Raw genomic sequence first — 115,343 nt, forward strand, 5'->3', positions numbered from 1 at the left:
CCGAAATGGTTTTGTGTTAGGATCCATTGTAACGCCTGGAAACATTCATGATAGTCATATACTTCAACCATTAGTAGAAAAAATAATGGATAAAGTAAAGAAACCTTTAGCTATTGCTGCTGACGCGGCCTATAAGACTCCTGCGATTTGTAATTTTCTAATAGAGAATGGCATCACTCCTGCACTTCCTTATACTCGACCAAAAACAAAGGAAGGGTTTATCCGTAAACATGAATACGTTTATGATGAGCACTATAATTGCTATATCTGTCCGCAAGGAGAGATATTATCATACACAACAACCACGAAGGAAGGATATCGGCAGTACAAATCCAATCCCTTGAAGTGTTCAAAGTGTCCTTTACTAAAACAGTGTACTCAGAGTCAAAATCATCAAAAGTTAATCCAACGCCATATCTGGGAAGACTATTTAGAAGAAGCCGAACACCTTCGTCATAAACAAGAAGTAAAAGAAATATATGCACGTCGAAAAGAATCCATTGAACGAGTCTTTGCAGATGCAAAAGAAAAGCATGGTATGCGATGGACAACCCTACGGGGACTTAAAAAATTGTCCATGCAGGCGATGCTAACTTTTGCTGCAATAAATCTTAAGAAATTAGCCAATTGGACTTGGGGAAGTCCAAAAATGGCATAAAAAATATGAATAATAGGCAATTTATACTTATTTTTAAGATAGATTCTAAGAAGAAAATCAAAAATTAAAAAGGCATTTGGGAAATATAGCTTTCCCAAATGCCTTTTGTCTTCAATCTGAGGCACCTTCAAATAGAAGGTGCCTTTTTTATGTGCAGTGAATGAGATGAAGCAGTGACAATTGTATCGGAATTTCTTGATTGCTGTTTTCCGTTTTAAATAAGTTTCATCACACCATTAGCAAGGCACGATTTTATTGTTTATTTAGATTCGTTAATAAAAAAATGTAGTGAGTACATGATCATCGTGAAGAAAAAATGAACGAAAAAAATCATTTAAATGACTATTTTCTATATAAAAAAGCCATAATGTCAACTTTCGTTCATTTCATTGAACTAATTGGTGCATGGTGATAGAATCATCTCTGAAAGGTAAGCGCTTACCTATAGCGAAGGAGGAGGGACAATGGATATCTCATCCATGATAGATACGAATTGTATTTTGTTTGATTCGACGATTCAATTGAAAAAGGATTTGTTTTCCCGTCTAGCTACTATTCTTGAAAAAAGTGGTTATATATCAAGTAAGAAACGTTTTATAAAAGATTTAGAAAAAAGAGAGAAGGAGTCTCCAACTGGAATGGAAGATGGATTTGGCATACCGCATGCAAAAAGTAAAACAGTAAAAAGTCCTGTGATCGTTTTCGCTCATACAGGAAAAATAGTAGATTATATTGCGCTAGATGGTTCACAAGTTGATTGTGTTTTTATGTTAGCGGTGCCTGAAAAAGCAAGTGATATTCATTTAGATATACTTAGCTATTTAGCAAGGCAACTAATGAATGATGACTTTAAATTAGAATTAAAACAAGCAAGCAATGCAAGTGATATACAAAGCTTATTAATGAATAAAGGAGGGAGCTCATTATGAAAATTGTTGGCATCACATCTTGTCCAACTGGAATTGCCCATACCTATATGGCTGCAGAAAAACTGCAAAGAACTGCATTAGAAAAAGGTTATGCAACGAAATTCGAGACACAAGGTGTAAAGACAGAGAATGTGCTTTCGGCCGCTGAAATAGAAGAGGCAGATGTAGTAATACTTGCTATTGATAAGATAGTAGAATTGGATCGATTTGTTGGAAAAAAAGTAAAAAAAGTTTCTACAGCAAGAGCTATTAAGGAACCTCATCTTGTTATTGAAGAAGCTATTAATGGAAAGGGAACTTATATTCATCAACAAGAAAGTAACCAGAATGCCTCACAGAATTTCCAGAATAAGAAGAGTGTGTATAACCATTTCATGAATGGTGTTAACTATATGCTTCCCTTTGTAATTGCTGGAGGAATTCTAATAGCAATAAGCTTTGCTTTTGGTATTGAAGCATCGGATCCTAACAGTGACCAATACAATGTAATGGCTGGTGCTTTGTCCAAAATAGGTGGCGATACTGCTTTTGCACTCATGGTCCCAGCCTTAGCTGCAGGAATCGCAGTTTCATTTGCAGGAAGAGCAGGATTTGCACCAGGATTAGTAGCGGGTACATTAGCATCAGCTGGAGGTTCGGGTTTTTTAGGTGGAATGATTGGCGGAATATTAGCGGGATATATTACGGATAAAATAGCAAATAAAATCCATGTAAAAAAATCGTTTCAGGCTATCTATCAGCTCATTGTTGTACCACTAGTAGCAATTACTGTTGTCGGTCTATCTATGGTGTTTTTAATTGATACGCCTATTTCTTGGTTATTAAATACATTAACTAACTTTTTAAATGGATTAGGAGAAACTTCAGGACTTGTGTTTGGATTATTAATAGGATTAATGATGGCTGCAGATATGGGAGGCCCAATTAATAAATCAATTTCCACTTTTTCTATTGGATTAATGTCTGCAGGTGTAAATGCTCCAATTGCTGCATGTATGATAGCAGGAATGACACCACCACTTGGATTAGCACTTGCTACTATATTATTTAAACAAAAGTTTAATGAGGAAGAAAGAACTTCTGGTAAGTCCTGTTGGATTTTAGGTTCTTCTTATATTACAGAAGGAGCAATTCCCTTTGCAGTCGCTGATCCCATCAGGGTGATTCCTAGTCTAATGGCTGGATCTGCTGTGGCTGCCTCTATTTCAATGGCTTCAGGAGTGACGTCAATGGCACCACATGGTGGAGTATGGGTTATGTTTATTCCAAACGTCATTAACAATCTACCAATGTATCTTCTTGCATTAGTAGCAGGTACAGTTGTTACAGCTGTCACGGTAGGATTACTAAAAAAAACACCAATTAAAAAGGAACAAGAACTATCTAGTGAGTTGGAAAACAAAGAAGGGATTGCATAATATGTTATATACAATGAGAGATTTACTAAAAGTGGCGAAAGAAAATCAGTTTGCGGTACCAGCGTTTAATATTTGTAGTTTCGATATGTTGAAATCTATTATGGAAGAAGTAGAAGTCCAGAATGCCCCAGTAATTATTGAAATTCATCCAGATGAGATCGCTTATTTAGGAGACCGGTTTATTGCTGCTGTTCGAGAATATGCATTATATAGTAAAGTTCCTGTTGTAATCCATATGGATCATGGAGGAAGTATAGATGATGTGATGCGAGCTATCAGAAATGGATATACGTCTGTAATGATTGATGCTTCATTATCTGATTACGAAGAAAATGTGAAGATAACAAGAGCTGTGGTAGAATTGGCGCATAAGGTGAATGTTTCAGTTGAAGCAGAGTTAGGAACGATTGGAAATAATGGGTCCTATGAAGGTGGATCAAATAAAATTATCTATACTGAACCAGATCAAGCGGTTGATTTTGTTAAACGAACAGGTATTGATACTTTAGCTGTTGCAATTGGAACCGCCCATGGACTTTATCCAAAAGACGTTATTCCAAAACTCAACATTCCATTATTAAAAGAATTAAATGAACGAATAGATATTCCGTTTGTGTTACACGGTGGTTCAGGCAACCCTGATTCTGAAGTCATTGAATCGATTAAATATGGAGTAGGGAAGGTAAATTTATCTTCTGATTTAAAGAGCGTGTTTTTTCATGAGGTTCATCAAGTTTTAGCAGATAATCCAGGCATGTATGAACCAAATCAAGTGTATATTCGTCCGAATGAAAAGGTAAAGGAAGTTGTACGTCATAAATTAAATATCTTGAACACTGTAAATAAGGCTGATTTGTATTAAATGTCATTAATTGGTGTGGACGATTATGTCCATGCCTTTCATGCATTTTAACTAGATTCATAGTAAAACATAGGGGTATTGAAAGGAGGGATATGAATGACAACATCCATACAAAAGGAAAGACAAGATAAAATTGTTAATCATTTAAAAGTAGAAAATTTTATGAAAACTACTGATTTGGTTGAGTTATTAAATTATAGTGAGGCAACGATAAAGCGTGATTTAATAGAATTGGAAAATCAAGGATTAATTCGTAGAACTCGTGGCGGCGCCGTGATTATTGACCGCCGAAAGATAGATATTCCTTATTTAATGAAAGTTGATAAGTTTAATGATGATAAAGAGAAAGAAAGAATGGCAAAATTGGCAAAGGAATTGATTCAAAATGATATGAATCTATTTATTGATTCAAGCAGTACAGCATTACATTTGGTTCATCAATTAAACAAGTTTGAAGGCTTACAAGTGATTACAAATGGAGTTATTACAGCTAGTTTATTATCAGAGTACACATCAGCAAAAGTGAATATTCTAGGAGGTTCGATTGTTCCTAAGCGGTTTACAGTTAATGGGTCTAAGGCATATCATGATGCCCTAACTTATAATGTTGATCTGGCATTTGTTTCTTGTCGTGGCTTTGATTTTTCTGTAGGTGCAACAGAAACAACAGAGGGAGAAGCATTAATTAAGCAGTCATTCAGAAAAGGTGCAAAAGAAGTTGTTCTGATGGTAACACATGATAAATTGAATCAGAAATACTTACATCAAAGCTTAAATTGCTCCGATATTAATTATATGATTGTAGACAAACCCTTATCAAAAATAGAACTAGAGGGTTTACAAAAACATAAAATATCCGTTTTATATTAAATAAGAAAAGTCTCTTGTTGTAGAAAAACTATAAAAGATGAAACACAATAGGAAGAGAAAATAAAGTTACTCAAGTAAACATTGGTTGATCGGAATAGAGGATTTAACTAGATAGACAAAAAACTCACCAAGATTATGGTGAGCTTTTTGTCCAACTCATTCTTACTCAATCATCTTCTTCATCGCCTCATACATATTCTCCACATGCTTATCCACTTCATCACGAGACATCCGCAAACGATCTACGGAGCTGCCATAGCCAATTTCTAGCTTTCCTTCTTTTAACCCTTGAAATATTCCATCGGCAAACTCGTTTAATGGCTCTCCTGCTGTATGTAACCCGGCACCGCCTAAATCTGTATTTACAGCTGGAGGGGCAACTTCAATTACTTCTATAGAAGTGTCGGAAAGCTGATGTCTTAAGCTGACAGTGAATGAATGCATGGCTGCTTTGGTTGCTGAATAAATGGGTGCAATAACCATCGGCGTAAAGGCTAAGCCTGATGTTACGTTAATGATGGCCGCATTTTCTTTTTCTGAAAAATAAGGTGCAAATAGCATAGACATTTGAATAGCAGCTTCCATATTGATTGTAATTTCTTTGTTGAAATAGCTCCAATCATTCTTCGCGTCCGCTTTTAGCACATTAAACCGTTGTTGAATACCTGCGTTGTTTACTAATACATTCACTTCTGGATAGTGCGCTGTTACCCACTCAAATAATTTAACACGTTCAGCTTCTACAGAGAGATCGCTCACATATGTAATCAAGCTAGGATATTTTTCTTTTGCCTGTTGAAGTGCTTCTTCCCTGCGGCCACAAACAACCACCGTATTTCCTGCGTCGATGAATCGTTCTGCAAAAGCTAAGCCAATTCCGGCATTTCCGCCTGTAATAAGAATGGTGTTATTAGAGAGCTTCATTGGGATTCCTCTTTTCCAATTATTTTATATTCTATTTAATTACTTCCTATATTCTTTCCGCGATCTTTTCAAGTATCGTGAAATTTTCTCATCACTTCCTTTTAGGGACTTCCTTCATTAACGAGATTTCAGCGATTACATCTTGTTTGTGATTTTCCATCATGGCAAGGCGCAGCTGGATGGTGCTGTCTCCTTCGATAATCCAATCAATATATTGTTTAATTCTTGTTATAGATATATGCGTATTTTTTAAACAAATAATGGTTCGGAATGGTGCCATCTGTTTTTCGGAAAATAATCGCCTTTCAGCTTCATCGCGTTCTAGCAATGGAAGTAATCCATGTGTTTTATAATATCTTATCGTTGATTCAGGAATATTAAATTTAGCTGATGCATCACTGTTATTTCATTCGGAGATCTCCAATCATTGTCGACAAGATTAGTATACGGCTTAAACTATGGTTTAAGTCAAGCAGGATGATGAAAGGGCTCTCAAATCAATAAAAAAAAGAGCAAATTATTATTGCCCTTTCTCTTTTCCTTAATTAAATAAATATTTATTTCTGATTTTCTTCCTAATCATGCTAAGAAATGCACATAGGAATGTGGTCTGTGCATAAGTTGTTCGAATGAGCCGAATTCTACTATATTCCCATCTATCAAAACAATAAGTTCGTCATAAACAGATAAATTTTCTTTTTCAAAATGATGAGAAACAGAAACAACAGTTAGTTCTTTATCTAGTAAGACTATTTGTTCAATTTCCTTAGCAGTTTCCCTATCTAAAGAGGATGTTGCTTCATCCATAAGGAGAATTTCACGATTTCTTAGAAATGCTCGTGCTATTTCGATACGCTGTCTCTGTCCCCCAGACAAATTCTTTCCGTCTTCTCCAACTTTATAATCTAGCCCTTTATCAAAAATTACTTCAGTTAGTCCAGCCCGAGAACAGGCATTTATAATATCTGCTTCACTGTAATTTTCTCCGAGTATTATATTATTTCGAAGCGTATCATCAAATAAGAACGGTTTTTGATTAATCATGGATATTGTTTTATAAAAAGAAATTGCATCAACATCTAGAAAGTTTACGCCATCAAGTTTTATAGTACCTTGATAATTTTGAATTCTCTTTTGAAGTATTTTCAATAAGGTACTTTTTCCTGAACCTGAAGGACCGGTAATAAGAATTTTTTTTCCTTTTTTTATTTCAAGGTTTAAATCTGAAAGAATCATTTTATCTCCTATTTTGTATGTGAGATTCTCACATGTTAATGCATCTTTAAAAGAGATTGCTTGATGATTAGCAGGTATATCGGGTGTGCTTTTAATAAAGTTTTGAATTCTATCACGAATTTTTTTGGTAGTTAATATCTTATTATACTCTTCCAATGAATCAAGCGCTGGAGCAATAATAGTATTAGAAAGCTGAATAATTGCTAGAACTGTTCCAATAGTAATAACCCCTCGAGTGGCAAGGATTATTCCATATAGATTAACAAAGAAAAAACCACAAAGCCCAAAAAAACCTACAATATTATCTGAAAGTACACGCCAATTATTTAATGTCGCAAAACTTCTTTCAACAGTAGAATTATATGTAATATGATCATCAATCATTCGCTTTTCCATACCATATCCTCGAATAGTGTCTATACCTGTAAAAGCATCCTTTACCTTTCCAGTATAAATTTCATTTTTATTTGTCCAGTCTTCTGTTTGATTAACAATCCTTTTTTTAAATAATTGTGGGATAAGACTAGGAATAATAAACACTACTATTAATAGAATAGCCATCGTACTATTAAGAAAGAAAATAGCACTAATAGATATGAAAAAAATTATTAGGTTTAGAATAATTTTTAATAAGGAGTCATAATAGTTGGTTTGAATTAATTTTAAATCATTTAATAAGAATGAAACATAAGATGCAGTATTCTTCTCTTGAAGTAAATTATCTGAATAAATAAAAATTTTAAAAATTTTTTGTTTTAAGGCTGAAATCTTCATAAAAATTATCTGATGTACAGTAAAGTTATATAATGTTTGACTAATCATAATTAAGAAATAACCGCCAATAGTAAAGATAATTAAATTTACAAGAGGAAGTTTATTTGCGGCTTCAAAATAATCGAAAACTTCTTTAAAAACAAATGCTTTAAAGGTATTTTCAAATGCTGCAAATGGTAGCAAAAAGATAAAAATAATTAACCATTTTTTATTTATATTTTTAGACAAGTAGTCACCTTCTTTTAAGTTGATTCTTTACAAAAGAATTTTGGTGTTAAAGGAAAATTAAATAATATTATGAATTCTATCTAATTTAGAAACGATATCCTCTATTCTATCATGGTGTTTTGCGATTAAATCGAAAACAATTTTTGTTTCTTTCCTTTTACTCTTACAACTAATCTCTTGATATGGATTTTCATTAGTTCTTTTACATAAGACACATCTGAAGCGAGCAATACATAACTCACACTCTTTTCGTACTTTCGTTTTGGAATGAAATATTTCAGGATAACTCATAATTTTTTTCCAGACATAATTTATATCTTCGTTAACTATATTGGTGATTTTTTCAGAGGTATTAACAAATAAATGGCATGGCCAAATGTTTCCATTTGGATCGATAGATAGTAACTCCAAACCAGCTTCACAAAAGTGAAACCAATCTATTTCTTTCGAAAAGAAATAAGATAATATATCAGAAGTGTTAGTTCTCATAAAATAAGATTGTTCATTTAGAAACTCTTCAAAGTCTTCTTCAATTTCTTCTCTAACTATATTATAAACATAATTAGACGTTCCTACTTCCCATACATCATTAACTGCTATATTTGGTATACCAAAGTCACGATAGATTTGTTTAGCAATTTCTTTTTTTGAATAAAGCTTATTAGTAGAAGGAGAATAAGTTGCTTGAATGGAAAGAATTTTATCAGGATTTGTCATTTGGATTTTTTTTACATTATCTAGTATTCTTTCATACGTTGGATTATTTTTAATATCTCTTCTATACTTATCATGAATTTCTTTTGGTCCATCTATACTTACAGTAACTTTAAAATTATACTTTAAGATTAAATTCATAATAGTTGGATTTAATAAATTTGTGCCATTAGTCTGCATCATAAAAGTTAGATGAGGATATTTCTCACAGAAATATTTAATCATCTTAGGCTAAAACATTGTGAGGGAATCTTCAAAAAGGCCAATAAATTTAACCGCAATTAATTCCATTACAGTTTTTAGAACGAGTAGGTATCTCAAAGTTTTTTTTCTTCATTTGAATTTCCTCCTTTCTAGTATATTAATGCAAATATAGAATAATTAGAAAAAAAAGTAAATAATAGAAAAAGAATATTCATAAAATATACAGAAAATAAATTATTTTGAATTTTTATTGAAAGGTGGGAATCTAACATTTACTCATCATTCTTTCAAATTCCTAACCATTCCTACAATAATATGATACGATCATCATGAGGTGGAAATTTTGGAACAATTAATTTATACCCTTTTAGCGTACATAAATAATTCTTTAGAAAAAGATATTAACTATTCCATCGCCAATAGTTTCCTGGAAAATATTCATCATATAGAAGGCTATTCTTTAGAAATGGCTGCGGAAGTATGTAATGTTGCCCCATCTACAATTAATCGTTTCTGTAAGCGAATTGGCTTCCGTAACTTTTCGAATCTCCGCAGTAGTGTTGCTTATCATGGGGGAATGTATGAGGAAAGGGAAAAGAGCTTAACTACAGAAACATTTGAATTAAAACTAAAGGAAAATATCGAGATAATGGAAAGAATTTCCAGAGTACAACTAGACCGTATCATAAAAAAGATTCATGAGTCTAAAAGAATTGTCATATTAGGATTTGAAAAACATCAAATTCAAGCGATGGAGCTTCAAAAGCAATTATTTCTGCTCGGAAAGCTATGTGAATGCAATACGAATTTTTTTAAACAATTGGAAACAGTCTCTCATTTGACAGAAGAAGATATGATTATTACCATTTCCATTGAAGGAAACATCCTGACAGAAGCGTTAGCAATCAAAGAAAAAATTAAGGCAGCAAGCGGGAAGAAATTGCTAATTACTTTTTCAGATTCCGAGAAGCACGAACATATATTTGATGAGATTTTACAATGTGGAAAAATTGATAATAGTGCTGTGAGTAGTTATACCTTATTACGTTTGTTTGATATTCTCATCTATCACTATCAAAAACGATATCCTTCTTTTTAACTGGTCTGAAAGAGACCAGTTTTTTCTTTTTTGTAAGCGTATCATTATAGGTAGAGATTAGAAAAGGGAGGAAACATATAATGAAGAAAAACGGATTTCCTGAAGGCTTTTTATGGGGGGGAGCTACAGCTGCCAATCAATTAGAAGGTGCGTATAATGAAGGCGGGAAAGGATTATCGATCTTTGATATGGTCACATTCGTTCCAAAGGAAGAACGTGGCGATGATATCGAGATGGATGTGAAGAGCAAAGCGGAATTAGAAGCACTATTAGCTGGCAAAGGCGGAGACAATTTTCCGAAACGTCGCGGGATTGATTTTTATCATCGCTATAAAGAAGACATTGCTCTTTTTGCAGAGATGGGCTTCAAAACATTCCGTCTGTCTATTTCTTGGCCGCGTATTTTCCCGAATGGGGATGACTTGGTGCCAAATGAAGAGGGCTTAGCTTTTTATGATCGAGTATTTGATGAGTTGGCTAAATATGGAATTGAGCCGTTGGTGACGCTATCCCATTATGAAATTCCACTGAACCTTGTCCAAAAATATAATGGCTGGGTAGATAGACGATTAGTAGATTTCTTTGTTCATTATGCTGAAACTGTCTTTAACCGCTATAAGGACAAGGTGAAGTATTGGTTAACGTTTAATGAAATTAATATCTCAACCCTATCCCCTTACATTGGTAGTGGAATTTTAATTGATGAGGTAGAGAATAAAGAACAAGCTATTTATCAAGCTTTACATCATCAATTTGTGGCAAGCTCTAGAGCAGTGAAGGCATGTCATGAGATTATTCCTGATGCACAGATTGGCTGTATGCTGGCACGTATGGAAGTATATCCGGAAACATGTAATCCAGATGATGTATTAGCAGCATTAGAAGAGGATCAGAAGAATTTATTTTTCACAGATGTTCAAGTGCGCGGTTATTATCCAAGCTTTATGCTGAACTACTTTGAGGAAAATAATATTCAGATTGAAATGCTTCCAGGGGATGAAGAGCTGCTTTTACAGCATACTGTTGATTTCCTATCTTTTAGCTATTATATGTCTATGGTTGCAAGTGGAGCACCAGATAAGAAAAAAGAAAAAGGAAACTTCTTCTCTGGAGTGAAAAATCCATACTTAGAATCATCCGATTGGGGCTGGCAAATCGACCCGAAAGGATTGCGTATTACGCTAAAGAAAATGTATGATCGATATCAAGTACCTTTATTTATCGTTGAAAATGGATTAGGTGCACATGATAAAGTAGAAGAAGATGGCTCTATTAATGATGATTATCGTATTGAATATATGCGGGCACATATCGAGCAGATGAAAGAAGCAATTAAAGAAGGTGTAGACTTAATTGGCTACACAAGCTGGGGGTGTATTGATCTTATTTCTGCCAGCACCTCTGAAATGTCTAAACGATATGGCTTTATCTATGTAGACCAAGATGATTATGGAAATGGAACATTGAAAAGAACGAAGAAAAAATCATTTGATTGGTACAAAAATGTCATTGCGACAAATGGCGAAGAATTATAATCTTTGCTTAGATAAAAAGTGCTGTCCCTTTTGGGCTTCAGCACTTTTTTTATAGACTATTTTAGAAAAAGTAGAGCAATCCGATTTTTGAAAATGATAGATTTTTTAGAATTAATAAACAAATCATAATATATTGATATAATGAAAACTATATGTTAAAATGTTCCAGTCAAGCATCTTCATTAGTGGAGTTTAGAATTTATTATGGTTAAATACTGAATAATATTCTAATTTTTCTAATAATACATAACAGTAGGGTAACATATGTTGACCAAGTGTTTAGATAGGCTACATAATACTTACGGTTTATAAAATAGTAATTATATTATATGCATATAAGGAGAGATTCAGATGAAATATCTTTCTCTATTTATGGTCGCGTTCCTATTCTTGCTTGCAGGATGCGGGAATTCAGCCGAAGAGAAAAAAGAGGAACCAGTGAAAAAAGAAACGAATGTAGACCAAGAAACAAAAGCAAAAGAATTAACAGATGAAGATAAGAAATTTATTGCTCTGTTGGAAAAAGGCGAATATCAACAGATAGTTGATGAAACAATCCATCTTGCTAGTGATGCCCAAGTCAATTTTTACTTTTTAGCCAATGCTTTTAAAGCAGTTCCTGATTATTCATTAAGTAAAACATATTTGAAAAAAGCGAAGTATATTCCAGCGGAAATTGAAGATAAAGTAAATAAATTAAAAAAAGATATAGATGCTAACGTGGAGAAAGAGGGAGCTTAAGCTCTTTAATATCGTTAGATAGGTGCTTGACCACTAATTAAGATGTAAGGAAGAACCTTGTCAGAAGATTTCTGGCAAGGTTTTTCATACTTTGAAAAGGATAGCATAAGGCAACCAATCAATACTATCCCTAAACGAAAAAAAGAAAAACAAATCAACTAAAAAAGTTGATTTGTTTTTCCTTATCCTTCATATGATTTGTAAAAATCGATAGCCTTCTGGATATAAGGCTGTTCTTCTGGTGGTACCTCTTCTTCATGATAAATGGCGGAAACTGGACATACTGCTTCACATGCACCACAGTCAATACAAATATCGGGATCAATATAGAATTGATCTTCTCCCTTTGCGATACAATCAACAGGACAAACATCTACACAATCTCCTGCTTGTTCATGCATACATGGTGAAGTTATAACGAAAGGCATGGAATCTCCCCTCCCCTTTACTTAAATAATATTAAGATCTAATGTTTAGTAGTACTTCATTCATTCGATTTATATTTTCGCGGATTTTTACAGCACTTAAGTAATCAATTTTATCATGATAACTTTCAGGCTGTTCTCTTTGCTCATCAATGGACATATGCTGATATTCATCAATGCCCCCTGTTGATGCTTGATAGTCCTCCATTAAGCTAGCTTCCAATTGTTGAACCATATTGTTTATTCTATCAAGACTTTGTGTCATTGAGCTGGCTGTGTTGATGATTTCTTCGTTTGATTTTGGAAAGTTATCCATTTTGTTCTTCTGTTCTTGTAAATCATTCTTCACTTGCTGAAGCAAAGGATCTTTGTCAGCATCTACTTTCATATGATCAAGTATTTGTAACGTGTCGCCTATCAATATTTGCAATCTCTTGGAGGCGTTTTCCATGGAAATCCCACCTTTAAGCATTGTATCTATAAAATGGACATAATATCGGCTTTCTATACATCTTACGAGAGTTCTCGCTATTTTCTAGGCGAAATGTGAGTAATCTTTTTTTATGGCGATGAAAGAATCGCAAATTATTGTAACCCACAGTTTATGGCATTTTGCCAATCGGCAGCTGCCGATTTTTTAACTGACAACACGCCTGTGATATTTGATACTGCGTCAAGTATTCGGTAAAGGTCATATTTGTTATATGAACAAACAGCTTGGAAAGATAAGCATAATCATATTGGAGATGCTTTGCTACGACTTTCAATGTGCAATCCTGACTGTAGTGGCTGTCTACATATGAAAAACTTTCATTTATATTGAGTATGCAACAGGCATTAAATTTGTGTTCTCTACTAAATTACCACATATATCATAAAGAAAACTTTTATGGCGATAAATAGACAAATTGGGTGTCACCTTTAAATAAATCCCTTAGAACCTTTTGAAAGAGGAGAAGATATCTTTCAACATTAGTATGTTAAAAAAGGAAAGATTATATGAAGTTTTGGGGATAAACAGTAAAAGCTCTAGCAAACCGAAATAGGACGGTTTGCTAGAACTTTTTTATGCAATCAATCAACAATCTCCAAGCCTAATAAAGCAGAAAATTGGATGGCTTGATAGGTAGAAACCTTACACCCTTTTAAATCTGGTGGAGATACAAGCAATGATTGGAAGGTAGAGGTACTAATATCAACACCGTTAAGGGAAGTTCTTTCAAAATTTGCTCCGTCCATTGTACATTTCTTAAATTCGATCTTTTTAAAGAGACAATCATAAAAATCAGCAGATTCAACAGGCGAGTCTTGGAATCTAACTTTCTCTAATTTGGAGCTTCCAAAAGCGGCTAGTCTCAATAAGGAATCAGTAAACTGCACATTTCTTAAACGGGAGTCTGTAAAATCTACCCCTAATAATTTGCAGTTAGTAAATTGGCATTTGTGAATGGAAGAACTAGTGAGCTTCGCATTAGAGAAATCACAGCTTTCAAAAATAACGTCTGTTAATTCCATGCCGGAAAAATCAGTATGCATAAACTTACAATTCTTCAGCACCATTTTCGATAACCGTACTTTATTTAATACTTCTTCTTCAAACATGGAGTGATGAACTTCGCATCCTTCTAACTCTAATTCTTCCTCGTACAATATATCGTGAAAATTCTTTGATGGTAGGTTCGCAGGTATCTTTGGTTCTTCTATTTTCATCTATACTACTCCTTTTCTGTTGCCTTCCTGTGTGATAACTACTATATGAAAAAATAACTTTAATTTAAAGACTGTATTTTTTGTTCTATTTATGTGCAGGTAGAAAATTATAGATTTTTAAGGTTCAGTTAAGGTATGGAAAACGAACAGTTAAGATAGAGCGGCTAGAATAATGGAAGAAAAGAAATGGAGGAGAAAGTCATGTCAGATTATATTATTGAAACAAGCAATTTAACGAAGAAATTTGGAAAGTTTTTAGCGGTTGATCAGGTGAATCTATTAGTACCAAAGGGAGGGATTTATGGATTTCTCGGTCCAAACGGTGCTGGAAAGTCGACGACGATTCGAATGCTGCTCGGACTTATTAAAGAAACAGAAGGAGAGGTGAAGGTATTTAATAAGTCGATAAAGGATGACCGCATCGCTATTCTAAGCCGCATTGGCTCCATGGTAGAAACTCCATTAAAGGTTATTCGGAACTGCTGCAAGACTACGAGCTAGATGCTAATGAAAAGAATCGATATGTGGATATTATCCTGAATAAATCAGTCTATATTGAGCATTTAATCGATGATTTGAATCTAACCTATAAATTAAAAAGCAATGTCTTTCTTTTGAAAAAGGCAGAAGCAAATTTGGTGGATATCATAAGGGAGTCCGTTATCCAAATTTTGAATCACCCTTTATACGAGGAAACCAATCTTGATTTTTCAACAGAAACCGAGCAAATTTTATTTAACTGCGATAAAACCTTGATACAACGTGCATTAATGAATTTAATCTATAATGCCATCGTTCATAATCCACCCGATACCTTTATTCAAGTATTTATTGGTCAAGAAAAAGAAACGATTAAAGTATGGATAGAGGATAATGGCAATGGCATTGAAGAAGGAGAACTAGAGGATTTATTTTCTCGCTACTATCGCGGAACAAATACAGGAGAAGCACATAAAGGAAGTGGCTTAGGATTAGCTATTGCTAAGCAGATTGTCGAAGCACATGGCGGAAAGATATTTGTAGATAGCAAGTTAGGGGAAGGAACAAGAATTACGCTTATTTTCTAGAAATATATTTTTAAATAATATAAATGGCAGAATGCTTTTAAAAGTTGTCAGTAATATTGTAGGTACTATCCGAAGCAACAACAATATGATTTTCTAAAAAGGCTCTCCATAAAGGGGGAGCCTCACAAAAACATATAGTTTATCCAAAAGTAGCTAGTGATAAAAACGCAATAATCCCTAACAGTACTAATAGTTGGAGGATTATTCCAACTATGCCCCATATTAAACCTGCTGTCGCAAAGCCTCTCCCATTTTCGTCCGTTTTATTGATTTCATTTACTGCTTTTCTTGAAAAAATAATGCTGATAATTCCTAAAATAAGACCAATGAAGGGAATTAATACCGATAAAATACCCAATGTTACCGATATGATTGAATTAGTGTTTGTCTGATTGTTCATGACAGTCGTTTCTCCTTTCTTTTTTTTGCATACCTTCCAGCTCAAACTGCAGAAAATCTGTCAGCTAAGGATGGGATGTACACTTGAAGGTCGATAAATATAACTAACCATTAGTGGTTATAAGGGCATCACTAATAGAAGTTTTTTCTATACTGCGGTTGTTTGCTTTATCCTTATATAAAGTAATACGAATAACAGCATCTAAAGTTACAATGTATGTTTTTCATTCTTTATACAACGATTCACATAACTTCATTTATTCATGGAACACTAATCTGTGGAGGTGAAGAGAATGACAAACAGAAAAGCTGATCCATCGACAATTGGTTTAGGCTCTAGCCAGCAAGAAGGTCAAGGAACAACTTCAAAGGAAACAGGAAAAACAAAGGAAGATTCTTCTAGAAAGAAACAAAAACGTTCTTAATACTTAATACAACGACTAAAGCAGGTGGAGGAAATGCCACCTGTATTTTATTGGATCTTGATGGAAGAAGGGTTTTATAAATCTCTATATAATTAATAATATATAATAAGGAAAGAATATTTAGATTATTTTAAATGTGGGGGGGAAATCATTTGAATACTTATCTAAGCAAAAGAAATAAAGGCTTTCTGTTTATTATCAGTGTTATTCTTTTTATTGGGATTATTGGCTATGGAGTATACTGGGCTTTTTATGATATGAATCGATTGCCAAAAGGAGAATATATTACAGAAGAAACTTCACCAGACGGGGCCTATACCTTAAAAGCTTATCGGACAAATGGTGGTGCAACTACTTCATATGCAATCCGCGGGGAACTTGTCTTTAATAAAAAGGGTAAGAAAAAGAACGTTTATTGGAATGAAGGGGAAGAAACAGCAAAAATTGTATGGAGCGATAAACATACAGTAGTAGTGAATGGGCATTCTCTTCATGTTCCAACAGATAAATTTGATTATCGAAATCAGTAAGGAGAACTTTAAGGAAGTGCCTCCTACTACTGCAAATTTGTTTTTGAAAACTGACCAAGTTAATTTTTACGACTCACTTCCTTATGATAGATCTAAAGATGGGTTTACTAATAAAGGCGGAAATTACTCGCTATGGGGAAATTCTGTTCTTTTACATACGGACAATATAACGTGAATGTGATTGTTTAAATAATACTAGTTGACATGTACAAATAAAGTATTATATAATTATCTCGAATTCAAGATAATTGAAAGGAAGATTATCATGGATAATAAGGAAGTAAGTAAATATGAAGAAGATTTATCATTAAAGGTATTCGTTGTGTTGTCGAGAGCATTGCAATCGATAAAGAAACGTGTAGAAGAAGATATAAAATGTCTCGGTTTAAACCCTACAGAATTTTCTGTGCTGGAATTGATTTATAGCAAAGGGGATCAGCCAATTCAAAAGATTGGTGAAAAAGTTTTGATTGCAAGCAGCAGCATTACCTATGTAGTAGATAAATTAGAGAATAAAAAATTAATCAGAAGAAAACCTTGTCCAAAAGACCGCCGCATAACCTATGTGGTGATAACAGAAGAGGGAACCGAGCTTATGGACAAAGTCTTTCCAAAGCATAGAGCAGCCATGAACGAGATATGTGGCGGGTTAGACAATAAAGAAAAAGAAATACTGATTGAACAGCTCAAAAAATTAGGGCTTCATGCACAAGAGATGTGATTATTTTTGAGGTTATATCTCGAATTAATAATATTTTAATTCGTAGTAATGAGCGAAAATAGAGAATTTCTATAAATGATTTTTCTACTTATATCAAATAGTAACTAAATAAAGCTTGCTAGAAAATTGGAATAGGAGTGAACGGCAATGACGAAGAGCACAAGTGGAATTCACCATATTACGGCAATCGTAGGCCACCCGCAAGAGAATGTTGACTTTTATGCAGGTGTATTGGGATTGCGTTTAGTGAAACAGACGGTCAATTTTGATGATCCAGGGACATATCATTTATATTTTGGAGATGAAGGCGGCAATCCAGGCACGATTATTACTTTCTTTCCATGGGCAGGAGCGCGTCAAGGAGTGATTGGAGACGGGCAAGTCGGTGTAACGTCTTATGTTGTGCCTATAGGAGCTCTTTCATTTTGGGAAAAAAGGTTAGCAAAATTTAATATTTCTTTCACAAAAACAGAGCGTTTTGGAGAGGAATACTTAGCTTTTTCTGATCCCCATGGCTTACTGCTAGAAATAGTAGAAAGAGCAGAAGGGAAAAATAATAGCTGGCAGTTTGGTGAAGTGACACCTGAAAATGCTATTAAAGGATTTGGCGGTGCAACGCTTTTATCGAAACAACCTGCACAAACAGCAGAACTTTTAGAAAAAGTGATGGGATTTAAAAAAGTTGGCGAAGAAGGAGAATATGTACGTTTCCGTTCCTTTAGCGATATTGGAAATGTCATCGATTTAAAATTAACTACAGGCAGAAGTGGGGAAATGGGTGTTGGAACTGTTCATCATATTGCTTTTAGAGCAGTGGATGATCTTGACCAATTAGACTGGCAGAAACACGTCTCGCAAAATGGATACCATGTAACAGCTGTTAAGGATCGAAATTATTTTAATGCCATTTATTTTAGAGAGCATGGTGAAATACTCTTTGAAATTGCGACAGATCCGCCAGGATTTGCAATTGATGAATCTAAAGAAACACTAGGAGAGACATTAATGCTGCCAAGTCAATATGAACAATATAGAGAACAGCTTAATAGCAGATTAATACCAATTGATGTTAGAAATCTCGACTAATTTGTAAAGGATGATTTGATGCATTCCATTGATCCGAAAACCATTTCAGAAAGAGAGAATTATAAATTTCTAATTGGAAGCATAATTCCTAGACCTATTGCCTTTGTTACTAGCTTGTCGGAAGAGGGTGTCTTAAATGGGGCTCCTTTCAGCTACTTTAATATTGTATCATCTAATCCGCCAATGATATCGTTATCCATTCAGCGTTCCAATGGGAAACCAAAAGATACGGCAAGGAACATTTTAAACAAAAAGGAATTTGTCATTCATATTGTAGATGAACAAAATGTTGATAAAATTAATCAAACGGCAGCAAGTCTTGCATCAAGTGAAAGTGAGATTGAATTAGCAGGATTAACACCGATAGATAGCAGCGCCATCTCTGTACCGGGTATAAAGGAAGCTAAGATTCGTATGGAATGTGTATTGGAACATTCATTAGAGTTGGGAGGTACCGAGGCACTTCCTGGATGTGATTTTCTAATTGGAAGAGTGGTTCATTATCACATTGAGCCTACCCTGTATGAAAATGGCAGAATTGATCCAAGAGGGTTAGCAGCTGTCAGCAGATTAGCAGGAAATGACTATGCAAAAATTGGTGACATGTTTACAAAAGTAAGACCACAATAGTTCCATGAAATGGAGAGGATAAGATGCAAAAAACAGCAGGAATTCATCATATTTCAGCAATGGTAAATGATGCACAAAGAAATATTGATTTTTATGCAGGTGTCCTTGGTCTACGATTGGTAAAAAAGACAATTAATTTTGATCGCCCAGAAGTGTATCATCTCTATTTTGGGAATGAAACAGGGGAACCAGGAACAATTATTACTTTCTTTCCATGGGAAAAACAGCTGAAAGGTAGAATTGGCCAAGGGCAAGTTGGTGTAACGAGCTATGTTATTCCACATGGTAGCAGTGCATTTTGGAAAAATCGTCTTCTTTCCTATGGTGTAGAAGTGGAAAATGCTTCGAGATTTAACGAAAAATATTTGCAATTTGTCGATCCAGATGGTCTGCAAATCGAATTAGTGGAACGAAACGAAGGACCATTAAGTAATTGGCAGCTAGGTTCAATCCATCCTGATGTTGCTATTAAAGGTTTTGGCGGAGCAACATTACTTTCGGCACAACCGAACAAAACAGCAGAGGTATTAGAACATATATTGGGTCTTAAATGTGTAGGAGAAGATGCAGGGTATTTGCGTTTCATCGCCGATGCACAGATAGGAAATGTGATAGATATCAAATTGACCCCGTCTGTTCGTGGGCTCATGGGAGCAGGAACTGTCCACCATATTGCTTGGCGGGCAAAAGATGAGACAGAGCTTCAGCAATGGAGAACGCTGCTACAAGAAAAAGGGTATTATCCAACGGAAGTGAAAGATCGAAACTATTTTAAAGCCTTATATTTTCATGAAGAAGGCGGCATTCTTTTTGAGCTAGCTACTGATGGACCTGGATTTACGGTGGATCAGCCAGTAGAACAATTGGGAGAGAAGCTAATGCTCCCTGATTGGTTAGAAGAATAGCGTGATGAGTTAACAGCTGCTTTACCTAAAGTAGAGATTAGAATCTTAGAGGAGGAGAAGGGATGAAACATATTTTCAATAAGGGAAAAGATCCGAAGAAGCCCACGTTATTGATGTTACACGGAACAGGCGGAACAGAGTTAGATTTATTGCCACTAGCAGGGATGATCGATGATGAAGCTTCTGTGCTAAGTGTCCGCGGGAATATTTTAGAAAACGGCATGCCGCGTTTCTTTAAGCGTTTAGCAGAAGGTGTATTTGATGAAGAAGATTTAATTTTTCGTACAAAGGAATTAAATGAATTTCTGGATGAAGCAGCCCAAAAATATGAATTTGATAGAGACAATATCGTAGCAATTGGCTATTCTAATGGTGCCAATATTGCTGCAAGCTTATTATTCCACTATCAGGATGCATTAAAAGCAGCTATTCTACATCATCCAATGGTACCGAGAAGAGGAATTACGCTCCCTGATTTAACCGGAAAAGGAGTATTTATTACTGCAGGAACCAATGATCCGATTTGTTCAAAAGAAGAATCAAATGAACTACAATCAATGCTTGTTAATGCTAATGCGAATGTCGAAATGCATTGGGAAAACAGAGGCCATCAGCTAACAGCTGAGGAAGTAGAAGCAGCTGCTAAATGGTATTCAGCTTTAACAAATAGTTAATTATTTATAAGAGAAAAAGTAATCATAAATTTCCACAATTGGGGAATAAGAAGAACAGCTAACATTGAAAAGACTATTTCAGTGGAGGTGATTCTTATAAGATCAATAAAAAATTAAAGCAGGTGTACTTATGGGATTTTTAAACAAATTATTTGGAAAATCAAAGGAGATGGAAAACATGGCAAATGTTAAAGTAGCAGTAATTTTTTATAGTATGGGTGGAACAAACTATCAATTAGCACAATGGGCAGCAGAAGGAGCAAAAGAAGCTGGCGCAGAAGTGAAAGTAGTAAAAGTACAAGAATTAGCGCCACAATCTGTTATTGACAGCAATGAAGCTTGGAAAGCAACAGTGGATGCAACAAAAGATGTACCAGTTGCATCATCGGAAGATATTGAATGGGCAGATGCGATTATTTTCAGTGTTCCAACACGTTTTGGTACAATGCCTTCTCAAATGAAGCAATTCATTGATTTACAAGGCGGTCTATGGGCAAACGGAAAAACAGTTAACAAAGTAGTAAGTGCTATGACTTCAGCACAAAATCCACATGGTGGACAAGAAGCAACATTATTATCTTTATACACTTCTATGATGCATTGGGGCGCTATTATTGCTACACCAGGATACACAGATCCAGTTCTATTCGGAGCAGGTGGAAACCCTTATGGTACAAGTGTAACAGTTGGACAAGATGGAAAAATGATCGAAGACGTTCAAGGTGCAGTTAAACATCAAGCGAAACGTACTGTTACCGTTGCAGAGTGGGTTAAAAAAGGAAATCAATAATTTGTAAACATAGGAAAACCAGGAGTAGATAGCTTCTGGTTTTTTGTATGCTGCTATTCCAAAGAGGCTTCCGGTGGCAGGACATGAGGTAATTCCTTTTTTGAATGGAGCTTAAAATAACACCGATAATGACACTTGCTCCGCCAATGATCTGGGTCAATGTAACGGTTTCCTCTAGAAGAAAAATGAAAAAGACTATCCCAAGTACAGGAACAAGATTCATTAAGGAAACGGAAGCACTTGCAGACAGCTTTTTTAATCCATAATTATATAAAAGAAAGGCAGCCACAGAGCAGCCAATGCTAATGATCCATGATTTATACTTAATGGAAATATTGGAGAAACATCGTGATATATTAGAAGACTCATTTGGAAAGAATCTGATTGATTTGCGAAGAAAATTCTCTATCTATCCTGATTTCAAAAAGCAAGGATACCTTTACTCCTATGGTGAAGGTATCTTTTTATTTTTAATTACAAAAATAAAAATTTATATTGACACAAATTGAAAATACCATTAAGATGAAAAAAGCAATTCCGACTATATTAATAGGGAAAGGGTGTTTTGGAGTGGCAACTTCAGCAAATGTTCAGTCGACTCAAAAGATAAAGAGTCAAAAAGAACAACCAAAAGGATTAAAGGCTCCACAGATGCCTTTAATCATTGGTGGACTCATTGTAACAGCGATTCTACTAGTCTATTTATTAATGACACAAAAAAGTATGCAGCCGATATTATTAGTTTTGGGCCTCTTACTAGGATATACATTATTTCATGCTCGTTTTGGTTTTACATCCGCATTTCGCAGACTTGCGTCAGTAGGAAATGGGCAGGCGTTACGTGCGCATATGCTGATGTTAGCAGTGGCGGTAACGCTATTTGCCCCAATTTTAGCATACGGCGTTTCCTTTTTTGGAACAGGAGCGACTGGCTATGTATCACCGGTTGGTGTTAGTCTTGTCGTTGGTGCCTTTATGTTTGGGATTGGCATGCAGCTTGGGGGCGGATGTGCTTCTGGTACCTTGTATGCAGTAGGCGGCGGACGTTCTGTTGCATTTGTAACATTACTATTCTTCATTATCGGTTCTACAATTGGTGCAGCTCATCTGTCGTTTTGGACAGAAGACTTACCATCTTTTGCCCCAATTTCATTAGCGACATCAACTGGTCTTGGCTATGGTGGTGCTTGGATTGTATCCATTATTCTATTTGGTGTAATTGCATGGATTACATTGGTTGTGGAAAGAAAAAGAAAAGCGCCAAAAATGGCTCCTCTTCCAACAACAACTGGCTGGAAACGTATTTTCCGCGGTTCATGGCCATTATTTGCGGCAGCGATCGTGTTAGCTGTTCTTAATGCTTTAACCTTAATGACACGCGGTACTCCATGGGGAATTACCTCTGCCTTTGCTTTATGGGGTTCAAAAGTGGCCCAATTTTTTGGTATGGATGTAGCAAGCTGGGGATTCTGGCAAGGGGCAAATGCTCAAGCTTTAGAAGCTTCTATTTTTGCAGATTCTACAACGATTCTAAACTTCGGTGTTATCCTTGGCGCCTTTTTGGCATCGGCAGCTGGCGGTCTTTTTAAATTTTCAAAAGTGACGCTTGGAAATGTGCTTGCTTCCATCATTGGCGGCTTACTAATGGGTTATGGCTCACGTTTAGCATTTGGATGTAACGTAGGTGCTTACTTTGGCGGGATTGCATCATTCAGTGTTCACGGTTATGTGTGGGGAATATTAGCATTAGCTGGGACATTTGTTGCCTTGTATCTTCGTCCATTATTTGGACTTTCTGTACCAAAGTCAAAAGATACATTTTGTTAAGAGAAAAAGCAGGTATCATTTAGCTGATGCCTGTTTTTTTTGGGTGTGAAAATACTTAACTTTTTAAAAAAAGCGTCTAAATAGAAGCTAATAATTTATTGGAATTTGCGCAATTCTTATGTTGGAATCTCACTTATTTCGGGAAGGTACAAATATTTTAGTATATAAGATGATATCTCTTTTTAATAATAGTATGTCTATATTCTGAGATTAGTTTAATTTAATTTTTCTTTCAAAAATTCCTGAAAAAATTTTCGCAAAAGTGTAGACAAAACAAAAAGATGCGTGTAAAATTATCTTTAATTAGAGATAATTTATTTCAAAGTATTTTTGATAGGAATATCTCTAATAAGTTTGCCTTAATATTCAATAAGATTGAGGGAAACTAATTTTTTTAATAAATATCTTGAATTCAAAGTAAATAATAAGAGGAAAATGGGAGGAATTTTAAAATGGCAAAATGGACAGTAGATCAATCACATTCTAGCGTAGGATTTGAAGTAAAACATATGATGGTATCAAAGGTGAAGGGTCAATTCGATTCTTATACAGCAGACGTAGAAGCGGCAGATTTAGCAGATTTAACAACTGCTAGCATTGCATTTAAATTTGATGTAGCAAGCATTAACACACATAGCGAAGATCGTGATAATCACTTGAAATCAGCAGATTTCTTCGATACAGAAAAATACCCAACAATTGATTTTAAATCAACATCGATTACAAAAGATGGCGATGACTATAAAGTAACTGGTGATTTAACTATTAAGGATGTTACAAAGCCAGTAACATTTGACGTAGAATATGGTGGGAAAGGTACAAACCCATGGGGCGTAGAAGTTTACGGTTTCGAAGGAGAAGCAAAAATCAACCGTGAAGACTTCGGACTTACTTGGAACGCAGTATTAGAATCAGGCGGCGTGCTAGTAGGAAAAGACATCAAAATCAAAGTAGAATTAGAAGTAAACCCAGCATAAGGAAACAGAGGGAGGACGGTTCTTATGTATCCTATTGGATGCGGAAGAACTGTCCTATTTAGATAAAAAACTGTTTGGGAAGAAACTTAATTTTTTCTATATAAAGAGAATAATGGGACTGCTGACATGAAGAGGATGAAAGCTGAAAAACCGTCAGCAAGAGGGAAAAATGGTGTTCATGAAGAGGATGAAAGCCGAAAAACCGTCAGTAAGAGGGAAAAGTGGTGTTCATGAAGAGGATGAAAGCCAAAAGCTCGTCAGGAAGAGGGAAAAGTGGTGTTCATGAAGAGGATGAAAGCCAAAAGCTCGTCAGGAAGAGGGAAAAGTGGTGTTCATGGAGAGGATGAAAGCCAAATGCTCGTCAGGAAGAGGGAAAAGTGGTGTTCATAAAACCAAATAATCCTCCAAAAATAAAATCCACTAAAAATGGTGTTCATAAACTCCTGAATTCAAAAACTCACCAACCACTGTATTCCATCCAAACTTCATACATAGCCACACTCTAAAAATGGCAAGCTATAAACTAAATGAGCATATAAAATCCTTATTTATAATAACACCAACAAGCAGAATAATTGCCATAAAACACCATCACCCTTAATATAGCAATCAAGACAAGTCATTTCGAAGCAGTAAGTTAGTTTTCCGAAAATACCTTATGTAGTTGGTCTAAATAAGAAAAAAAGCATAAGGGACTTGTACAAAAAGGAGGAGTTAACGCAAATATGGACAACAAAAAGGAAGGTTCATCCAAAAAAAATGCACAATTTAATATCTTGCGGAATGATCCAACAAAAGGTGATGGCGGCTATGGAGTAGGATCTATCTCTTTAGAGAATGTTACGCCAATCATTATTGATCGAGAAAGCCAGGAAGTATTTATTGATATAGGCGCTATGCATGGCAGAAGTAAAGTGGAACAAAAAGTATTTTTTAAGAATGTGACAAAAGAAGAAGTACTAGATTTGGATCCGCATAAATATTGGGTTATTTGGATTGCGTTGGACAGAAATGAAGAGGGTGCTTATTATTCTGGTGCTGGTGCTTGCGAAATCTTGGTAGCAAAGAAAATGAAAGAAGGAAGTAGAAAACGTTTTGGCTACAAGGCGATGCCAGAGCACGTAAATAGCCTTGATAGAGCTATCAAACGAAGATTTGCGTTAAATAATATGGATTACGATTCCAAGCAGTCGTTAAAAAAGTTCCTTGTTGATTTTAACAATGAATATTGGGAGAGATCGCCTGAGGAATTAAAGAATAGTTTAAATAATGATGAATAGAAGAAAGGTGAAGAAATTGAAAAAATACGGATTAGATCCAAGCAAAGGATTAGAGTTTGGTATCTATACATTAGGGGATCATTTACCAAACCCACTAACAGGGGAACGAATTTCTGCAGAAGAACGTGTACACGAGATTATCGAATACGCAAAATTAGCAGATCAAGCAGGACTTGATTTCTTTAGTGTTGGAGAGAGTCATCAGGAATATTTTGTTACACAAGCGCACTCAGTGGTGTTATCAGCTATTGCACAAGCTACGAAAAATATTAAAATAGCTAGCTCGTCTACTATTATAAGTACATCAGATCCAGTCCGGGTATATGAGGATTTTGCAACAATTGATTTAATTTCTAAAGGCCGTGCTGAAATTATTGCTGGTCGTGCTTCAAGAGTTGGTTTATTTGAATTGTTAGGTTACGATCTTCGTAATTATGAAGAATTGTTTGAAGAGAAATTTGAATTATTAATGAAAATTAATGAAGAGGAAGTAGTGAACTGGAGTGGAGAATTCCGTGCACCGTTAAGAAATGCGAGAGTGTTACCACGACCTAAAGATAGTTTTATTCCGATTTGGCGTGCAGTTGGAGGGACACCAGCAAGTGCAATCAGAGCTGGAATGGCAGGAGCTCCAATGTTTATGGCACATTTAGGTGGTCCAGCATCTGTATTCAAACGAACAGTAGATGCTTATCGTGAAGCAGTTCGTAACAGCGGATTTGATCCAGCTGAATTACCAGTAGCTACAGCAGGCTTCTTTTATGCAGCAGAATCATCCCAGCAAGCTTTAAAAGATATGTACCCACATATTAATGAAGGCATGAAAAAAACAAATGGGGCAGGATTTCCAAAACAGCATTTTGCCCAAGGGGTAGATCCGCATAATATTATGAACATCGGAAGTCCACAGCAAATCATAGAAAAAATTCTTTATCAACATGAAATGTTTAATCATCAACGCTATATTGCCCAAATTGATTTTGGTGGTATGCCGTTTAAAAATGTTATGAAAAATGTGGAGATCATTGGTACGGAAATTTTGCCGGCTATTAGAAAATACACAAAAAAATCGGAGGCATAAGGTTATGAAAATTGTTGGATTATCCGGATCAAAGGTCGGATCTAAAACGAGAACAGCGATGGATTACACAATGAAAGCTATTGCGGATAATTATCCCGATATTGAGATAACGTTACTCGATTTGGCGGATTATGATATCCAATTTAGTGATGGGAGAAACTATTTAGAATATGAAGGGGACACTGGGGTTGTTACCAAGACATTGATGGAAGCAGATGCGATTATTATAGGCACACCAGTTTTCCAAGCATCTATTCCTGCTACATTGAAAAATATTTTTGATTTGTTGCCGCAAAATGCGTTTCGCGATAAAGTAGTTAGTATAATTGTAACGGCAGGTTCATCTAAACATTATTTAATTGCTGAACAGCAGTTAAAACCGATTTTGGCTTATATGAAAGCACAGATCGTCCAAACATATGTATTTATTGAGGAAAAGGATTTTCAGCGCAAAGAAATTACAGATGATGATGTGTTATTCCGCATTGAACGATTAGTGGAAGATACAATAGTATTAACAGAGACATATACGGAAATACGAGCGAAAAAGGAAGCCCAATACGATTTTTAATAAGTGAAAATATTTGTAGGATATTTTTTATATATTTTAGTCTAATTAGTATTTATAATTGAGGAAGAAAAATGAAGGAATTAGAAGGAATCGTTGTCATTCAACGAGATATCGGTTCAGATGTATTAGTTATTAATAATGTCCCTGTATCACAGTATTATATGGGCTGCAATGGGGAAGAAATTAAGCTTACTATTGTTTGTGCAAAGGGGAAAACTTATACATTTGAAGGAACAGCTGATATTTTTTACTTTGAAGGCAAGCAACATTACTACAGAGGAACGAAATATGTAGATGACTTTTTTATCGATGATATCGATATTAGAGAGTTATTAGAGCAGCATGAAAATGAATTTGTCAAAATAATCGTTTCAAGTTGAATTCTAAAAAAAGCTAGTACTTTTCGCTAAAAGAGTACTAGCTTTTCTGTTCTTAAGAAAGGGAAAATCATTATCTATTATATATAAACGAAATAAAAATTTTCTTTCTCTATGTTTTTCTAGACATTTCCTTACTCACCAGTTTTAAATTTATGCTATCATCAACATAATAGACTAGATAAGACATGGAGGGGCATATGAAACGAACCTTGCTATATAGCTTTTTCCTTCTCTCTTTTCTGATAGCGGTTGCATATTCCTTGTATTTTTATAAGCAAGCTCATACTTTTGATAAGAAAATGAAAGAAGTTCTTTCTGATGAGGTATCTCTACCAACCTATCATTTTGCTTTAATTGGCGAGGAAATGGATCATGATTATTGGCGCTTAGTAGGAGCTGGAGCAAAAAAAGCTGCAGCGGAAAATGATGTTTTTGTTGAATACGAGGGTCCAAAGCGATCCAATCCCGAGGAACAATTAAAACTTCTAGATATGGCCATACAGGCTAAAGTGGATGGAATAATTGTGCAAGCGCTTAATGATTCGTTTACGCCTCTAATTAACAAGGCAGTAAAAGAAGGTATTCCTGTTATTACGATTGATACAGATGCACCAGATAGTTTGCGTCTTGCTTATATTGGCACAGATAATTATGAAGCTGGTCGATTGGCAGGACAAACATTGGTAAAGGATACTGCGGGAAAAGCGAAGATAGGGATTATTACAGGCGGAGTGGATAATGCTTATAAACAGCATCAATTAAGAGTACAGGGATTTAAAGAGGCAATCGAAAAGATAGAAGGAATCAAGATTATTGCGATAGATGAATCCAATCTCACAAGAGTCCAAGCAGAAGAAAAGGCCTATAAGATGCTAAAAAAGCATAAAGATATCACTGCTTTTTATGGAACAAGTTCGTTAGATGGTATTGGAATTGCAGCAGCAGCAAGATCATTAAATAGACAAAATGATTTATATGTCATTTCTTTTGATTCGTTAGAAGAGAATCTTGATTTATTACATAAAGAAGAGATAAATGCCATTGTTGAACAGCAGCCATACGAAATGGGACAAAAAAGTATTGAATTAATGATGCATCTGGTCAAACAGAAGTCTGTTCCTCAGATGCATCATATGAATGCTGCTATTATTCATTCGAAAGATTTAGATAGTATGGTAGAAAAAATGGGGAATGGCCATGATTAAAATTCGTACGAAGCTGCTTATATATTTTGGGGTCATTCTATTGTTATTATTACTATTATTTTGGATTCGAGAAACTAGCAATCAACAAGTAAAGAAATTATACGATGAGAATATGGCCTCTTTCTTCTTACTGAATGAAATGACGAAAGAAACGAATCAGGCCTATCAATCGCTGCAAATCTATGTTCATGAACCATTACCGGAGAATTTAGCCTTGTACAAGGTGGAAATAGAAAAGATAAGCAGGGTGGAACAACAATTTAGAGCAATGGAAAAAGAGGGAATACCGAAGAAAAACCTATTAAATATGATAAATAATTTTCGGAAACAAACAGATAAAACAGTGCAAGGGATTGAAAACGAAGATATTCAGCAATATTCCACTTCTCTAAAAGAAGTAGAAAAAATATCAGCCTACATTCATGAAAAAGCACTTGATTTAATTGATGAAAAACTGACAAAATACCAAGCAGCCTCTTATTTTTTAGATGAAAAAATTACCCAAACAAAAAATATGGGAACCGCTATTCTTCTATCTATTATTCTCTTGAGTATTTTATTTGCATTATGGTTTTCGAATGGAATCACAATAACTATTGGTCGCTTAACAAAGGAAGCAGAAGAAATTTCTGCTGGCAGATACAATAGGGAAGATATTGTCGTTTCACAAAAGGATGAGCTTTGGTTTTTAACGAAAACATTTAATGAGATGAAAAAAAATATTTTAGAGTCTGTTAAACAAATAGAAGAAAAGGCAAAATTGGCTCAGTTGCTTAAAGAGATGGAATTGAAGAGTTTACAAAATCAAATCAATCCCCATTTTCTTTTTAATACACTTAATACTATCTCTAAAACCGCTTATATTGAGGGAGCTGACAAGACGAGTGATTTAATCTCATCGGTTTCGGCATTGCTTCGCTACAATATAGGCAGTCTTGACCGCCAAACATTGTTGAAAGATGAAGTTGCAATTGTGAAGGAATACTTTTTTATTCAAAAAACGCGTTTTGGTGGGAGAGTGGAATTTACAGAGGATATTGATCCAGAGTGCTTATCGACACCCATTCCTTGTCTAACCTTACAGCCAATTATTGAAAATGCATTTATTCATGGGATTGAAAGGATGGCCAAAGGGGCGAAAATTACATTATCTATTTATGAAAAAGAGGAAAAAGTCTTGATTGAAGTGATAGATAATGGAGTGGGCATGGATCAAGATACCATTGATCGATTGCTGGACGTGAGCGAGGAGACAGATCAGGAAGTTGCCAATAAAGGAGCAGGGCATTCAACTGGTATTGGCATGCGGAATGTCATAAAAAGACTGCGACTATTCGATAAGGACAGCCAAGTAAAGATACACTCCATCGTTGGCGAAGGAACAACAGTGTTGATTAGCTTGAATAAATTAGGAAAGGAGGATACTTTATGCTAAAAGTAATGTTAGTAGATGATGAACCGATTGAAAGAGAAGGATTGAAGCTTATGCTTAGCCGTAATCGTTCTAATTTTGAAATTACTGCAGAAGCGGAAAATGGGAAAGATGCAGTAGAGTTGGCTATTGTTCATAAGCCAGATTTAGTTTTTATGGATATAAAGATGCCAGAGTTGGATGGGATCGAAGCGATTAAACGAATATATGCCTCTGCTCCTATGATTAAATATATTATGGTTTCTGCTTTTGATACATTTGATTATGCCCGAGAAGCAATGAAATTTGGGATAAAGGAATATTTACTTAAACCAAGCAAGGTCTCAGAGGTTTTAGCTGCTTTTGATGGAATGGTAGCAGAAATTGAAAAAGAAAAACGAGAAGTAAGGAATAGGCAGGAAATTCATCATCGACTGGAGAGGGTTAGTTCTGTTATCGAAAATGAATTCATCGTTTCCTTAATAATGGATTATGTGCATGAATTTAATCAGGAGGAATGGGATGAATGGCTTGATCTTGAACAGAAAAAAGGATTTGTTACCGTTTTTTCCTTTGAATCAGAAGACAGCATCCAAGCAAAGCAGTAAAAGGCCATTGGTATCGCATCCTCAAACAAGCTTTACAGGCATATGATCTCCCTTGTATTGTTGGACCATTAACAGGCTTTCAAGTACCTATACTTGTACTCTTGGATGAAAATATACCACCAGATAAAGAGAGAAGAGACTATTTTGCTCGAAAGATTATCCACGATGTACAAAAACAGCTTGAACAATGTCTTTTATATGCAGGGGTAGGTACAATTGTTTCAAATATTCATCAGTTTTCTGATTCTTATAAAGAAGCAATCTATGCGTTGGAGCTTGTTCACAGCCATCCAAGTGCAGCATATATGACCTATAATGATCGCGTTAAGCAAAAACGGAAACAATTAATTCCCTTTGATGTGGAGAAAGAACTACTAGATGCAGTGAAAAAGGGAGAGAGCCAAAAAGGGTTACAAATGTTTGAAACCTATTTTCAATCTATTCAACAGGCTTCCGACTTCCAGCTAAGAATGATACACAAAGCAATGGAGAGCTTCTTTATCGTCTTAACTCGTTCGCTGAAAGAACTAGGCTTTGAAGAGGAAATTGAAACGAGCTTAGGACAATTTGATCACTCAATGCAAATTAAAGAAGCAGCTAAATCACAATTATTGAGTATTATGAAGCGGTTAGGAGAATGGCGGTCAAAGGGGATACACTCCTTACTATTAGAAGCAAAAGAGTACATCGATAAATATTATGATCGAGCTATTTCTCTCGAGGAAGTTGCGGATCAAATTGGCATCAGTTCTTATTATTTAAGTAAATTATTCAAAGAGCGATTTCAAGTTACCTTTATTGACTATATAACAAATACACGATTGGAAAAGGCAAAGGAACTTCTATTAGTTCCCAATGTATCACTAAAAGAAATAGCTTTAACTATTGGTTACAAGGACCCAAACTATTTTAGCAGAGTATTTAAAAAAGAAGTGGGAATGAGTCCAAGTGAATATCGAACAAAATATCAACAGTGAAACAGCGATTATGGGTCGCTGTTTTTTTCCGTTTTGGAAGATTGGTCTAGACTGCTTATAATGATTTTTAACTAAGCGCAAAGAAACATTTTACAAGAAAGTCTAGCTATTAACAAAAAAGTGAAGATGAAATCGCTATCAAGAATACGCTTTCGTGATAATTTATTTATATGAACGGAATAGAGTATAGGAATTATTAAATAAAAATGAAAACGGAATCATACTGATGCTAGAAAGGGAGGAGATAGTAACGTTGATAGTTACTAGATAGTGCTTTGTGATAATCATTAGCAGATAAGAAAGACGGACAGTATCACAAGAGGAGGGAAGAAAGAGAGTATGTCTCTTTCGAATATATGGTAAATAAAAATAGCTATCTTTATATCGGATTAATTACAATGGTTGCAACACTTGGAGGCTTGTTATTTGGGTATGATACAGCAGTAATCTCCGGCGCAGAAGGTTCACTTCAAGCCTATTTTACTGAGGGATTAGGACTTAGTTCACTTATCCATGGACTAACTGTCTCAAGTGCTTTAATTGGTTGTATTATTGGAGGCTTTATATCTGGATACTTCGCTACCAATTTTGGGAGAAAATATTCGCTTATTATTGCCGCTGTATTATTTCTAGTATCCGCTCTTGGATCTGCATTTCCTGAATTTTTATTTTTCACAAGAGGGGAACCAAGCTATGCGCTGCTCATTACCTTTAATATCTATCGAATTATTGGAGGAATTGGCGTAGGTTTAGCTTCAGCCATCTCCCCTATGTATATCGGCGAAATGGCACCGCCCAAAATAAGAGGCACTTTAGTTTCTTTAAATCAATTTGCTATTATTTTTGGAATGCTTGTTGTCTATTTTGTTAACTGGGGCATTGCTAAAGGACAAACACTAGAGTGGGTAAATGATATCGGTTGGCGCTATATGTTCCTGTCAGAAGCAATCCCAGCAATTTTATTCATGGTTCTATTATTTACAGTGCCAGAAACACCACGCTATCTTGTATCAAAGAACGAAGATGAAAAAGCGATGAATATCCTTTCAAGAATATATGAGAAAACAATGGCGAAAGCGACAATGTTTGAAATTAAAGCATCCTTTAAGGAAAGTAATAAGAAAGCAAAACTATTTACATTTGGTAAAAAAATTGTTGTCGTTGGAATTTTACTATCAGTCTTCCAGCAATTCGTTGGAATTAATGTTGCTTTATATTATGCACCGCGTATTTTTGAAAGCATGGGCGCAGCAAGAGATGCTTCGATGTTCCAAACTATTATTATGGGCTTAGTAAATGTTGTTTTCACCCTTATTGCAATCTTCACAGTCGATAAATTTGGACGCAAACCATTATTAATTATTGGCTCTGTCGGGATGACAATTGGGATGTTTGGGGTAGCAGCAATGGCTTTCTCGAACAAAATCGGAATTGCTACATTAATTTTTATTATTATCTATACAGCATCCTTTATGATGTCTTGGGGACCAGTTGTCTGGGTATTAATTTCAGAAATCTTCCCGAATAGAATAAGAGCACAAGCTGTCGCAATTGCCGTAGCAGCACAATGGGCAGCGAACTACTTTATTTCTTCTACTTATCCTGCAATGATGGAGGTAAGTGGCGGTTTAACCTATTCTTTTTATGGAATCATGAGTTTACTATCAGCATTGTTCATCTGGAAGTTTGTCCCGGAAACAAAAGGTCGATCATTAGAAGAATTAGAGAAGATCCTAGTTAACTCTCAGAAAAAAGATGAAGATGTAGCGTAAGATGAAGTGGTAAAAGCAGAGGAGACCATCCTCTGCTTTTTAGTATTTTGAGAAGTGGATGGTTTGGCTGAAAAAATAGTAGTTTGGCTGAAAAGAGAGCAGTTTTGGCTGATAAATTAGTAGTTTGGCTGAAAAGGGAGCAGTTTTGGCTGAAAAAATAGTAGTTTGGCTGAAAAGAGGGCAGTTTTGGCTGATAAATCAGTAGTTTGGCTGAAAAGGGAGCAGTTTTGGCTGAAAAAATAGTAGTTTGGCTGAAAAGGGGGCAGTTTTGGCTGATAAATCAGTAGTTTGGCTGAAAAGGGAGCAGTTTTGGCTGAAAAAATAGTAGTTTGGCTGAAAAGAGGGCAGTTTTGGCTGATAAATCAGTAGTTTGGCTGAAAAGAGAGCAGTTTTGGCTGATAAATCAGTAGTTTGGCTGAAAAGAGAGCGGAATTGGCTGAAAAAATAGTAGTTTGGCTGAAAAGAGAGCAGTTTTGGCTGATAAATCAGTAGTTTGGCTGAAAAGGGAGCAGTTTTGGCTGAAAAAATAGTAGTTTGGCTGAAAAGAGGGCAGTTTTGGCTGATAAATCAGTAGTTTGGCTGAAAAGAGAGCAGTTTTGGCTGATAAATCAGTAGTTTGGCTGAAAAGAGAGCGGAATTGGCTGATAAATCAGTAGTTTGGCTGAAAAGGGAGCAGTTTTGGCTGATAAATCAGTAGTTTGGCTGAAAAGGGAGCAGTTTTGGCTGAAAAAATAGTAGTTTGGCTGAAAAGGGGGCAGTTTTGGCTGATAAATCAGTAGTTTGGCTGAAAAGGGAGCAGTTTTGGCTGAAAAAATAGTAGTTTGGCTGAAAAGAGGGCAGTTTTGGCTGAAAAAATAGTAGTTTGGCTGAAAAGAGGGCAGTTTTGGTTGATAAAATTAAGTCTTATCTCAAAAAGGCAGCCATAATTGGCTAATTCAATCAGCAATCATAAAAAAGGTCTAAAAAATTTATTTTGTAAGCAAATTGTATCAAAGGTGATGCATATGCTATGATTAATTGGAATATAAATGAAGCGGAGGTTTTCCTTGTGACAGCATCTATGAGACTAAGATTCCCACATTTCATCGTTAACTAAATACGTTTGGATAGTCTTCTTTTGAGAAGAAGTGGGATTGGTCTGTCTGTTTATTGGAAACCTAATAATGGTTAATAAAGAGGGGAGATACCAAGTCTTCGCTCTTTTTTACTGTTCTAATAGATAGACTTATTCACATGACAAAAAAATTAGAATGTGAGGTTTATAAAAATGAGTACAGTTAATAATAAAGAAAATTGGTATCGGAATATTGTATTATTTCTTAGCAGCCAGACGATATCTTTGTTTGGATCATCGCTTGTGCAATATGCTATTATGTGGCATATAACGTTAACTACTGAATCCGGTTTAATGATGACATTATATATCCTTTGTGGATTTCTTCCCACGTTTCTTTTGTCGCCAGTGGCTGGAGTATGGGCCGATCGCTATAATCGGAAACTCTTGATTATGATATCTGATGGATTAATTGCATTTGCGACATTAATATTGGCACTGCTCTTTTTAATGGGATATGATTCCATTTGGCTACTCTTTGTGATGGCAGCAGTTCGAGCGTTTGGAACAGGTGTTCAAACGCCATCTGTTGGGGCGATTTTGCCACAAATAGTGCCAAAAGATAAGCTGACAAAAGTGAATGGTGTTAATGGGAGTATTCAGGCAGTAATTATGTTTGTATCTCCGATGGTTAGTGCTGCTTTATTGACGATGGGATCCATCGAAGCGATTTTTTTCATTGATGTTATCACGGCAGCTATTGCTATTTTTACTTTGCTTGCCTTTTTAAAGATTCCTGCACATCAAAAGGCATCGCTAGAACAAGCGACTAGTTATTTTAGTGATTTTAAAGAAGGACTGAAATATGTTCATCATCATGCCTTTTTGAAAAAATTCTTTATTTATTTTTCCATCTTTTTTGTGCTGATGGCACCAGCAGCATTCTTAACTCCTTTGCAGGTTACTCGCAGTTTTGGAGATGATGTCTGGCGGCTTACAGCCATTGAAATAGCTTTTTCGATTGGAATGATGGTAGGCGGAGGAGTCATTGCCGCATGGGGTGGATTTGAGAATAAAGTGAAAACAATGACCCTAGCAAGCATTATTATGGGAGTTTGTACTTTTGCACTCGGGATGATTCCATTCTTTTGGATCTATTTAGTATTCATGGCACTATTCGGAGTGGCAATGCCTATATTTAATACACCAACCACGGTCTTATTGCAGGAAAAAATAGAAGAAGGGTTTTTAGGAAGAGTTTTCGGTGTAATGGGAATGATTTCTACCTCTATGATGCCAATTGGCATGTTAATATTTGGACCGCTTGCCGATTTTATTAAAGTCGAATGGTTATTATTAGGAACAGGAATTTTTATTATGATCCTGTCGATTTTTTTAGGAAAAGACAAAGCATTAATCGAAGCTGGAAAACCTTCTATTGAAGGAGTTTGATTCAACTGCTAGGCTTAGTGAGCGCATATTATGTTTGCGCAGCTAAGTCTTTTTTTCTTTTAAAAGGTGGAAGAATTTAAAAGTTCTCTTACGAGGAATGAAATTCGATAGTGTTTCTTGTATAATGGATAAATGTATCGGGAAATGCAACGTTCAAAAACGAAACGCTTAATTGATATTTAAGCGTCAACGAGGGATAGGTATGAAAAGAAGAAGGAAAACTACAACAAATACAATTATTGTCTTAATATTAGTTATATATTTTGGCTATTTATTTGCTTCTACTACAATTAAGCAAAATAAAGAACAAAGATTATTGAAATATTTACCGGAAATTGCCACTCAACTGAAAAAAAATGAATTAAATGCAGAAGAGCTAGCACCCGTTGTGCTTGCTATCATGGATCAAGAAAGTCGCGGAAAAGGAAATGATCCCATGCAGTCCTCTGAATCAGCGGGGCTGAAGAGAAATGCAATTGAAGACCCAGCCGAGAGCATTAAGCAAGGAGTATTTCATTTTGCAGAAGTGTACAAGTATGGGCAAAAGCAAGGAGTAGATATTGAAGCAATCATTCAAAGCTATAATATGGGACCTGGTTATATTGATTTCATTGTCAGCAATAATCAAATCGAACATAGTGAAGAATCAGCCAAAACATACTCTGAATATATGGTTGAACGGTCACCAGACATTTATACATGTAATAATGACAAATTGAATTTTAGATATCCATATTGCTATGGAGATTTTACTTATGCAGATAAAGTGACATCTAAGGTCGATGAGATGAGCAATATAATTGAAAAATATGCTCGTAAATTATAGGAGGAATAAAGAAAAATGAAGCTTTACGATTCTGTACTTGAATTAATTGGCAATACACCAACTGTACGATTGAATAAAATACCTAATACTACTGGAGCAGAGGTTTTTATCAAATTAGAATCTTTCAATCCAGGCGGAAGTGTGAAGGATCGTGCGGCTCTAAATATGATTGAACGTGCCGAAAAAGAGGGAAAGCTTATCCCAGGAAGAAGCACTATTATTGAGCCGACCTCAGGTAATACAGGGATAGGAATTGCTATGGTTGCTGCCGTAAAGGGATACCGTTGTATCATTACAATGCCAGATAATGCAACAAAAGAACGTGTCCAAATATTAAAGGCATATGGAGCAGAGGTATATTTAACTCCAGGTAACAGACGAATGCAAGGGGCAATTGATGAAGCCAATCGTTTAGCTACAGATATTGCTGACAGCTTTATTCCCATGCAATTTGAAAATGAAGCAAATGCCGATGCTCATCGAGGTACTACCGCTGTTGAAATTTTTGAAGCGTTTGAAGGAAAGCTAGATGCACTTGTTTTGACTGCTGGTACTGGGGGAACAGTTACTGGCGTTGGAGAAGAATTAAAGAAAATGATTCCAGACATAAAAATATATGTAGTGGAGCCATTTGGTTCACCAGTATTATCAGGAGGTAAACCAGGTCCTCATAAAATTCCAGGGACAGGCCCAGGATTTATACCGAAAATCTTAAACAGAGATATTTTTGATAAAGTCTTATTAATAAAAGATCATGATGCGGAAGTCATGGCGAGACGTCTTGCAGCGGAAGAAGGAATCTTTGTAGGTGCATCGGGTGCATCTAGCGCGCATTTTGCTGTGCAAATAGCAAGTGAACTACCATCATCTGCTAAAGTGTTATGCATCGCACCTGATACTGGAGAACGTTATTTATCTTCAGATTTATTTTCATAAAAGTATGGAGACATTGGAATAAGCTGTTCCTATTGGGAGAAAAAATTCCAAATGACATTAACTGGCCAGATCATTTATGATTTGGTCTTTTTTTTCTCCAATTAGCATAATAATGTTTTGATTTTATAATACATCTTTAACTCTGTTTTGAATCGTGTGTATAATAATACATATAAACAAATTTTTATACGTAATTAAGGGGATGGAGCTAATGAAATTGATTTGTGAGTCCGGCCAATTAACAGATTACTTATCTGAACAAAAGAAAGTTAATTATTCTAATCCAATTATTAAAGAACAAAGAAAGGAGCTTTTTAATTCAGCTCAAACAGAAATCGAAAAAACTAAAGTAGCCTTTGAATTCGTCCGTGATGAAATATCTCACTCTTGGGATATTCAAGGCAAACGAGTGACTTGTAAGGCATCCGATGTTTTGAAGTACAAAGAAGGAATTTGTTATGCAAAAGCTAATCTATTAGCAGCTTTATTACGTTCTCAGCATATTCCAACAGGTTTCTGTTATCAGCGATTGATGTTGTTTGACTCTCCTGAAAAAGGATATTGTCTACATGCTTTAAATGCCGTTTATTTAAAATCTCTAAATAAATGGATACGATTAGATGCTCGTGGAAACAAAGCTGGCATTGATGCACAATTTTCCTTAGAGGAAGAAAAGTTAGCTTTTACAGTTAATGAAAAAATGGATGAAAAGGACTATCCCGTTATTTATGTTCAGCCAAATACCAAAACAATAAATGTGTTAAAGGGTCATAATGATGCATTAGAAATGTACAAACATCATTTGCCTGATAGCATTTAGTGCAGGTGTTTAATGGTTTACAAGGAGATGAGAAAGAGGAAAATGCATTGCTGTAGGGAGATGATTATCATGCAACATTCAAGTGTGATATTCATAAAAATCCCTTTGACTGTCCAGATAAATTAATTTTATTCAATGAAAAGGATCATGACTACGGATTGATCATACATGATGGTGGTACTTCAAGTATTGGAATTGAATTTAGTCCGTGGTGTAGGTCAAAATTAGCATAGGTTGTGCAGATTTACCTACGTATTGGCCAAGTATCGGTTGGAAGAATGAGAATTAGGACAGCTGAAAATTGCATAAGGTGAAACTTCTTATTCCATATAAGCGTACAATTTATAAACAAATTATTAGGGAGGGAAAGCATTGGGAATTTTACTCGAATTGTTAAATTTTGCTGTTTATATACCTTTTTTTAAGGTCGATGAAGAAGATGTATGCAGAAATGTAAAACATCTAAAAAAACATCAATGGTTCCAAAATTACCTTAATGTTGAAGAGTATCGTGGGCTTATAATTCATGATAAGGATGTCCGACAATGTATTGGGAAATTCAAAAGTAGTAAACTTCATAAGCATTCTTATCAAAATAAGTGTCAAGAAAAATTATACAAAGCTCTACTGAAAAATGGGAATATTGTCTAAAGCAGTTGCAGGAAAAAAGGCTGTCAAGATAGTTTTGGCAGCCTCCTTCTTTTCTTCAAAGTGGCAAATATTCCTTTTCATATACAGATTGCACTTGTAGTAAAACTTGGCCAGCATGCTGTTTAAATTTGAATTCTGCAGGCTTTCCTTTTCTAAAATAAAGCCCAGCGTCATGCGGGGATTTTTCTAATCCAGCAAACAACCGATCTGCCCCTACACTAGGATGTGGGCCAAATAAACGGATGAATGGCTGTATAATAAGTGGCAGGCCTCCATTTCTTCCTTTGCGCATTGTATTGTTATTGCCTGGATCTATACTGACAATTGTGACACCCTCTCGCTTTAATTCTTGCGCAAAAGCATATGTCCACAAAGTGATTGCCAGCTTCGTCGATGCATAGGGACCAATCAATTTCTGAAATTTGGGCGGGTTTGCCAATTCCTCTGGTACGAAAGATTTTTTAAAATGAAATGCATCTGAACTAGTTTGTATAACAATAGAAGGCTTTCCTTTTTTTAAAAGATCAAGTAGTTCCATCGTAATGATAAAGGGAACAACAGTCTGAATTTCGTAATGTAGCTCACGCCCTTGTGGGGAAAAGATGAGCTTCGAAAAACTGCCTCCAGCATTATTGAAGAGAGCATCAAGCTTTGTTTCTTCCTCTTTTATTAGCTTCAAAGCAGACTTTAATTGCTTAAAATCAGCTATATCAGCATGATAAACACGGATTTCTCCTGTCTGGATTTTTTGCTGTAGCATTTGTTCTTCTTTGGGAAATTCAGAGCGAATTAAAGCTGCAATTTCCCATCCATTCTCAATTAATTTCTTAGTCAGCTCAAGTCCTATTCCGCTGTTCGCCCCCGTAACAAGAGCTATTTTTCTTTCTGATATAATCATTTTATTACCTCCTATTGGTGAATGAAGGAAGTATAGAACATGGAGTTAACTCCATGTCAATAAAAAGAATTCTCCTTGACCTGGAGTTAACTTCATATCTTATAATGACTTTATAAGAAGGAGGACGAACGAATGTATACCATTAAGAAGGCAAGTGCTCTTACTAGACTAAGCATTGATACAATCAGATATTATGAAAAAGTTGGTTTGCTCCCAAACATTAAACGGCTGCCGAATAAGCATCGGGTCTTTACACAAGCTGATATCGATAGGCTTCAAATGATCACTTGTATGAAAAAGGCAAATCTTAGTTTAGAAGAAGTGAAATTATATCTTGATATTGCGGAAACAAGTAAGATGACTCCTGAAATGATAGCAGGTATGCTTCAGCAAAAAGAAAAAGTAAAAAATCAGATGGCTCAATTACAGACTGTTTTGGATTTTATCGATGAAAAATTAGCCGAAGGAACATGGTTAAAAAGAAAAGTATAAAAACGTATATCATTAATTTAAGGATTTTTCTTAAATCAAATAGATTTTGGTATTTCACAACTAAAGTGGAAGGGTTAGTGACATAACTAATAGGAAATTTAATATTCCTATACCCCTGTAATGATATTTAAATCAATATTATTACAGGGGTATAGGTCAGGTACATTAATTACTTTGAAATAATATCTTACTTAATCAGAGTGTGCGACAGCCTTGACTTCAATCAACTGCTCCGGAAACGCCAGATAAGTCACGCCGATGAGGCTGCCGGCTGGTCTGTGTTTTTCCAGGTATTCTTTGAACAGACTGATGACTGGCTCAGTGTGCTCCTGCGGGTTTGTTAGAAAGATTTCCACATAAGCGAGGTTGGACTTCGTGATACCAAATTCATTCAAAACTTGATCGAGGTTTTCTAATGTTTGGCGAGTTTGTGCCTCAATATTATCCTTGCCAACGAACATACCATCCTTATCGTGCGAAAATTGACCTGAAATGTAGATAGTACCGTTGACACTATATCCTTGGGTAATACCGTGGTCCCATAGGTTGTGATTGTAGGTTTTAATAGTAGTCATTTTTTTCTCTCCTTTATCTCGAATTAAGGTAAAGTATAAAATGAATATAAAGAAAAAAATAGTACGCACTATTTAGATAGCTACTATCAGAAAGGAAAGTGTCAATATGAGTATGGCTGATTATAAAGAAAAGGGTAATATCCAAGAGACACCTTTTGGATATACACTGTCAGTTATTGGAGGTAAATGGAAAATGCTAATTCTTTATCTCCTTTCAGAAAGTCAACCTGTTCGCTTTAATGATATGAAAAGAAGAATAGGAACAATTACCTTTAAAACATTAAGTTCACAGCTTAAAGATTTGGAAGCAGATGGGATGGTTATACGAAAGGAATATCCTCAAATTCCTCCTAAAGTGGAATACAGTCTAACACATAAAGCAGAATCGATATTGCCTATTTTAGAACAGTTATGTGAATGGGGAGAAAAAAACCGCAATATTTAAATTTTTTTGTAAGATAATAAGAACTTATTTGGATCAATATGAGCTAAATTTAGTCTCTTGCATTAGAAAACAGAAAACAGTTACCTAATGGTAGCTGTTTTCGTAGTGTGCCTGGCATGTTCACTAGCAGGAGGTGAAAGTCTGCTTTGGACGGTTGGGTTATGAAAACCATTAGTCAAAGGCAAAGATATCCGTGATGACACGGAATTAAAAGGAACCATGGTCGTCACGGCAATGCTGCTCCCTACTCGTTTGCCGCTATTGTGATAGGTAAATATAATAAAAAAAATAGGGATATAAAGTTACTACACAATTAATATTTTTCGAGGAATTGAAACTCATCTTGAAAAATATTAGTTTTTTATCTGCAAATTACGTTCTTTAAAAATTTGTTTAGCAACAAAAATAGCATTAAGAACTTTTGGAAAACCTGTATAAGGAACACAATGAGTAATGGCCTCGATCACTTCTATAGGGGTGAGTCCCACATTCAGTGCAGCATTAATATGGATGTTAAGTTGTGGTTCACACCCTCCTTGAGTAGCAAGTGACGCAATGGTTATAAGTTGACGTTGTTTTAAATTTAATCCCTCTCGAGTATAAATTTCTCCAAAAGCGAATTCAACAACATATTTACCGAGGTCGGGAGCAATATCTTTTAGAGAATTTATAACTCGCTCTCCGCCTTCTCCGTCTATTTCCATTAGTTTTTCCCAACCTCTTTGATAACGGTCATTTGACATTTGATTATCCTCCTTAGTGTTTAAAATCAATAACATAAAATAATTTACACTTTAGACTGCACTCTAAAGCAAGGCTTTTTTTATGCTATAATTAAATTTATGGATAAAAAATATTTTACAATTCGAAATATATCAAATATGACGGAGCTATCCGTACACACCTTACGTTATTACGAAAAAATTGGTCTGCTTAACAATGTAAAACGGGATGTAAATGGTTATCGCCAATATACTAAGTCAGATATTTCTTGGATAAACTTCCTAATTCGTTTAAAAGTAACAGGGATGCCAGTGTCTGAGATGAAAAAGTTTTCTGATCTGCGGAGTAAAGGGGATTCTACGATAAGTTTACGTCGGAAGTTATTAGAAGATCATCAAAAAAGTATCCAGGAACAAATAAAAGACTTACAAAATAATCTTCATAAGATTGAGGAGAAAATCAACTATTATAAGGAATTGGAGTAAATAAAATAATGGTATTCAATTTGCGATTGCTCCTAAAGAAATGATGCAAGGAAATAGAGAATCTACTTTTCCTTCTCTCTCAGGAAGGAAGCTTTTCAATTACTGGCTAAAGGTTTTAGCAAGTTATACAAATATCTTAGGGCAATCTTCATAAATGGTGAACACCTTTTTTGTTACTACTCAATGGAAATGTGGTATTCATTTAGAGGATGAAAGCCCTCCTTTCACTTTACTTTAGCTTATGTAGTCGAGCTAGATCTACGCCACCACAATTGATTATTTAGGATGAAATAATCAATTAGAAAGCTAGAAGGAACAGTATTTGTGTTGACATTTATACTCTTCAAAAAAAGGAGTGCTTCCCATTTAAAATGGAAGCACTCCCATATAGTAACCAATAATATTAAAAAGTAAGCACCAAAGAAAAGAACCGATTGCGGCAAATAACATGTATTTTGATAAATTCATGCCAGAAATGCCTGAAAAATAAGAAGTTAATCTTCTGACACCTGGGATGAAATTAGCAATGACTATTGTCCAAGGGCCATATTTATCAAACCAATTTTCCACGCGTTCTAATTTGCTAGGGGTAAGCTTGATCCACTTTCCGTGTGTAAGCAGAAATGGTTTGCCAATTTTCTTGCCTAGTGCGTAATTGATGACCATGGCACTAAGGGCACCAATAAAGCAAATGATATCTGCAGTAAGAAAATTCATTATGGAAATGGAAGAAAGATAGCCTACAAAGGTTAGCAATGCTTCATCTGGAACAGGAATACCTAACCCGCTTAATGCAAAAAGCGCAAAAATGGCAATGTAGCCGAATTGGGAAATGAAATGTATGGATGTACTCATCTATATTACTCCGTTCTTTATTTCTCGTTAACTAGCTAATTTGGAAGAAATCCACAGTATATAGTAGTTAAGTAAAATGCACCTATTCTATGACAAAAAAAGTAAAGAAATAATGCGACTTTCCTATCATACAGGGAAATAAAGAAAAATGGGAGTGAAAAGTTTTAAGAAGTTCATTTTAAGATCACTTTATGAAGAGTTGCTAACGATGTAAATAATAATAATGCAAACAAGAATCAATGATTGTGTCCAGATTACTTTTTGGCTGAGTCCCGCTCTTTTTTCTAGGAAAAAGATATAACCGTTTATGAGAGCAAATCCTAGAATAAGAGTAGGTACAGAAAAGGAGTGCTCGGAGGACAAGAGGGCATTGGCAATAACCAGAGAGATAATCAGCATGCCGATGGAACCCCATACTAATTCGATATACAGACTTCTTTTATTCTCCATAATTTTGACACCTCCTTATGAAAAAGTCACCATTATTTACATTATTAAGCATATCATAAGTATGTTGGTACAAAGAAAGAAATTACACTCGAATGATTTGACTTTGAATCATATTTGGATTACTTTAATGACAAATAGAAAAGTAGTCAATGGGAAAATGAAGCATGCTAGAAAAATATAAGGAGGTTTTTTGAGGATGAGAACAACGATTGAAAAAGCACTTTCCTTAGGTTTAGGTTTAGCGATTGCAGGTAAAGAACAAGTAGAAAAAACAGTTGAAGAGTTGGTGAAAAAAGGAGAGGTAAGCAAAAATGAATCAAAAGATTTAATCAATCATTTGATTCAAAAGGGAGAGGAAATGAAAGGTCAGCTTGAAGCAGTGGCAAAAGAAAAGGTAAATGCTGCTTATGGGGAATTAAAGCTGGCTACTTTAGAGGATGTAAAGAAATTAGAAAAAAGAATAGAGGCATTAGAAAGAAAAAATCTCGACGAATAAAGTAGGTTTGTAAATGGGTGTAAGTAAACGTATTAGACAGATGAAAAGATATCGCAAAATAACGTCTATTCTCGCTCGTAACGGAATAGGCTTTTTTTCCAATAAGATCGGATTGGAGGAGAAGTTTTTCTTTCATAAAGAACATCCTCCTAAAAGCACTGGAAGACGCATCCGCTTAATACTCGAAGAACTTGGAACTACCTTTATTAAACTTGGGCAAATTGCCAGTACTCGTCCTGACTTAATCCCACCAGAAATAATTAATGAATTAAAAGAACTGCAAGATCAAGTACCTCCCTTTACCTATGGAGAAGCCGTTCAGATTTTAGAAGAAGAATTAGGTGATTCTGTCGATCATCTGTTCAAACATTTTTCTGAAACTCCTTTGGCGGCAGCATCCATTGGGCAAGTGCATAAAGCAATCCTTAAAGACGGGACACAAGTTGCTGTCAAAATACAACGTCCTAATATTCATGCTATCATCGAAACAGATTTAGAAATTATCGCCGATTTGGCCCGAATTGCGGAGAATACATGGGGTTGGGCAAAGCAGTATGGGCTTCGCGAAATTGTTGATGAACTAGCAAAAGGTCTGCTGGTTGAATTAGACTATGGAATCGAAGCAAGAAATATGGAGCGTTTTCTAGAGCAGAATAAATCGATAGGATATGTTGTCATCCCGTCAGTTTACTGGAATTATTCCACAAAAAAGGTATTGACGATGGATTATATAGAGGGAATAAAGCTATCTGACCATAAGCGATTAGATGAAGCTGGAATTGATCGCGAACTGCTTGCCGAAAGATTAGCCTATACGATTTTCTATCAAATTCTAGAGGTTGGTCATTTTCATGCAGATCCTCATCCAGGAAATGTACTTGCACTACAGGATGGGCGCATCGTTTTATTAGATTTTGGGATGGTAGGCCAGCTTTCTTCTTATACGAAAAAGAGTTTTGCTTCCTTCGTTGTTGCTCTTCGTAATAAAAGCACGAAAGGAATCATCCGCGCGATTTCTGATTTGGGCATGATTCCCGAAAATGTTGATATAAAAAAATTAACAGCTGATGTGGAAGAACTGCGCGATAAATATTATGATATTCCGCTGAAAGACGTAAGTGTGGGTGAAGCAATTAATGATTTATTTATTATTGCCTTTCGTCATAATATAAGAATTCCTTCCGAATTAACCCTTTTAGGAAAGTCGCTCATGACGATGGAGGGAGTTGTCGTTGCACTAGATCCTACTTTTAGTGTATTTGATGTGGCGGAGCCATTTGGAAGAAAGCTATTTCTTGATAAGCTAAAGCCATGGAAAATAGTGAAAAATATAGTAGATGAAATACCAGAATATTTTGCTTCTCTGAAAGATATTCCGATTACCGCTAAACAGTTAATGGGAATTCTTCGCAAGGGAAAGGTGCAGGTAGAGTTTACCTCCCCACAGTTGGATTTGTTAATCAAAAAGATTGATCGATTCAGTAATCAAATCGCGTTTAGTATAGTGCTGCTGGCATTAAGTATCGTGATGGTCGGTCTCATTATTGGTGTCGCACTTAGCGGAGTACAAACCGTTCTCTGGAAATTTCCAATCATTGAAATTGGCTTTTCCATTGCCATGTTGATGGTTGCATGGCTTATTTACTCGATTTTTCGGTCTGGCAGGTTTTAGAATAATGAAAATGAAAAGTGTCAAAGACTCTCTATTCGAGTTTTTGACACTTTTTTCGGTCACGTTTTTTTATATGGTCTTTTTGTAAACTTGTTGCTTTTAGATATTAAGGGGAGTGTGTTTGGAAATCTTTTGGAATAATATTCCTTCGCGCTTTGTTGTGTTAGAATAGGGATGTATGTTCGGTTGTGTAGAAGGGGGATAACTTTAAAATGTTAAAGAATAGAGAAGATGTAATAAAGCTAATCCAAAGCGATGAAAAAATGATGGAGATTATAAAGGTTGCGGGTTCCTTGAAATTGCCTGATTGGTGGATATGTGCAGGATTTGTACGTTCAAAAATCTGGGACACATTGCACGGGTTTATTGAAAGAACTGAGACGCCAGACGTAGATGTTATTTATTTTGATAACACAAAAATTGATGAGAATTTTGAAAAGGAATTAGAGAATAAGTTGAAAAGCATAATGCCTAATATACCTTGGTCTGTTAAAAATGAAGCAAGAATGCACGTCATTAATAATCTTCCTCCTTATTCTTCTTCGGAAGATGCTATTTCAAAGTTTCCAGAAACTGCAACTGCCATCGGAGTAAAGATAGACAAGGATAATAAACTGGTTCTTACTTCTCCTTGTGGAATTGATGATGTCATTAATTTAGAACTGAAACCGACTCCCTATTTTATCGAAACAAAAGAACTTGCTGCAATTTACGAGGAGCGAATTATCAAAAAGAATTGGAAGGCTATTTGGCCTAAAATTAAAGTCCAAAACATATTAAAAAACTGATTAGGAAATATGGCGTTTTATTTTTTTATACCTCCCGCAAAAAGATTTACAGTGATTGTGTTTGAGTTCTGGCAAGCACTGAGAAACATTTGATTAATCCGTTCCTTCTCTTCAATTTTCTTGTTTTGTTGAAGAAAGCTAAACCAATAAAGGTAGTTGTCCAGATATTTAGTCGCCATCCCTTGAAACCTTTCCATCCAATCATTTAACCGTTTTTGATAGTTGGTTTACATTATTCAGGTGGTGGATACCTTTTTGAACATATCCTTCTTTTCTAAGATTAATAGGCTCGTGTTTCAATGTCTTTATCAGAGCGAATTTCTGATAGTATGTAGTATTAGTGCATAGCAAAGAAGCCGGTTCATTATCATTCCCTATAACCGCATTTATTTCCTCCGCTCGCACTCGGCCTTGAGATATAACCTGCAATTACGGTTTTGAGCTACCACAACTGCAATTTTAAGGTTACTAATCCGTCTCTTCCTCCACACGTTTCTTTGGTTTTCTGTCTAAGGCTTACATCCTTTTAAAGACTCCTTAAAAAAGGATTAATCACTTTCCGCAATTCCTTTCAACATTAGAAATCCTTGGGATGTGTAGCTATATCAAGTGAAGTAGTAGATTTTTCTATTTTGATCCTAACCGTCATCGTTACTCCAAATCTAGTCTTTTAATCGGTGGTTATTCCTAAAATTAACCGCACTAGGAATCTAATCCTACAGTAAATCGCGGAAATATTTGGATGTTTGTAGCTTCTTCTGGAAATGGTATAGATAAACAATCAACTAAAACAGGAGGAGTTTGCAGATGAAGGCTGTTACATTTCAAGGAACGAAGGATGTACAAGTAAAGGAAGTGGCAAATGCGAAGCTTCAAAAAAAGGATGATATCGTCGTTCGTATTACATCTACGGCTATTTGCGGATCTGATTTACATATTTATCAAGGAGCGTTACCAGCTGAAAAAGACTATGTTATAGGACATGAACCAATGGGAATTGTTGAAGAAGTAGGACCTGAAGTAACAAGAGTAAAAAAAGGAGATCGTGTGGTACTGCCATTTAACATTGCTTGCGGACATTGTTACTATTGTGAGCACGATATGGAAAGTCAATGTGATAATGCTAATCCCAATAAGGATATTGCAGATACGGGAGCATATTTTGGCTTTACAGAACGGTATGGGGATTATCAAGGTGGACAAGCCGAATTGTTAAGAGTTCCATACGGGAATTTTGTCCCTTTTGTTATCCCGGAGTCCTGTGAATTAGAGGATGAAGCCTTGTTATTTATGTCCGACGTCCTTCCAACGGCATATTGGAGTGTCGAAAATTCAGGCGTAAAAGATGGTGATACGGTCGTCGTTTTAGGTTGTGGACCTGTTGGATTAATGACTCAAAAATTTGCTTGGATGAAGGGTGCGAAGCGCGTTATAGCAGTTGATAATATTCCATATCGCTTAAACCACGCTCAAAAAATGAACCAAGTAGAAATTGTCAATTTTGATAATCATGGAGATACAGGCAACTATATAAAGGAACTGACTTCAGGTGGAGCAGATGTCGTAATCGATTGTGTAGGAATGGACGGAAAGAAATCGCCTATGGAAGCAATAGGTCAAAAGTTGAAGATTCAGGGCGGAACAATCAGTGCTATCGAAATTGGCATGAATGCTGTGCGCAAGTTTGGTACCATGCATTTAACAGGTGTTTATGGATCTAAATATAATATGTTCCCATTAGGAAATATTTTTGAACGAAATATTACTGTGAAAACAGGACAAGCACCAGTAATACACTATATGCCTATGTTATTTGATTGGATTACTACAGGCAAAATTGATCCAACGGAGATTATTACCCATCGCATTGCATTAGATGATGCGAGCAATGCGTATCAAATGTTCAATGATCACCAAGATGAAGTAATCAAAGTTGTCCTTAAACCTTAATAGTTCGAAAAAGCCATCGATGGAAGACGACCGATTGCTTTTCACTTTTTTATCAAGCCCGTCCGAACATATGGCAATTTATCGACGATTTGACGCTATCCATATGTTTCTACTATCTAACCCTTTATAATAAAAGTGTAAACTAGCTAACACAGAGAGGGACGTTTTCGATGAGAAAATACTCCAAGATGATTAAGCCTTTTGATATTATTATGGTTGTTCTCCTCTTAATCATTTCATTTGTCCCAATGGCCGTATTTGCGATGAACCAAGGGAAGGAAGAAGAAGGGAATAAAGTCATGGCCGTTATTACACAGGACGGGAAAGTCATTCGTGAAGTAGAACTAACAGGTCATACGGAAAATGAACAATTTATGATAAAAGGAAAAGGAAAACAATATAATTTAATCGAAGTGGAAAATGAACAAATCAGAATTAAAGAAGATAATAGTCCAGACCAAATTGGCGTCAAAATGGGATGGAAAGGCATACCGGGCCAAACAATTATTTGTTTGCCCCATAAAGTTTTAATTGAAATAGTAGCAGAGAAACCAGAAAAGACGAATGAGGATGGATTGATTTTGTCCCATTAGTTAATTGATTTGTGTGGAAAGCGATGTTCAATCATCGCTTTCTTTTTGTTTTTGTGATGTTGGTGGTTTGGCTGATAAGGGAAGGAGTTTGGCTGATAAGGGAAGGAGTTTGGCTGATAAGGGAAGGAGTTTGGCTGATAAGGGAAGGAGTTTGGCTGATAAGGGAAGGAGTTTGGCTGATAAGGGAAGGAGTTTGGCTGATAAGGGAAGAAGTTTGGCTGATAAGGGAAGAAGTTTGGCTGATATCCGCAAAATTAGCCTTTAATATATTCTCTTATAGCGAAGGAAAAAAGGGAACTGATCCAAAAAATAATAAAAAACCGATTTCACACTCTGATATTCCAAGGAGAATCGGCTCTTTTTAATAAAAATGTTTATTTTTCGTCGTCTTCCATAAAAGGCTTATTAACGTAATAATACATAACCCCCATAAAACCAACCCCGCCAATTAAATTCCCTATTGTTACGGGCACTAAGTTGCGAATAATGGCTGGGATAGTGACAGCTGGATTCTGATCTAGTACATAAGAAATAGAGAATGTTGCCATATTGGCAATGCTGTGTTCATAACCTGAGATAAAAAAGCAGAAAACGAATAAAATCATTACCGTTATTTTAGCGATATCTTCCTTTAAAGCCATTGGGATAAAGAATGCTAAACACACAAGCCAGTTACATAAAATTCCTCGAAAGAAAAGTTCACTTATGGGTGCTTGCAATTTAGTTTCTGCAGCGTGAAGCAAAAAGTCATTGACACTAGGTGACTTAAATAGCCCTGTTAGTAAGATGAAAACAGCAAAGAAAATTGCTCCGACTATATTTCCTGCATAGCTAGTTCCCCAAACTTTAAAGACATCGGTCCACTTGATTTTTTTTCTTAGTGCAGCATAAGTATAGTAAAAGGTGTTTCCTGTAAATAAATCTCCGCCACCATAAGCGATAAGAATAATAGCTGCACCGAATACTAATGCTGCCATAGGATACGCAAAAGGAGATTCTACTGCATAGAAGAAGTTCCCTGTCTTAAATGCAACAATTACTCCAAATCCAATAAACATACTGGCGACAACGGCACGCATAAAAAAGCGAAACTTACTGCGTTTATAAATTTTAAATTTTTTTAAGGCTAATTTTTCTACTTCATAAAGAGATGCGCCTTCCATATTCCTAATCCTCCTGAAAAAAGGTTTTCTTTGTTTTCACTGTAATAATGTTTCTTACCCTATTATTATCATGTTGATTCCTTAAGAGGTCAATAAAATTATGTGAAAAAAATCACAATAATAATATATATTCGAAATTTGTTCACATTTCTACTGAAAAGTTAACGATCTTATTATATTCCCAAATAGACTAAATTAAAAATATTCATAAAATATGCAACATTTTTCTGAAAATACTGTTAATTAAGACTGAGCTATGTATTGGAAAATAGAATAAAACGCGTAATATCAGCTTGGAATAATTTGTCGAAGAATTCATGTTATATTTTCTTACAAATGTATAGACTTTATATTTATTCAATCATAAAATAGAAGATGGAAACTAACAAGGGAGTGAAGAGCTCATGACTTCAGCATATCGCATTTCGATGCTTGTAAACGATCAGCCGGGAGTTCTGGCTCGTATATCCAGCTTATTTGGAACGCATCATGTTAATATTGAAGATATCAAAACGAAAAAATATAAACGAGAAGCAACGACTAGAATACAAATTTCTAGTTCGGCAGAAGAGAAGCAAGTACAAAACCTTATCCTAGGATTACAGGGATTAATGGATGTTGTAGAGGTGGATGCAGATGCTATTCATCAATCGGCTTTTCAGCAACGACTGCTTCAACGTACAAATACTATTCAAACCCTAAGAGAGCAAAAAACACTAAGCAAAAAAGTATCTTACTGGCTAGTTGCCTTTAGCTTGTTCTTAACATTATTCGGTACGAATATTCCTGCCTCCCTGTATTCGCTTTACCGTGTAGAATGGGGACTTACATCGGGAATGATTACCCTTGTATTTGCTATTTATGCTTTTACGGTTATTCCAGCAATTGTGATTGCGGGGCAATTATCCGACCAGATTGGAAAAAAGAAAGTACTTATCCCGGGAATTTTCTTTTCCCTTATAGGAACTCTTTGCTTCACCGTAGCGAATGGTCTGGGAATGCTGCTTATTGGTCGCTTATTCCAAGGATTATCTGTTGGTATTTTAAATGGGGTAGCAGTAGCTGCTTTAACGGAGCTTGATGAGAATAAAAATACAAAAAAGACTGCGTTAATATGTGCTCTTGCTGTTACGCTTGGGAATGCATTCGGCCCAATTCTCTCCGGATTACTTGGTGATTTTGCTCCAATCCCATTGAGATTATCCTATTATGTACATTTATTATTTATCATTCCATGCTTTATCTTCCTATTTTTCTTAAATGAAAATATTAAACCTGGTTTAAAGCCTGTTCAATTGAAGAAGCCATTTGTTCCAAAAGAGATTATGAAACCATTCTTACTAGCATCATTTACTTCTTTTGTAGCATGGTCGATTATTAGTATGTTTATGTCGTTAATTCCGTCTAATCTGTCTAGCTTTACAACGGTAACTAGTTTAACAATATCAGGCGTAGTTGTAGCACTTGGATTAATCGCTGCTGCTTTTAATCAAATTTTATTAAAACAATTATCACTAATGAAATTAATGACAATTGGATATGTGTTTCTTGCATTGGGTCTTATCTTTCTAGTTATTACGATTGATACGAAATCACTGACCTTACTGTTGATTTCTGCTGTATTGATTGGTGGAGGAAATGGACCAGCTTATGCAGGAAGTCTGGCACTAGTTAATGAAGTAGCTCCAAGTAAAACGAAAGGAAATATTGTATCTACTTTCTTTGTCATTACTTATCTTGGTGTGAGCCTGCCAGTTATTGGTCTTGGCTATTTATCTCAGTCTTTCGGGGTAGCGGGGGCTGTAACGACTTATGTACTCATTATGGGAGTACTGTTAGTAGGAATTGCAGGCTTTGCATGGAAAGAGGGGAAATCCATTTTTCCTAAATGAAATATTCTAAATTAAAAGGCCGGATTTACTTTTAAAAAGTAAACTGGTCTATTGTCATCCCTATCAATTAAAAGTAAAAGAATTGTAAAGGAATAAAAAAGTATTAATAATTATCTCGATGTTGAATAGAATGTTGATGTAGAAGATTTGGCAAGGGAATCTGCTATGATATATCATAGAAACGAATTGGATGGCCCCATAGACAGAGACGATCTAGGAGGCTAGCTTGAAGGTTTGAAAAGATAGGTAGATTCCCTTAACCAATGAAAACTATATGCAGTAGATTGGTGCAAGAAATAGAAACGGAAAGAAATAATAAAAAATTTGTCGAAAAAAAGGTTGCATTTTTTACATGATGGTTATATAATAAAAAACGTGTTAAGGACATGTTAAAAAACAGTAAAGAAAACTTAATAAATGCGGGTGTAGTTTAATGGTAAAACCTCAGCCTTCCAAGCTGATGTCGTGGGTTCGATTCCCATCACCCGCTCCATACATAACTCACAACGCAGTGTTTCGTTTCATTAAGAACGAAGCATTGCGTTTTTTATATTTTACGAAGAAAATAGTTGGAAGAGGCGTTTTATAAAAAACGCTTCTCCCAACTATATTATTCCACAATGGAAAATGTGGCTTCTCCTCCATGAACTTGTAGAAACATTTTAAGTAGAGATTCTACCATTTGTTTGGCTTTTTCATTTGCAATAGAGGGTGGGAGATAAATGATTTGAATGGCATTTTTCGTAGATGATTGGACAGGGGCTCTGTCTGAATCGACAAAGGGGCTTCCAAATGGACCAAGTTCATCTTCTGATACAATCAAATTTTCAATCGAATTTATTCTTCCGTTAAGACCAGCGTATTGTTCGCTTTCTTTTCCGATACGTATGTTTATTTTTCCTTGAAGATTGGCACAATCATAAATACCGATCGGAATACCATATTGAAGGGAAAAGAAGTTATTAATATCAATACTACTATTAATTGGTTCTAAGTAATTCTGTTTTTTGATGCGTCTCAGCAGGCTTTCGGCTGAATGACGATAACGATTTGGATCTTTGCCTGTCTTTTTAAAGATTTCCCGCCATTCTTTTATAGAAGGGATATCCGTTACATTACTATCTTCTAAATCAAAAAAAATAGACTCTTGAAAAAGTCGCATCCGCCCTTTAATCATTTGCGGGGTGTCCATTACTTGCATGCCTTGATAATGAATGAAGCCAATCTTAAAATTGGGTATCCGTTCTTTAATCTCTTTTGCGATTGAAATATCCAATATATACACCTCCAATATAATAGTTGTCTATGTTATTCTATATTTTAGCGTAATCTTTATAAAAAACCAATGAAAAGGAAGGAGGGGGCCCTATGGATTACCGTGAATTCAAGAAAGATATCATTGCATATAGTAAAACGATCGGGATCGATAAAATAGGCTTTACGAGTGCGAGCACCTTTGAAGAAATGAAAGTACGACTAATAACCCAGCAGGAGTTAAACTATCAATCTGGTTTTGAAGAGAAGGATATTGAGAAGCGGGTAAATCCCTCCCTTCTATTACATCAGCCAAAGTCCATTATTTCAATTGCATTAGCTTATCCTTCTAAAATGAAGGAAAGAGTAGTTAGCAAAAAAGGGGAGCGCAGAGGGATTTTTTGTCGTGCTTCCTGGGGAACAGATTACCATGTTGTTTTAAAAGATCGCTTGCAAAAGCTTGAAGATTATATAAAAGAACGAATTCCAGATGCTTTGTGTAAGTCAATGGTTGATACCGGGGAATTGGTGGATCGTGCAGTTGCCCAGCGAGCGGGAATTGGTTGGTCTGGAAAAAACTGTGCAATCATTACTCCTGAATTTGGTTCGTATGTTTATTTAGGCGAGATGATTACCAATCTTCCAATCGAGCCTGATACACCGATGGAGGATCAATGTGGAACTTGTAATAAATGCATTGATGTATGTCCAACAGGTGCCCTTGTTCAAGGTGGACAATTAAATGCACAAAGATGTATAGCATTTCAAACACAGACAAAGGGCTTTTTAGCGGAAGAATTCAGAGAAAAGCTTGGAAATCGAATTTATGGCTGTGATACATGTCAAACGGTTTGTCCAAAAAATAAGGGCATTGATTTTCATAATCATCCAGAAATGGAACCAGACCCTGAAATCGCAAAACCATTGCTTCAACCACTTCTTTTTATCAGTAATAAAGAATTTAAAGAAAAATATGGTCATATTTCTGGTTCATGGCGTGGGAAGAAGCCGATCCAGCGTAATGCGATTATTGCACTTGCCCATTTTAAAGAAGAAGGTGCAATCGGTGATTTAATTACAGTCATGAACAAAGATCCAAGACCAGTAATAAGAGGAACAGCCGCTTGGGCACTTGGGAAAATCGGCGGCGATGAATCAAAGACAGCCCTAGAATCAGCCAAACAACAAGAATCTGATCATGAAGTATTAAAAGAAATGGACGATGCATTACAGCGGTTAGCAAAATAATTAATAGGAATGAATGCTGAAATTTTTCGGAGGAAGAGGAAAAGAGGCGTTCATAAGTCGGATGAAAGCCGAAATCCCGTGGAGGAAGAGGAAAAGAGGCGTTCATAAGTCGGATGAAAGCCGAAATCCCGTGGAGCAAGAGGAAAAGTGGTGTTCAGCAGTTGGATGAAAGCCGAAATCCCGTGGAGGAAGAGAAAAAGTGGTTTTCAGCAGTTGGATGAAAGCCGAAATCTCGTGGAGGAAGAGAAAAAGTGGTGTTCATCAGTTGGATGAAAGCCGAAATCCCGTGGAGGAAGAGGAAAAGTGGTGTTCATAAGTCGAATGAAAGCCGAAATCCCGTGGAGGAAGAGAAAAAGTGGTGTTCAGCAGTCGAATGAACGCCGAAATCCCGTGGAGGAAGAGAAAAAGTGGTGTTCATCAGTTGGATGAAAGCCGAAATCCCGTGGAGCAAGAGAAAAAGTGGTGTTCATCAGTCGGATGAAAGCCGAAATCCCGTGGAGGAAGAGGAAAAGTGGTGTTCATAAGTCGAATGAAAGCTGAAATCCCGTGGAGCAAGGGGAAAAGTGGTGTTCATAAGTCGAATGAAAGCCGAAATCTCGTGGAGCAAGAGAAAAAGTGGTGTTCATCAGTTGGATGAAAGCCGAAATCCCGTGGAGCAAGAGGAAAAGTGGTGTTCAGCAGTTGGATGAAAGCCGAAATCCCGTGGAGGAAGAGAAAAAGTGGTTTTCAGCAGTTGGATGAAAGCCGAAATCTCGTGGAGGAAGAGAAAAAGTGGTGTTCATCAGTTGGATGAAAGCCGAAATCCCGTGGAGGAAGAGGAAAAGTGGTGTTCATAAGTCGAATGAAAGCCGAAATCCCGTGGAGGAAGAGAAAAAGTGGTGTTCAGCAGTCGAATGAACGCCGAAATCCCGTGGAGGAAGAGAAAAAGTGGTGTTCATCAGTTGGATGAAAGCCGAAATCCCGTGGAGCAAGAGAAAAAGTGGTGTTCATCAGTCGGATGAAAGCCGAAATCCCGTGGAGGAAGAGGAAAAGTGGTGTTCATAAGTCGAATGAAAGCTGAAATCCCGTGGAGCAAGGGGAAAAGTGGTGTTCATAAGTCGAATGAAAGCCGAAATCTCGTGGAGCAAGAGAAAAAGTGGTGTTCAGCAGTTGGATGAACGCTAAAAATCCACAGAGCAAGCAGAAAACAGGCGTTCATTAGAAAAATACTCTTTATCATTTTAACAAATTAATACGAGAAGAAAAAAGAAGGCTAGCAATGCCTTCTTTTTTTGTATACTTCTACTCCGCTTTAACATAGTTATTAATGAAGGGAGTAGATGGAATGAGACAACAATTAATGGAGTTAATCGAGAAAAGGATTCAGCAATGCGTTACAAAGGATAGGGAAGCAATAGTGGATGAAAAATTAGAGAGAAAAAGAAATAGCATGTATAAAAGAAAGGCTGAAATTGTTCATGTAAAGGCAAAAGGGAAAATTGAAGATATGGAAAAAAAGGCGGATGAGACAGAAGAATTAGTGTATTCTGTTCATCTTCAATATTTTATCAAGCAAGGCGAGCTTTTTTTGATTGAAGAAGAGGTGGAAAATAGAAAAGCTGTTGTTTACAAGGGGGTAATAATTGAAGATACAGAGGTTCTCCCAGCTTATCCAGAAGACTATCGAGAGGTGCCATTAGCGGAAGAATGGCGAGAAACGAAAGAAAGAGAAAGCCGCTATAAGTATGATCGTTTAAAGGCTGTTCAATATGCAGAAAAATGGTGGAATAGCTATAATCCGAAATACCATCAATTTGAAGTAGATTGCACCAATTATATATCTCAGTGTGTCCATGAAGGCGGGGCACCAATGAGAGGCTATCCTAATCGAAATAAAGGCTGGTGGATGCAAAATAATAATTGGAGTTATAGCTGGGCCGTAGCAAATGCGTTCCCAAGATACTTGGAAACCTCTACTGCTGGCTTGCGGGCAAAGCGGGTGGATAGTGCCATGGAGTTAAAGCTTGGAGATGTCATTTGCTATGATTTTGAAGGTGATGGGAAATATAATCATACAACAATTGTTACGGGAAAAGATGCGAATGGCGAGCCATTAGTAAATGCGCATACGTATAATAGTCGCATGCGTTACTGGAAATATGAAGATTCGACAGCTTATACACCGAATATTAAATACAAATTTTTTACGATTATTGATGGATAAAAAAGAGATTTATCTCTTTCGCATTTCCTTTTCACAAAGTGTATAATGGAACGGAAAGTAATAGTTAGAGGTGACAAACTTGGCAATACATATTGTTTTATACCAACCACAAATTCCTTCCAATACAGGCAATATAGCCAGAACATGTGCGGGAACAGACACGGTGCTTCATTTAATTCGACCATTTGGATTTTCTATGGAGGATAAAGCGTTAAAGAGAGCCGGCTTAGATTATTGGGAGTTTGTTAAGATTTATTATTATGACTCTTTAGAGGAATTTTACGATAAAAATGAAGGTGGAGCTTTTTACTATGTGACGAAGGCAGGGGAAACTCCATATGACTCCTTCGATTACAGTGCGATAAATAAAGAGCATTATTTTATTTTCGGAAGTGAAACAACAGGTCTCCCTGAAGAAGTCATTCAGAATAATGTAAATAAAACGTTACGAATTCCAATGACGGACAATATTCTTTCCTACAACCTTTCGAATACAGCAGCTGTCCTTATTTATGAGGCTTTAAGACAGCAAAACTTCGCTCATTTAAAATAAAATGAAACCAGAAAACTGGATAAATCGAAACAAGTATACGAAGATTCTACGTATACTTGTTTATTTTTTTGAAATACAGTGAAAAAAGCAGCTAGTTTAGCAAGCTAATTCTTTTGGTCTAAAAGATTATTGGTATATTATATTATAGTTACTATCAGTAATTTTGGGAGACAATAAGAAAAAACAAAGGAGAAGATCTCATGAATCAAACAATCGAAACCATACTCAATCATCATTCTGTTAGAAAATTTACAGATGAGGAGTTAACACAAGAGCAAATTCGTCTCCTTGTTGAAGCTGCGCAAAGTGCTTCTACCTCTAGCTTTGTACAAGCATATAGTATTATTGGGGTAAAGGATAAGGAGAAAAAGAAAAAACTAGCAGTCCTAGCCGGAAATCAGCAATACGTAGAGAATAATGGTCATTTATTTATTTTCTGTGCTGATTTATATCGTCATACAGTTGCTGCTGAAATGGAAGGAAAGAAGGAAGCCGCTCAGGACTCCATTGAAAGCACGGAAAAGTTTATGGTAAGCCTTATTGATGCTGCGCTTGCTTCGCAAAATATGGCCATTGCTGCAGAATCATTAGGACTTGGTATTTGTTATATAGGTGGTATTCGCAATAATTTAGTGGAAGTAAGTCAGCTATTGAAAACGCCTGATTATGTTCTGCCGTTATTTGCTTTAGTAGTAGGTCATCCAGACCAACAAACAGAGAAAAAGCCTAGAGCTCCTTTTCATCATATTTATCATGAAGATCAATATGAGCAAGATGAAGCACAATATAAAAAAGGTCTACAGGAATATAATGAAGAAATCAAAGCTTATTATCAGGAAAGAACAAATGGAGCAAGATCGGATACATGGACTGCGCAAATGGCTGCTAATTTTGAGCAAAAATCACGTATGTATATGAAGGAATTTGTGCAGCAGAAGAAGTTTGATTTGAAATAAGTAAAAAAACAGTGTCGAGGAATACTGAAGGGTTTCGTTTTAAGATGCAAATCGATAAAATGACAGAAATGACGTGTGAATTTGACACGTCATTTTTCTCGCTTTAAAAATGATTAATGAACTTTTAATAAATAGTGGCATTAAGATGTTCTTTATAACGTACTTGTTTCATTATTAGCTTCGTCAAAATTTATTTCTAAAAGTTCTCCAGCATGAACCAAACCTGAACCAAAGCCGTACATTAGTACTTTGTCCCCGTTCATTACTTTTCCTTCTCGAATACCTAGGTCAAGTGCTAAAGGGATGGAAGCAGCAGAAGTATTGCCAAATTTGGTTAAGCTATATAAAGTTTTTTCCATCGGATACCCCAATTTATCACAAATAGGTTCGATTAGCCTTAAATTAGCACTATGAGGTATAAACCAATTTATTTTATCCATACTGATATGTGTTTTATCTAAAATTTTCTTAACATTGTTTGGCACATTCCTAACAACCCATCGAAAAACTTCTCTACCATTTTGAACAAGATACTCTGTATCTATTAATTCAATATCATTTACTTTTTTTGTCAAGCCAGGACGATATACAAATTGTGCTCCGCTTCCATCACTTCCTAAATGAAATCCAATGAAACTGCTTGTTTTCTCGTCTCTTTCCACTAAAACAGCTCCTGCACCATCTCCAAATAATATACAGGTACTTCTATCGTTGTAATCCGTAATCTTTGATAATGTATCCGCACCTATAACAAGTATCTTTTTGTGTAGTCCGGATGCGATATATCCGTGTGCGGTGTGTAAGGCATAAACAAATCCTGCGCAAGCTGCACTTAAATCAATGGTACCTGTATTGGATATTTCTAATTTATTCTGTATAATGCTTGCTACAGAGGGAAATGGAAAATCAGGTGTACTTGTTGCTACAATAATCATATCTACATCATTAACTTTTTTATTGTACCTTTGCATTAAATCTTTAACAGCAGAGATACATAAATCGCTAGTGAATTCATCAGAACGAGCTATTCGGCGTTCTTCTATTCCAGTCCTTTGAATAATCCATTCATTATTTGTATCAACCATTAGCTCAAGTTCTAAATTAGTTAATCTTCGTTTAGGTACATAAGTACCGATAGCTGTTATTCTCGCTCCGACCATTTGATCCACCTCATATTTTATTATTAGTTAGTATTAGTACCTAGTGCTAATTATAAAGGTATATTTTTACAAGTCAATTTTTCTTTTTTGATGGTTTTAACTTCTAATACAAGAGCGTAAGAAATTAGTGATTATAAGATAGCGGTCCCCCTACGAAAGAAAAGGTTTTTCCTCCAATTAGTTCGCTTCACTAAAAAAACTATTCCCTCTTTTAAGCATGTTCGTATTCGCTGGTGCATAGATTATATTAATCGTCTCTGATAAAGTGACAGGGGAGGTCCATATGAGTATATTAAAGAAAATCGAGATGCATAGACAAGAAGAAGAGTTGTTGAAGTGGGAAGGGACATTTGAAGAGTACCTAGAAATATTGAAGGAAAAGCCATGGGTTGGTCAATCCGCGCATTCAAGGGTTTATAACATGATTAAAGATGCAGGTATTGATGAAGTAAATGGAAAAAAACAATATAAATTTTTCTCTGATCAGCTCTTTGGTTTAGAAGAGCCGTTAGAAAGATTAGTAGAGGAATATTTCCATCCAGCTGCTAAGCGTTTAGATGTAAGGAAACGTATTCTATTACTAATGGGTCCAGTCAGCGGTGGGAAATCGACATTGGTAACCATGTTAAAAAGAGGCTTAGAAGCATATACGTACACGGATCGTGGAGCGGTATATGCGATTAAAGGCTGCCCAATGCATGAAGATCCACTTCATATGATCCCACATAGTCTAAGAAAAGATTTTTATGATGAATATGGAATCCGCATTGAAGGAAACTTATCACCACTTAATATGATGAGACTTCAGGAAGAATATAATGGAAAAATCGAAGATGTAATCGTCGAAAGAGTATTTTTCTCAGAAGATAAGCGAACTGGAATAGGAACCTTTAGTCCATCTGATCCGAAGTCCCAAGATATTGCTGACTTAACGGGAAGTATTGATTTCTCGACAATTGCTGAATATGGATCTGAATCAGATCCAAGAGCCTATCGCTTCGATGGAGAGCTGAATAAGGCAAACCGAGGGATGATGGAGTTCCAGGAGATGTTAAAATGCGATGAGAAATTCTTATGGCATTTATTATCCTTAACACAAGAAGGAAACTTTAAAGCGGGAAGGTTTGCTCTCATTTCTGCTGATGAGTTGATTGTGGCCCATACAAATGAAACGGAATATCGCTCCTTTATTTCCAATAAAAAGAATGAAGCACTGCATTCCCGGATTATTGTCATGCCAGTTCCATATAATTTAAAAGCATCAGAAGAGGAAAGAATCTATGAGAAAATGATTCGCGAAAGTGATGTTGCCGATGTTCATATTGCCCCACACACTTTAAAGATAGCCGCTATCTTTACGATTTTAACTAGATTAAAGGAGCCGAAAAAAGGTGATATTGATTTAGTGAAAAAAATGCGTCTATATGATGGCGAAAGTGTAGAAGGCTTCAGTTCGGCTGATTTGAAGGAACTGCAAAATGAATATGGCGATGAAGGAATGAGTGGCATTGATCCCCGTTATGTGATTAATCGGATTTCTTCTACCATTATTCGCAAAGATGTCACAAGCATCAATGCATTAGATGTGCTTTTATCTATAAAAGAAGGCTTGGATCAGCATTCTTCTATTACGAATGAATTAAAAGAAAAGTATTTAAATTGCATTTCCTTAGCACGGAAGGAATATGATGAAATTGCGAAGAAAGAAGTACAAAAGGCATTTGTTTATTCGTATGAAGAGTCAGCGAAAACGTTAATGGATAACTATTTAGATAATGTAGAAGCCTATTGCAATAAAAATAAGCTTCGTGACCCATTAACGGGCGAGCCGATCAATCCAGATGAAAAACTAATGCGTTCGATTGAAGAGCAAATTGGTATTTCCGAAAATGCAAAGAAATCTTTCCGTGAAGAAATCTTGATTCGCATTTCTGCCTATGCAAGAAAAGGAAAAAGATTTGATTATAACTCTCATGATCGCTTACGGGAAGCTATCCAGAAGAAGTTATTCGCAGATCTGAAAGATGTTGTAAAAATTACTACATCTACTAAGACACCAGATGAACAGCAATTGAAGAAAGTAAATGAAGTGGTTGCACGCCTTATCGATGAACACGGCTATAATTCCACTTCAGCAAATGAGTTGCTGCGTTATGTAGGAAGCTTATTAAATCGTTAATTAAATTGGTCAAGGAGGAACAGGCTAAAAGACGTCTGTTCCTCTTTTCGCCTAAAGATAAAGAAAAGTGAATAATTGGAGCATATCTAAAGCTTTTTCTAAAAAAAGTAAAATTATCGAAATTATTAGTAAATTATTTAAGACAACTGCATATGATAGAGTAATCACTTTATTCAGATAGAGTGATACCCAAATTAGTGTATGCGCAAAGGACTTCATATGTGCACAAAACGTAGAAAAAATTTTTAGGAGGGGTAAAATGACCGAAAAGCAAAATAAACATCAGTTTGTAATATCCCAAGAAAATTGGTCCCTCCATCGCAAAGGCCACGATGATCAACAGCGACATCAGGAAAAGGTGCAGGAGGCCATTAAAAATAACCTCCCTGATTTAATTACAGAAGAAAACATCGTCATGTCAAATGGGCGAGAAGTTGTAAAAATTCCGATTCGTTCATTAGATGAATACAAGATTCGATATAATTACGATAAAAACAAACATATTGGGCAAGGGAATGGAGACAGTCAAGTTGGCGATGTGGTCGCACGCGATGGTTCTGGAAATCAAAAAGGCCCAGGAAAAGGGCAAGGAGCAGGAGATCAAGCAGGAGAAGATTATTTTGAAGCAGAGGTCTCTTTAATGGAATTAGAAGAAGCTCTATTTAAGCAATTAGAATTACCGAATTTAAAACGAAAAGAACAAGATCAAATTGTTGTGGAAAATATTGAATTTAATGATATTAGAAAAGTAGGCTTAATGGGTAATATTGATAAGAAAAAAACAATGATCTCAGCATTTAAGCGCAATGCCATGTCTGGGAAACCAGCATTTCACCCGATTTATCCCGAGGATTTAAAATTCAAGACGTGGAACGAAGTACAAAAACCAGAGTCCAAAGCAGTTGTCCTTGCGATGATGGATACGAGCGGCTCGATGGGGTTATGGGAAAAGTATATGGCAAGAAGCTTTTTCTTCTGGATGACGAGATTTCTTCGCACCAAATATGAAACAGTAGAAATAGAATTTATTGCCCATCACACGGAAGCAAAAGTTGTGTCGGAAGAAGATTTCTTTTCTAAAGGAGAAAGCGGTGGCACGATTTGTTCTTCTGTTTATCGCAAAGCATTAGAATTGATTAATGATAAGTATGATCCAGGCAGATTTAATATTTATCCCTTCCATTTTTCAGACGGAGACAATTTAACGTCCGATAATGCTCGATGTGTCAAGCTAGTAGAAGAGCTGATGGAAGTATCCAATATGTTTGGCTATGGGGAAGTTAACCAATACAATCGACACAGTACGCTCATGTCTGCCTACAAAAATATTCAAGATGAAAGATTCCGCTACTACTTACTAAGACAAAAAGCCGATGTGTTCAATGCTATGGCAAGTTTCTTCCGGAAAGAGGAGGAGGGACAGATGTACGCATAAAAAATAGAAGCACAACTCATCAAATGGGTTGTGTTTTTTTGATAGGACAAGTGTGATGGAATAGGACGTCTATGTTATAATACTTTTTTCTTAAGAGCACTCTCTCATTTGGCCATTATTAGACTCTTTTTGACAAAATGGTACTTATGTAGGCCTAACAAGTCTAAATGTATACAAAATTTAATGACTGATACAAGTCTTTACTTTTACAAAGATTAAAACTTAGAGAGACCATCACTTTGTGAAGAATGACTAGTAAGAAAGAGTAAAAAGGAATATTTTTGTGTTTTCTTATTTAAGCTTGTTTGCATCTTCTTCAACAGTACTTCTATTTTTTAATGTTTTTTTAAATTCAGAGACACCGATAAATAGCATCCAAATACTCAAAGGAATAAAGGCTATGACACAAAAAGTTTATCGGTAATCATATCCATCATAAATAAAATCAGAATAAAAATTGTTAATATAGTAGCAAGAGAAAATCTATTCATTTTCATCCCCAATTCTTAAGTAGATTGTTTACCGTTTGGTAATTGATATTATACAATACTAGCAAATATTAAAAAAGAGTAGGTTTTACTCCGATATTAAATTAATTCTAGAGAAAGAAGTGGAAAAATGACGAGTCATTATTTTATTGCTACCATGCGAGCTATTCCTGAATTTCATGAAGGAGACAATAACTACTCTTTTCTAAGTGGTGAAGCATATAAAGAGGTATTACCTTTTACATTACCATATGTTTATGAAGTGGATGAAGATGATAGAGAGTTAATAATCTTTCTTGATGACTTTATGCAATTAGGGGATGTTGTGGAACACTATATTTATGAAGAAGGACGAAATGGTATAACGCTCTCTGAAAATTTTCCAGAAGAAGCAAGAACCATTAATCTTTGGAAGAAAACGTATAAGGATCAATATGGTGCATATCAATTGGATCCTAAAAGATGGCGGGAAGATCTTTCAAGCCGAACCATTGCTTCTAAAAGAAGTGTCACTACATTTGTGAAAATATAGCTAAGAAGTTACTTATTTGAATGGCAGAGAAACTTTCCATGCATCCTCAAATAAACTGTATACGATTAAATATGGTTGCGATTGAATATCTTATCATTTGCCTGCCTTTTTCTTCCTCTTTTCAAGAAAAGTTAAAATCGTTGTTTTCATAGAAGCATAGGAACCAATGGCTGAATAGCCGTAAAACCAGCCCATAAACAAACCAGCAACAAGACTATGTCTATGACTAATAAAGACAGAAATCAATAATCCCAAAGCTAGGGCGATGGTCGGAACATATTTTTTCGGTATCTTTATCATCATTTTCAGTAATTGTGTCATAATCATCACTACAGGGACTGCGATGACAGCATCCCAGAAGTTTGTTTGTATAGTTGGGAAATCCATTACATCCACCACCTTTACGGTTTAGTATTCCATTTACCTTTGTAACTAATACATAATTCAAAAGTATCGAATAAACCGCTCAAGGAAGCGCATATTAATGCTGAGGTGGTATTTAATGGAGAAAAATAAAATGGAGAAACGATTTTTAAATGGATTACTTATCGGGAATTTATTGATCCTGCTGCCGATTTTATATAGAAACCCCCCAATTAGAGATTGGATTATTGTGTTTGTGTATAATGCTATTACCAATGGTTTGCTTGATATGCTTTTAACATCTCATAAAGTAATTAGATATCCAGTTCGCTTTCTGCCGAAGATATTTAATATACATATATTATTTGATTTCTTAATTTATCCGACATTTACTGTTTTCTATAATCAATTAACGAAGAGAGATAAGCCCTTTGCTATTTTCTATAAATTGATTTTTTTTACTCTTCCCTTTTTTATTATTGAATTATGGGCTGAAAATAAGACAAAATTAATTGAATGGAATAAGTGGTGGAAATGGTACTATTCTTTTCTAAGCATAATTCTTAAGTCATTAATAACAAGATTCGTTATCGAAATGTTAAGGAAAATGAACTTTTTGACAAAATGAGCTAATTTGCTTTCTCTAAAGTTTATGTATTTACAAACAAGGGGAAAATATTGGAGACAGACTAAATCTTTCTATCCCATTTTAAAAGAAAACATAGTTATTTCCTTCTTTTTATTGTAAAATGGCGAAGTAGAATAGTGTAACGTAGATTGTTTCATTCAATAATAGTAATTACATACTGTACGTGATTAGGATAGAAGTTAATCCTAAGAAAGGAAAGCAAATGACAAAAATCGTAAATATCATTCTGTTAATTAATGTCATTGGAATTGTTCTTTATGCAGCAGGAGTGCTTGATACGGATATCTTCCGTGTGGAGTTTTTATCCTCTGGTGTAATTATGCTTCTTTTTGGTTTAAGAGATGTTGTTAGAGGAGCGAAAAGAAAAAGACGTTAGGAATTTGGCCGTTTATGAAATGGAATGTTGCTTAAAAAGGGTAGGAAGGGAGCAAAAGATGAAGCCTATTTATCGATGGATCTATATATTTCTAGGGACAGTTTTTTTGGTTTTAGGAATAATTGGAGCCTTTTTGCCTTTGCTGCCAACTACACCTTTTTTATTATTAACATCCTTTTTCTATACACGGGGTTCTGAGCGTATTAATAAATGGTTTCGTTCTACAACGTTTTATCGTGACTATGTGAAAGGATTTCGTAAAGGCGAATTGACGAAAAAGCAGAAAATCAAAATCATTATCACGTGCTATATCTGCTTAGCTGTCAGTGCTATCCTTGTAGATCATTTCTATACTCGAATCATGCTGGGCTGTATTGCGATTGTTCAAGCCATTTCAATGTTTATCATAAAGACGAAAAAAGAGGAACCGGAAGTAATCATAAAAGAATAAGAAAAAAAACAGTGGATGACCTTTTTTAAGGAATCCTTTTTTTGTACTTATAGGTTAATAGTTGAAAAAAATACTTATTTAATAGTAAAATAGGATTCTAGTAATTTCCAATTAATAGCCTCAAGATAATTCCCCAGTTATACTAACATTTCCTATTGGAGGTAAAGATGAATAAAATTTCACAAGCAGAAGCAGTTAAATTAAAAAGTGTCCTTTCTAAGCGAATTCATGAACTAGAGGAGGAAATGGATAGAGTTGCATTTGTACAAGTTGAAGCAGGCAAGCCTATTCCGAAGCAAAAACGAACAATCCTTGATGTAGAGAAAGAGCTAGAAGAAGTACGAGCTGATTATCGATTGCTTGATAAATTAATGTATTGTGCCAATATCGAAAACGAAATTAGCTTTGAAAATACGAATATCACCATTGTGGAAGCAATTGAACTGGCGACACAGCTCCGCGCAAAGGCACGAAAATATAAAGAGTTTGCGGCAGCGGAAAAGGAAGAATACGTCTATTCTTATAGTGAAACAGTTCAACTAATGAAGGTAGCGACCTTTGAACCAGAGGAATATCGTATAAAAAGCTTAGAATGTGAACGAAAAGCAAACCGTTTATCCAATTTAATTAACAGCAAAAACTATCAAATTGAGCTAGAATTTGATGGGGAAAAATATTTTTAATTTTTTTTAGCATGCTTAACGGGCAGGCATCAAAATTGCTGCTCCTGCCTTGAAAAAGTGCGGAAGGAACGCCACTTACTTATCCATTTTTGCCTTGAATAGGTGAGACTCCTATTCAAGGATAGAAGGATTTCTCTTTTTGTGTACAAAGGTACGTTTACATGGTGCTGGCTAAACCAATGACCACTAACCTATTACTCGTTTACCCTTTACTTTTTACCAATTATTGCAATGGTGGTTGCGGACCATTTAGTCCTCTAATCCTTCTATGACGAAGCCGATCAAAGAATAGATTTTATTCTTTGGTTGGCTTTATTTTTGTTTATCATTAAAATGATTAGAAAGGAGGGAGTCTAATGCCAAATATATGGGAGCCCGAATACACCATAACAAAGGAGCAAGCTTCTCAATTGGTGGAGGAACAGTTTCCAATCAGTGTGTATTCTATTAGAGAAATAGGGGAAGGGTTTGATAATACAATCCTTCTCGTTAACGATTGTTATACGTTTCGCTTCCCAAGAAGAGAAATAGCGGTGAAACTTTTAACAAGTGAATGGGAGCTATTGCGGATTATTGCAGATCAGCTGCCTATCCCCATACCTAAGCCGGTTTATATAGGGTCAGCGAGCAGGATCTTTCCGCGAATTTTTATAGGATATGAGCATTTACCAGGAAATACTCCAGAAGGTTTAACGAATAAGGAAAGAATTCAGATGGCAAAGCCATTAGCACGCTTCTTGAAAAAATTGCATTCTTTCTCCACCGAGCAATTCAAGCTTGTTCCATACGATGAATTTGATCGACTTCATATTGATAAAAGAAAATCCCGCTTAATCGATTCGATTAAGAAGCTGCGTATGCATGAAGATATAGCTTTATTCCATTTAGTAGAAGACTATGCAAAAAAATTAACCCATATAGCAGTCCCAACTGTTCATGTCCTTACACATGGTGATCTCCATATTCGCAATATGCTTATTAATGAAAAAAAGGAACTAACGGGAATTATTGATTGGGGAGATACGCATATTGGTCATCCTGCCGTGGATTTATCGATTGCCTACAGTCTGTGCCCTTCTGAAGGGAGAAAACAATTTTTTACTAACTATGGCGAAGTAGATGATACTACGTTGAAACTCGCTCAGTTTAAAGCAATATTTACGACAATAACCTTGCTTATCTACAGTATAGATAAAAAAGATTGGGAACTTTATCAAGAGGGGAAAATTAGCTTATCTTTCGCTTTAATGGGAGAAAACTAATTTTTTTCCCTTTTTTAAAATAACCGGACGAACATTAATGGTTACGCCCGGTTAAAAAAAATTATTTGAACCCTAGAACTGGATGTGGGACATATGGTTCTTCTAAGCTAGCGATTTCTTCGTGTGACAATTGTAAAGAAAGTGCAGCAACCGCATCTTCTAGATGATGCAGTTTCGTTGCACCAATAATTGGAGCAGTAACAGGCTCTTTTTGTAAAACCCATGCAAGGGCAACTTGGGCACGAGGCACACTGCGTTTTTCTGCTATTGCTTTCACTCGCTCGACTACTTGACGGTCTGCTACTTCTGTTTGGGAGTATAATGTTCTTGCAAAGGCATCCATTTCTTTACGCGTACTTGTGTCTTCCCAATCTCTAGTTAAGCGGCCGCGTGCCATCGGGCTCCAAGGGATAACTCCAATACCTTCTTCTTTACAGAGGGGCAGCATTTCTCGTTCTTCTTCTCGGTAGAGCAGATTTAAGTAATTTTGCATGGAAACAAAACGAGTCCAGCCATTTTTCTCTGCTACATGATTTGCTTTTAAAAATTGCCATGCAAACATGGAGGATGCACCAATGTAGCGGGCTTTGCCAGCTTTGACAACATCATGTAATGCTTCCATTGTTTCTTCAATAGGTGTTTCATAATCCCATCTATGTATTTGGTAGAGGTCAACATAGTCGGTGCCAAGCCTTTTTAAACTATTATCAATTTCACTCATAATTGCTTTGCGGGAAAGACCAGCTCCATTAGCACCTGGACGCATTCTTCCATGTACCTTTGTAGCAAGCACAACTTCATCACGATTGGCAAAATCACGCAATGCCCGTCCTACTATCTCTTCACTTGATCCATCAGAGTAGACGTTAGCAGTATCAAAAAAGTTAATGCCAAGCTCCAATGCTTTTTTGATAAAGGGACGACTATCATTTTCTGTTAATGTCCATGCATGTCCGCCACGATCGGGTTCCCCATAACTCATACAACCAAGACAAAGACGAGAGACTTCTAAACCAGTAGATCCTAATTTAACATAATCCATTTGCTACTCCTCCTTTTGTTTTATTATAAAAGAGTGGCTATTCATTATGCGAGAGAAATGAATTAGGTCTTAAATAAAGAATCCATGTTAGTCTTTTTTAAAGAGTAATATAAAAATAATTGGAGAAGCAGCTGGAGTTTAAGGGATTTTGATAAAGGAATGATTTAATTCTTCCATATTATTCAATAGGTATGATATATTAACAAAAAAACATGGAACAGAGTGATGATATGTTAAAGGAATTTTTATTAGATACTTCCGAGAAAAATAATATCAAAAAACAAATTTATAAATACATTCATTTACATAAAAGAGCCTCTAAGAACGAGATGTTACAAGTATTTCATTTACCTCAAACAACTTTAACAAGAATTATCTATGAATTACATGATAAAGGATATATATACAATGATGGAAAAGGAGAACCAACAGGAGGAAGGCCACCTACCTATTATGCGGTTCTGCCAGATGCTGCATATGTGATTGGGATTGATATATCTAGGACACATGTAACTTGTATTCTTACTAATATTGCCTTTGAAGAATTAGGAAAGATACAAACAAAGCTTGAGACTACAGATACACCAGATAGATTAGTTCCTAAATTGATTTCGGATTTAAGGAAGTTATTAGAGATGCATAAGATTGAGGAAGAGTACTTACTCGGAATAGGGATAGGTTCTGTTGGCCCGCTGGATAGGGAAAAAGGAATCATTCTTAATCCTGATAGTTTTGCAGCTAGTGCATGGAATAATGTACGAATTGTAGATATTCTAAAACAGGAATTTCCTGTGCCAATCACTTTAAACAATGGTGCAAATACAGCAGCATATGCAGAATACTACTTAAACAGTTTGTTAGATGATTCTATTTTGTATTGTATCAATGGATATGGTGTTCGAACTGGATTTTTAGAAAGAGGAATAATCGGCAATAATCATGAAGGTGATTCGAGTGCAGCTGGGCATATCGTTATTGATATTAATGGAAGACAATGTATTTGTGGAAAAAAAGGATGCTTAGCCACTTATACAACCTATGAAGCACTATTGGAAAAAATAATGGAGAAAAAGGAAGTTTCTTTTCCAAAAAAGGAAATCAATGCTTTTGAATATATTATAGAAGCAATAGAAAAGAATGATCCATTAGTAAAAGAGTTAGTTTTAGAATCAGCCTATTACTATGGTATTGGGATAAGTAATATGGTTAATATATTGCATCCTACAAAAGTGTTTTTGCATGGAAAATTAATATATCAATATCCTTCTTATTATCAAGAAGTAGTAAAAACGATTAAAAATAATGTATATCAAAAAGATACTATTATTATTCAAAAAAGCACTATAGGAGAAAAATCCGTTGCTTTAGGCGGTGCAATCGAGCTTTATAATACTTATTTTAATATGCATAACTAATTACATCCATTAGTTAATTTGTTCTGCATATTACGAGGTGGGATGAGGAGAATATTCTTCATCCTTATTTCTATTTTGGTAATAATCAAAGATAAAGAGATAACTTTCATCCATTTTGAAAAAAAGTTGTGATAATATAATTACATATAGTTTTAGGAATACTAGAACTTAAAAAGGTGGATAAAGGGGTTATCTAATGAAACTCGAAAGTTTGGTAAATGAACGATATAATTCTTTTAGCGACGGAGAAATGGAAATAGCAAAATATATCTTACAAAATAAAGAAATCATCCATACGTTAAGCATTAACCAGCTTGCAAATAACAGTTTGTCATCTAAATCATCAGTCCTGCGATTTGCTCAAAAACTAGGTTTTTCTGGATTTACCGAGCTGAAAAATTTCATGAAATGGGGGAATTTTTTTTCAGATAATCCTGTTGTTAATAGTAGTCTAGGCGAACAAATCGTAAATAGTGTTACTACTACAATTGAACATTTAAAAAATATGAATATGGACGAAATGTTTCAAGCAATTGATAGCAGTGAACATATTTATATTATTGGCACAGGCTGGGCACAACAGAACCAAGCCTCTGAATTACAAAGAATGTTCTTAGGTGTGGGGAAAGAGATGCAGGTGCTTCCTTTTGGGCATACAAGCCTTTATCAACTAATGATCGAAAGAATGTGTGATAAAGACTTACTTATAGTCTTTTCCGGATCGGGCAATAATCCGATTCTAAAGGAAGCATTGACTACCCCTATTCTAAAGAATGTCAAAATAGTTGGGATTACTGCCAACTCCAATAATTGGTTAGCCAATCATTCGACATTTAATATTTATGCCTATATAGATTCACCAACAAGTATGAGAAATATTTATTCTTTATATAGTCCAATTCATGCCATTATTGAAATGTTAGTCTATAGTTATGCCGAATATCTGAATAGAAAAACATAATTACTGTTTAGTTATGATCAAGAGATTAAACTTCAAATAAATTACGATTCCAGTCATAAATATAATAAAGCTATTTTTATGGCTTCGTCCTTATTCAAACCTAGTCCTTATAAAAAGGCTAGGTTTTTTTGTATATAAAAGGAAGAATCACATCGAAGATATAGTTTGGATATCTAGAATATTCCCAAACTATGAAGCGCTTTCCCAAGATTGCTAGAAATGATCCACAAATAGCAGGAATAAATTATAATTCGTTTAGAAGGCGCTTTCGTAAATGAAAAGAATTAAACATTATTATTTCATTGTATAAAGGATAAACAAGAAACAAGGTATTAGAGCGAGTGAATTAGTAATCTAGAAGGATAGTTACAGGCAAGATTCTAGAAGAGCAAAGAAAGGGAGACGCAGAATGAGTTTACCAAAGGACTTTTTATGGGGTGGAGCCATTGCCGCTAACCAGGCTGAAGGTGCTTATCAAGAAGGCGGAAAAGGACGAGCGTTAGTAGATATTTTGCCTGCAGGAAAAGAACGCTGGGAGGCATTATATAATCCTAAAAAAGCTTTAGAAACAAAATATGACTATTATCCAAGTCATAGGGCAATTAATTTCTATCATACGTATAAAGAGGATATAAAGTTATTTGCTGAAATGGGATTTAAAGTCTTTCGCACATCTATTTCCTGGCCGCGGATTTTTCCAAATGGGGATGAACTGGAGCCCAATCAGGAAGGACTTAAATTTTACGATGATCTCTTTTCTGAATGCCATAAGTATGGAATGGAACCACTTGTTACAATAAACCATTTTGATACACCGCTATATTTGGTTGAAAAGTATGGTGGCTGGAGAAACCGTAAACTCATTGAATATTATGAACGATATGCAAAGGTAGTTTTCGAGCGTTATAAAGATAAAGTGAGATATTGGTTAACATTTAATGAGATTAATATGCTTCTTCATATTCCGTTTTTTGGTGGAGGATTAATAATCGATGATGATGAAAATGCTGATCAAATAAAATTTCAAGCAGCACATCACCAGCTTGTTGCCTCCAGTTTGGCAACGAAAGCAGCAAGAGAAATAAATGGCAGCAATTTTAAGATTGGATGCATGTTAGCTGCTGGTGAAATTTATCCATACTCTTGTCATCCTCATGATCTATTGAAATCAGTGAAAGAAAATCAAAAACAATATTTCTTTATTGATGTTCAGTCACGCGGTGCTTATCCGTCTTATACTAAACGGATGTTTCGTGAATTAGGTGTGAATTTGCAGATGGAAGCAGATGATGAGCGATTACTGAAAGAATATACAGTTGATTTTATTTCGTTTTCTTATTATTCGTCGCGCTTAACGAGTGCAGATCCTGCTATCAATGCAGGTAATAAATCTGGTAATGCGTTTGGTTCCCTACGAAATCCGTATCTTGAAGTATCTGAGTGGGGATGGCAAATTGATCCAATCGGGTTACGAGTAACGATGAATAACTTGTATGATCGTTATCAGAAGCCACTATTCATTGTAGAAAATGGATTAGGTGCGGTAGATAAACTGGAGAATGAAACGATTGAAGATGACTACCGAATTGATTATATGAGAGAACATCTTAAACAAATGATGGAAGCGGTTGATGACGGAGTAGACTTGTTAGGCTACACCTCTTGGGGATGTATAGATCTTGTTAGTGCAGGATCTGGTGAAATGAAAAAACGCTATGGTTTCATTTATGTAGATCTAGATAACGAAGGAAATGGGACAGGCAAACGATATAAGAAAAAGTCATTTGATTGGTATAAAAAAGTAATTGAGACAAATGGGGAAGAATTGTAATTCCAGTTAAAAAACCAAGCGTTCCAGCATTGATGAGATTATTGGAAAGCGCTAATAGTTTTACTGGTTAATATTTATGCCTATTAGTGGGGTTGGATATCTCTAGTTTTAGAAAAATTAGAAAGAGGGCTCAAAGATGAAATATGAACAATTGGCGAAAGATATTATTAAAAACGTCGGTGGAAGAGAGAATGTCAACAGTGTTGTCCATTGTGTAACGCGATTACGGTTTAAATTAAAAGATGAAAGTAAAGCGAATACAGACATACTAAAGAACATGGAAGATGTTATCACTGTTATGAAAAGCGGCGGGCAATATCAGGTAGTAATTGGAAATCATGTACCTGAGGTATATAAAGCGGTTGTAGAAGTTGGGAATTTTCAATCTAATTCATCTTTAGTAGAAGAAGATTCAGGAGAGAAGCAAGGACTTTTTAATAAATTTATAGATTTGATTTCTGGTATTTTTGCTCCGACGCTAGGTGTATTAGCAGCAACTGGTATGATAAAAGGGGTAAATGCTTTATTTGTAGCATTGGGCTGGTATGCAAATACATCAGGGACATACCATATTCTTAATGCCGTTGGGGATTCCTTATTTTACTTCTTCCCTATTTTCTTAGGATATACAGCAATGAAGAAATTTGGTGGTAATCCTTTTATTGGAATGGCAATCGGAGCTGCATTAGTTTATCCGACATTATCCGGATTGACTGCAGGTGATCCGCTGTACACCTTATTTGCAGGAACACTTTTTGAATCGCCAATTCATATAACATTTCTTGGAATACCGGTCATTTTAATGTCTTATTCTTCTTCTGTAATTCCTATAATAATTGCAACCTATGTTGGATCAAAGCTAGAAAAGTGGTTCGCGCAAGTAATTCCAGCAGTTGTTAAAACTTTCTTAGTACCTTTCCTTACGTTGTTAATTAGTGTACCATTAACATTTATTTTTATTGGCCCAATTGCAACTTGGTTAGGTAAGCTATTAGGAGAATTGACTCTGTGGGTCTATGATTTAAGCCCGATTATTACAGGTATTGTAGTTGGTGGTTTGTGGCAAGTATTTGTTATGTTTGGCTTGCATTGGGGATTAATTCCGATTGCTTACAATAATATTGCAGTACATGGCAGTGATTATATCTTAGCATTTAATTCAGCAACATCTTTAGCAACAGCTGGGGTTGTGTTAGGTGTTTTAGTCCGTACAAAGCAAAAAAAATATAAAACATTAAGTATTCCAGCTTTTATCTCCGCGATATTTGGTGTTTCCGAGCCTGCTATTTATGGAATTACCCTGCCGTTAAAAAGACCATTTATTATTACCCTTATTACTTCTGCTATAGGTGGATGTATTATGGGAATTATGGGAACAAAGGCATATACAATGGGAGGACTTGGTATTTTTGGTTTGCCGACCAAAATTAACCCCACTGATGGCTTCGATATGGGATTCTGGGGAGCAGTCCTCGCGATGACATCCAATTTAATAGTAGGGTTTATTCTAACATACTTATTTGGCATCGATAAGAATAAAGAAAAAGAAGAATTAGCAAAACAAGAACAAGCTGCAAAGGAAAAAGAAAGTCCAAACAATCCGCAAGGTACTGCTAGTAATGAAGAAATATATAGCCCTCTTAAGGGAGAAGTAAGAATGTTAGCAGATGTAGAAGATGCAGCATTTTCTTCGGGGACACTTGGAAAAGGGGTTGCCATTAATCCCGCAGAAGGAAAATTAATATCGCCGGTGGGCGGAACAGTTACGGCCCTCTTTCCTACGAAACATGCTATCGGGATTACAACAGACGCAGGAGCGGAAATTTTAATTCATATAGGAATGGATACGGTACAATTAGGAGGGAATTACTTCACAGCTTATGTTAAAGATGGAGATCGAGTAGAAAAGGGCCAGTTATTAATAGAATTTGATATGGATAAAATCCAAGAATCAGGTTATTCATTAATTACGCCAGTTGTTGTTACTAACTATGATCAGTACAGAGATATAATAGTTGCAGCCGGACACAAGATTAATTTTGGCGGAACCTTAATGGCGCTAGAAGCTTAATATAACATGGAAAAGGAAGGTATATCCTTCCTTTTTTTTATTACTAAACAGTGAGCAGCGCACAACATTTTTTGTATTTTTTACCACTTCCGCAAAAACATAAACTATTACGGTCTGGGAGAGGATGACCTTCTCTTATCAATTGCTGTTTCCATTGGCTTTTAATGGTCCTAGTTAATCTATTCATCCGGTCAGATGAATATTGGTAGATGATCTTAAAACTTTCGCAAAAGTAATCATAATTAGCATCTTCTGTCCAATTACGATTTCGGGGACATCCTCCATGGCAGAATGATAAGAACTCACAATCAAGGCATCTTTCAGCTAAATCCTCTTTCTTAGTTAGGAATGTATTATAGATAGGGCTTGATAAGATATCAGTTAGGCTATCTTCTCCGATGTTTCCTAACCGAAGATCTTCTGTGATATAAAAATCACATGGATAGGCATCGCCATTTGATTCTAGTATTAGTGTTTTGGGACAAGTTTTTCGATGTGTGCATAAGGCAGCCTGCTGATGCAAGGATACACTTAAATATTCATCAAAAAAACGAATAGAAGTTTCAGGGCTACCATCATTGAACCAAACATCGAAGACATCACATAAGAATTTTCCATATTCTTTTGGAGTAATTAAAAATTTTCCTGGTGCATCTATATCTTGAGATTGAAAATCCATACAAGGAATGAACTGAATATAACGGAAATCCTCTTCCTTATAAAAAGCCATTAATTCTTGACCTTTTAAGACATTATCTTCATGGACAACCGTTAGAATATTAAACTCCACACCTGCTGCTTTTAAATGAGAAATCCCGCGCATTACTTGCGCAAAACTGCCTTGTCCCCCTCTATTTGGCCGTCTTTTATTGTGTATTTCTTTAGGACCATCAATACTTACCCCAATTAGAAAATTATATTCCTTAAAGAAATCAGCCCATTCTTTTGTAATAAGGGTCGCATTTGTCTGCAAGGAGTTACTAATAATTGACCCATTTTTGCCATATTTCTTTTGTAACTCAATTACTTTCTCAAAAAAGGGAAGCCCTGCTAATAAAGGTTCACCACCTTGCCACACAAAAGTCATAAATCCATTGCTATAGGAGGAATACTCCTTTATAAATTTTTCTAAAACGTCTAAATCGAATGTTTGAATTGTACTCTTATTTTCACACTTACTGTAATAGCAATAATCACAAGCCAGGTTGCAAGCCTCTGATACCGTTTTTAAAAGTACAGTAGTTAAGGGTGCTGCTATTGGAGAATGAATCATATTAAACTACCCACCTTATCCATGTATTATCTATTTATTACAGCATAAAGCATTGGATTTATATATGATTAAAGTCACAGTGAAAATATACCAAATAGAAATTAGTCTTTATTGTCCCAAAATGATGGATAATTTCCCAACCTGCCTGAAACCGACCAAAAATAGGGAATGCAATTATATAATAAATTTATGTTATTCATAAAATAGTAATTACACAGAGAGGAGAAGAAATAATAAAATGCGAGCAGTTATGATAATGTTTGATACTTTATCTCGAAATTTTCTTCCGAATTATAATAACAATTGGGTGCATGCTCCCAATTTTAAGCGATTACAGGATAAAACAGTAACATTTGATCATTTTTATGGTGGCAGTATGCCTTGTATGCCAGCAAGAAGAGAACTGCATACAGGGAATTATAACTTCCTGCATCGTCAATGGGGTCCCCTCGAGTCGTTTGATCGTTCTGTATTTGAAGAATTGCAGAAAAATGATGTGTATACACATTTAGTAACAGATCACTCTCATTATTTTGAGGATGGAGGTGCTACTTATCATAATCGCTATTCTACCTGGGAAGGATTTCGCGGGCAGGAAGGCGATAGATGGATTGCAAGAGGGGAAGCACTCCCAAACGAAAACAACCATAAATTAAATAAGCAAGGATTGTCTGTGATCCAGCATTTTGCAAACAGAACAAGACAACAAGAGGAAGAAGAGATGTCAAGTGTTCAAACAATTGCAGCTGGTTTAGACTTCTTACACACACATAAGGAAAAAGATAATTGGTTCTTACAGATTGAATGCTTCGATCCACATGAACCGTTTTATGTACCAGAGAAATATAGAAAAATTTATGATTGTGAAGATAAAAAAGATATCCCTTATTGGCCAGCTTACCAGCAATTAAATGATGGGGATTATGAAGAAAAAGATATAGAAGACATGCAAAAAGAGTATGCTGCTTTAATTAGTATGTGTGACTATCACCTCGGTAAAGTACTAGATTATATGGATGAACATGATCTGTGGAAAGATACGATGCTTATTGTCAATACAGATCATGGATTCTTATTAGGAGAACATAATTGGGTTGGTAAGAATATTGCTCCCTTATATGAAGAAATTATTCATATTCCATTTTTTATTCATGTACCTAAAATTACTATAGGTGGAACTAGATGTTCGGCGTTATCGCAAACGATCGATATTCCTGTGACTTTGATGGATTATTTTCATGTTCCCTATGATAATAAACTCCTGCTAGGGAATTCGCTCCTGCCGATTCTTGAAAAAGAGAAAGAAGAAAATCATAAGTCCATTTTGTTTGGCACTCACGGTTCTTATGTAAATATCCATGATGGAAGATATACTTATATGAGAGCTTCCAGTCAGGAAGAAAATGGTCCCCTATATAATCATACTTTAGCAGTCACCGCGATAAGGGGATTCTTAGATCAAGAAGCAATAAATAAAGCGGAATTAAAACCAGGAACAAGATTTACAAACTATTCCCCTTACTTAAAAATTCCAGTGAAGAGTTATTATAATTCTTATAAGACTGGCAGCTTATTATTTGATATCCAAAATGACCCGAAACAAGAAAAGCCTATAGTTGATAAAGAATTGGAAAAGGAAATGAGTCATAAATTAGTAGATCTAATGCAGAAGAGCGATGCGCCAGAAGAGCAATATATACGTTTGGGATTAGAAAGAAGATAATTTATAAATTTAAGTGAGGACTCTTTGGTTATGCATATATAATTAAGGAGTTCTCATAGAGTAAGACGAGATTTATAGATAGTTCATGCCTAGAAGTTTTATGAATTTCTAGATGTTTATTGCTTAATTTGCACACTTTTATCCAAAATGGATAAAAGTGTGCTATAATGAAAGAAAGAACAGAAAACTCATTCGTTCTATTCTGAAATAGACGGAGGGAGATTATATGAAGTTGAAAGTATCGTTGTTTCAAATATTTTGGGTGTTCTGCAAGATGAGCCCTGTTACCTTTGGCGGTGGCTATGCGATGATCCCCATTATAGAGAAAGAAATAGTAGTCCGAAAAAAATGGATGAAAATGGGAGAGATATCAGATACGTTAGCACTTGCGGGAACAGCACCTGGAGCTATTGCAGTAAATGCGTCTATATTTATTGGATATCGCCTAGGCGGAATTCTAGGAGCATTGGTTGCTATGCTAGGCGCCCTTCTTCCAACATTTCTGATTGTATTAATTCTAGGCAGTCTATATTTATATTTTCAAGACAATGTCTTTGTAAATGCAGCATTTAAGGGGATTAGTGGAGCAGTAGTGGCGCTTATCGGTTATGCGGCAATAAAGATAGGAAAGACGTCCATTATTGATAAATCAACCGCCGTATTATCAATTGTGATGATAGTAAGTATGATTATATTTAATCTTCATCCTATCGTGGTTATCCTACTAGGTGCTTTACTAGGAATCATGATTGCAAAAGTTAAAGAGAAACTAGGAATGGCTGTGAAGCTGGAAAAAGAGGAGAGTCAAGTTCACGAAGCAGATCAAGCAAGTTAGGGGGAGGATAGCATGCTCGTTCAACTATTTTTATTTTTTTTATTAATCGGAACTGTTTCTTTCGGCGGCGGCTATGCAATGATCCCTGTTATTGAGCAGGGGGTATCTGCTAGAGGCTGGATAAGTACGAATGAATTTACTGATATAATGGCGATTGCCGGCATGTCTCCAGGTCCAATTGCAACAAATAGTGCCACATTAGTTGGCTATCAGCTAGCAGGAGTTCCTGGAGGAATTATTTCTTCTTTAGCAATGACGATTCCTTCCCTGGTCATCATCCTGTTAATGGCTATTTGTTTTACAAAAGTAAATGAATATAAATTAGTAAAACAGAGTTTTTATGGACTAAGACCAATTGTTACTAGTTTAATTGTTTATGCTGCTTGGAAATTTGCTTATTCGAATCATGTTATTTCTTTAAATGTTAATATGGAAATGATTTCTCTTTTGCTTATATGTTTGGTCTCTCTCTATTTTTTATGGAGATGGAAGGCTCATCCTTTATTTGTTCTATTAGGTGCTGGCATCGCAGGGATTTTTGTTTTTTAGGAAGGAGACAAGTATGGATAAGGAATTACAAAGCAAATCATGTTGTTCTGCAAGTAGAGAGTCAATGGACTTTATAAATTTCGGAAGAGAAGATGCTACTTTCACAAAAAATAGTTCTTACTCCCGCAAAAATATGCTTCTTCTTCAAGGAGGAGAATTCTTAATGGGAACAGAGGATCAAGATGGTTTTCCCTTAGATGGAGAAGGACCAATCAGGAAAGTTAAGATAAGCCCCTTTTATATGGATAAATATGCAGTTACTAATGAGGAATTTGCACGTTTTATAGAAGAAACAAATTATAAAACAGATGCAGAAAAATTTGGCTGGTCCTTTGTATTTCATTTGCTGTTAGCAAAGGAAGATGCTGCTATATATACAAGAGCTCCCAGAAATACACCTTGGTGGCGTGTAGTAGAAGGAGCATATTGGAAAAAGCCAGAAGGTCCCAATTCTTCGATAGAAGATCGTTGGAATCACCCTGTTGTTCATATATCTTGGAATGATGCCATGGCTTATTGTAAGTGGGCTGGCAAAAGGCTGCCAACAGAGGCTGAATGGGAGTATGCAGCCCGCGGAGGATTAGAACAGAATAAATATCCATGGGGGAATGAGCTAAATCCGAACGGGAAGCATATGTGTAATATTTGGCAAGGGGAGTTTCCTACAGTGAATACCATAGAAGATGGTTATTTAGGGACAGCGCCAGTAGACAGTTTTGAAGAGAATGGATATGGTTTCTACAATATGGCGGGAAATGTCTGGGAATGGTGTTCAGACTGGTTTCATCCCACATACCATCAGAAAGATTCCCTGCAAGATCCAAAAGGACCTCCAAATGGTAACACAAAATCGCTGCGTGGCGGATCCTACTTATGCCATGATTCCTATTGTAATCGCTATCGAGTGGCAGCAAGGACAAGCAACACGATAGATAGCTCGAGTGGCAATTTAGGTTTTCGATGTGCCGCAGATGTGGATGAAGTAGAAGTAAATCAAAACAGAAAATGAGTATTTAGCAAAGATGATATAGATGGAATTAGAATTAGAATTAGACTCTACATTAATGTACAATCATAATATCTATAAGTTTAGGAAATACGAAAATTAAGGTTGTGAATGAATGATAGAGTTTTTTGCTATTTTTGGTTTTTATTTACTACCAGTTTATTGCATTATTTTCTGTTTAAATCTAGTATCCTTATTAAAGAAAATACAAGAGGAAGATAGCACTACTAAAAATACAATATGGTTTACCATTTCTTTTATTTTTATCATAATGACCGTTGCCTCCCTTATAGCTGTTAATTAAAAGAGGATGGAAGTAATGATGGGGAAAGGCTTAGTCTTTTAATCGTTTGATTAAAGATAAGCGTAAAATCAAAAAGCTAGAACGAGATTCCAGCTATTGAATATATCAGTAATGTGAATAAAGAACGGTATGAAAACCAATATAAAATGGGACTTTCTTTATAAAGGGAGTCCTTTTTTGTATTAGAATAGATGACATTAGAATTTAAAGATTATAATCAATTCTGTTTGAAATGAGAAAGCGATTAATAAGTTTTTATTAATACACTGATTGTTTTAAATTCTTTCATTTTATTAATCTGCTATAATGTATGGAAAATGTTTAATAGGGGCGAAAGGATAAATTACTGATGGGTGAACTATATGAATATATTGAAATAAATCAGAAAAAAACAATAAAATTTTTCTCATTCAAAGCCAAAGATACAGAAAGAATTATACCTATGCATTGGCACGATAGTCCTGAACTAATTTATTGTGTAGAAGGAAAGCTAAAAGTCTGGTATGAAGGGAAAATTGTTACCCTAGGAAAGGGAGATTTGCTATTAATCAATTCTAATACCCCACATTCTACCCAAAGTATAACTCATAATCATGTATGCATTATTCAGTTTCCTGGAAATTTTCTTGAAGAAGAAAATAAATCGATTCATTTAAGCACTTGCGAAAACAAATATGATGCGCAAGTAATAGACTATACTAGGAAAATAATAACTGAAATTATAGAATACCATGTATCGACGAACGAATATGACTACTTATTGGAACAGAGTAAAATACTTCATTTAAAATATTTATTGGTAACAAATTTTTCCTCTGGAGCTAATGGGAAATGTGAAGATAATAATCGAAAACAATTAAAATTGAAGCAACTTGAAATTGTAATAAGGCATCTAAAAAATAACTATAAAGATAATCCTAGCTTAAAGGAAATTGCCAATGCTTGTGGATATTCTGAAGCGTATCTCTCTCGATTATTTCATACAATAACAGGACAGACTTTCATAGATTTTAAAAGAAATCTTTGTTTAGAAAAAGCAATTGAGCTTATGAATACAACAGATAAAACCATTACACAAATTGCCTATGAATCAGGTTTTTCAAATGTAAAATCATTTAGAAACTATTTTCGATCAACTATGAATATTAATCCCAAATACTATAAAAGGTCAAAAAATGACCCTTAATTAGTAAGAAAATGCAACGTAATGTAAACGTATTCCTGTTATCCTTGTTTGTGTGGTTAGCGTAAATTACGCGTGTTTTTGATAATTAATAAACAGAAATGAGGGGGAGAAATGAGTAATAAAAATTATAAAAATATTGCTCAAGAAGTAATACGTGGTATTGGTGGGACTGACAACATTATTTCGATGGCTCATTGTGCTACTAGGCTAAGATTAATTGTAAAAGATAGGGATATAATTGATGATGAATTGATTGAAAATATTGATTTTGCTAAAGGTTTCTTCTTTACTTCTGGTCAATATCAAATTATTTTTGGAACGGGTACAGTAAATCATGTTTATGATGCGATGTTACAAGAAGGCGTATCTGGAACAACAAAGTCTGAATTGAAAGAGATTGCTTCAGATAAAGATGATAATATCTTTTTAAGAATGATACGTTTGTTCGGCGATGTATTCGTGCCAATTATACCGGCATTGGTAGCTACTGGGTTATTTATGGGAGTAAGAGGATTGATTTTACAACCTGATATCCTCGCAGTATTTGGTTTAACGCCAGATCATATTTCAGATAATTTTATTAAGTTTACTCAAATATTAACAGATACTGCTTTTGCATTTCTTCCTGTATTAGTTTGTTGGTCTGCTTTCAAAGTATTTGGAGGTTCGCAATTATTAGGAATTCTGTTAGGGTTAATGCTTGTACATCCAAGTTTGCCCACATCATGGGATGTTGCACAAAATGTAGCAGAGCCTTTAAAATTTTTCGGAATTATAAAAGTTGCAGGCTATCAAGGCTCTGTTCTTCCTGCATTTATTGTTGGGGCTTTGGGAGCAAAGGTGGAAGGATTTATTAGAAAAAGAGTGCCAAGTGCTCTCGATTTAATTTTATCTCCGTTCTTCACTTTATTAATTATGATAGTTTTAGCGTTTTTCTTAATTGGTCCTGTTTTTCATGAAGTAGAATTATTATTATTACATGCAGTAACATATGTTTTAGAATTACCATTTGGTATTGGTGGTTTAATTTATGGTGGGATTAATCAAGTAATCGTTATAACAGGATTGCACCATCCTCTTAATTTAATTGAAATCCAAATGCTTGCTGATACAGGAAAAAATTTGGTTAACCCGATAAGTACTGCTTCGATCTGTGCTCAAGCAGGAGCTGCATTTGCAGTCGCGGTCAAATCAAAAAATGTGAAAACTAAGGCTATTGCATATCCCTCCACTATGTCTGCATTACTAGGAATTACTGAGCCAGCTATTTTTGGTGTTACATTAAGATACGGGAAGCCTTTTATTATGGGATTAATAGGGGGTGCTGCTGGTGGATTTGTAGCTGGGTTAATGCACTTATCAGCCACAGGAATGTCTATCACAGCTATTCCAGGGACTTTGCTATTTCTGAATAGTCAAATTTTTGGATATTTATTAGTATCCCTAATCGGGTTTGGTGTGGCATTTATTCTTACCTATCTTTTTGGATATAAAGATAACCAACAAACAAAATAATAAGGAGGGAGTATCGATGCAAAAAAATGAAGTTATGGCTCTAATCGATTCTCTTTCCGTTGAGGAAAAAATCGGTCAACTTGTGCAATTAACTGGAGATTTTTTTACTAATGAAACGGAAGAAACGATAACTGGTCCAATAAAAAAATTAGGATTAAATGAAAATTATAATATTTATCATACAGGATCAATCTTAAATATTACTAATGCTCATGAAATAATTAAAATTCAAGAGAAATATTTAGAAAACTCAAGCCATAAAATTCCTTTGCTTTTTATGGCAGATATTATTTATGGATTTAGAACTATCTTTCCCATTCCATTGGCACAAACTTGTAGTTGGAACTTTGATTTAATAGAAGAAGCAGCTTCCATTAGTGCTAAGGAATCGTATGAAGAAGGATTACACGTTACATTTTCTCCTATGGTTGATATTGTAAGAGATCCAAGATGGGGCCGTGTTATGGAATCTCCTGGAGAAGATACGCTTATGGCCGAATTATTTGCAGAAAGAGTAATAAAAGGACTTCAAGGTAATTCCGAGCAAAAAATACCGAAAAATAAAATTGCTGGATGTGTTAAACACTTTGCAGCATATGGAGCTCCTATAGCAGGGCGTGAGTATAATGCAGTAGATATGTCTGAGCATACATTGCGGGAGGTATATTTACCGGGTTACTTATCGGCAGTAAAAGCAAAAGTGAAGCTTGTTATGACGGCATTTAATACTTTAAATGGCGTACCTTCAACCGGTAACGAGTGGTTAAATAAGATGATATTAAGAGATGAATTTAAATTCGCGGGAGTACTTATTTCAGATTATGCAGCTGTTGAGGAATTAATTACTCATGGCTATGCTAATGGACCGAAAGAAGCAGCGCAGCTAGCATTAAAAGCAACAGTTGATATTGATATGAAAACATCGGTTTTTGCTAATGAATTAGGTGCAATTGTTAACAACAATGAGCAAATGATGGATTTACTAAATAAAGCAGTTTATAGGATTTTATCCTTAAAAAATGATCTGGGCTTATTCGAAGATCCATATAGAGGATTAAAAGAAAGATCAGCAGAAAACTCTAGTATCTTATGTTCTGAGCATAAAAAGACTGCTTTAATGTTAAGTGAGGAATCGATTGTTTTATTAAAGAATAATGGCGTCTTGCCATTAGAAAAGGGCAAAAAGGCTGCAATCATTGGACCATATCACGATGAAAAATCAACGCTAGGTATGTGGGCTATCAAAGGTGACATAAATGACACTATTACATTGAAAGATGGGATAAATGAGATTGTAGGGAATAATAAGAATCCTTTTTGCAGAGGATCACATCTAATAGAGAAGGAAACGGCACACTTACTTGGAAAATTTGAAGATAAAATTCCAAATGAAAGAATAAGTAATGATGAATTAATAGAAGAAGCTGTTAACTTAGCAAAGGACTCTGAAATTGTAATACTAGCATTAGGTGAAAGTATTTTTCAGAGTGGTGAAGGTGGATCACGTACAGAGATTACATTACCTAAACCTCAACAAAAATTATTCGATGCTATAAAAAAATTAAATAAACAAATAATTACTATCATTTATAGTGGACGTCCGTTAATTTTAACCGACGTAGAAAAACACTCAGATGCTCTTATACAGGCTTGGTTTCCAGGTATTATGGGAGGAAAGGCCTTAGCGAATATTCTCTATGGGATAAGTAATCCATCAGGAAAGCTGTCGATGTCTTTCCCAAGGAGTGTTGGACAAATACCAATCTATTATAATGAGTTAAACACAGGGAGACCAGATCTGCCAGAAAATGCTTTTTATCGCTTTGCTTCACGATATATTGATGAATCTAATAAACCATTATTCTCTTTTGGCTATGGATTATCTTATACAACTTATCAGTATAACTCTGTCTCACTTAATAAAAAGTTAATAAGGCAAAATAGCCATGATGAATTAATTGTAACAGTTGAGGTTGAAAATACTGGGGATTATGACGGTTATGAGATTGTGCAGCTTTACATAAGAGACCAGTTTGGCAGTACTGCTAGACCAGTAAAGGTACTAAAAGACTTCAAAAAGGTATTTATTAGAAAAGGCGAAGTGAAAACAATCTCATTTACAATTACAGAGGAGCAATTGAAAATTTATCAAAGTGATTTAAGCTTTGCTAGCGAGCCAGGTCAATTTGATGTTTATATCGGTTCTAGTAGTGAAGATTTACCTTTAAAAGAAAGCTTTGAATTAATTCAAAGCTAAATGAATTTATATAGAAATGCAATAAGTATAAGGCTGGAATATAACCACTTTTCCTTAGTTTTATGTATAAATTCACTACCATTAAAAGGTTTTCAAATTATAGGGGAAGAAACTCAATTACTAAATGATTTTATGGAATTGTTCGGTTCGGGTATAAAGGCTGCCGAATGGGGAAATCAAGAGTTACCAACGATTCATTAATTAATTCAGCTACTAAGAATTCAATTAAACAGAATAGAGCAAAATTTAGAAGATCGTTTAGATGATGAGATAATACCCTACACTACTTCTACAGGTCTTACCCTATCAACAGTGAAAGAATTAGTAAGTTTTTGTCTATATCATGAAGGAATGCATTTTAATGCAATTAAATCGATCAAAAGGAATATTTAGGATCACTAAAATAATAGCATTAAGAAATATATGTTAACTCTACATTGGTAGAATAAAAAATAAAAACGAAACGTCTAACCCCTTGATACATAAGGGTTAGACGTTTTCTTTATTATACCATAATTAAGATTAAGAAGGATTAATGCTTTTTTATTAAGTTATTAAACAAAAGGGAATTAGTGGAAGACGGAAAAATATAACTTGAAATACCATTTTATTCTATTTGGTATATAATTAACTTGTATTTTATATATAGGAGGAAATTTATGACTACATCTAGTGACTACATTCGCTATATTCGTGGAAAAGTGGGACAAGATTTAATATTTCTTAATTTTGCTGGAGGTATTGTTTATAACGAACGAAATGAGATTCTCTTACAAAAAAGGGGAGATGGAAATGAGTGGGGTTTTCCAGGCGGTGCTATGGAACTAGGAGAATCTCTTGAAGCAACAACAAAACGAGAAATTCTTGAGGAGACAGGATTAAATGTTAAGGTTGAACATCTTATTGGTGTCTACTCTATATATTCTGCTGAGTTTCCGAACGGAGATAAAGCTCAGACTATTACTCACTTTTTTCAATGTAAGCCAATTGATGGGGAACTTACTGCAGATGGTATTGAGACATTGGATTTGAAGTACTTTCCAATAAATAAAATACCGAAATTATTCACTAAGCAACACGAAGATGCCTTAGAAGATTGGCTTTGCAAAAGAAAAGGTGTATTTAAATAAGTTCAACTTCAAAATAATTATACATAGTCTTTAACCGAGGCTTTCTATAATAGATACTACGAGTACAATCCTAAGTAATCTAATAGTTTCTCGTTCAATGGCTTCACCCATAGAAACATATAATTGCCTTCCACCGGGAGATTATCAAGAGGGTTTCAGGCATTTTGGGCGAAGTGTATGTGACGTTAAATTAAATGAGTTTCTATAATTCGTTGGAGTTTTATTTGTATTGCTTTTAAAAAGACTAATAGAGTGTTATCAATTTAATGACTACAGCTACTAAAGAATTTGGAATTGTGGGGTTTAAAATACTAAATGATTTAAATCTATTTTCCGATAGTTGTATCATACTTTAGCAACTTTTGTTGGCTATACATTTTTTCAAAAAGAATTCCTGTTAAATAGTAAAACACGATTCCGAAACAAATATGAATAAGTGTGAATTTAGGACCAAATGAAGTAAATTCATACACTAGAACTGGCAATTTCACTGTTGACCAAGCCCCTAAAAAAAACACTATATAGCGGATGCTAGCTCCTTTTCTCAATAAAAGTACTGCGATTGGAAAGGCTATATAAAGAGGTCCAGCAGCTACTGTTGCTAATAATAAGGTGAAGAGGACACCAATTATACCTGATTTTTCCCCCATATATCTAACGAGTGTTTCTTTCTTTACCCATTGGTCCAATAATCCCACTAATATAAATACTGGAGGAAGTAGAATTAACATATCCAAAATATTTTTACCAGTTAACTGAACTGTTTTTGCAGCAATCGTTTGATTCATAAATGCTATAAGCAGAAGCCCTAATAATAAAATGAGAAAGAAGCGATATCTTTTTAGCTTTTTCATGTCATCACCACCCAAATAATTAATGCAAATAGAAGAGACATTATTATGGCAGAAATATTTCGGGCATAAGCAAAACTTTGACCAAAAGTTTTTTGCTCCATAAATAAACTTGCCAGTCCTACAGACATTAATGTCGACATTAATACAGCAACTTGTGGAAGAGCAGCGCCATTTTGAACTAATGTATGTCCAAGAGGAAAAACGATAAAGCTTGGGACTATAGCAATTGATCCAATGATTGTTGAGTAAAGGATACCAAGTAAACCGGAATTTTCCCCAATAATGGAAGAAATAAGAGACGGTGTCAATAAAGAAAGTGCGAGCCCAACGAAGAGCATAATGGCTAATAAATCCGGTAAAACATTGCGAAACATTTTCCATGAGCTTAATAAGGCTACCTTTGTTTTATATTTGTCTTTTATAAAAGACAGGCTCAGATAAATTGCAGTTATCGTATATAAAACAATTCCATTAACCATTATTTTCGCAATTCCATTTTTTGTATTTTTCTAGGAAAAATGATAAATTTTTAATTTTTTCTTGAATATCAATTTGAAATTCTTCTAATTTTCTTTTTCCAAGTGTAGTGATTTTATACATCCTTACCGGTTTATCTTGATCAGAAACATCTAAATAAGAATCAATGGCACCTTCTTCCTCTAATTTTTTTAGTGTGCGATATAGTATGGCGCTATCAATTGGATTGATGGGAAGCTCTTCCTTACATTTTTGCAACAGTTTTCCACCATAATTATCTCCCTCCATTAAAAACAGCAAAAGAAATGCACCAGTATGTCTCCCTGTATGTTTCATAAAAAATTGAGCCCCCTAATTTTAATGTAATGAACTTTTTATCAATATATTACTGTTATTAACAGTATAGTGTTATTGTTGGTTATGTGTCAATCTTTTTATAATGAAAATTAAATGTGAGGCTTACATTTTAACTAGACTTATATTTAGGAACAGAAGGTGCTACGGCATCTCTTTTTATGGAATTAAAGAGCGGGTTTGCTAAAAAAGGAAAATAAACGATATCGGTAGAATAAGTATACTGGATATAAATCTTAACGTTTAAATATTAATAAGAGGAGAATAACTAAAAAAAATGAAAAAATTGGGGACTCTATACTTTTTCTGTGGAAAAATGGGAGCTGGAAAATCAACTAAATCAAAGCAATTGGCGATAGATAAACATGCGGTACTGTTTTCTGAGGATGAGTGGCTTTCATCTCTTTATCCCAATCAAATTGCATCATTTGAGGACTATCTAAAATTCTCAGCGCAGCTCAAGCCATTGGTGAAAAAGCATGTCCAAAACATATTAAGTGTTGGTACAGATGTAGTAATGGATTTTCCAGCAAACACTCAAAAACTGCGAAAGTGGTTTTTTGATATGGCGTCAGAGGTCAATGCAAGCCATCAACTAATTTTCCTTAATCTAAATAACGAGCAATGCTTACGTCAAATCGCACAAAGGCGTAATGAACAACCAGAAAGATCAACTTTTGACACAGAAGCGGTGTTTATTCATGTTACTAAATTTTTTGAAGCACCAGAGGCATCTGAGGGTTTAAATATTTTAGAATATAGCGGAAAAGAATAACAAGGAGTTCAATGATTCATGTATGTAGAGTGCTTTTTTGGGGGAGGTGTTCTAACTTTTTGAATATTGAAGTAAAATAATAGAAAATAGATGGCTGAGGTGAAGATGCTTGAGTTTACCAACATTATCAGTATTTTTCGGAGCAGGTGCAGAAATAGGTTATGGTTTACCTTCTGGAGGGAAGTTTGCATTAGAAATATTTAGAGTTTCAAATGAAAAAGATAAAGAAACGTTTAGAAGCCAGATTCAAAGCCTAGACTCTAGGTCACAGATTGCTACTCAATGGCTTCCAGATAACTATGCGAGTAAGAGATTAAATGTTTTTGGAAAAGGAGAGTTTGAAGGCCTTATTGCCTCAAGTTTAGAAAATAGAAGAAGCAACATTTTGGATTATCTGGATCATTTTGATGAAAACGTTTCCGATCTGTTAAATAAATGGAAGTTTAATGAAACAATAATACGTGATAAGTTTACAAACGAAACAGGCGAACAAATTGGTGATATGAGATATAATCAAGCAATTCGGTTAAATGAGAAGCTTGCTTCCAGTGTATTGTTGTTTGAATCTGACTATTTTTCAGCATTCTTAAGATTATTAGAAAAATATCCAACAGATCGTTATTTGAAAAGAATTGTAAGGGCTTTTTTGGAATTATTGGTTGGAGCAATTGGTCAAAGTCTTGTTTCGCAGCTAAACGAAGAATTGTTTACTGCAGCACCTGATGAATTAAACGTATTTGATGATTTATCAGGGGTTTTTTCTTTGAATTATCAAGGTGTTGGACAAACTGGAATGGAAATTGTAATTGAAGAAACCTCTATTGATTTAAAGGAAGATACAGACGGACTTACAGTGTTTAGAGAACTTGGTAGAAGCATATTAGAAGAAATTTATTGCCAAGCAATGGATTACCAAGCTTTAATAGATAGTCATTTTAGATATCTGTATAATCCGAAAGCGCAATGGGCTAAATTTAGTCGGATTGCTATATTCCTTCATACTGTTCAAAGATATATTACTAACAAAGTCCATGTTGATGAAACAAGAATTTCAGATGGTCCCGGATATTATCACGACTTAATAAATTTAAGAAATTATTTTCATATTAAAGCTGTGGGAACTACCAATTATAACAATTTTGTACAACAGGTATTAGCAGGGACAGAATTAGCAGAAACACCTGTGTATCATTTAAATGGAAGTGTAAATGAATACTATGATCCATACAAAAATGAAATTTTAACAGAACCTTCTTCCGAGGAGAGACAAGGAAGAATTCTTGTACCATTTATGTTTACTCAAAGTGGAGTTAAACCTTTGACTTCTGTCAGTATGTCAAGAAAGTATGTTAATCTTTATGATCATTTTGTTGAATCAGACATAGTATGTGTGATTGGTTATGGTTTTAACGGAGATGATGGCCATATAAATGGAATGTTCAGAAGCTTGGTAGAGATAGAAAATAAAAGTTTAGTCATTTTACACTATAAAAGCGATAATCGTACGCAGCAGCAACTTTTAAGGTATTATCAACAAAAATTACGTTTAAGTTCTTCTGGGAACTTAAGAGTCGTTTTGGTAGATAATAACCGTATATTTAATGGAGATATTTGGTACAACGCCCTATTATAGAGGGTTTCTTTTGACCGAAAAGCTATTGCAATGTGTGTAATAAAGAAGTTGAACTTAAACGTTATAAAATAATAAAATCAGGCAATTGTTTAAAACAAGCTGGAGGAGTTAAGGCGAAAAATGTAAATAACGGTTCTAGTGTTAAGGAAAAGTAGGGGAGAAAGCTTCAAGTTTTACAAGATAATTAAATTTGCGGCGAAAAGCTATTAATAGCCTTTTATCGGCTAGCACGATTATAAATCCCCTACTAAACACGACAGTAACTATGATTACGCACTTACTAACACAGAATTTTGTTAGGTTAAAAGTCTTTCAAAAAGTTTAAAGCTGTTAATCACGAAAAAATCAACAATATCTCTTTAGAAAAGGAAATGGTATTTCGTGTTCTTACTATCGATACTCCCCAAGAGAAGCAGCCCATATTTAAACCAAGATTATATAATAAATTTATGTAATGATGGAAAAGATTATATCTTTTAATTCAGCAGCAATTTCTGATGGATCTGTGTTCAATTCATCTTCAGCTAACCACCATTCAATAGTTCCTAGAATAGTTGATATGATAGCCCTTCTTTTCAAAATACTAACAACGCGGAGATCAAATAAATCGGAAGTTTCAATAAAGGAAGATATAGATGACTTGAGTTCGTGTTGGAATAGTTGATACCCTTCATTCCTCAATAAGGGTTCAATAAAATTGTAATTTTCCTTTAAGTAATCAAAAGCTAAAGTAAGTGAGTTAATAGTCATTTCTTGATTATGAAGACAGTATTGGTCCATTTGATTTATATAGGTTTTAATGGTTTTTTCTAGTAATTCATATTTATCCTGATAATGAAGGTAAAAAGTGCCTCTGTTAATATCAGCTAATGTTGTAATTTGATTTACTGTGATTTTATCAAACGGTTTCTCATTAAGTAATAAGAAAAAAGTGTCTATTATTAGCTTTTGCGTTCTCCTTTTTCTTCTTTCCATCTCCACACCTCAACAATTTTAGTATGATGTTCATTAATCAACATATCATGGCTTTTGATGATTGTTTCCTGTAATACAAATGATACTATTAAATCAACAACTGTTCAATTAACGAACTGGAGGGGGATTTAATGAATATCTTAGTTATTGGGCGTGGGGTGATTTCTACTCAATATGCTTGGATCTTTAAAGAAAATGGAAATAATATTGCCTTTTATATTAGACCAGAATCAATAGATAAGTATACGCCAATGCTGAACTTACAGCTAGACGATCGGAGGAAACGGAAGTCTAAAAAGATTAATGTATCGTGGGAAACTAACTTAATATATGAAATTCCACAAAATCATAACTATGACTTGATTTTTGTGAGCGTCAATATTGAACAAATCAGTTCTGTTGTAAAAACATTGAATAATAAGGTGAATAACGCTACTGTACTGTTTTTTAATAACTTTTGGGAGGATCCAATCAAGCAGACAGAAATATTACCACAAACTCAAATTATATTCGGGTTTCCTGGTGCTGGCGGGGGAACAGTAGGGACAAACACAATTAATGGTGCGTTTTCTTCTATTATTATGATAGGTGATATAGGGAAGGCTTCGAAAGAACGAGTTCAGCAAGTATACACATTATTTGAGCAAGCAGAATTCAGCCTTAAAAGGCAGACTAACTTTAAAAAGTTCTTATTGAACCACTTCCTCTTAAATGTAGCTGTTGAAATAGAAGTTTTAAAAGAAGGGAGTTTTATAGGATTGATGGATTCTATCGATGCTTTAGGAAACATTTCCATCAATCTTAGACAGCTAAAGCCTATAATGAAGGAGCGAGGAATGAGTTATGATGCTTTAAATACTTTACTTTCAACGATATCACCAAAAATTATAGGGATTATAATGTCCAAGTTTATCTTTAAAAGTGGAAGTACAGCACGATCTTTAATGGAAGGAAATAATATTATAACTGGACGCAGTGCCAAATTAATTCTTGATGAAGCAAGAAGAAAAAATATACATGTAAATACACTCGAAAATATTAGTAAACTCCTAACCTAATGATATAAGCTTTTTTTACTTATAATAGGAAAGTGTTATAGTGTTGCAGTATTTTAACAAAGTTATAGAGAAGGGAAAATAGGAATAGGCAATGTCCAAGATAAATACGCAGTCAAAAATAAAGCGAATATTCGTGTGAATATAATAGAATTAGACTTTTACTGTTTTAAACCATAATTTAGGTTGAGAAGGATTAACGCTTAAACTGGCAGTTAATGCTTATTTCATTTCAAAAGAAGGAGTCCCTTGTAACTATAAGGGCAGGATAACGTAATAAAGATTAACTAGAATGTTATAAAAAATGGCCCACAAAAACACCTTCAATAAAGAAAGTTTTTTATTATAGTCTGTAAACCACTATTATGAAACAGGAAAGTCTAAATCTGATTTATCTAGTCCAAAAAAGTCTTTAAAGCCAGTTTTTCCCCGGTTAGTAATAACAATTTCGCGAGAATTTGCTTTAGTTTCTATCCAAACCATTTCGATAGATTAAGAAAGATTAACGCTTAGTTTAAGAGTTAACGCTTCTTTTTGTTAAAAAAGGTATTTCTAATATCACTATCAGGGCAGGATAATTGAATAACAAGCGAAAAGTTTAGACAATGAAAATAGCCGAGTTTATCTCGACTAATTTTTAATAGTATCATCTGAAATAATTTTTAATATATTGTTTTTCTCTTTTTGTAATTTTAGAAAATATATCAGATACACCAAACTATAAAGTTAAAATAATAATAAGAATCATCTAATCTAAAGTAGCTCCGTGTTTTTAGGTAATGCTGTATTACATTATGTAATTATATCTTGATAGTGCGTTCAAGTATTCCTAAACCTTATTCTGAAGGTATTGACTAAGATGACTAATCCCTTTAGATCTCTATGAAATGATATTATCTTGATATGAAACTTGTTCTGGTTGTACAATTTCATATTCACCTTCTGCATACTCTTGCTCCGCATAATGGCTTCCCCATTGACAGAGCTCCTGCAAGATAGGTTTAAGAGATTCTCCAAGTTCAGTGGATGAATATTCAACCTTCGGCGGTACTTGATTATACATCTTTCTGCTCACAAGTCCACTGGCTTCAAGCTCTCTAAGTGTTTGAATCAGCATTTTCTGAGTTATATTTGGGATAATGCGCTTTAATTCACTCGTTCTCTTTGGTCCATTCATTAAAAAGTATAATACAAGGCCTTTCCATTTTCCGCCAATAACTTCCTTTGTCACTTCAAACCCACAACTAAATTTTTTCATGTCTAAAGCTCTCCATTCCACATTTATTACTTTTTAGTTACTATATCACAAAAAAGTGGGTACTTCCGATAATGTGCTTACTGAAGGATACTATATCTTGTAAGTTGTTCTTCAAGTACTTAAGGTACTAGACATAAAATAAAATTAATTCTAAAGGAGTGTTAAGTATGGGTAAATTTGAAGGTAAAATAGCGCTTGTAACGGGTGGAACTAGTGGGATTGGTCTTGCTACAGCACAAAAATTTGTAAACGAAGGTGCATATGTTTATATCACGGGACGTAGACAAAACGAACTTGATAAAGCTGTTAACCAAATTGGCAAGAACGTAACCGGTGTTCAAGGTGATATTTCTAAGCTTGAAGACTTAGACAAACTATATGACATTATAAAGCAGGAAAAAGGTAAGTTGGACATTCTTTTTGCTAATGCAGGCATCGGCAACTTCCTTCCATTAGGTGAAATTACTGAAGAGCAGGTTGATAGAACGTTCGACATTAACGTTAAAGGAACCATCTTTACTGTTCAAAAAGCGTTATCACTATTCCCGGACAAAGTAGGTTCTATTATTGTAACAGGCTCTACTGCTGGATCAATTGGCAACCCAGCGTTTAGTGTATATGGAGCATCTAAAGCAGCATTAAGAGCACTAGTTCGCAACTGGATTCTTGACCTAAAAGGTACTGAAATCCGTGTAAATGTGGTTAGTCCAGGAGCTATTCTTACACCTGCATACGATGAACTTTTTGGTGATGCACTTGAAGAAGTAATGGAAAATAGCAAAAATACTGTTCCATCTGGAAAAGTTGGAACACCTGAAGAAGTAGCAAACGCTGTAACTTTCCTTGCTTCAGACGAAAGCAGTTACTTGACGGGAGTTGAATTGTTCGTAGATGGCGGGCTAGCACAGGTATAATTTCACTGTGCAGAGATTACAAATAGTCCCTAAAAAAGGGTTAATGGGGATTTCCTTGCAACAGCTGCTTTTGGTATGAAGGTCCAAGATGGTACATATTATGATGCAGCTACTATCCATAATCTCTAGCTACATTGCACGAAGAATTTGCCTCAATACTTACAACAGTTAAATTGCTAAACGAGTTTTTTTAATACGCTTACGGCACTAAGCGGCTTTCCAGTACTAAATAAAGAAATTCTTTTATCATAAATGTAGGAGAATAATTCAGTAGGATCAGTTACAGAGTTAAACAATCTTTTACCATTAACTCTACATAAAAAGTAAATTATTGTATAATATATTTTGGAATGAAAAAACACAATTCGGTTGGTAGTCCGAATGCATTAAAAAATTTAATGTCAGTAGCCTTCCCCTCCTCGGGATGTCCATCGTTCTAGTATAAATGGAGGAGGGACCTATAATGAAACTAACCATTTATTATGATGGTCAATTTTATATAGGGCTTATAGAAATTGTGTCTGAAAATAAACTTAAAGCCTGCCGATATATTTTCGGTAAAGAACCAAAAGATCAGGAAGTATTAGATTTTGTGAACAGAAAATTATTAAGGGTTATTGAATCTAATCAACAAATAGGGATACCTATTTGTCAGAAATCACAAAAGAAAATTAATCCTAAAAGAATTCAAAGAAAAGTCTCAAAAGAATTAAAGCAATGCTCTGTTTCTTCTAAAGCACAAGAAGCCATCAAGGCTGAATATGAACAACGGAAGAAAGCAAAATCAGCTAAAAATAAACAGCTAAGAGAAGAAAAAAGGACGTATATTAGAAATTGCAAGGTTCAAAAGGCTAAAAATAAACATAAAGGCAGGTAACATAATTTCTATTTTTTGCAGACAACTAATGTTGTCTGTTTTTATTTATCATCATTCACTTAAATAGAATTAATTGCTTTATCTTACTAAAAAACAAGGATGTTTTATCAAACTATCAGGGCATGGAACAGAAGAAGGAATATACAAGACTATATAGAATAAGTAAGTTATTGGAAAAGGAAGAGATAGAACTATTATTCCAAAGCAGGGGTGAATAAGATTAACCAATTTATAATGGTAAAAGAGAAGAAAATAGAACTTTTACATATAGGCAGTAAAGGAATTCCTATTGTTATACTTACAGGAATGGGTTGTTCGTTTTATGAGTGGTATCAAGTAACAAAATCATTAGCGAAATCAAACAGAGTCATTATGTTTCATAGACCAGGACTCGGGCTTAGTCCATTAAGTGAAGAGATACGTAATACGAACGCAGTTATAGATGAATTAAGTCAATTGTTGATCGGATTAAATATTTTTGAGCCCGTTATTTTAGTTGGACATTCTTATGGTGGTTTATGTGCACAGCATTATGCCAAGGTTTTTCCAGAAAAAATTGCCGGAATCGTATTGATTGATTCCACTTCTGTTGACTTAAAAGAATTAGATGAATTAGAGTTACCAGTGCTAGATGAGACTGGTACGGATGAGGTCTGGTTAGAGAAATGCCATTCTTACTCGCTAATGAAACCAGCTGAACTAAAAGAAATAGTAAAACCTACTCTTACGGATAAACAAAAAAATCTACCACTTCATCTCCAAGAGCATGTCCTTGACTTTCAGACAAGTCCTGCCTTATATAAAACGATGTACCTGGAAATGTGTAATTGGAAGAAGGATGGAGAACGAATAAAGAGGTTGGGGGTTTTTCCTAATTTGCCTCTAATAGTTATTGGACGAGATAAAGAATATAACATTCAATTGGGAATTGCGGAGGGACTGCCCGAGTGGGAGATGAGAAAATTAGAAGATAAGTGGGCAGAGCTTATTATGAAACAGGCCCTACTTAGTAAAGATAGTGAATTAATTTTTGCTGAGAATTCTAGTCATTCTATTTATCTTGATCGTCCAGACGTAGTAATAACAGCAATTAAAAGTTTGATTAAAATTAGAAATGGATTATAAGGGGTTAAACAATGCAACTGTTTAAAATCAATATCAAGAAACAATACTGGCTAGGATCAACTGATTCAGAAGAGGATCTATGCTCTCATGGAGAAATATATTTAAAGGTTAATGACACCGTTATTACTCAATCCGGAATAGATGAAGAATGGGGGATTAGTGAATCAGCATTAGCTTTGTTACGAACATTAGATAATGATTATCTTTGTGCTCCCGAGGATGATGAAGGGTTAATTCTCCATGGATGTGGTTTAATATTGATGACGAGTTGTCCTATTTCCATTCATTGGACAGTAAAACATTGTGGGGATGACGTATTTCTTTCAGATTTTGTTAAGTTTACTAGTACCGACAATCAATCAGGCAGCATCTACTATCCCGATTTAAATGTTAAGCTTAGTAGAAACGAATATACATTTCAAGTTTGTCAATTTGCAATAGAGGCAAGGGATTTCTTTCGTTCTTCAAAAGAGAAACGAATTGCTGATGACTTTGATAAAAATATGTATGATGAGTTTTGGAGTGAATATAATCAATTGTTAAATAGCAATTTACCAGACTAAACGTAAAACGATGTTATAATCATCTATTAAAAGTGATTGGAAAATAAGACGTATTGGAGGAACTAAAAATGAATGGGATTGCTAAAACTCCTAAACTACCTTACTATGCGGTTATCTTTTCTTCCCAGCGAACGGAAGGTGACAAAGGCTACGGAAAAATGGCGGAAAAAATGGTAGAGTTAGCTTCACAGCAGGAAGGTTTCTTAGGTGTAGAAAGTGCACGTGATGAGGGACTGGGCATTACTGTTTCCTATTGGGATTCCTTAGAGGCAATAAAGAATTGGAAGGAAAATTCCGTCCATCTTGCTGCGCAGAAATTGGGAAAAAAAGAGTGGTACCAGAGCTTTGCGCTAAGAGTGTGCAAAGTAGAAAGAGATAACTTCTTCGAAATGTAATAAAGCTAGTCTCTTTAGGCTAACCATAAAAGCAGAAGAGCATCTTTGCGGAAAATGATTCTTTGATTATAGGAAAAAATTTTGAAGATAAGTTTGAACTAAGCTATGGAAAAAATGCGGCAATTTTTTTCTTAGCAGCGTCTATTACCAGGATAAATGGTTTTGACGCTTTTTTTCTTTGATTAAAGCTTTTTTAGTCAATATCCTACAAGAACAACTAATAAAAGTATGCTAAGCTATTTAAACAGAAGACAAGGGGGAACAGTATCAGATGAGAAGGGAAGAAAGAAAAATTTGTTTTGATGAAGATTTGCAAATTGAAGCCTATCGATTTCACGGGATTATGCAAAAGTTTCCTAATCACTTTCATGAATACTACGTTATTGGCTTTATCGAGAGTGGTCAAAGAAAATTGACATGTAGAAACAAAGATTATGTTATTAATAGTGGAGATCTTATCTTTTTTAATCCATTTGATAATCATGCTTGTGAACAAATGGATGATGAGCCCTTAGATTATCGTTGTTTAAATATTACACCAGAAGTAATGCGAAAAGTGGTAGAAGAAATCACTGGTAAAGACTATCTGCCTTCCTTTAAAGATCCAGTCGTCTTCCGTAGTGAACATGCAGAATTATTACAGCGACTGCATCAAATGATCATGGCTGAGTTAGGAGATTTGGAGAAAGAAGAAACTTTTTATTTCTTAATGGAGCAATTGATTGAAGAATATAGTGCCATAGAGAAAAACATTAAATTGGATAAGATGACCAAGGAAATATCAAAAGTTTGTGAATTTATTGAAAGGCATTATGTTGATCCGATTTCTCTTGATGATTTGGTGGCGGTATGCAATATGAATAAATATACCTTATTACGTTCATTTGCGCGAATTCGCGGTATTACTCCTTATCGATATTTACAGACAGTGCGTATCAACAAAGCAAAGAAGCTATTAGAACAAGGGATGAAACCAACCGATGTAGCTGCTCAGACTGGTTTTGTGGATCAAAGCCATTTCAGTCATTATTTTATGGATTTTATTGGATTAACGCCTGGACAATACCGAAATATTTATATAGATAGTGTAAATTAAATTGTTTCAACTAGAAGGAAAGAGTGGCGAATAAGATGAATTTTGGACATATTTCAGCAATTATCACGATAATGATTTGGGGGACAACATACATATCTACAAAAATATTATTAACTGATTTTACTCCCATTGAGGTATTATTCTTTCGTTTTGTCATTGGAATTGTAGCCTTGAGCAGCATTTATCCATATCGACTAAAAATGAAAGATAGAAAGCATCATTATTTATTTTTACTTGCGGGGTTATGTGGGGTAACACTTTATTACCTCTTAGAAAATATTGCTTTGACCTTTACTACTGCTTCTAATGTAGGAGTAATAAGTGCGATGGTGCCATTTTTCACTGCTATTCTCACTTATTATTATTTGAAAAGTGAACCTTTGCGATTAAATTTCTTCATTGGTTTTATTCTAGCTTTAATAGGAATTTTTCTCATCAGTTTTAATGGCACTGCTAATTTTAAAGTAAATCCATTAGGTGATCTACTAGCTGTTGCAGCAACTCTAATATGGGCAATCTATTCCGTTATTACGAAGAAAATTAGTAGTTATGGATATAATACGATTCAAGCTACAAGGCGGATTTTTTTATACGGTATTTTATTTATGATCCCTGTTTTATATTTATTTGACTTTAAACTAGGAATCGAACGTTTTACCCAACCGATCTACTTATTTAATATCATTTTTCTAGGATTAGGCGCATCTGCAGTTTGCTTTGTTTCTTGGAATTTAGCCATTAAGAAATTAGGGGCAATTAAAGCAAGTGTATATATCTATCTTGTTCCTGTAATTACCGTTATCACGGCTATGATAGTCTTAAAAGAGCCTTTAACTTGGATGGCAGCTCTTGGTACATTGTTGACCCTAACTGGCCTTTTCGTTTCCGAATCTAAAATAATTACTAAGAAAAAAAAGGATTTGGTAAGTAGTTATTAGATGGAGGGATACTTATAGCAATGAGGGAGATTGCTTTTTTATAAGAGTGGTTCTTTATAAAATGAGACTGTTAAAATGATCTAATTTTTTCATGGAATGTAAAGTGTTGGCTAAGTGAAGGATATAGATAATATGCTTTTTGACAGATTGCTAGTTTGTATCTCAAGCTAGGAATGGCACATTCAACATTAAGGAAATAGTTCATATTGCTGTTCATATACACAGATTAATTTCATAATCAGCTTAAATGGTTTTATCTCCTGCCATATTGAATAGCTAGATTTAGGGTTTTATAAAGGACTCTTCCTTTTTTTAAAGCAGGGTCCTTTATTATGATATTACAAATGTAGATGTTATAAACAAGAGAGAACTGTAGATTTATGGACGAATTCATTATAATGCAAATTATCTCTTTGTAACCTTTTAAGGTTATAATAAACATATTTTATTTTGTTAAATAATAACTAGTATCTAGTAAATTATAGATGTCAGCTTTAGGGTATGGGCTATCAAGTATGATAGAAATCCAGTGTTCCTTATTCATATGGTATGCCGGTAAGATTCCCTCTTCTTTCTGAAGTAGATTTTTTAATTCTGGTTCACATTTTACATTTAAGACATCTACTACTTCTTCTCCTGATAATCCTAGTTTGTTTTTAGGAACATTCATCATTAACCCATACCATTTGCCCTGATTAACATGTCTTAACACAGCATAATTTTGGAATTTTTTCCACGGATACTCTGGATTTGTACCATACTTTTCTTTTGCATAAGAAAAAATTTCTTTTCTCGTTGTCATAAAGTTTAGCTCCTTTCTTTATTACTCTTTTATTAGTATAAACTGATTAGATAGGGGATGTCCTTGATTATGTTGCTTTTTTCGCTCCTGGGGTGGATTGTGCCCTAATCTCACAGATGTTTTACCTCATTCATTCCAAGCATTGTATGAAAATTAACAAATATCTTGATAACGGAAAGCTTATCAGAACCATCCAAATTAAAACGTACTTTTACGCTTAGCAATTTTTGTTTATATATTGTTTAGGAGTGATACCTGTAACCTGCTTGAATATTCTTGTGAAATAACTTTGGTCATGAAAGTTTAATAATGTTGAGATTTCTGTTAAGGAATAATTGGAATAGCTTAATAAGTTTTTTGCTTCGTCTATCTTAGTTTTTTGGATAAATGCCTTTATAGAAATTCCAACTTCCTTTTTAAAAAGGTTAGAGAGATAGTTTGGATTTAATCCAGTTAAATTAGCAAGTTCAGAAAGGGTTATATTTTCATAAAGATGGTTAAAAATATAAGTTTGACAAATATTAATGGGTTTCGAGTACTTATATTTTTTTGAATTCTCTACTCGCTCTGCAAAATCTATGAGAGCATTTTCGATAAGTTGGTCCACTGCTCTGCTGTTAGATAATTCTTCAAGCTTGATTATATAGGAATCACTAAGACTATAGGCAATTTCTTGGTACAGGCCTCCTTCCACTGCAGCTCTTGTTGCAAGTGTAATAAGAGATATTGCAATATTTTTTTGACTTCTTAAATAACTAGTTTTGGAAAGAATCCCTTTTTTACCTTGTTTGTTGATAGCATGAAAACTTTCTAATAATCCTGTTTTTTTTCCTATTTTAATATAATTTAAGAATTTCTTTTCGAGAGAAATATCTGTATGCACATTTTTATTTTGACGGCTCTCAATAATTTGGTTATCTATAGGCTCAATATTTAAATTTTCCTTTTCTATTTCTTTATTAGTTTGCACAATATCTAATATATTCAATTGTTTTTGATAAATCATATAATAGATCATCATACTGAATTTTATAAATTTTAGATTGCTTAGTATAGGAAGATTAGAGTAATAATGGAGCATTTCTTCTTTCGCCACTCTAATATCCATATCTCTTAAACTACTAGTGATGGTTTCATCAGTCATTCGGAAATTGATTACAGGACCGACAATGATATTTCCCTCAAAACGGTTATTAGAATAAATGCTTAGTGATACGTATTTTTCTAAAAAAGCTGTCTCCTTTAGGATGGGGATAGCTTTTTGTTGTGCGCCCGGCATGCACATGAACTATAGGGTGCGAGTCCCGAACCCCGAAGACAGAAGTAGAGGTTAGCCAAGAGCTAGGGTGTCCGTGGTGACGCGGAATCTGAAGGAAGCTGGAGGCAAAACACCGGTCCGAGGAACACGAATCTCATACAAGGCTAGTTACGACTGGATGAGTTTGCAACACAAAACAAAGTCCTTTCTGTCGAAGGTCATACCTAGTAAATGAGGCGGATAGATGGTGTGAAAGTGCATGTGCTTACCCGGGGAGGTCTGATGGAAACGTGAAGTACCCTTCATAACCTACTTGGTGACAAGTAGCTGAATCATCAGAAGTCAGCAGAGGTCATAGTACGATTGGGTCTAGAACCAGTCGGAAGGACTGAACAATTAAGAGAGATTAGCCCTTGGCTTTCCATCTAGAATGAAATAGCACAGAAAACAGAGAAACCTCACGCTTAGAAAGTAGTGGTGAATCCCACGAGGGTATTTGCGGAGGGTGGAGTTCAGATGGGCATAATAAGATAAGCTAATCACGGAAAGGAACGAAATGGTGATGTTGAATCAAATTCTTGAACGGCAAAATATGATACAAGCGCTAAAGCGAGTGGAAGCGAATAAAGGAAGCCATGGAGTAGACATGATGCCCGTACAAACCTTACGACAGCACATCCTCGAAAATTGGGAAACCATTAAATCGCAGATTTTGAATGGAACCTATGAACCACAACCAGTACGTCGAGTCGAAATCCCGAAACCAGATGGTGGTGTGCGTTTACTAGGTATCCCAACCGTGACAGATCGTTTTATTCAACAAGCTATCTCGCAGATTTTATCAAAGGAATATGACAAAACATTTTCGGACCACAGTTATGGATTCCGTCCAAATCGGAGTGCCCATGACGCTATTCGGAAAGCAAAGGGTTATTTAAAGGAAGGTTATCGATGGGTGATTGATATGGATTTAGAGAAATTCTTCGATAAGGTCAATCATGACCGACTAATGGCAACATTAGCGAAACGAATTTCAGATAAATCTTTATTAAAACTTATTCGTAAATATCTCCAAGCTGGTGTCATGATAAATGGAGTGATTTCAAGTATAGAAGAAGGAACACCACAAGGTGGACCTTTAAGTCCCTTACTTTCAAACATAGTTCTAGATGAACTCGATAAAGAGTTGGAGGAACGTGGACATAAATTCGTTCGATACGCAGATGATTGCAATATTTATGTGAAAACAGAACGTGCGGGTCTAAGAGTAATGGCGAGTGTACAAAGATTTATTGAGGGAAAACTTCGTTTAAAAGTAAACGAAAAGAAATCAGCGGTAGACCGTCCTTGGAACCGGAAGTTCTTAGGTTTTAGTTTCACGAGTCACAAAGAACCAAAGGTTCGTCTTGCGAAAACAAGTCTAGTTCGAATGAAAAAGAAAATACGAGAGATTACCTCAAGAAAGATGCCATACTCCATGGAATACAGAATCAAGATGTTAAACCAATATCTAATGGGGTGGTGTGGTTATTTTGGATTAGCAGATACAAGTTCCACATTCAAATCACTAGATAGCTGGATTAAAAGAAGATTAAGGATGTGTCTATGGAAGAATTGGAAGAAACCTCAAACAAGAGTCAGAAATCTTACTCGGTTGAAAGTTCCTTTTGGAAAAGCATACGAGTGGGGAAACACCCGAAAAGGGTACTGGCGCATTTCTAAAAGCCCCATATTACACAGAACCCTCGGCAATTCCTATTGGGAAAGCCAAGGGCTGAAAAGTCTGCAAGTTCGTTACGAAACTTTGCGTTATTCATCTTAATTGAACCGCCGTATACGGAACCGTACGTACGGTGGTATGAGAGGTCGGGAGTTAATCACTCCCTCCTACTCGATTTTCCATTTTAGAAAATAGCTCAATAATAATGTCCGTATTAGATTGGTATATGGGATTATGATGAAAATTGGAATCTACTGCTTTATGGATAAGCTCCCCTACAGAGTTGAAAAAATAAGTAGGGATTTTAAACATACTGTAAGCTAGATGGCAAATATATTCTAAATCAGTTATTTGTTTAATAGATTGCATGAATAGTACCTCCAGATAAAATGAAATTAAAATAAATATGTGAATTTCACTATTATTCTGTAAAAAACACCATAATTTCTTAGGATGAGAATTTATACTCATATTTAGAAATCGATTTCAAAATATTTATCTATAAGTGATAACGTTATCAAAGATTATTTTCCTATTTAAAAAGTCTAGAGGGAAATAATCTAATCATTTATTTTATAAATAAAATAAATGTAATCGGATTCAAAAGTCAAGAAAGTATTAATCTACAAAATTTTTCATTCGTAATCTCTATAAAAAAAATATTTTTGAGGTGAATGGTATGCGTCCTTTTGGGATAAAAGACAAATTTGGATACTTGTTTGGTGATTTTGGAAACGATTTCTTTTTTGCTCTAGTTGGTTCATTTTTGATGGTTTATTATACAGATGTTTTTCATTTAAATCCGGCTGCTGTAGGGGGCTTATTCCTAATAGCGCGTTTATGGGATGCTATTGCGGACATTACATGGGGACGGTTTATAGATACTAGAAAAGCAGGGAAGCATGGAAAATTCAAGCCGTGGATTTATAGAATGTCATTTCCTCTTGTTATTTCAGGTGTTTTAATGTTTATTCATATTCCAGGTATGTCTAATGGTTTTTATACTGCATATGCCTATGTAACATATATTTTATGGGGAACATTATACAGTACGGTTAACATTCCATACGGATCAATGGCTTCCGTTATCACAGCCGATCCAGTAGAACGAACAACTTTGTCAACTTGGAGATCTCTCGGAGCGGCACTTGCTCAATTGATAGTTGGGGTTGCAGGACCTTTGATATTATTCGTTGATAATAAAGCGGATGCAAATCAATTTTTAGTAGGAGCAATAATTTTTGGTATTCTTTCTATATCCAGTTATATGGCATGCTACAAGCTAAGTATCGAACGAGTAGTAAGGAACGAGGATGAACAGCCGAATATTAATTTAGCAAAAACATTAAAGGGAATTTCTAAAAATAGACCGTTAATTGTGTTTTTAATTGGTTCACTATTATTCTTAATAAATTTAATGTTAATTGGTTCTGTAAATACGTATTTATTTAAGGATTATTTTGGCGATGCAAAGCTACTAAGTGTATTCAGTATGGTTCAATCAGCAACAATTTTTATCGGCATGCCAATGGCTAAGCCATTGGTAGCAAGATTCGGTAAGAAAGAAGTTGCATCTGCGGGATTTTTACTTTCTACACTTGCCTATTTAGTGTTATATTTCTTGCCTAATGTAACAGCAACAATATTCATTTGTATTTTATCAGTCGGATTATTTGGTTATGCTCTTTTTAACTTAATAAGCTGGGCATTTATCACAGATTTGGTTGATTACCATGAGTATCTAACAGGATTACGGGAGGATGCAACCATATACTCTATTTATTCTTTTTCTCGTAAAGTTGGCCAGGCGGTTGCAGGAGGCATTGGTGGAGTGGCAATAGCTGCAGCTGGCTATAATCCTACTCTTCAAGTTCAAACACAAGAAACCCTAGATGGCATTCATAGGCTTGCTACATTAATACCTGCGCTTGGTCTTTTATTAGTATTTATTTGTTTCGCTTTTCTTTATCCACTTAATAAAAAGCGGACAACACAACTTGTAAGCGATTTAGAAAGGAAAAGAAGTGAAAAAAATTCAAGTAAGCCTGCTTGAAAATACGGGCAGGGGTAGTTCAAGTTACTTTGATTTTTAAGAGGGATTTGTATTTCTATAGTTTAGAAGAAGGAAGGCGATTTATACATGTTATATCCAATTATCTCGGAAACACGAAATGTCATAGATTTAAATGGCATCTGGAATTTTAAGCTAGATTTAGGTGCTGGATTTCAAGAAGAGTGGCATAAAGCTGAACTTAACAACCCTATTAGTATGGCTGTGCCAGGATCATACAATGATATGGGGGTAAAAGCAGCTATTCGTGATCATGTTGGCTGGGTATGGTATGAGCGCGAATTAACTGTACCTAATATATTGATGGAAGAAAGAATTGTGTTGCGATTTGGTTCTGCTACGCATTTAGCAAATGTGTATGTAAATGGTGTACTTGTTATTCAACATAAAGGCGGCTTTTTACCATTTGAAGCAGAAATTAATAGCTATCTTCAAAAAGGTAAGAATCGATTGACAGTTGCAGTTAATAACATTGTAGATGAAACTACCTTACCAGTTGGGTTTGTGACAAAAAAAGAGACTGCACTAGATAGACATATAATCCGAAATCAGCCTAATTTTGATTTTTTCAACTATGCAGGTCTACATCGGCCAGTAAAAATATATACTACACCGAAAACGTACGTCAGAGATATAACAATTCTAACGGAATTAGATGGAAAGGTTCACTATTCAATTGATATGGCTGGCTCATCCAATATTATCGCAAAGGTAATAGATGAATCAGGTAAGGTTGTGGGTTCCTCAGAAGGGATTTCGAATACCATTTTAATCCCAAACGTAAAGCTTTGGGAACCATTAAATGCATACTTATATAAACTCAGAATCGAATTGCAAGATCAAAATGAAATAATGGATGTTTATGAGCAGCCATTTGGAGTAAGAACAGTCGAGATAAAAGATGGAAAGTTCCTTATTAATAATAAGCCATTCTATTTTAAAGGCTATGGTAAACATGAGGATACTCCCATTCATGGCCGAGGGTTTGATGAGGCTTCTAATGTATTAGATTTCAATCTCATGAAGTGGTCTGGAGCTAACTCTTTTCGCACAGCTCATTATCCATATTCAGAGGAAGTTATGCGTCTTGCAGATAAAGAAGGATTTGTTGTTATAGATGAAGTACCAGCAGTAGGGCTGCATCTAAATATGATGGTACTACATAGTGGCGGAAACCTTCGGAATACTTGGAAAGAATTAAAAACGTTCGAACATCATAAACAGGTGATTAAAGAGTTAATTGAAAGAGACAAGAATCATCCTTCCGTTGTAATGTGGAATATCGCTAATGAACCTGCATCAGAGGAGGAAGGCGCATATGAATACTTCAAGCCATTGGTTGATCTAACAAGAGATCTTGATCCACAGAAACGTCCGATAACTATTGTGACTCAAATTGAGTCTACCCCTAAAAAAGACAAAGTGGCAGAATTGGTAGATATACTTGCCTTTAATCGTTATTACGGCTGGTATGTAGATGGTGGGGATTTACTGTCGGCAAAAGAAAAGTTACGTGCTGAATTAAATGGGTGGCTTGAAAGATGTCCTAATACACCTTTTATGATGACAGAATATGGGGCAGATACAGTCGCCGGATTACATGATGTTGAACCAATTATGTTTACAGAAGAATATCAGATAGAATTCTATCGCGCGAACCATGAGGTGTTTGATGAGTTTGATCAGTTCATTGGAGAGCAGGTTTGGAACTTTGCGGATTTTGCAACGACTCAAGGGATTATTCGTGTTCAAGGAAATAAGAAAGGAATTTTCACGCGTGATCGCAAGCCGAAGTCTATTGCACATGAATTAAGAAGGCGCTGGACAGCTATTCCTAATTTTCATTATAAGGACTAATGTTTACTGTTTTGGTTTGTATGTCACTTTAGAATCTATTTATTTTAAAGGAGATAGTTTATGTATTTAGTTATAGATATTGGAGGAACGTTTGTTAAGTATGCACTTATGAATTCAGCAGCACAGATTATAAAAAAAGCAAAAATGACTACACCCAAAACAAATTTAATAGATTTTGAAAATGTGCTTTTTACTCTTATTGAAGAGCACGATTTATCGTCTATAAAAGGAATTGCGATCAGTTGTCCAGGAACCATCGATACTGATACTGGAATCGTTTATTATGGTGGTTCCTTTCCTTTTTTGCACGAGGTAAATTTAAAAAGAAGAATAGAAGAGAAATATGGAATAAAAGTTTCAATAGAAAATGATGCAAAGTGTGCTGCTTTAGCTGAGTTGTGGCTTGGAAGTGTAAAGGACTATAAAGACTCGGTCGTACTTGTGCTCGGAAGCGGCATAGGAGGCGGAATTATTATCGATGGAAAGGTTCATCGCGGTGTGCACTTATCTGCTGGGGAAATAAGTTATGTCATGAATGGGCTAAATCTGCAAACAAAAGAAGCAACTTATTTTGGGCTAATTTGTTCTGCGGTGGAAATGGTAAAAAGAATTGCTGTAATAAAGAAAATCGAAGATATAACAGATGGGGTAGCTGTGTTCAATTACATTAATAATAAGGATCCAGAAGCAGCAGCAATTTTTGATGAATACTGTCTCCACTTAGCTACACAAATATTAAATTTATCCTATATTTTGGATCCAGAGGTTGTCGCAATTGGTGGAGGGATCAGTGCTCAGCCAGTGTTGCTGCAAAGGATAAAGTGGGCTATTGAAGAAATAAAAAAAATGAATCCGTTTCATATGGCAACGCCGAAAGTTGTTGCCTGCAAATTTCAAAACGATGCCAATCTTTATGGTGCATTATATCAATTTTTCATCAGTAATGAAGGGGAAAACGTATTATCTCCAAACAAATAATAAGATTGGTAGACTAACAATTGCAATCTAGTAAGAAAATGTGATGATAAGAATAAAAAACTATTTTTAAATGATGTATAGGATGAATGATTAACCAATATAAATATTAGTAAATTCTTTGCAATTGTACTAATAGGGGGTAACAAAAATGGAAATGAGTTTTCGCTGGTACGGGAAAAATGATTCCATACCATTAGAGTACATTCGACAGATTCCTGGCATGAAAGGAATTGTGACGGCAATCTATGATATTCCTGTAGGGGAAGTCTGGTCTTTAGAGAAAATAATAGAATTGAAGAATGCAGTGGAAAAAGTAGGACTGTATATCTCCGTCATTGAAAGCGTCCCTGTTCATGAAGATATAAAAATTGGACTGCCTACCCGTGATCAATATATTGAAAATTATAAAGAAACAATCCGGAATATAGGAAAGGCTGGAATCGAGGTAGTCTGCTATAATTTCATGCCAATATTTGATTGGACGCGTTCATCCCTAGACTATGTTCTGCCAGATGGTTCGACAGCATTAATTTTTGAAGAAGAAGTAGTTGAACAGATGGATCCTTTGATTGGAGAATTGTCACTGCCGGGTTGGGATTCGAGTTATAAGGAAGATGATTTATATAAGCTTTTTGATCATTATAAGAATGTTAAGGAAGAAAAATTATGGGAAAACCTTGAGTATTTTTTAAAAGCAATAATTCCAGTAGCTGAGGAAGCAAATGTAAAGATGGCGATTCATCCAGATGATCCCCCTTGGAATATTTTTGGGTTACCGCGGATTATTACAAATAAAGCTAATCTAGAACGCTTACTTTCTATTATTGACAGCCCTTTTAACGGCTTAACGATGTGCAGCGGTTCTCTGGGGGCGGAACCAGCTAATGATTTCCCTCAAATGCTTCGATACTTTGGTAACAAGGGGCGAGTTCACTTTGTACATGCCCGAAATATTAAGTTGACAGGGAACAGATCATTTCAGGAATCTGCCCATATGACAGAGTATGGTTCTGTTGATATGTATGAAGTAATACATGCATTAAAAGAGTTTAATTACTCAGGGCCGATTCGTCCAGATCATGGCAGAATGATCTGGGGAGAAACAGGGAAACCCGGCTATGGTTTATATGACCGTGCGCTAGGAGCTGCTTACCTCCTCGGATTATGGGAAGCGGAAAATAAAAATAGAAAGATTTAGGGGGAATTAAATGTGGATATTCCATTACAAGTCAATTTATCAAATAAAGTTGCTGTAGTAACAGGTGGTAATGGAGTATTAGGTTCATACTTTTCGAAAGCGTTAGCAAGATGTGGGGCTAAAGTTGCTATTCTTGGTCGTAATCAGGATACCGCTGATCAGGTTGCGAGAGAGATTATAGAGGAAGGTGGAGAGGCATTAGGAGTAGCGGCAAATGTTCTCCAACGAGATTCACTGGAGAAGGCAAGAGAGTTAATAGAGAATAAGTTAGGAGCATGTGATATTCTCGTTAATAATGCGGGAGGAAATCATCCTCTTGGAACCACAGATGATGAATTTTTTGATAGGGAAAAAGCAAGAAATCATCCAGAATATAAGACGTTCTTTGATCTCGAATCAGAAGGTGTTGAATCTGTTTTTGAACTTAATTTTCTTGGAACATTTCTACCATCTCAAGTTTTCGCTAAAGCGATGACTGAGAGAGAGGGTGGGTGCATTATAAATATTTCATCGATGAATGCCTACACACCATTAACTAAAATACCGGCATATAGTGGGGCAAAGGCGGCGATAAACAATTTCACACAATGGTTATCTGTTTATTTTGCAAAAGCAGGTATTCGAGTTAATGCGATTGCACCGGGATTTTTTGTAACGAAGCAAAATGAATCTTTATTATATAAAGAAGATGGAAGCCCTTCGCCAAGAGCGGAAAATATATTGCATAATACGCCAATGGATCGATTCGGAGAACCCGAAGAGTTAGTTGGTGGATTATTATTTTTAGCCAGTGACAAAGCATCAAGCTTTATAACAGGCATGACACTGCCGATTGATGGAGGATTTTCTTCGTATTCTGGAGTTTGATATTCATTAAAGGTATTTTCTGGAAAGTGGTTATAAAACAAGTTGAAATATTTGACAAAAAAATCAGTTTGTGCTATAATTCACAATAATAAACATTACTGATATAATAAGATTCTCCTGGCCGGGGGGAATCTTTTTTTTTTGGGGTGTTAGCGATGAAGAATAATGAATCAAGTTTAACTTCTTTAGTTTCAGCATTTAGTCGAGCATATCATGTGAAAGAGGACTGCCCGATTATATTCAATGATTATATAGCGCAAGATTTCTTATCACCAGAAGAATATCAAGCCATTGCAGCAAATATGTCTAATGGCATTACTTTTTTTAGTTCTGAAATGGCTGAAAAATTTAAAGGTGATCAGGACGCAATATTAAAGTGGGTTACACAAATTCAACTATCACCAACACCACTTGCTAGAGCGGCCTACGCAGAAAATGTTGTACGGAACGAATGCCAGCACGGGGCGGAACAATATGTCATTATGGGTGCAGGTTTAGATACTTTTGCTTGGCGTCATGATACATTACCAAATGTTACTGTATATGAAGTTGACCACCCATCCACACAAAAATTTAAGATAGAACGGTTAGAGCAAGCAGGCTATGAAATTCCTTCCCATTTAAAGTTTGTAGCAATGGATTTCACGAAAGAGCTTTCGTTAGAAAAACTAGCTGCGGCAGGATTGGACCTGTCTAAGAAAACAGTTTTTAGTTTACTTGGGGTATCTTATTATTTAACAAAAGATGTGCTTCAACAGTTGCTGCATGCCTTCTTTAAAGACCTTTCAAAAGGAAGTTCAATTATTTTTGATTTTGCCGATGAGGGTTTGTTTACAGAACCTGGTATTTTTAATCGTGTGCAAAATATGGTCCAGATGGCACAAGCTGCCGGAGAACCAATGAAGTTTGCTGCTTCTCTTGCAGAATTAGAAGATTTACTTGCTAATGAGCAGTTATTAATTTATGAACATCTATCACCACAAGAAATTCAACAGCAGTTTTTTTCTGATCGGGATGATAACCTGCAAGCATTTGAAACCATTCACTATATACATGCAGTGAAAAATTAATAATGTTCTCATCTTACCAATCCTTATCCGGTCCTATTTATGACAATCGGGTAAGGATTTTTGTTTTTCTTTATAAAAGTTCTCTTTATAATTGAGAATAATTATCATTTGTTGTATAGTAGATAGTACGATACCGATAATGTAGAGGAGAATATAGCATGCAAATATACTGGACGAAAATAAATAAGATTGTTGAGGAAAACCCAGAGGTTAAAACTTACTTGCTTGACCGTCCGCAAGACTTTACATGGGAAGAAGGTTCCCACACACATTTCGCTTTGAGAGGTTTCAATGCCGGAGACAAACCAAATCGCAGTTTGATTCGTCATATGTCTATCTCTTCTTTACCACAGGAAAATGTAATCGGCATAACAACGCGCATTAGAGAGCAATGCTCAGAATTTAAATCGATTTTAAGAAATCTTGAAGTAGGCAATGAAGTCGCAATCTTTAAAACACATTCAAACTTACCGCTTAAAAGAGAAAACAAAAATGTTTATCTGCTATCCTCAGGTGTTGGGCTGGCAACTTTTAGACCGATTGTACTGGATTATTTGGAACGCGCTGACAACGTCACTCACATTCATTCTTTGAATATTGATTCATCAAAAGCCTTTTTATTTACAGATATTTTTACATCTGTACCTGACAAAAAGTTTGAAGCCCAGTTTGTCGATAACCGTAATGATTATTATGAAGAAGTGAAAAATTTAGCTGCAGACAGGGATGGTCTATTCTATGTTGTTGGCAGCGACGACTTCTTGATGCAGAACATTGAAGTATTGCATGAACAGGGCATCAAGCCAGAACAGATTATGCTCGATAAACGTGAAGATCAGCTGCCTAAGTTTCTTGCTCAGTAAATTGGCTATGGATAGAAATCTACTTTAAATAGAAAAGGACTGGAAAGCCAGTCCCTTTCTATTTAAACCATCCTTTTTCCTTAAATCTAGTGATAGCTTCTATGCGGTTTTTTACTTCGAGTTTATCAAGTATCATGCTGATATAGTTTCTTACAGTGCCTGTTTTAATGGAGAGCTCTTGGGCGATTTCTTTTGTGTTTTTGCCGTTCGCAACAAGCATCAGAACTTCTTTTTCCCGTTCAGTAAGAGGATTTTCTTCTTTGTAAACATCATCAACCAATTCTGGTGCGTAAATTCTTTTTCCTTCCATTACACTGCGGATGCTATTGGCTAAATCGTCGCTAGGACTGTCCTTGAGCAAATAGGCAGATACGCCAGCCTTCAATGCGCGCTGGAAATAACCAGATCTTGCAAAAGTAGTTAAGATAATGACTTTGCAAGGGTGGCTCATAAGTTCTTCCGCTGCTTCTAAACCCGTTTTAGCAGGCATTTCAATATCCATTATACAAATATCTGGATTCTTTTCCTTGACTAGCTGAATAGCTTCTTCTCCATTGTTTGCTTTGCCGACAACCGTGATATCGTCTTCTAAATCAAGCAATGAACCTAAAGCACCTAAAAGCAGGCGCTGGTCTTCGGCAATGACAATGCGGATCATATTAATTCCTCCTTTTCTATTATTTTTCCATCCCGTGGAACCGCAATTTTTACGATCGTTCCCTCCTCGGCACTAATTTCTAAAGTACCATTGATAAAATCTAATCTTTCTCTCATGCCCGCTAGTCCGTTTCCTTTGTGCATATTTTCTTCTTGAAAAGGAGTGCTTCCATTATCTTTAATTTCCATGACTGTTTCTTTTTTATTCTGGTTGATGCTTATAGAGCAAGCGGTGGCATTACTATGTCGAACCACATTAGTAACAGCCTCTTTTAGGCACATGCTGATAATATTTTCTGCAATCGATGAAATTCTTAGATTGGAAGCTATATCGCATGTCAGGCTTATCTCTGCCGCACCTAATATTTTTTGGACAAGAAGAAGCTCGTCTTTTAATCGTATGCCGCGCATTTCAGAGACCATTTTTCGGACTTCGTTCAGCGCTGATCGTGAAGTATGCTGAATATCTTTCAGTTCTATGCGGGCTTGTTCCGGATCTTTATAGATAAGTTTTCTTGCTAAATCACTTTTTAAGCCAATAAGAGATAGCTTTTGGCCGAGAGTATCATGAAGATCTCTGGCAATTCGCTGTCTTTCTTCGAGTTTAACTAAATGTGAAATACGTTTATTCGCATCTTCTAGTTGTTCCTGTAGCTGATCTTTCTCTTTGCGGTTCTGAATATTCAATGGCAATAGAATTACGCCGAACCAGATGATCAGTACAAAAGGCAGCTGCTTTATCAGCAAGGCATCGCCTATTATAATTTTGAAGTAAATGGCAAATGTAGTAACTGCCAAGTGGATAAAATAAAGGATAAAAAAAGGAATCCGCTTTTTAATATTGCCAATAAAATAGGAAAGAAAAAAGGAAAAATACACATAGCTGTATGTATAAATAGCAAAGGTAGAGATTCCGATTAATAAGGACGGCCATAAATAGATTGTCCAGCCTTTTGACAGATAA

General features: G+C 35.3%; 118 protein-coding genes, 1 tRNA gene and 4 pseudogenes (2 of these 123 only partly in view). 91 read left to right on the forward strand and 32 right to left on the reverse strand.

The window, feature by feature from the left end:
* The 5 genes from NST77_RS01085 to NST77_RS01105 all read left to right on the forward strand — a co-directional run.
* Nucleotides 1-658, forward strand: the 3' portion of a protein-coding gene (locus NST77_RS01085; protein WP_341122667.1) for an IS1182 family transposase. Its footprint begins 701 nt before the window's first position; only the last 658 of its 1,359 coding nucleotides appear in the window; its start codon lies off the left edge, out of view; its stop codon occupies nt 656-658.
* Nucleotides 659-1,122: 464 nt separating this feature from the next.
* Nucleotides 1,123-1,587, forward strand: a complete 465-nt coding sequence (locus tag NST77_RS01090; RefSeq protein WP_061799987.1) for a PTS sugar transporter subunit IIA — start codon at nt 1,123-1,125, stop codon at nt 1,585-1,587.
* Nucleotides 1,584-3,005, forward strand: a complete 1,422-nt coding sequence (locus tag NST77_RS01095; protein WP_163188460.1) for a PTS fructose transporter subunit IIC — start codon at nt 1,584-1,586, stop codon at nt 3,003-3,005. Before NST77_RS01090 ends, NST77_RS01095 begins: the two co-directional genes overlap by 4 nt.
* Nucleotide 3,006: 1 nt before the next feature.
* The gene (locus NST77_RS01100) at nt 3,007-3,867 is read left to right on the forward strand and encodes a ketose-bisphosphate aldolase (protein ID WP_163188458.1); all 861 of its coding nucleotides are present in this window, start codon (nt 3,007-3,009) and stop codon (nt 3,865-3,867) included.
* A 96-nt stretch (nt 3,868-3,963) separates the two neighbouring features.
* Nucleotides 3,964-4,737 carry a DeoR/GlpR family DNA-binding transcription regulator gene (locus NST77_RS01105; protein WP_095334146.1) on the forward strand — a complete coding sequence of 258 codons (774 nt, stop codon included), beginning with the start codon at nt 3,964-3,966 and terminating at the stop codon, nt 4,735-4,737.
* A gap of 162 nt (nt 4,738-4,899) precedes the next feature.
* Here NST77_RS01105 and NST77_RS01110 read toward each other — a convergent pair whose 3' ends face one another.
* The 4 genes from NST77_RS01110 to NST77_RS01125 all read right to left on the reverse strand — a co-directional run bounded on the left by NST77_RS01110 (nt 4,900) and on the right by NST77_RS01125 (nt 8,838).
* Nucleotides 4,900-5,661 (reverse strand): SDR family oxidoreductase, encoded by a 762-nt coding sequence (locus tag NST77_RS01110; RefSeq protein ID WP_095334144.1) that lies wholly within the window; start codon nt 5,659-5,661, stop codon nt 4,900-4,902.
* Between the two features lie 91 nt (nt 5,662-5,752).
* Entirely contained in the window at nt 5,753-6,037 is a 285-nt protein-coding gene (locus tag NST77_RS01115; RefSeq protein ID WP_163188474.1) for a MerR family transcriptional regulator, read from the reverse strand.
* A 203-nt stretch (nt 6,038-6,240) separates the two neighbouring features.
* Complete coding sequence (locus NST77_RS01120) at nt 6,241-7,899, reverse strand: ABC transporter ATP-binding protein (protein WP_163188456.1); 1,659 nt, start codon at nt 7,897-7,899, stop codon at nt 6,241-6,243.
* Nucleotides 7,900-7,956: 57 nt separating this feature from the next.
* Entirely contained in the window at nt 7,957-8,838 is an 882-nt protein-coding gene (locus NST77_RS01125) for a radical SAM protein (protein WP_095334138.1), read from the reverse strand.
* A gap of 322 nt (nt 8,839-9,160) precedes the next feature.
* On the opposite strand from NST77_RS01125, the gene NST77_RS01130 reads away from it, so the two are divergent.
* The 3 genes from NST77_RS01130 (at nt 9,161) to NST77_RS01140 (ending at nt 12,192) form a co-directional block, all read left to right on the forward strand.
* Complete coding sequence (locus tag NST77_RS01130) at nt 9,161-9,916, forward strand: MurR/RpiR family transcriptional regulator (protein ID WP_164463934.1); 756 nt, start codon at nt 9,161-9,163, stop codon at nt 9,914-9,916.
* A gap of 80 nt (nt 9,917-9,996) precedes the next feature.
* A complete protein-coding gene (locus NST77_RS01135) occupies nt 9,997-11,451 on the forward strand; it encodes a glycoside hydrolase family 1 protein (RefSeq protein ID WP_095334130.1) in 1,455 nt (484 codons plus the stop codon).
* Between the two features lie 351 nt (nt 11,452-11,802).
* Entirely contained in the window at nt 11,803-12,192 is a 390-nt protein-coding gene (locus NST77_RS01140) for a hypothetical protein (RefSeq protein ID WP_341122668.1), read from the forward strand.
* A gap of 182 nt (nt 12,193-12,374) precedes the next feature.
* Here the strand turns inward: NST77_RS01140 and NST77_RS01145 are convergent, their stop codons facing one another.
* The 4 genes from NST77_RS01145 to NST77_RS01160 all read right to left on the reverse strand — a co-directional run bounded on the left by NST77_RS01145 (nt 12,375) and on the right by NST77_RS01160 (nt 14,327).
* Nucleotides 12,375-12,620, reverse strand: a complete 246-nt coding sequence (locus tag NST77_RS01145; protein ID WP_047943252.1) for an indolepyruvate ferredoxin oxidoreductase subunit alpha — start codon at nt 12,618-12,620, stop codon at nt 12,375-12,377.
* A gap of 31 nt (nt 12,621-12,651) precedes the next feature.
* Complete coding sequence (locus NST77_RS01150) at nt 12,652-13,068, reverse strand: hypothetical protein (RefSeq protein ID WP_123258999.1); 417 nt, start codon at nt 13,066-13,068, stop codon at nt 12,652-12,654.
* Between the two features lie 151 nt (nt 13,069-13,219).
* A complete protein-coding gene (locus NST77_RS01155) occupies nt 13,220-13,384 on the reverse strand; it encodes a helix-turn-helix transcriptional regulator (protein WP_163188450.1) in 165 nt (54 codons plus the stop codon).
* A gap of 307 nt (nt 13,385-13,691) precedes the next feature.
* Nucleotides 13,692-14,327 (reverse strand): pentapeptide repeat-containing protein, encoded by a 636-nt coding sequence (locus NST77_RS01160; RefSeq protein WP_095334122.1) that lies wholly within the window; start codon nt 14,325-14,327, stop codon nt 13,692-13,694.
* 201 nt (nt 14,328-14,528) lie between these two features.
* Between NST77_RS01160 and NST77_RS01165 the strand changes: the two are divergent.
* Nucleotides 14,529-14,789: pseudogene (locus NST77_RS01165) on the forward strand (ATP-binding cassette domain-containing protein); the annotation flags it as partial.
* 62 nt (nt 14,790-14,851) lie between these two features.
* Nucleotides 14,852-15,394 (forward strand): sensor histidine kinase, encoded by a 543-nt coding sequence (locus NST77_RS01170; protein ID WP_172859182.1) that lies wholly within the window; start codon nt 14,852-14,854, stop codon nt 15,392-15,394.
* Nucleotides 15,395-15,533: 139 nt separating this feature from the next.
* Here the strand turns inward: NST77_RS01170 and NST77_RS01175 are convergent, their stop codons facing one another.
* On the reverse strand, nt 15,534-15,794 hold the full coding sequence (locus tag NST77_RS01175; protein ID WP_095334118.1) for a DUF4190 domain-containing protein: 261 nt from the start codon (nt 15,792-15,794) through the stop codon (nt 15,534-15,536).
* A gap of 292 nt (nt 15,795-16,086) precedes the next feature.
* Between NST77_RS01175 and NST77_RS01180 the strand changes: the two genes are divergently transcribed.
* The 8 genes from NST77_RS01180 to wrbA all read left to right on the forward strand — a co-directional run bounded on the left by NST77_RS01180 (nt 16,087) and on the right by wrbA (nt 21,554).
* A complete protein-coding gene (locus NST77_RS01180) occupies nt 16,087-16,218 on the forward strand; it encodes a YuzL family protein (RefSeq protein WP_341122670.1) in 132 nt (43 codons plus the stop codon).
* A 152-nt stretch (nt 16,219-16,370) separates the two neighbouring features.
* A complete protein-coding gene (locus NST77_RS01185; RefSeq protein WP_123259006.1) occupies nt 16,371-16,748 on the forward strand; it encodes a DUF5412 domain-containing protein in 378 nt (125 codons plus the stop codon).
* Between the two features lie 265 nt (nt 16,749-17,013).
* Complete coding sequence (locus NST77_RS01190; protein WP_047945040.1) at nt 17,014-17,469, forward strand: MarR family winged helix-turn-helix transcriptional regulator; 456 nt, start codon at nt 17,014-17,016, stop codon at nt 17,467-17,469.
* Between the two features lie 147 nt (nt 17,470-17,616).
* Nucleotides 17,617-18,555, forward strand: a complete 939-nt coding sequence (locus NST77_RS01195; RefSeq protein ID WP_163188443.1) for a ring-cleaving dioxygenase — start codon at nt 17,617-17,619, stop codon at nt 18,553-18,555.
* Nucleotides 18,556-18,573: 18 nt separating this feature from the next.
* On the forward strand, nt 18,574-19,185 hold the full coding sequence (locus tag NST77_RS01200) for a flavin reductase family protein (RefSeq protein WP_341122671.1): 612 nt from the start codon (nt 18,574-18,576) through the stop codon (nt 19,183-19,185).
* Nucleotides 19,186-19,208: 23 nt separating this feature from the next.
* Nucleotides 19,209-20,090, forward strand: coding sequence for a ring-cleaving dioxygenase (locus NST77_RS01205; protein ID WP_445668900.1), 882 nt, complete (start codon nt 19,209-19,211; stop codon nt 20,088-20,090).
* A 62-nt stretch (nt 20,091-20,152) separates the two neighbouring features.
* Nucleotides 20,153-20,764 (forward strand): alpha/beta hydrolase, encoded by a 612-nt coding sequence (locus NST77_RS01210; protein WP_095334107.1) that lies wholly within the window; start codon nt 20,153-20,155, stop codon nt 20,762-20,764.
* Nucleotides 20,765-20,942: 178 nt separating this feature from the next.
* Nucleotides 20,943-21,554, forward strand: coding sequence for an NAD(P)H:quinone oxidoreductase (gene wrbA / locus NST77_RS01215; protein WP_095334135.1), 612 nt, complete (start codon nt 20,943-20,945; stop codon nt 21,552-21,554).
* Here wrbA and NST77_RS01220 read toward each other — a convergent pair.
* Nucleotides 21,535-21,843, reverse strand: a complete 309-nt coding sequence (locus NST77_RS01220; protein ID WP_341122672.1) for a DMT family transporter — start codon at nt 21,841-21,843, stop codon at nt 21,535-21,537. The genes wrbA and NST77_RS01220 overlap by 20 nt on opposite strands.
* Before the next feature lie 13 nt (nt 21,844-21,856).
* Here NST77_RS01220 and NST77_RS25930 point away from each other — a divergent pair.
* From NST77_RS25930 to NST77_RS01305, 18 genes and pseudogenes are all read left to right on the forward strand, one after another.
* Nucleotides 21,857-21,982, forward strand: a pseudogene (locus tag NST77_RS25930) (TrmB family transcriptional regulator); the annotation flags it as partial.
* 94 nt (nt 21,983-22,076) lie between these two features.
* A complete protein-coding gene (locus tag NST77_RS01230) occupies nt 22,077-23,381 on the forward strand; it encodes a YeeE/YedE family protein (RefSeq protein WP_217279678.1) in 1,305 nt (434 codons plus the stop codon).
* A gap of 452 nt (nt 23,382-23,833) precedes the next feature.
* Nucleotides 23,834-24,358: a YceI family protein gene (locus tag NST77_RS01235; RefSeq protein WP_095334102.1), complete on the forward strand. Its 525-nt coding sequence runs from the start codon at nt 23,834-23,836 to the stop codon at nt 24,356-24,358.
* Between the two features lie 725 nt (nt 24,359-25,083).
* On the forward strand, nt 25,084-25,638 hold the full coding sequence (locus NST77_RS01240) for a YwhD family protein (protein WP_095334100.1): 555 nt from the start codon (nt 25,084-25,086) through the stop codon (nt 25,636-25,638).
* Nucleotides 25,639-25,654: 16 nt separating this feature from the next.
* Nucleotides 25,655-26,719, forward strand: coding sequence for an LLM class flavin-dependent oxidoreductase (locus NST77_RS01245; protein WP_341123721.1), 1,065 nt, complete (start codon nt 25,655-25,657; stop codon nt 26,717-26,719).
* Nucleotides 26,720-26,723: 4 nt separating this feature from the next.
* A complete protein-coding gene (locus tag NST77_RS01250) occupies nt 26,724-27,290 on the forward strand; it encodes an NADPH-dependent FMN reductase (protein ID WP_095334098.1) in 567 nt (188 codons plus the stop codon).
* Between the two features lie 71 nt (nt 27,291-27,361).
* A complete protein-coding gene (locus tag NST77_RS01255; RefSeq protein ID WP_095334096.1) occupies nt 27,362-27,670 on the forward strand; it encodes a hypothetical protein in 309 nt (102 codons plus the stop codon).
* 197 nt (nt 27,671-27,867) lie between these two features.
* The gene (locus NST77_RS01260) at nt 27,868-28,875 is read left to right on the forward strand and encodes a sugar-binding protein (protein WP_095334094.1); all 1,008 of its coding nucleotides are present in this window, start codon (nt 27,868-27,870) and stop codon (nt 28,873-28,875) included.
* Nucleotides 28,868-30,310, forward strand: a complete 1,443-nt coding sequence (locus tag NST77_RS01265) for a sensor histidine kinase (protein WP_095334092.1) — start codon at nt 28,868-28,870, stop codon at nt 30,308-30,310. The genes NST77_RS01260 and NST77_RS01265 overlap by 8 nt, the downstream gene beginning before the upstream one ends.
* Nucleotides 30,304-30,894, forward strand: coding sequence for a response regulator (locus NST77_RS01270; RefSeq protein ID WP_341122673.1), 591 nt, complete (start codon nt 30,304-30,306; stop codon nt 30,892-30,894). Before NST77_RS01265 ends, NST77_RS01270 begins: the two co-directional genes overlap by 7 nt.
* A gap of 56 nt (nt 30,895-30,950) precedes the next feature.
* On the forward strand, nt 30,951-31,871 hold the full coding sequence (locus tag NST77_RS01275; protein ID WP_341123723.1) for a helix-turn-helix domain-containing protein: 921 nt from the start codon (nt 30,951-30,953) through the stop codon (nt 31,869-31,871).
* A 356-nt stretch (nt 31,872-32,227) separates the two neighbouring features.
* A complete protein-coding gene (gene xylE / locus NST77_RS01280) occupies nt 32,228-33,643 on the forward strand; it encodes a D-xylose transporter XylE (protein WP_095334088.1) in 1,416 nt (471 codons plus the stop codon).
* Between the two features lie 1,267 nt (nt 33,644-34,910).
* Nucleotides 34,911-36,149 carry an MFS transporter gene (locus tag NST77_RS01285; RefSeq protein WP_095330262.1) on the forward strand — a complete coding sequence of 413 codons (1,239 nt, stop codon included), beginning with the start codon at nt 34,911-34,913 and terminating at the stop codon, nt 36,147-36,149.
* Nucleotides 36,150-36,351: 202 nt separating this feature from the next.
* The gene (locus NST77_RS01290; protein ID WP_341122674.1) at nt 36,352-36,975 is read left to right on the forward strand and encodes a lysozyme family protein; all 624 of its coding nucleotides are present in this window, start codon (nt 36,352-36,354) and stop codon (nt 36,973-36,975) included.
* A gap of 15 nt (nt 36,976-36,990) precedes the next feature.
* On the forward strand, nt 36,991-37,911 hold the full coding sequence (gene cysK / locus NST77_RS01295; RefSeq protein ID WP_163188417.1) for a cysteine synthase A: 921 nt from the start codon (nt 36,991-36,993) through the stop codon (nt 37,909-37,911).
* Nucleotides 37,912-38,122: 211 nt separating this feature from the next.
* Nucleotides 38,123-38,731 carry a transglutaminase-like domain-containing protein gene (locus NST77_RS01300; RefSeq protein WP_095330259.1) on the forward strand — a complete coding sequence of 203 codons (609 nt, stop codon included), beginning with the start codon at nt 38,123-38,125 and terminating at the stop codon, nt 38,729-38,731.
* Nucleotides 38,732-38,856: 125 nt separating this feature from the next.
* On the forward strand, nt 38,857-38,964 hold the full coding sequence (locus tag NST77_RS25935; protein ID WP_420915972.1) for a DUF6980 family protein: 108 nt from the start codon (nt 38,857-38,859) through the stop codon (nt 38,962-38,964).
* A gap of 139 nt (nt 38,965-39,103) precedes the next feature.
* Nucleotides 39,104-39,382 (forward strand): hypothetical protein, encoded by a 279-nt coding sequence (locus tag NST77_RS01305; protein WP_163188418.1) that lies wholly within the window; start codon nt 39,104-39,106, stop codon nt 39,380-39,382.
* Between the two features lie 55 nt (nt 39,383-39,437).
* Here the strand turns inward: NST77_RS01305 and NST77_RS01310 are convergent, their stop codons facing one another.
* Nucleotides 39,438-40,280 (reverse strand): SDR family NAD(P)-dependent oxidoreductase, encoded by an 843-nt coding sequence (locus NST77_RS01310; protein ID WP_123259014.1) that lies wholly within the window; start codon nt 40,278-40,280, stop codon nt 39,438-39,440.
* Between the two features lie 132 nt (nt 40,281-40,412).
* Between NST77_RS01310 and NST77_RS01315 the strand changes: the two genes are divergently transcribed.
* Entirely contained in the window at nt 40,413-40,772 is a 360-nt protein-coding gene (locus NST77_RS01315) for a MerR family transcriptional regulator (RefSeq protein WP_163188419.1), read from the forward strand.
* A gap of 191 nt (nt 40,773-40,963) precedes the next feature.
* Here the strand turns inward: NST77_RS01315 and NST77_RS01320 are convergent, their stop codons facing one another.
* Nucleotides 40,964-41,347 carry a Rid family hydrolase gene (locus tag NST77_RS01320; RefSeq protein ID WP_163188420.1) on the reverse strand — a complete coding sequence of 128 codons (384 nt, stop codon included), beginning with the start codon at nt 41,345-41,347 and terminating at the stop codon, nt 40,964-40,966.
* Nucleotides 41,348-41,453: 106 nt separating this feature from the next.
* On the opposite strand from NST77_RS01320, the gene NST77_RS01325 reads away from it, so the two are divergent.
* Nucleotides 41,454-41,792, forward strand: coding sequence for a winged helix-turn-helix transcriptional regulator (locus NST77_RS01325; RefSeq protein WP_095330255.1), 339 nt, complete (start codon nt 41,454-41,456; stop codon nt 41,790-41,792).
* Nucleotides 41,793-42,145: 353 nt separating this feature from the next.
* Here NST77_RS01325 and NST77_RS01330 read toward each other — a convergent pair whose 3' ends face one another.
* A complete protein-coding gene (locus NST77_RS01330) occupies nt 42,146-42,535 on the reverse strand; it encodes a carboxymuconolactone decarboxylase family protein (RefSeq protein ID WP_123259015.1) in 390 nt (129 codons plus the stop codon).
* A 99-nt stretch (nt 42,536-42,634) separates the two neighbouring features.
* On the opposite strand from NST77_RS01330, the gene NST77_RS01335 reads away from it, so the two are divergent.
* Complete coding sequence (locus NST77_RS01335; protein WP_095330253.1) at nt 42,635-43,000, forward strand: MerR family transcriptional regulator; 366 nt, start codon at nt 42,635-42,637, stop codon at nt 42,998-43,000.
* A 366-nt stretch (nt 43,001-43,366) separates the two neighbouring features.
* On the opposite strand, the gene NST77_RS01340 is transcribed toward NST77_RS01335, so the two are convergent.
* The gene (locus NST77_RS01340) at nt 43,367-43,855 is read right to left on the reverse strand and encodes a DedA family protein (protein WP_095330252.1); all 489 of its coding nucleotides are present in this window, start codon (nt 43,853-43,855) and stop codon (nt 43,367-43,369) included.
* Between the two features lie 189 nt (nt 43,856-44,044).
* Nucleotides 44,045-44,305, reverse strand: coding sequence for a hypothetical protein (locus NST77_RS01345; protein WP_095258679.1), 261 nt, complete (start codon nt 44,303-44,305; stop codon nt 44,045-44,047).
* Between the two features lie 196 nt (nt 44,306-44,501).
* Here NST77_RS01345 and NST77_RS01350 point away from each other — a divergent pair, with 196 nt between their 5' ends.
* The 3 genes from NST77_RS01350 to NST77_RS01360 all read left to right on the forward strand — a co-directional run bounded on the left by NST77_RS01350 (nt 44,502) and on the right by NST77_RS01360 (nt 47,261).
* Nucleotides 44,502-44,801: a phasin family protein gene (locus NST77_RS01350; RefSeq protein WP_047942858.1), complete on the forward strand. Its 300-nt coding sequence runs from the start codon at nt 44,502-44,504 to the stop codon at nt 44,799-44,801.
* A 13-nt stretch (nt 44,802-44,814) separates the two neighbouring features.
* Complete coding sequence (locus NST77_RS01355; RefSeq protein ID WP_095330251.1) at nt 44,815-46,473, forward strand: ABC1 kinase family protein; 1,659 nt, start codon at nt 44,815-44,817, stop codon at nt 46,471-46,473.
* Nucleotides 46,474-46,685: 212 nt separating this feature from the next.
* Nucleotides 46,686-47,261, forward strand: a complete 576-nt coding sequence (locus NST77_RS01360) for a nucleotidyltransferase family protein (protein WP_095330250.1) — start codon at nt 46,686-46,688, stop codon at nt 47,259-47,261.
* 25 nt (nt 47,262-47,286) lie between these two features.
* On the opposite strand, the pseudogene NST77_RS01365 reads toward NST77_RS01360, so the two are convergent.
* Nucleotides 47,287-47,848: pseudogene (locus NST77_RS01365) on the reverse strand (IS1595 family transposase); the annotation flags it as partial.
* A 220-nt stretch (nt 47,849-48,068) separates the two neighbouring features.
* On the opposite strand from NST77_RS01365, the gene NST77_RS01370 reads away from it, so the two are divergent.
* The 3 genes from NST77_RS01370 to NST77_RS01380 all read left to right on the forward strand — a co-directional run bounded on the left by NST77_RS01370 (nt 48,069) and on the right by NST77_RS01380 (nt 50,169).
* Nucleotides 48,069-49,211, forward strand: a complete 1,143-nt coding sequence (locus NST77_RS01370; RefSeq protein ID WP_095330249.1) for a zinc-dependent alcohol dehydrogenase — start codon at nt 48,069-48,071, stop codon at nt 49,209-49,211.
* Between the two features lie 170 nt (nt 49,212-49,381).
* Nucleotides 49,382-49,804, forward strand: coding sequence for a NusG domain II-containing protein (locus NST77_RS01375; protein WP_095330248.1), 423 nt, complete (start codon nt 49,382-49,384; stop codon nt 49,802-49,804).
* 56 nt (nt 49,805-49,860) lie between these two features.
* The gene (locus NST77_RS01380) at nt 49,861-50,169 is read left to right on the forward strand and encodes a hypothetical protein (protein WP_341122675.1); all 309 of its coding nucleotides are present in this window, start codon (nt 49,861-49,863) and stop codon (nt 50,167-50,169) included.
* 9 nt (nt 50,170-50,178) lie between these two features.
* Here the strand turns inward: NST77_RS01380 and NST77_RS01385 are convergent, their stop codons facing one another.
* Complete coding sequence (locus NST77_RS01385; protein ID WP_341122677.1) at nt 50,179-50,967, reverse strand: formate/nitrite transporter family protein; 789 nt, start codon at nt 50,965-50,967, stop codon at nt 50,179-50,181.
* Between the two features lie 404 nt (nt 50,968-51,371).
* Here NST77_RS01385 and NST77_RS01390 point away from each other — a divergent pair, with 404 nt between their 5' ends.
* Together NST77_RS01390 and NST77_RS01395 are read left to right on the forward strand one after the other, a co-directional pair.
* Nucleotides 51,372-52,859, forward strand: coding sequence for an MFS transporter (locus NST77_RS01390; protein WP_341122678.1), 1,488 nt, complete (start codon nt 51,372-51,374; stop codon nt 52,857-52,859).
* 419 nt (nt 52,860-53,278) lie between these two features.
* Nucleotides 53,279-53,352 (forward strand) — tRNA-Gly (locus NST77_RS01395).
* Between the two features lie 117 nt (nt 53,353-53,469).
* Here NST77_RS01395 and NST77_RS01400 read toward each other — a convergent pair.
* Nucleotides 53,470-54,135 (reverse strand): B3/B4 domain-containing protein, encoded by a 666-nt coding sequence (locus NST77_RS01400; RefSeq protein ID WP_095330245.1) that lies wholly within the window; start codon nt 54,133-54,135, stop codon nt 53,470-53,472.
* A gap of 92 nt (nt 54,136-54,227) precedes the next feature.
* Between NST77_RS01400 and queG the strand changes: the two genes are divergently transcribed.
* The 4 genes from queG (at nt 54,228) to nfsA (ending at nt 59,073) form a co-directional block, all read left to right on the forward strand.
* A complete protein-coding gene (gene queG / locus NST77_RS01405) occupies nt 54,228-55,361 on the forward strand; it encodes a tRNA epoxyqueuosine(34) reductase QueG (protein WP_095330244.1) in 1,134 nt (377 codons plus the stop codon).
* Between the two features lie 1,324 nt (nt 55,362-56,685).
* Entirely contained in the window at nt 56,686-57,564 is an 879-nt protein-coding gene (locus NST77_RS01410; protein WP_095330240.1) for an amidase domain-containing protein, read from the forward strand.
* A gap of 79 nt (nt 57,565-57,643) precedes the next feature.
* Nucleotides 57,644-58,117 (forward strand): tRNA (uridine(34)/cytosine(34)/5-carboxymethylaminomethyluridine(34)-2'-O)-methyltransferase TrmL, encoded by a 474-nt coding sequence (gene trmL, locus NST77_RS01415; protein WP_163188428.1) that lies wholly within the window; start codon nt 57,644-57,646, stop codon nt 58,115-58,117.
* 200 nt (nt 58,118-58,317) lie between these two features.
* A complete protein-coding gene (gene nfsA / locus NST77_RS01420) occupies nt 58,318-59,073 on the forward strand; it encodes an oxygen-insensitive NADPH nitroreductase (RefSeq protein WP_123259020.1) in 756 nt (251 codons plus the stop codon).
* A gap of 152 nt (nt 59,074-59,225) precedes the next feature.
* Here the strand turns inward: nfsA and NST77_RS01425 are convergent, their stop codons facing one another.
* The gene (locus tag NST77_RS01425; protein ID WP_163188041.1) at nt 59,226-60,233 is read right to left on the reverse strand and encodes a ketoacyl-ACP synthase III; all 1,008 of its coding nucleotides are present in this window, start codon (nt 60,231-60,233) and stop codon (nt 59,226-59,228) included.
* Nucleotides 60,234-60,516: 283 nt separating this feature from the next.
* Between NST77_RS01425 and NST77_RS01430 the strand changes: the two genes are divergently transcribed.
* From NST77_RS01430 to NST77_RS01440, 3 genes are all read left to right on the forward strand, one after another.
* Nucleotides 60,517-62,412, forward strand: coding sequence for a PrkA family serine protein kinase (locus NST77_RS01430; protein WP_047942845.1), 1,896 nt, complete (start codon nt 60,517-60,519; stop codon nt 62,410-62,412).
* A gap of 259 nt (nt 62,413-62,671) precedes the next feature.
* The gene (gene yhbH / locus NST77_RS01435) at nt 62,672-63,847 is read left to right on the forward strand and encodes a sporulation protein YhbH (protein ID WP_047942843.1); all 1,176 of its coding nucleotides are present in this window, start codon (nt 62,672-62,674) and stop codon (nt 63,845-63,847) included.
* Between the two features lie 618 nt (nt 63,848-64,465).
* Complete coding sequence (locus NST77_RS01440; RefSeq protein WP_095330235.1) at nt 64,466-64,867, forward strand: hypothetical protein; 402 nt, start codon at nt 64,466-64,468, stop codon at nt 64,865-64,867.
* A gap of 93 nt (nt 64,868-64,960) precedes the next feature.
* On the opposite strand, the gene NST77_RS01445 is transcribed toward NST77_RS01440, so the two are convergent.
* Entirely contained in the window at nt 64,961-65,254 is a 294-nt protein-coding gene (locus tag NST77_RS01445; protein ID WP_095258692.1) for a hypothetical protein, read from the reverse strand.
* A gap of 115 nt (nt 65,255-65,369) precedes the next feature.
* Here NST77_RS01445 and NST77_RS01450 point away from each other — a divergent pair, with 115 nt between their 5' ends.
* From NST77_RS01450 to NST77_RS01470, 5 genes are all read left to right on the forward strand, one after another.
* The gene (locus tag NST77_RS01450; RefSeq protein ID WP_163188043.1) at nt 65,370-65,858 is read left to right on the forward strand and encodes a CBO0543 family protein; all 489 of its coding nucleotides are present in this window, start codon (nt 65,370-65,372) and stop codon (nt 65,856-65,858) included.
* 223 nt (nt 65,859-66,081) lie between these two features.
* A complete protein-coding gene (locus NST77_RS01455; RefSeq protein WP_163188045.1) occupies nt 66,082-66,255 on the forward strand; it encodes a hypothetical protein in 174 nt (57 codons plus the stop codon).
* A 58-nt stretch (nt 66,256-66,313) separates the two neighbouring features.
* A complete protein-coding gene (locus NST77_RS01460; protein WP_163188047.1) occupies nt 66,314-66,706 on the forward strand; it encodes a DUF454 family protein in 393 nt (130 codons plus the stop codon).
* A gap of 167 nt (nt 66,707-66,873) precedes the next feature.
* Nucleotides 66,874-67,389: a hypothetical protein gene (locus tag NST77_RS01465; protein ID WP_123259882.1), complete on the forward strand. Its 516-nt coding sequence runs from the start codon at nt 66,874-66,876 to the stop codon at nt 67,387-67,389.
* A gap of 356 nt (nt 67,390-67,745) precedes the next feature.
* Nucleotides 67,746-68,651 (forward strand): phosphotransferase, encoded by a 906-nt coding sequence (locus tag NST77_RS01470; RefSeq protein ID WP_163188049.1) that lies wholly within the window; start codon nt 67,746-67,748, stop codon nt 68,649-68,651.
* A gap of 61 nt (nt 68,652-68,712) precedes the next feature.
* Here NST77_RS01470 and NST77_RS01475 read toward each other — a convergent pair whose 3' ends face one another.
* On the reverse strand, nt 68,713-69,693 hold the full coding sequence (locus NST77_RS01475; RefSeq protein WP_163188051.1) for an aldo/keto reductase: 981 nt from the start codon (nt 69,691-69,693) through the stop codon (nt 68,713-68,715).
* A 212-nt stretch (nt 69,694-69,905) separates the two neighbouring features.
* Between NST77_RS01475 and NST77_RS01480 the strand changes: the two genes are divergently transcribed.
* The 4 genes from NST77_RS01480 (at nt 69,906) to NST77_RS01495 (ending at nt 75,971) form a co-directional block, all read left to right on the forward strand.
* On the forward strand, nt 69,906-71,108 hold the full coding sequence (locus tag NST77_RS01480) for an ROK family protein (protein WP_123259025.1): 1,203 nt from the start codon (nt 69,906-69,908) through the stop codon (nt 71,106-71,108).
* 196 nt (nt 71,109-71,304) lie between these two features.
* Nucleotides 71,305-72,069: an SIS domain-containing protein gene (locus tag NST77_RS01485; RefSeq protein WP_163188055.1), complete on the forward strand. Its 765-nt coding sequence runs from the start codon at nt 71,305-71,307 to the stop codon at nt 72,067-72,069.
* Nucleotides 72,070-72,478: 409 nt separating this feature from the next.
* Nucleotides 72,479-73,900 (forward strand): 6-phospho-beta-glucosidase, encoded by a 1,422-nt coding sequence (locus tag NST77_RS01490; RefSeq protein WP_095330227.1) that lies wholly within the window; start codon nt 72,479-72,481, stop codon nt 73,898-73,900.
* A 136-nt stretch (nt 73,901-74,036) separates the two neighbouring features.
* The gene (locus NST77_RS01495; protein WP_095330226.1) at nt 74,037-75,971 is read left to right on the forward strand and encodes a beta-glucoside-specific PTS transporter subunit IIABC; all 1,935 of its coding nucleotides are present in this window, start codon (nt 74,037-74,039) and stop codon (nt 75,969-75,971) included.
* A gap of 43 nt (nt 75,972-76,014) precedes the next feature.
* Here NST77_RS01495 and NST77_RS01500 read toward each other — a convergent pair whose 3' ends face one another.
* Nucleotides 76,015-77,244 (reverse strand): anaerobic sulfatase maturase, encoded by a 1,230-nt coding sequence (locus NST77_RS01500; protein ID WP_095330225.1) that lies wholly within the window; start codon nt 77,242-77,244, stop codon nt 76,015-76,017.
* A 256-nt stretch (nt 77,245-77,500) separates the two neighbouring features.
* Between NST77_RS01500 and NST77_RS01505 the strand changes: the two genes are divergently transcribed.
* The 9 genes from NST77_RS01505 to NST77_RS01545 all read left to right on the forward strand — a co-directional run bounded on the left by NST77_RS01505 (nt 77,501) and on the right by NST77_RS01545 (nt 87,749).
* Nucleotides 77,501-78,967, forward strand: coding sequence for a sulfatase (locus NST77_RS01505; protein ID WP_286167796.1), 1,467 nt, complete (start codon nt 77,501-77,503; stop codon nt 78,965-78,967).
* 226 nt (nt 78,968-79,193) lie between these two features.
* Nucleotides 79,194-79,802, forward strand: a complete 609-nt coding sequence (locus NST77_RS01510; RefSeq protein WP_095330223.1) for a chromate transporter — start codon at nt 79,194-79,196, stop codon at nt 79,800-79,802.
* A gap of 12 nt (nt 79,803-79,814) precedes the next feature.
* Nucleotides 79,815-80,351, forward strand: coding sequence for a chromate transporter (locus NST77_RS01515; RefSeq protein WP_095330222.1), 537 nt, complete (start codon nt 79,815-79,817; stop codon nt 80,349-80,351).
* 13 nt (nt 80,352-80,364) lie between these two features.
* Nucleotides 80,365-81,360 carry a formylglycine-generating enzyme family protein gene (locus NST77_RS01520; RefSeq protein ID WP_095330221.1) on the forward strand — a complete coding sequence of 332 codons (996 nt, stop codon included), beginning with the start codon at nt 80,365-80,367 and terminating at the stop codon, nt 81,358-81,360.
* 650 nt (nt 81,361-82,010) lie between these two features.
* The gene (locus tag NST77_RS01525) at nt 82,011-82,847 is read left to right on the forward strand and encodes an AraC family transcriptional regulator (RefSeq protein ID WP_123259028.1); all 837 of its coding nucleotides are present in this window, start codon (nt 82,011-82,013) and stop codon (nt 82,845-82,847) included.
* Nucleotides 82,848-82,958: 111 nt separating this feature from the next.
* A complete protein-coding gene (locus NST77_RS01530) occupies nt 82,959-84,362 on the forward strand; it encodes a sucrose-specific PTS transporter subunit IIBC (protein WP_163188057.1) in 1,404 nt (467 codons plus the stop codon).
* A gap of 16 nt (nt 84,363-84,378) precedes the next feature.
* Nucleotides 84,379-86,619, forward strand: a complete 2,241-nt coding sequence (bglX, locus tag NST77_RS01535) for a beta-glucosidase BglX (RefSeq protein ID WP_163188060.1) — start codon at nt 84,379-84,381, stop codon at nt 86,617-86,619.
* The gene (locus NST77_RS01540; protein WP_095330218.1) at nt 86,620-86,820 is read left to right on the forward strand and encodes a hypothetical protein; all 201 of its coding nucleotides are present in this window, start codon (nt 86,620-86,622) and stop codon (nt 86,818-86,820) included.
* A 458-nt stretch (nt 86,821-87,278) separates the two neighbouring features.
* Nucleotides 87,279-87,749 (forward strand): NUDIX hydrolase, encoded by a 471-nt coding sequence (locus tag NST77_RS01545; RefSeq protein ID WP_341122681.1) that lies wholly within the window; start codon nt 87,279-87,281, stop codon nt 87,747-87,749.
* A gap of 326 nt (nt 87,750-88,075) precedes the next feature.
* On the opposite strand, the gene NST77_RS01550 is transcribed toward NST77_RS01545, so the two are convergent.
* Genes NST77_RS01550 through NST77_RS01560 form a run of 3 tightly spaced genes read right to left on the reverse strand, consistent with a single transcriptional unit; the run spans nt 88,076 to nt 89,416 of the window.
* Nucleotides 88,076-88,603, reverse strand: coding sequence for a permease (locus NST77_RS01550; protein ID WP_341122682.1), 528 nt, complete (start codon nt 88,601-88,603; stop codon nt 88,076-88,078).
* Entirely contained in the window at nt 88,600-89,082 is a 483-nt protein-coding gene (locus tag NST77_RS01555) for a hypothetical protein (RefSeq protein WP_163188064.1), read from the reverse strand. Before NST77_RS01555 ends, NST77_RS01550 begins: the two co-directional genes overlap by 4 nt.
* A complete protein-coding gene (locus tag NST77_RS01560) occupies nt 89,075-89,416 on the reverse strand; it encodes a PadR family transcriptional regulator (protein WP_123259041.1) in 342 nt (113 codons plus the stop codon). Before NST77_RS01560 ends, NST77_RS01555 begins: the two co-directional genes overlap by 8 nt.
* A 295-nt stretch (nt 89,417-89,711) precedes the next feature.
* On the opposite strand from NST77_RS01560, the gene NST77_RS01565 reads away from it, so the two are divergent.
* Both NST77_RS01565 and NST77_RS01570 read left to right on the forward strand, forming a co-directional pair.
* Entirely contained in the window at nt 89,712-90,209 is a 498-nt protein-coding gene (locus NST77_RS01565; RefSeq protein WP_123259867.1) for an AAA family ATPase, read from the forward strand.
* 109 nt (nt 90,210-90,318) lie between these two features.
* Nucleotides 90,319-91,842 carry an SIR2 family protein gene (locus NST77_RS01570; RefSeq protein WP_123259043.1) on the forward strand — a complete coding sequence of 508 codons (1,524 nt, stop codon included), beginning with the start codon at nt 90,319-90,321 and terminating at the stop codon, nt 91,840-91,842.
* Nucleotides 91,843-92,289: 447 nt separating this feature from the next.
* Here the strand turns inward: NST77_RS01570 and NST77_RS01575 are convergent, their stop codons facing one another.
* Nucleotides 92,290-92,817, reverse strand: a complete 528-nt coding sequence (locus tag NST77_RS01575) for a TetR/AcrR family transcriptional regulator (protein ID WP_163188066.1) — start codon at nt 92,815-92,817, stop codon at nt 92,290-92,292.
* Between the two features lie 131 nt (nt 92,818-92,948).
* On the opposite strand from NST77_RS01575, the gene NST77_RS01580 reads away from it, so the two are divergent.
* Nucleotides 92,949-93,875: a 2-dehydropantoate 2-reductase N-terminal domain-containing protein gene (locus NST77_RS01580; RefSeq protein WP_163188068.1), complete on the forward strand. Its 927-nt coding sequence runs from the start codon at nt 92,949-92,951 to the stop codon at nt 93,873-93,875.
* Nucleotides 93,876-94,752: 877 nt separating this feature from the next.
* Here the strand turns inward: NST77_RS01580 and NST77_RS01585 are convergent.
* Complete coding sequence (locus tag NST77_RS01585; RefSeq protein ID WP_047942800.1) at nt 94,753-95,130, reverse strand: winged helix-turn-helix transcriptional regulator; 378 nt, start codon at nt 95,128-95,130, stop codon at nt 94,753-94,755.
* Nucleotides 95,131-95,297: 167 nt separating this feature from the next.
* Between NST77_RS01585 and NST77_RS01590 the strand changes: the two genes are divergently transcribed.
* From NST77_RS01590 to NST77_RS01625, 8 genes and pseudogenes are all read left to right on the forward strand, one after another.
* Nucleotides 95,298-96,044: an SDR family NAD(P)-dependent oxidoreductase gene (locus NST77_RS01590; protein WP_123259046.1), complete on the forward strand. Its 747-nt coding sequence runs from the start codon at nt 95,298-95,300 to the stop codon at nt 96,042-96,044.
* A gap of 57 nt (nt 96,045-96,101) precedes the next feature.
* Nucleotides 96,102-96,238: pseudogene (locus NST77_RS01595) on the forward strand (cysteine hydrolase); the annotation flags it as partial.
* Between the two features lie 269 nt (nt 96,239-96,507).
* Nucleotides 96,508-96,921: a DUF2992 family protein gene (locus NST77_RS01600; RefSeq protein ID WP_163188070.1), complete on the forward strand. Its 414-nt coding sequence runs from the start codon at nt 96,508-96,510 to the stop codon at nt 96,919-96,921.
* 210 nt (nt 96,922-97,131) lie between these two features.
* Nucleotides 97,132-98,046, forward strand: a complete 915-nt coding sequence (locus tag NST77_RS01605; protein ID WP_235850272.1) for an alpha/beta fold hydrolase — start codon at nt 97,132-97,134, stop codon at nt 98,044-98,046.
* Nucleotides 98,047-98,057: 11 nt separating this feature from the next.
* On the forward strand, nt 98,058-98,609 hold the full coding sequence (locus NST77_RS01610) for a hypothetical protein (RefSeq protein WP_095330203.1): 552 nt from the start codon (nt 98,058-98,060) through the stop codon (nt 98,607-98,609).
* Nucleotides 98,610-98,677: 68 nt separating this feature from the next.
* The gene (locus NST77_RS01615) at nt 98,678-99,004 is read left to right on the forward strand and encodes an antibiotic biosynthesis monooxygenase family protein (protein ID WP_095330202.1); all 327 of its coding nucleotides are present in this window, start codon (nt 98,678-98,680) and stop codon (nt 99,002-99,004) included.
* A gap of 271 nt (nt 99,005-99,275) precedes the next feature.
* Nucleotides 99,276-100,100, forward strand: coding sequence for an AraC family ligand binding domain-containing protein (locus NST77_RS01620; RefSeq protein WP_061797809.1), 825 nt, complete (start codon nt 99,276-99,278; stop codon nt 100,098-100,100).
* 35 nt (nt 100,101-100,135) lie between these two features.
* Nucleotides 100,136-101,038: a DMT family transporter gene (locus NST77_RS01625; protein WP_163188072.1), complete on the forward strand. Its 903-nt coding sequence runs from the start codon at nt 100,136-100,138 to the stop codon at nt 101,036-101,038.
* A 445-nt stretch (nt 101,039-101,483) separates the two neighbouring features.
* On the opposite strand, the gene NST77_RS01630 is transcribed toward NST77_RS01625, so the two are convergent.
* Both NST77_RS01630 and NST77_RS01635 read right to left on the reverse strand, forming a co-directional pair.
* On the reverse strand, nt 101,484-101,840 hold the full coding sequence (locus NST77_RS01630) for an MmcQ/YjbR family DNA-binding protein (protein WP_095330201.1): 357 nt from the start codon (nt 101,838-101,840) through the stop codon (nt 101,484-101,486).
* Between the two features lie 217 nt (nt 101,841-102,057).
* Nucleotides 102,058-102,984, reverse strand: a complete 927-nt coding sequence (locus NST77_RS01635; protein ID WP_341122685.1) for an AraC family transcriptional regulator — start codon at nt 102,982-102,984, stop codon at nt 102,058-102,060.
* 673 nt (nt 102,985-103,657) lie between these two features.
* Here NST77_RS01635 and ltrA point away from each other — a divergent pair.
* Nucleotides 103,658-104,920: a group II intron reverse transcriptase/maturase gene (gene ltrA / locus NST77_RS01640; protein WP_171510276.1), complete on the forward strand. Its 1,263-nt coding sequence runs from the start codon at nt 103,658-103,660 to the stop codon at nt 104,918-104,920.
* Between the two features lie 51 nt (nt 104,921-104,971).
* Here the strand turns inward: ltrA and NST77_RS01645 are convergent, their stop codons facing one another.
* A complete protein-coding gene (locus NST77_RS01645) occupies nt 104,972-105,187 on the reverse strand; it encodes a hypothetical protein (protein ID WP_341122686.1) in 216 nt (71 codons plus the stop codon).
* Nucleotides 105,188-105,497: 310 nt separating this feature from the next.
* Here NST77_RS01645 and NST77_RS01650 point away from each other — a divergent pair, with 310 nt between their 5' ends.
* The 7 genes from NST77_RS01650 (at nt 105,498) to NST77_RS01680 (ending at nt 113,722) form a co-directional block, all read left to right on the forward strand.
* Nucleotides 105,498-106,871 carry an MFS transporter gene (locus tag NST77_RS01650; RefSeq protein WP_095330199.1) on the forward strand — a complete coding sequence of 458 codons (1,374 nt, stop codon included), beginning with the start codon at nt 105,498-105,500 and terminating at the stop codon, nt 106,869-106,871.
* A gap of 87 nt (nt 106,872-106,958) precedes the next feature.
* Nucleotides 106,959-108,746, forward strand: coding sequence for a beta-glucuronidase (uidA, locus tag NST77_RS01655; RefSeq protein WP_163186772.1), 1,788 nt, complete (start codon nt 106,959-106,961; stop codon nt 108,744-108,746).
* 60 nt (nt 108,747-108,806) lie between these two features.
* On the forward strand, nt 108,807-109,724 hold the full coding sequence (locus NST77_RS01660; RefSeq protein WP_163186774.1) for an ROK family protein: 918 nt from the start codon (nt 108,807-108,809) through the stop codon (nt 109,722-109,724).
* A gap of 148 nt (nt 109,725-109,872) precedes the next feature.
* Nucleotides 109,873-110,922 carry a mannonate dehydratase gene (gene uxuA / locus NST77_RS01665; RefSeq protein WP_163186776.1) on the forward strand — a complete coding sequence of 350 codons (1,050 nt, stop codon included), beginning with the start codon at nt 109,873-109,875 and terminating at the stop codon, nt 110,920-110,922.
* 12 nt (nt 110,923-110,934) lie between these two features.
* A complete protein-coding gene (locus NST77_RS01670; protein ID WP_123259851.1) occupies nt 110,935-111,789 on the forward strand; it encodes an SDR family oxidoreductase in 855 nt (284 codons plus the stop codon).
* A 155-nt stretch (nt 111,790-111,944) separates the two neighbouring features.
* A complete protein-coding gene (locus NST77_RS01675; protein ID WP_123259053.1) occupies nt 111,945-112,859 on the forward strand; it encodes a class I SAM-dependent methyltransferase in 915 nt (304 codons plus the stop codon).
* A 158-nt stretch (nt 112,860-113,017) separates the two neighbouring features.
* Nucleotides 113,018-113,722, forward strand: coding sequence for a dihydropteridine reductase (locus NST77_RS01680; protein ID WP_163186778.1), 705 nt, complete (start codon nt 113,018-113,020; stop codon nt 113,720-113,722).
* Nucleotides 113,723-113,780: 58 nt separating this feature from the next.
* Here the strand turns inward: NST77_RS01680 and NST77_RS01685 are convergent, their stop codons facing one another.
* Together NST77_RS01685 and NST77_RS01690 are read right to left on the reverse strand one after the other, a co-directional pair.
* Complete coding sequence (locus NST77_RS01685) at nt 113,781-114,380, reverse strand: response regulator transcription factor (protein WP_095330192.1); 600 nt, start codon at nt 114,378-114,380, stop codon at nt 113,781-113,783.
* Nucleotides 114,377-115,343, reverse strand: partial view of a sensor histidine kinase gene (locus NST77_RS01690; RefSeq protein WP_163186780.1) — the 3' portion only. The gene runs 167 nt beyond the window's last position; 967 of the gene's 1,134 nt are visible here — the last part of the coding sequence; its start codon lies off the right edge, out of view; it ends in the stop codon at nt 114,377-114,379. Before NST77_RS01690 ends, NST77_RS01685 begins: the two co-directional genes overlap by 4 nt.

It is taken from the genome of Niallia sp. FSL W8-0177, from assembly GCF_038006285.1.
Classification (GTDB): Bacteria; Bacillota; Bacilli; order Bacillales; family Cytobacillaceae; genus Niallia; species Niallia circulans_A.

Coding starts and splice junctions, on each gene's coding strand:
- NST77_RS01490 (WP_095330227.1), top strand. CDS start 72,479: ATGAGTTTACCAAAGGACTTTTTATGGGGTGGAGCCATTGCCGCTAAC.
- NST77_RS01235 (WP_095334102.1), top strand. CDS start 23,834: ATGGCAAAATGGACAGTAGATCAATCACATTCTAGCGTAGGATTTGAA.
- NST77_RS01125 (WP_095334138.1), bottom strand. CDS start 8,838: ATGATTAAATATTTCTGTGAGAAATATCCTCATCTAACTTTTATGATG.
- NST77_RS01230 (WP_217279678.1), top strand. CDS start 22,077: ATGAAAAAAGCAATTCCGACTATATTAATAGGGAAAGGGTGTTTTGGA.
- NST77_RS01660 (WP_163186774.1), top strand. CDS start 108,807: ATGTATTTAGTTATAGATATTGGAGGAACGTTTGTTAAGTATGCACTT.
- cysK (WP_163188417.1), top strand. CDS start 36,991: ATGAAGCTTTACGATTCTGTACTTGAATTAATTGGCAATACACCAACT.
- NST77_RS01525 (WP_123259028.1), top strand. CDS start 82,011: ATGGGTGAACTATATGAATATATTGAAATAAATCAGAAAAAAACAATA.
- NST77_RS01240 (WP_095334100.1), top strand. CDS start 25,084: ATGGACAACAAAAAGGAAGGTTCATCCAAAAAAAATGCACAATTTAAT.
- NST77_RS01325 (WP_095330255.1), top strand. CDS start 41,454: ATGAGTATGGCTGATTATAAAGAAAAGGGTAATATCCAAGAGACACCT.
- NST77_RS01285 (WP_095330262.1), top strand. CDS start 34,911: ATGAGTACAGTTAATAATAAAGAAAATTGGTATCGGAATATTGTATTA.
- NST77_RS01430 (WP_047942845.1), top strand. CDS start 60,517: ATGAGTATATTAAAGAAAATCGAGATGCATAGACAAGAAGAAGAGTTG.
- NST77_RS01470 (WP_163188049.1), top strand. CDS start 67,746: ATGCCAAATATATGGGAGCCCGAATACACCATAACAAAGGAGCAAGCT.
- NST77_RS01475 (WP_163188051.1), bottom strand. CDS start 69,693: ATGGATTATGTTAAATTAGGATCTACTGGTTTAGAAGTCTCTCGTCTT.
- NST77_RS01145 (WP_047943252.1), bottom strand. CDS start 12,620: ATGCCTTTCGTTATAACTTCACCATGTATGCATGAACAAGCAGGAGAT.
- NST77_RS01265 (WP_095334092.1), top strand. CDS start 28,868: ATGATTAAAATTCGTACGAAGCTGCTTATATATTTTGGGGTCATTCTA.
- NST77_RS01630 (WP_095330201.1), bottom strand. CDS start 101,840: ATGACAACGAGAAAAGAAATTTTTTCTTATGCAAAAGAAAAGTATGGT.
- NST77_RS01675 (WP_123259053.1), top strand. CDS start 111,945: ATGAAGAATAATGAATCAAGTTTAACTTCTTTAGTTTCAGCATTTAGT.
- NST77_RS01540 (WP_095330218.1), top strand. CDS start 86,620: ATGAATTTATATAGAAATGCAATAAGTATAAGGCTGGAATATAACCAC.
- NST77_RS01450 (WP_163188043.1), top strand. CDS start 65,370: ATGGAGAAAAATAAAATGGAGAAACGATTTTTAAATGGATTACTTATC.
- NST77_RS01310 (WP_123259014.1), bottom strand. CDS start 40,280: ATGATTATATCAGAAAGAAAAATAGCTCTTGTTACGGGGGCGAACAGC.
- NST77_RS01455 (WP_163188045.1), top strand. CDS start 66,082: ATGACAAAAATCGTAAATATCATTCTGTTAATTAATGTCATTGGAATT.
- NST77_RS01255 (WP_095334096.1), top strand. CDS start 27,362: ATGAAGGAATTAGAAGGAATCGTTGTCATTCAACGAGATATCGGTTCA.
- NST77_RS01485 (WP_163188055.1), top strand. CDS start 71,305: ATGAAACTCGAAAGTTTGGTAAATGAACGATATAATTCTTTTAGCGAC.
- NST77_RS01360 (WP_095330250.1), top strand. CDS start 46,686: ATGTTAAAGAATAGAGAAGATGTAATAAAGCTAATCCAAAGCGATGAA.
- NST77_RS01465 (WP_123259882.1), top strand. CDS start 66,874: ATGAATAAAATTTCACAAGCAGAAGCAGTTAAATTAAAAAGTGTCCTT.
- NST77_RS01110 (WP_095334144.1), bottom strand. CDS start 5,661: ATGAAGCTCTCTAATAACACCATTCTTATTACAGGCGGAAATGCCGGA.
- yhbH (WP_047942843.1), top strand. CDS start 62,672: ATGACCGAAAAGCAAAATAAACATCAGTTTGTAATATCCCAAGAAAAT.
- NST77_RS01620 (WP_061797809.1), top strand. CDS start 99,276: ATGAGAAGGGAAGAAAGAAAAATTTGTTTTGATGAAGATTTGCAAATT.
- NST77_RS01575 (WP_163188066.1), bottom strand. CDS start 92,817: ATGGAAAGAAGAAAAAGGAGAACGCAAAAGCTAATAATAGACACTTTT.
- NST77_RS01270 (WP_341122673.1), top strand. CDS start 30,304: ATGCTAAAAGTAATGTTAGTAGATGATGAACCGATTGAAAGAGAAGGA.
- NST77_RS01460 (WP_163188047.1), top strand. CDS start 66,314: ATGAAGCCTATTTATCGATGGATCTATATATTTCTAGGGACAGTTTTT.
- NST77_RS01500 (WP_095330225.1), bottom strand. CDS start 77,244: ATGATTCATTCTCCAATAGCAGCACCCTTAACTACTGTACTTTTAAAA.
- NST77_RS01335 (WP_095330253.1), top strand. CDS start 42,635: ATGGATAAAAAATATTTTACAATTCGAAATATATCAAATATGACGGAG.
- xylE (WP_095334088.1), top strand. CDS start 32,228: ATGGTAAATAAAAATAGCTATCTTTATATCGGATTAATTACAATGGTT.
- NST77_RS01530 (WP_163188057.1), top strand. CDS start 82,959: ATGAGTAATAAAAATTATAAAAATATTGCTCAAGAAGTAATACGTGGT.
- NST77_RS01520 (WP_095330221.1), top strand. CDS start 80,365: ATGGATAAGGAATTACAAAGCAAATCATGTTGTTCTGCAAGTAGAGAG.
- NST77_RS01345 (WP_095258679.1), bottom strand. CDS start 44,305: ATGGAGAATAAAAGAAGTCTGTATATCGAATTAGTATGGGGTTCCATC.
- NST77_RS01090 (WP_061799987.1), top strand. CDS start 1,123: ATGGATATCTCATCCATGATAGATACGAATTGTATTTTGTTTGATTCG.
- NST77_RS01105 (WP_095334146.1), top strand. CDS start 3,964: ATGACAACATCCATACAAAAGGAAAGACAAGATAAAATTGTTAATCAT.
- NST77_RS01385 (WP_341122677.1), bottom strand. CDS start 50,967: ATGGAAGGCGCATCTCTTTATGAAGTAGAAAAATTAGCCTTAAAAAAA.
- queG (WP_095330244.1), top strand. CDS start 54,228: ATGGATTACCGTGAATTCAAGAAAGATATCATTGCATATAGTAAAACG.
- NST77_RS01195 (WP_163188443.1), top strand. CDS start 17,617: ATGACGAAGAGCACAAGTGGAATTCACCATATTACGGCAATCGTAGGC.
- NST77_RS01505 (WP_286167796.1), top strand. CDS start 77,501: ATGTTTGATACTTTATCTCGAAATTTTCTTCCGAATTATAATAACAAT.
- NST77_RS01680 (WP_163186778.1), top strand. CDS start 113,018: ATGCAAATATACTGGACGAAAATAAATAAGATTGTTGAGGAAAACCCA.
- NST77_RS01515 (WP_095330222.1), top strand. CDS start 79,815: ATGCTCGTTCAACTATTTTTATTTTTTTTATTAATCGGAACTGTTTCT.
- NST77_RS01545 (WP_341122681.1), top strand. CDS start 87,279: ATGACTACATCTAGTGACTACATTCGCTATATTCGTGGAAAAGTGGGA.
- NST77_RS01580 (WP_163188068.1), top strand. CDS start 92,949: ATGAATATCTTAGTTATTGGGCGTGGGGTGATTTCTACTCAATATGCT.
- NST77_RS01495 (WP_095330226.1), top strand. CDS start 74,037: ATGAAATATGAACAATTGGCGAAAGATATTATTAAAAACGTCGGTGGA.
- bglX (WP_163188060.1), top strand. CDS start 84,379: ATGCAAAAAAATGAAGTTATGGCTCTAATCGATTCTCTTTCCGTTGAG.
- NST77_RS01095 (WP_163188460.1), top strand. CDS start 1,584: ATGAAAATTGTTGGCATCACATCTTGTCCAACTGGAATTGCCCATACC.
- NST77_RS01410 (WP_095330240.1), top strand. CDS start 56,686: ATGAGACAACAATTAATGGAGTTAATCGAGAAAAGGATTCAGCAATGC.
- NST77_RS01380 (WP_341122675.1), top strand. CDS start 49,861: ATGTTGGTGGTTTGGCTGATAAGGGAAGGAGTTTGGCTGATAAGGGAA.
- uxuA (WP_163186776.1), top strand. CDS start 109,873: ATGGAAATGAGTTTTCGCTGGTACGGGAAAAATGATTCCATACCATTA.
- NST77_RS01140 (WP_341122668.1), top strand. CDS start 11,803: ATGAAATATCTTTCTCTATTTATGGTCGCGTTCCTATTCTTGCTTGCA.
- NST77_RS01300 (WP_095330259.1), top strand. CDS start 38,123: ATGAAATTGATTTGTGAGTCCGGCCAATTAACAGATTACTTATCTGAA.
- nfsA (WP_123259020.1), top strand. CDS start 58,318: ATGAATCAAACAATCGAAACCATACTCAATCATCATTCTGTTAGAAAA.
- NST77_RS01445 (WP_095258692.1), bottom strand. CDS start 65,254: ATGGATTTCCCAACTATACAAACAAACTTCTGGGATGCTGTCATCGCA.
- NST77_RS01635 (WP_341122685.1), bottom strand. CDS start 102,984: ATGACTGATGAAACCATCACTAGTAGTTTAAGAGATATGGATATTAGA.
- NST77_RS01550 (WP_341122682.1), bottom strand. CDS start 88,603: ATGAAAAAGCTAAAAAGATATCGCTTCTTTCTCATTTTATTATTAGGG.
- NST77_RS01175 (WP_095334118.1), bottom strand. CDS start 15,794: ATGAACAATCAGACAAACACTAATTCAATCATATCGGTAACATTGGGT.
- NST77_RS01685 (WP_095330192.1), bottom strand. CDS start 114,380: ATGATCCGCATTGTCATTGCCGAAGACCAGCGCCTGCTTTTAGGTGCT.
- NST77_RS01290 (WP_341122674.1), top strand. CDS start 36,352: ATGAAAAGAAGAAGGAAAACTACAACAAATACAATTATTGTCTTAATA.
- NST77_RS01645 (WP_341122686.1), bottom strand. CDS start 105,187: ATGCAATCTATTAAACAAATAACTGATTTAGAATATATTTGCCATCTA.
- NST77_RS01390 (WP_341122678.1), top strand. CDS start 51,372: ATGACTTCAGCATATCGCATTTCGATGCTTGTAAACGATCAGCCGGGA.
- NST77_RS01350 (WP_047942858.1), top strand. CDS start 44,502: ATGAGAACAACGATTGAAAAAGCACTTTCCTTAGGTTTAGGTTTAGCG.
- NST77_RS01600 (WP_163188070.1), top strand. CDS start 96,508: ATGAAACTAACCATTTATTATGATGGTCAATTTTATATAGGGCTTATA.
- NST77_RS01440 (WP_095330235.1), top strand. CDS start 64,466: ATGACGAGTCATTATTTTATTGCTACCATGCGAGCTATTCCTGAATTT.
- uidA (WP_163186772.1), top strand. CDS start 106,959: ATGTTATATCCAATTATCTCGGAAACACGAAATGTCATAGATTTAAAT.
- NST77_RS01560 (WP_123259041.1), bottom strand. CDS start 89,416: ATGAAACATACAGGGAGACATACTGGTGCATTTCTTTTGCTGTTTTTA.
- NST77_RS01565 (WP_123259867.1), top strand. CDS start 89,712: ATGAAAAAATTGGGGACTCTATACTTTTTCTGTGGAAAAATGGGAGCT.
- NST77_RS01315 (WP_163188419.1), top strand. CDS start 40,413: ATGTATACCATTAAGAAGGCAAGTGCTCTTACTAGACTAAGCATTGAT.
- NST77_RS01585 (WP_047942800.1), bottom strand. CDS start 95,130: ATGAAAAAATTTAGTTGTGGGTTTGAAGTGACAAAGGAAGTTATTGGC.
- NST77_RS01330 (WP_123259015.1), bottom strand. CDS start 42,535: ATGTCAAATGACCGTTATCAAAGAGGTTGGGAAAAACTAATGGAAATA.
- NST77_RS01150 (WP_123258999.1), bottom strand. CDS start 13,068: ATGGAAAACGCCTCCAAGAGATTGCAAATATTGATAGGCGACACGTTA.
- NST77_RS01210 (WP_095334107.1), top strand. CDS start 20,153: ATGAAACATATTTTCAATAAGGGAAAAGATCCGAAGAAGCCCACGTTA.
- NST77_RS01160 (WP_095334122.1), bottom strand. CDS start 14,327: ATGAAAATAGAAGAACCAAAGATACCTGCGAACCTACCATCAAAGAAT.
- NST77_RS01555 (WP_163188064.1), bottom strand. CDS start 89,082: ATGGTTAATGGAATTGTTTTATATACGATAACTGCAATTTATCTGAGC.
- NST77_RS01200 (WP_341122671.1), top strand. CDS start 18,574: ATGCATTCCATTGATCCGAAAACCATTTCAGAAAGAGAGAATTATAAA.
- NST77_RS01425 (WP_163188041.1), bottom strand. CDS start 60,233: ATGGTCGGAGCGAGAATAACAGCTATCGGTACTTATGTACCTAAACGA.
- NST77_RS01320 (WP_163188420.1), bottom strand. CDS start 41,347: ATGACTACTATTAAAACCTACAATCACAACCTATGGGACCACGGTATT.
- NST77_RS01190 (WP_047945040.1), top strand. CDS start 17,014: ATGGATAATAAGGAAGTAAGTAAATATGAAGAAGATTTATCATTAAAG.
- NST77_RS01625 (WP_163188072.1), top strand. CDS start 100,136: ATGAATTTTGGACATATTTCAGCAATTATCACGATAATGATTTGGGGG.
- NST77_RS01260 (WP_095334094.1), top strand. CDS start 27,868: ATGAAACGAACCTTGCTATATAGCTTTTTCCTTCTCTCTTTTCTGATA.
- NST77_RS01510 (WP_095330223.1), top strand. CDS start 79,194: ATGAAGTTGAAAGTATCGTTGTTTCAAATATTTTGGGTGTTCTGCAAG.
- NST77_RS01180 (WP_341122670.1), top strand. CDS start 16,087: ATGACAAACAGAAAAGCTGATCCATCGACAATTGGTTTAGGCTCTAGC.
- NST77_RS01590 (WP_123259046.1), top strand. CDS start 95,298: ATGGGTAAATTTGAAGGTAAAATAGCGCTTGTAACGGGTGGAACTAGT.
- NST77_RS01375 (WP_095330248.1), top strand. CDS start 49,382: ATGAGAAAATACTCCAAGATGATTAAGCCTTTTGATATTATTATGGTT.
- NST77_RS01340 (WP_095330252.1), bottom strand. CDS start 43,855: ATGAGTACATCCATACATTTCATTTCCCAATTCGGCTACATTGCCATT.
- wrbA (WP_095334135.1), top strand. CDS start 20,943: ATGGCAAATGTTAAAGTAGCAGTAATTTTTTATAGTATGGGTGGAACA.
- NST77_RS01355 (WP_095330251.1), top strand. CDS start 44,815: ATGGGTGTAAGTAAACGTATTAGACAGATGAAAAGATATCGCAAAATA.
- NST77_RS01480 (WP_123259025.1), top strand. CDS start 69,906: ATGGAACAGAGTGATGATATGTTAAAGGAATTTTTATTAGATACTTCC.
- NST77_RS01615 (WP_095330202.1), top strand. CDS start 98,678: ATGAATGGGATTGCTAAAACTCCTAAACTACCTTACTATGCGGTTATC.
- NST77_RS01135 (WP_095334130.1), top strand. CDS start 9,997: ATGAAGAAAAACGGATTTCCTGAAGGCTTTTTATGGGGGGGAGCTACA.
- NST77_RS01250 (WP_095334098.1), top strand. CDS start 26,724: ATGAAAATTGTTGGATTATCCGGATCAAAGGTCGGATCTAAAACGAGA.
- NST77_RS01650 (WP_095330199.1), top strand. CDS start 105,498: ATGCGTCCTTTTGGGATAAAAGACAAATTTGGATACTTGTTTGGTGAT.
- NST77_RS01610 (WP_095330203.1), top strand. CDS start 98,058: ATGCAACTGTTTAAAATCAATATCAAGAAACAATACTGGCTAGGATCA.
- NST77_RS01370 (WP_095330249.1), top strand. CDS start 48,069: ATGAAGGCTGTTACATTTCAAGGAACGAAGGATGTACAAGTAAAGGAA.
- NST77_RS01205 (WP_445668900.1), top strand. CDS start 19,209: ATGCAAAAAACAGCAGGAATTCATCATATTTCAGCAATGGTAAATGAT.
- NST77_RS01100 (WP_163188458.1), top strand. CDS start 3,007: ATGTTATATACAATGAGAGATTTACTAAAAGTGGCGAAAGAAAATCAG.